Here is a 115,343-nt window from a genome sequence, read left to right as displayed (position 1 = left end):
GCCCGGGCGGCGGCGTCGACCCGCTCGCGCTCGTCGGCGAGGGCCGCGGTGGTGGCGTCCAGCACGGACTGCAACGCCCGGACGCCCTCGGGGCCGACGGCCTGCGGGTCCAGCGGGCCGACCGCCGGGGCGTTGGTGTGGGTCAGCCGGACGGCCGTGGCGACGACCCGTTCCTGGGCGAGGTGGCCGATCTCGGCCAGCAGCGCGGCGGCGGCGCGGTCCGCGGCGGCCAGCCGGGCCTCGGCGGCCGCGGCGCGGGCGTTCGCCTCCCCGATGCCGGCGTTCGCCTCCTTGGCCCGGGCGTTGGCGGCGGCGCCCCGCTGGTCGGCGGCCCGGGTGTGCTCCTCGGCCCGCCTGGTCTGCTCGGCGGCGTTCCGTACGGCCTCCTGGGCCTCGTCCCGCTGGCGTTCCGCGCGGGCGAGTTTGGCCTCGGCGGCGCGGGCCTGCTGCGCGCTCTGGCCGAGCGCGGCCTCGGCGGCCACCGCCCGGCGGACGGCCGCGGCCCGGCCGCGGGCGAGCACGACCGCGGTGGCGGTGGCGGCCAGCGCCAGGACGATCAGCGCGATCAGCGCGATCTGCGTCATCGGGGTCCTCGGGTGTCCTTGCTGCTCGGCCCGGGTCTGCGCCCGGGGTGCGGTTCCGGGCGGAGCTCGGGAGCGGGGTGCGCGCGGGTGCGCTGGTGCGGGTGCGGGAGTGCGGGTGCCGGGCGCGCGCGGGGTCCGGCCGGGGTTCCGGCCGGTGTCCCGGCGGTCGGTACCCGGCGGCCGGTGCCCCGGCGGTCAGTTCCCCGCGGTCAGTTCCCGGCGGAGCGCGGACGCGGGATCCGGGCCGAGTCCTCGGCCAGTTCGCGGGCCACCAGGGCGACCTGGCCCATGGCGTCCAGGATGCCGGGCAGCTCGGAGCCGTCCAGGTGCCGGTACTCGGCCGCGACGGTGAGCACCAGCCGTTCGGGCAGGCCGAGCTCGGGGTGGCGCTGCTCGGCGATCACCCGCCGGGCGGCGTCCAGCGCGGGTATCCCGGCGGCGTGCAGGGTGTGGGCGCGCTCGCGGACGTACGCCAGGTAGCCGATGTGCTCCTGGACGCCCTCGCGGTCGAGCACCGGGCCGTGGCCGGGGACGAAGATCTCCGCGCCGGTGTCCAGGGCCTGTTCGCAGGCGCCGATGACGTTCTCCAGCGGGCCGGCCCAGTGCGAGGGGTGGTCGCCGGGCTGCTCGGAGGTCGAGGAGAAGATCACGTCGCCGGTGAACACGACGCGCTGGTGCGGCAGGTGGACCATCAGGTCGCCGCCGGTGTGGGCGGCGGGCAGGCTGGTGATCCGCACCGGGTAGCGGCCCACCTTGAGCTCCAGCTCGCCGGTGAAGACGGTGTCCGGGTGCACCGGCTCGGTGGTGGACCAGTCGAAGCCCCCGAAGTGCTCGCGGAGGTAGCCGCCGAGCGGGGAGTCCGGGTCGCTGTTGGTGAGCAGGGCGTGCTGCTGCTGGGGGGTGGGCTCCCAGTGGATGTGCTCCAGCGCCTCGCGGGTGGCTATCACCTCGGCGTCGGGGAGCACTCCGGCGCCCCACAGGTGGTCGCCGTTGGCGTGGGTGACGACCACCCGGTCGATCTCGACCCCGGTCGGCAGCAGGCGCCGGCTGGCGGCCAGGAACTCCCCGGCCAGTGAGGGGTCGTACGGGGTGTCGATCCAGAGCGCGGTGGTCTCGGAGGCCAGCAGGCCGCAGTTGGCCAGGCCCCAGCCCCGCTTCGGGGGGAGCCACACGTACAGGTCCTCGGCAATCGCGCTCACGTTCGCACGGTTGATCGTCATGCGCGCGATTATGCCCATGTTGTGTCAGGGATGGGGCAAAAGCTGTACGACCAGCTGGAGTTAGTGCCCCGTTCCCTCCCGCACTGTCCGGATTCGCACCACGTGGTCGAGACCAATCGTCTCACGGCTCGGGACGACTCGTGGACACCTCACCCCGGAACCCCGACGGGACGTCGGACCGCTGGGCGGGCAGCACCCGGCAGACCTCGACCGTGACGTCCACCGTGTCCAGCCCGATCACCCGCCCCTCCACCGCGACGAATCCTTTCTCCCCCGAGCGGAACAGCGCCGCCAGCGGGGAGCCCCGGTTCGCCGAGGTCAGGGCCTCCACCGCCATCGCCGAACCGAAGGCGAACACCCCGCAGAGCACGACGCAGGGCGCGTGCCGGGGCGTACGGGTGACGAAGATGAAGCCGTGGTCGCGGATCAGCTCCCCGGCCGGGTTGGACAGCGCCTCGAAGGTCATCCCGCCCCAGCGGGCGCGGGCCTCGTCCGGGTACTCGACCGCGAAGTCCGGGAACACGGCGTCCAGCACGCCGCCGGAGTAGGAGTTGACGCCCGGCCCGCCGATCGAGAAGGTCGGCATCCGCGGGTCCTGCGCCCCCGCCACCACCAGCTCGATCGTCGCCTTGCGGTTGACCTTCCGCAGCAGGTCGGTCAGCTCCGCTATCGCCCTGGCCTCGGCCATCGGCACGAACAGCACGTTCTTCGGCCCGCGGCTGGTCAGTTGGCAGCCGTCCGAGGTGAAGGCGAACTCCGCCACCTCCAGGCTCGGGATGACGATCTGCACCCGCCCGTACGGCGCCAGCAGCGCCCGCAGGAAGCCGTAGCGGAGGAACAGCATGGTGCGGGCGAGGGAACGGGCCGCGAGGAAACCGATCACGGCCGGAACCGATGCGATCAGCACCTGGAGCAGGATCTCCATATGATCCCCCGGGGGAAGACTCGACCACGAACTGTGCGCCCTGGTCATGTCCCCGTCCGTGGCCGGAAATACCCCCCTTCGCGGCAAATCGGGGGCTCGGGCCCGCGCGCCCCCCGGTCACCCCAGGCGCTTGATCCCCCTGCGCTCCCCCGCGCAGCGCTCGTACCCCAGCCAGGCATTGATCGCCAGCATCGGCGCGTTGGTGGCGTCGTTGCTGGTGTACGCGCGGCGGTGGCCCGCCGCGGCCGCGCGCCGCAGCGACTCCAGCTTGGCCAGCTTGGCCAGCCCGCGGCCGCGGAACTCCCGGCGGCAGGCGGTGAACCCGGACCAGTAGCGGTCCACCCCGTCGGTCTGCGCCAAGGTGAGGGCCACCGGCTCGCCGTCCACCACGGCGACCACCGTCAGCCCGAGGTCGAGGTCCGGCCGGGCCCAGTCGCCGCGCAGCCACTCCTCGTAGTCCAGGGCGTCCATCACCACCTCGCCGGGCTCGTCCCGGATCGCGTCCGCCTCCACCAGGAACAGCGGGCGCGGATCGTCCGCCCAGTCGGTGGCCGGGCGCAGCTCGACGCCGGCCGGGCGCGCCGGCGCCGACGGCAGCGGGAGGGTCAGGTCCCGCCCGCCGAAGTGGGCTTCGCGCCCCAGCTGGTAGCCCCGGGCGGTGCCGAAGGCCAGGGCGGCGGGCTCGTCGTCCAGCCAGGTGTGCAGTTCGGCCACCCCGTGGGCGGTCAGGTGCCGCTCGGCCGCGGCCAGCAGAGCGGTGGCCGCGCCGCGCCGCCGGAACTCCGGCAGCACGCTTCCGTTGGCGTAGCCGACGCCGGTGGTCGTCGTCCCGAGCACCAGTCCGCAGCGCACCGCGCCGACCACCCGGCCGTCCAACTCGGCGACGAAGGTGCGGAAGTGCTCCTCGGGATTGGTCCGGGCGTTCATCCAGAGCAGCGTCTCGGCGCTCATCACCAGGTGCTCGCGGCCGGCCCGGTGGGCGGCCGCCACCGCCTCGGCGTCGGCGGGGCGGAAGTCTCGGATCGTCAGTTCGGTATCAGTCATGGATTCGCACGCTATCCGCGACCACCCGCGACCGCCTCCGAATTTCCCGCGGGCCGCCCAGCTGCGGAGTCGCCCCGGACGGGGGGCCGGAGTCCTCGATCACCTGGACGGCAAGCTCAAATAATGCTCTGAGAAGACCGGGTGAGGCTTGGCAGCCACCCCGCCCGGGGACATCCTCAGCAACACGGCCGCGCGGTCCTGGCGACGACGCCCGCACCGCCCGACGGCCTCTCCACCCGGCCCTCCGAAGGGGGCGAACCGATGACCTCCCCTGCCCTGGACCTGCCCGGCTCCGCCGCCCCTACTGCCACCGCCACCGCCACGGTGGACACCGCCGCCGTGGACACCGCCGCGCCCCGGCTCGGCGTCGGCCTCGGCTGGCGCAGCGAGATCGACACCGTGGTCGAGCGCCAGCCCGGCCTGGACTGGGTCGAGGTGGTCGCCGAGAACGTCTGCGCCGACCACCTGCCCACCTCGCTCACCGTCCTGCGCGAACGCGGCGTCACCGTCGTCCCGCACGGCGTCGGCCTCGGCCTCGGCGGCGCCGACCGGCCGGACCGGGGCCGGCTCGGCCGGCTCGCCGGAACGGCGCTCGCGCTCGGCTCCCCGCTGGTCACCGAGCACCTGGCCTTCGTCCGGGCCGGCGGCCTGGAGGCCGGCCACCTGCTGCCCGTCCCGCGCACCCGGGACTCGCTGCGGGTGATCGCCGAGAACGTCCGGATCGCCCAGGACCAGCTCCCGGTGCCGCTCGCCCTGGAGAACATCGCCGCCCAACTCGCCTGGCCCGACGACGAGTTCACCGAGGGCGAGTTCCTCGCCGAACTCGTCGCGCGGACCGGCGTCCGACTGCTGATCGACGTGGCCAACCTGCACACCAACCGGGTCAACCTCGGCACCGACCCGGCCGCCGAGCTCGACCGCCTGCCGCTGGAGGCGCTCGCCTACGTGCACGTCGCCGGCGGCACCCTGGTCGACGGCGTGTGGCACGACACCCACGCCCACCCCGTCACCGAACCGGTGCTGGAGGTCCTGGCCGAACTCTGCGCGCGGGTCGAACCGCCCGGCGTCCTGCTGGAACGGGACGCCGACTTCCCGCCGCCCTCCGAACTGGCCGGTGAACTGGACGCCATCCGTCGGGTGCTGGAGGGGAGCACCCGATGACGCCCGACCTGGACCGCGTCGAGCCGACCGGGCCCGCCGGCGCCGAGGACGCGACCGGTGACCGCACCGAGTGCGCCACCGACAGCGCCCGGGAGCGCCTGGCCCGGCGCCAGACGGAACTGCTGGCCGCCCTGGTGGCCGGCGGGCCCGTCCCGCCCGGCTTCGACCCGGACCAGGTCCGCGCCCAGTCCACCGGCCTCGCCGCCAAGCGGCGCGACACCACCGCGAAGGTCGCCCCCGACCTGCCCCGCCTGCTCGGGGCGCAGTACGGGCCGCTCTTCCTCGCCTACGCCCGCACCCACCCGCAGACCGGCGGCTACCACGCCGACGCCCGGGCCTTCGCCGCGTGGGTGCTCACCGACGGCGGCCCGTCCGCCGCCGACCACCGCCGCGCCCTGGAGCAGTGGCTCCACCCGGCGCCCGAGCCGCCGCCCGGCCCACTCGCCAGGCTGCGCCGGGCCCTGCGCGGCCACTGATCCGACGTCTCACTCGGGGGAACCGCCCATGTGGCACAACAGCTACTTCCTGATCCCGGCCCTCCTGCTGGTCGCGGCCGCACTGTACGCCTCCCAGGCCCGGCAGCGGGTCACCCACGTGCCCCGCCCGCAGGGCCTGCCCGGCCGCGGCCTGCCTCTGCTGGACACCGCCTTCCTGGCCGGCGGCCCGGGCCGGGTCTTCGACACCGCGCTGATCCGGATGCACCTCGGCGAGCAGGTCGTGATCAACCGCGCCGGACTGGTCACCCTCACCGGCGCCCGGCCGTACGACGCGGTCGACCAGGCCGTGCACGACGCCGTCGGCCCGACCGGCAGCCGGGAACTCGGCGCGCTGCGCCGCACGGTGACGCGCTCCGCCGCCGTCCAGGAGATCGGCGACCGGCTCGCCGACCGCGGCCTGATGCGCCGTCCGGAACGGCTGCACCGGGCCCGCGTGGCACGGCGGCTGCTCTGGCTGGCGATGCTCGACGTCGTGGTCTTCGCCGGGCTCGCCCTGCTGCTGGACGACGGCGCCGCCCTCTACGACCGCCCCAACCTCTGGTACCCCGGCCTGCTGCTGCTCCTCGGCGCCGTCACCCTGCTCGCCACCCGCCCGGCCGACGGCCGGGTCACCCCGGCCGGGCACCGCCAGCTCGCGCTGATGCGGGGCGGCACCCCGTGGACGCCCGGCTCCGGTGTCTCCCCCCGGCTGACGGGCGGCGCGATGCTGGGCGCGGTCGCCCTCGGCGGCCTGGCCGCGGCCGCGCTGGACAACCAGGAGCTGGAGGCCGCGATGCTGGCCGCGGCGGCCGAGGACGAGGCGGTGCGACAGGCCCAGGCGTCCTCGTCCTTCTTCTCCTCGTCGTCCTCGTCGAGCGGGTCCTCGGCTGGCAACTCCTCGTCGAGCAACTCCTCGTCGAGCAACTCCTCGTCGAGCGGTTCCTCCTGTGGCGCCGCCGCCACCGCCTCGTGCGGCTCCGCCGGCTCCGGCTCCACCCACCACCACTCCTGCGGCTCCTCGCACCACTCCTCGTGCGGTTCCTCGCACTCCAGCAGCTGCGGCTCCTCGCACTCCAGCTGCGGTTCCTCCTCCAGCTGCGGGTCGAGCTGCGGGAGCAGCTGCGGCGGCTCCTGACGTCACAGTTCGGTATCGCGCCCCGGGAAGCCGTTCCCCGCGCCGGGGCCCCAGGCATAGAACAAGCCCATGTGGTTGCTGTTCCTGATACCGGCCTGTGTCGCGGCGGTGCTGTCCTGCCTCCGGCTGGTGCGGATGACCGCCACCGCCGATGCCCTCGCCGACCAGGACGGGCTGCGCCCACCGGAGGCCGTCGGCATCGGACTGTACGAGACGGCCTACCTGGCCGGCGGCCCGGACCGGGTGGTCGAACTCGCCCTGGTCCTGATGGCCGGCCGCGGCCGCCTGCACCTCGCCCACACCGGCTGGACCACCGTGGTCGACCCCAGGGGCCGCAGCCGGCTGGAACGGGCGGTGATCGCCACCGTCGGCCCCGAGGGCCAGTGCCGTACCGACGAGCTGCGCCGGGCGATGGGCGAGCACCCCACCGTGCTGGAGATCGGCGCCCGGCTGGCGCTGGCCGGCCTGGCCACCCCGGCCCTGGTCCAGCGCAACACCGTGGTGGCGGTGCGCCAGGTCCGGCACGCGATGCTGCTGACGGTGGTGCTGCTCGCCGCCGCGGTCTCGCTCAGCGGCTTCACCGGCGGTGACACCCTCGCCCCGTTCGCCTGGTTCTCGCTGCCGCTGGTGCTCACCGCGGGCACCCTGCTGATGGCCCGGGTCGACGTCTACCCGTACACCCGCTGGGCCTCCCCGACCGGCCAGGAGGTGCTGCGCGAGGTCCGCCCGGCCCGCCAGCGCGGCCTCGCCGACGACGAGGAGCGCGAACTGCTCACCGCCGTCGCGATGAACGGCCCCGCCGTGCTCCCCGACGCCCGCCTGCGCGCCGCCCTGCGCCCGCACCGCGGCTGAACCGCGGCCGAACCGCACGAACGCCGGAGGCCGGCTCCCCGCCCGAGCGGGGGGAGCCGGCCTCCGGTGCGGCGCGGGTCAGACCAGGCCGTTCAGCAGCTCGCTCACCGGCTTGCGGCGGCCGGTGAAGAACGGCACCTCCTCGCGGACGTGCAGCCGGGCCCGGGAGGGGCGCAGGTCGCGCATCAGGTCGACGATCCGGTGCAGCTCGTCCGCCTCGAAGGCGAGCAGCCACTCGTAGTCGCCGAGCGCGAACGAGGCCACCGTGTTGGCCCGCACGTCCGGGTAGCCGCGGGCCATCTGGCCGTGCTCGGCGAGCATCGCGCGCCGCTCGGCGTCCGGCAGCAGGTACCACTCGTAGGAGCGGACGAAGGGGTACACGCAGACGTAGTCGCGCGGGCGCTCGTCGGCGAGGAAGGCCGGGATGTGCGACTTGTTGAACTCGGCCGGGCGGTGCAGGGCCATGTTGGACCAGACCGGCTCCAGCTGGCGGCCCAGGCCGGTGCGGCGGAAGCGGTTGTACGCCTCCTGGAGGTCGTCCGAGTCCTCGGCGTGCCACCAGATCATCAGGTCGGCGTCCGCGCGCAGCCCGGACACGTCGTAGGTGCCGCGGATCGTCACGTCCTTGGCGTCCAGCTGCGCGAACAGCTCGTCCACCTCGGCGGCGAGGGCGGTGCGGTCCTCGGGCAGGGCGCCCTTGAGCTTGAACACCGACCACATGGTGTAGCGGATGACCTGGTTCAGGTCGCGTGCCTTCTTCTTCTCGGGCCGCTGCTCGGGCTCCCGCTCAACGCTCTCAGTCATGCGCCCATTGTCCTCTCCGTGGAACCGTCCCCGGTCGCCGGGGTCGACGGTCTGTCGATGTGCTCGCCGACGGCCGCCACCGCGGCGGCCGCCGAAGCGATGCAGGCCGGGATCCCCACCCCGTCGTACGCGGCGCCGCACAGCGCCAGGCCGCCCACCGCCCGCACCGCCGCCCGCACCCGGGCCACCCGCTCCGGGTGGCCCACCGGGTACTGCGGCAGGCCCGCCGTGAAGCGCGACACGAAGGTGTCGTACGGCCGGGCGGTCAGGCCGACCGCCTCCTCCAGGTCCGCCAGCGAGCGGGCCACCAGCTCCTCGTCCGGCAGCTCCAGCACCTGGTCCTCGCGGTGGCGGCCCAGCGAGGTGCGCAGCAGGAAGGCGTCCGGGGCGGAACGGTCCAGCCAGCCCCACTTGTTGGAGGAGAAGGTCGAGGCCTTGATCCGGCGGCCGTCCACCGGCGGCACCAGGAAGCCGCTGCCGGTCGGCGGCTCGGGCAGGTCGGCGCGGCGGAACGCCAGCGTCACCAGGGCCATGCCCGCGTACTCGACGGTGTCCAGCTCGGCGGCCGCCGCCGGGGCGTCCGCCCGCAGCAGCCGGGCCGCGGCCGGCGCCGGGACGGCCAGCACCACGGCGTCGGCGGTCAGCACCTCGCCGCCGGCCACCACCCGCCAGCCCTCGGGGGTGCGGCGCAGCTCCTCCACCGGGGTGTCGGTGCGCAGGTCCACACCCGCCCGCACGCAGGCCGCGGCCACCGCCTCCGGCAGGGTGCCGAGGCCGCCGCGCAGGCCCTGGAACACCGGGGTGCCGACCACCTGCGGCCGGGACGCCAGCGCGTGCACGCCCTCGACCAGCGAGCCGCCGCCCCGGGCGATCGGCAGCAGCTGCGGCACGGCGGCGCGCAGCGAGATCTCCTCGGCGCGACCGGCGTAGACGCCGCCCAGCAGCGGCTCCACCAGCCGGTCCACCACCTCCTGGCCCAGCCGGTCGGCGACGTAGCGGCCGATCGCGACGTCCTCCCCGACCTCGCCGGCCCGCTCGTGCCGGGCCCGCTCCAGCCCCTCGGCGCTGAGCACCCCGGAGGCGGCCAGCGCCTCCAGGTCGCCCGGGACGCCCATCACCTGCCCGCCCGGCAGCGGTCGCAGCGCGCCCCTGGTCCAGATCGCCGCCTTCGCGCCGGTCGGCGGCTCCAGCTGTTCCCCCAGCCCGACGGCCCGGGCCAGCTCGACCGCCTCCGGCCGCCGCGCCAGCACCGACTCGGCCCCGAGGTCCACCCGGACCCCGCCGACCTCGCCGCCCCACAGCTTCCCGCCGACCCGCCCCGACGCCTCGAGCACTATCACCCGCGCCCGCGCCGGCCCCCCGGCCGCCCCGCTCAGGAAGGCGGCCGCAGCCAGCCCCGCGATCCCACCACCGACGACGACGACCTGTGCATCCGACATGCTCGCAGTCTCGCAGGTCCTTACACGAAGGCCTCAATCAGCCAGCGTGCTCAGATCGATCGTGATCGGGAACGGCACCGACCGTTCGAGCTCCCCCCGGAAGATCCCGACAGCCACATAGGCCGAGGTCGGGACATCCAGCTCGTAGGCGTGCACGACCGGCTCGCCGTCCTCCTCCTCGACCACCCAGTAGTGCGGGATCCCGGCCTCGGCGTACTTGCGGACCTTGACCGTACGGTCACGGTGAGCGGACTCCGGCGAGACGACCTCGACAACGAGCTGCACGTCGGCCACGTCGTGCCAGGTGCGATCGGGGTCGTACTTTGCCGTCGCAACCACCACGTCCGGTTCCGGCCGGTTGCGCCGGTCGAGCTTGATCGCCATCTCGTTCTCGGCCAGCATCCCATCCGGCACCAACCTCTCCAGCGCGGTGGTCAGCCTCCTCACGACCCGACCGTGCCACGAACGCTGAGCAGACATCATGAAGACCAGTGCTCCGTCGATCAGTTCGGTGTGACGTGGCGCCTGCGGCAGGTGGTCGAGGTCGTCGGCGAACCAGCCCTCGGCTCTGGGCGCGTACATCCAGTCCGGCAGCTCACTCATGCCCCCAAGATAGCGAGTCCCGAGGCGCGGAGAGCCGCTGCTCGGTCTGTGCGCCATGGACCCGATCGTGGTGAGTACGTGCCTGGCCGGAATCCCCTGCCGCTACGACGGGCGGGCGAAGTCGTCCGTGTCCGGTGCCCGGGCGGCGCCGGCGGCGGCCGAGGCGGCGGGCGCGCGGCGAGCGCTGCTGATGGCGCGCAGTCCGTCGTGCGGCTGCGGGCAGGTGTACGACGGGACGTTCACCGGGGAGCTGCGGCGCGGGGCCGGGGTGACGGCGGCGCTGCTGCGGCGGGCGGGGATCGAGGTCACCACCGGATGGCCCGGGTCCGGCCCGCCGCCGCAGCCCGACGCGTCAGCGCGCGCTGGCCTCGTGCACGAAGGAGACCAGGCGGCTGAGCGCGTCCGGGTCCATGGACGGCATCACGCCGTGGCCGAGGTTGAAGATGTGGCCGCTGGTGCCGAGCGCCTGGGCGGCGTGCAGCACCTCGCGGGCCTTGGTCTCGACGACCTTGGTGGGCGCGTACAGCACCGCCGGGTCGAGGTTGCCCTGGAGGCTCTTGCCGGGGCCGACCCGCTCGGCGGCGACGTTCAGCGGCACCCGCCAGTCGACGCCGACGATGTCCGCGCCGGCCTGGCCCATCAGCCCGAGCAGCTCGCCGGTGCCGACGCCGAAGTGGATCCGCGGCACGCCGTAGTGGGCGACGGCGTCGAAGACCTTGGTGCTGGCGGGCATCACCGAGCGGCGGTAGTCGTCCGGGGCGAGCGCGCCGACCCAGGAGTCGAACAGCTGGACCGCGGAGGCACCGGCCTCGATCTGCACCTTGAGGAAGGCGGAGGTGATGTCGGCGAGGCGGTCCAGCAGGGCGGCCCAGAGCTCGGGCTGCCCGTACATCATGGCCTTGGTGTTCTCGTGGTTCTTGGAGGGCCCGCCCTCGATCAGGTAGCTGGCGAGCGTGTACGGCGCGCCCGCGAAGCCGATCAGCGGGGTCCCGCCGAGCTCGTCGACCAGCAGGCCGACGGCCTCGGTGACGTAGGGGACGTCGTCGGGCTCCAGCGGCCGCAGCCGGTTGAGGTCCTCGAAGGTGCGGATCGGGTCGGCGATGACCGGGCCGATGCCGGGCTTGATGTCCACGTCGACGCCGACGGCCTTGAGCGGCACCACGATGTCGCTGAAGAAGATCGCCGCGTCCACCTTGTGCCGGCGAACCGGCTGGAGGGTGATCTCCTTGACCAGCTCGGGCCGCATGCAGGACTCCAGCATGGGGATGCCCTCGCGGACCTTCAGGTACTCGGGCAGCGAGCGGCCCGCCTGGCGCATGAACCACACCGGCGTGTGCGGCACCGGCTCGTGCCGGCAGGCGCGCAGGAACGCGGAGTCGTGCGCGGCGCCGCGGCGCGCGGGGGTGCTTCGGCCGTCGAGGGTGGCCGCCGTCGGGTCTGCCGTAGTCTCGCTCACGGGTCAAATCTTCGCATGCGCCCGGGGGCGCACTTCCCGGGCGGTCTCGTCGGTTCCTCCAAGATCTGGCCGGTTTGCCGTTCCGGCACGCCGCTCGGACGGAAGTTGCGGCGATAACCCGGGTCTTCGACCTAGTCTTCGGGGCATGGCAGCGGTCGGCGGGCACCCCGCACAGGGTGGCGGAACAGGTGGCGGAACGGGTCGGGAGGGGGCGCCGAGCGAGTTCCGGGCCGCCGTGGAGGCCCTCGACGGGGCGCGGCTGCGGCCGGAGCTCCAGCTCTCCCCCGCACCGGCCCCGCGCCGGCTGGCCCCGTACGCCTTCGCGCTGACCGCCACCGTGGAGGTGGACGACGAGGAGTTGGCCGACGGCCGGCTGGTCCTGCTGTACGACCCGGCCGGGCAGGAGGCCTGGAACGGGGAGTTCCGGGTGGTCACGATGACCCGGGCGGAGCTGGAGCCGGAGATGGCCGGCGACCCGATGCTCTCCGAGGTCGGCTGGGCCTGGCTGCTGGACGCGCTGCAGGCGCACGGCGCCGGGTACGCGGAGCCGTCCGGCACGGTGACCCGCTGCGCCTCGCAGTACTTCGGCGGCCTGGCGGACCGCCCCGCCGCGACCGAGATCGAGATCCGGGCCTCCTGGACGCCGGCCGACGGCCGGTTCGAGCGGCACCTGGCGGCCTGGGGCGACCTGCTCTGCATCAGCGCCGGGCTGCCGCCGGCCAACCCGTCCCCGCCGCCGGCCGAGGTCACGTCACTCGGTGGAGTGGTCCCGATGCCCGCCCGGCGACGCCCCCGGTCGCACTGAAGGGTGGCGTCGGGGCCGGAGGGCACCGCCTGCCCCGACGCCACCCCCAGGGCTGACGGAGTGTGACTTCGGCCCCGCTCTGCGTCAATTACCTGTTCAAAGTCGATCGATCTGTCACGGATCTGATCGATTTTGTACGAATTCCAGGCATGTCGCATCAGTCATATGCGCGATTTGTCCGTATTGTTACTCACTAGATCGTGATCTTTCGCTAAAGCCGGGCACGGTAGCTGCCGAAGCAGACTGTGACCCTTTCCGAACGCGGAACACTCCGACCGCCCCCTCGGGGTTCCGTCCGCCACTCCCCGCAGGAGGCCTGGTGTCGGTCCTTCTTGAGCACCCCGCAAACGTGGTCGCCTACCGCCCGACCAAGCCCACCGCCATGGTGGTCATCGCCGATCCCCGCGTCCGAAACACCGTCACCCGCCACCTCTGGGCGCTCGGCGTCCGCGACGTGATCGAGGTGTCCTCGATCGCCGAGGCCCGCCCCCGGGTCTCCACCCCGCGCGACATCTGCGTCGCCGACGTCCACCTGCCGGACGGCTCCGGACTGACCATCCTCGCCGAGACCCGCGCCGCCGGCTGGCCCAACGGCCTGGCCCTGTCCGCCGCCGACGACATCGGCGCGGTCCGCAGCGCGCTCGCGGGCGGCGTCAAGGGCTACGTGGTCACCGGCACCCGCACCAACGTCGCGATGCCCGGCCGCCCGGGCCTGCCGCTCGGTGCCGCCGGGCTGGCCGGCCGGATGCGCCGCCCCGGGATGCCGGGCATGCCGGGTGCCGCCGGAGCCCCGGGCGCACCGGGTGCCCCCGGGGCGCCCGGCCCGCAGCAGACCGCCTACCGCGAGCTGTCCGGCCGCGAGGTCGAGGTGCTGCGGCTGGTCGCCGAGGGCCAGTCGAACAAGGCGATCGGCGTCGCGATGGGCCTGTCCGCGCTCACCGTGAAGAGCCACCTGGCCCGGATCGCCCGCAAGCTCGGCACCGGCGACCGCGCCGGGATGGTCGCGGTCGCGCTGCGCACCGGCATCATCCACTGAGCCCGGGCGGGGCCGAACGGCTCCGCGAACCGTCGGCGGCCCAGGAGGAACGTTCCTCCTGGGCCGCCGTACGCTCGTCCGGCGGCACCCGGGGGGCCGGGCCCGGCGGTCCGTCAGCCGGGCGCCCGGGCAGCCGGTCGGGTGGCCGGGCGGGTGGCTGGGCGGACGAACGGGCGGGCGGGCGATCAGCAGTCTGACCAGTCCGACAACACTCCCAGTTCCGGCGACCGTCGTACCCTTGGTGGGTGACCGACGCCGTAGCAGCCATCCCAGAAGAAGCAGCCCCGGTCCCGCTCCTCGAACCGAAGGAGGGGATCCCGCCCGTCGTGGCGGACGAGCAGGCGCTGGCAGCCGTCGTCGCCGCCTTCGCCGCGGGCACCGGACCTGTCGCCGTCGACGCCGAGCGCGCCTCCGGTTACCGCTACGGGCAACGGGCGTACCTCATCCAGCTGCGCCGCGCGGGCGCCGGCTCGGCGCTGATCGACCCGATCGCCTGCCCCGATCTCAGCGGACTGAGCGCCGCCATCGCGGACGCCGAATGGGTGGTGCACGCCGCCACCCAGGACCTGCCCTGCCTCGCCGAGGTGGGCATGAGACCGACCCGTCTGTTCGACACCGAGCTGGCCGGGCGGATCGCCGGCTTCGCCCGGGTCGGCCTGGGGCCGATGACCGAGAACGTGCTCGGGCTGAGCCTGGCCAAGGAGCACTCGGCGGTCGACTGGTCCACCCGCCCGCTGCCCGAGCCCTGGCTGCGCTACGCCGCTCTGGACGTCGAGGTGCTGGTCGAGCTGCGTGACGCACTCGAACAGGAGCTGGACGCCCAGGGCAAGCTCGACTGGGCCCTGGAGGAGTTCGCCGCGATCGCCGCCGCGCCCCGCCCGGCCCCGCGCACCGACCCGTGGCGGCGCACCTCGCAGCTGCACAAGGTCCGCCGGCGCCGCCAGCTGGCCGTGGTGCGCGAGCTGTGGCTGACCCGCGACCGGATGGCCCAGGAGCGCGACGTCTCCCCCGGCCGGGTGCTCTCGGACGCCGCGATCGTCAACGCCGCGCTGGCCATGCCGCTGAACATCGCCGCGCTCCAGGCCGTCCAGGGCTTCGGCCCGCGGCTGCACCGGCGCCAGCTGGACCAGTGGCTGGCGGCCGTGCAGCGCGGCCGGGAGGTCCCGGAGAACCAGCTGCCCCCGGCCGCCGCCCCGCACGACGGGCCGCCGCCGCCGCGGGCCTGGGCGGAGAAGGACCCGGTCGCGGCCGCCCGGCTCTCCGGTGCCCGCGCCGCGGTCAGCGAGCTGGCCGAGCGCCACCGCCTGCCCGCCGAGAACCTGATCACCCCGGACCTGGTGCGCCGGGTCTCCTGGGAGCCGCCGGCCGACCTGAGCGGCGACGGCGTGGCCGCCGCGCTGCGCCGGCTCGGCGCCCGGCAGTGGCAGGTCGACCTGGTGGCGCCGGTGGTGGCCGCCGCCTTCGCCGCGGCCGCCACAGCTGGCACCGCCGCCACCGCCGAGGCCTGATCCGGCCGGAGCGCCCGGGCCCGCGCGGCCCCGGCTCCGCCGCCCGTCTCCCGTGAGGGGGCGCCGTCCGCACGGACGGCGCCCCCTCACCGCGTTCCCGGGGAGCCTTCCTGGTCGCAGTGGTGCCGGACGTGTCGCGGGACACATGGTCAGAACCCTCCGAGGGGCCTGGGCAGGTTGGTTACCGACCGGTAGCATGACTCTGACGCGGCGCCGCTCGGGATCTTCCGGCGGCAGCCTGCACACCCGAAATGTTGGTCCCTGGGAGGAGAGCCCCCGTGCCTCGTACCGCGAGGGACGTCGTCTTCGTCGATGGCGTCCGCACCCCGTTCGGCAAGGCCGGCCCGAAGGGCATCTACCACGAGACCCGCGCCGACGACCTCGTCGTCAAGTGCATCCGGGAGCTCGTGCGCCGTAACCCGAACCTGCCCGTCGAGCGCATCGACGAGGTCGCCATCGCGGCCACCACGCAGATCGGCGACCAGGGTCTGACCATCGGGCGCACCGCCGCCCTGCTGTCCGGCCTGCCGAAGTCCGTCCCGGGTTACGCGATCGACCGCATGTGCGCCGGCGCCCTGACCGCCGTGACCACCACCGCCGGCGGCATCGCCTTCGGCGCGTACGACGTGGTCGTGGCCGGCGGCGTCGAGCACATGGGCCGCCACCCGATGGGCGAGGGCGTGGACCCGAACCCGCGCTTCGTCTCGGAGAAGCTGGTCGACGAGTCCGCCCTGTTCATGGGCATGACCGCGGAGAACCTGCACGACCGCTTCCCGCACATCACCAAGGAGCGCTGCGACGCCTACGCCGTGCGCTCCCAGGAGAAGGCCGCCAAGGCGTACGCCAACGGCGACATCCAGCCCGACCTGGTGCCGATCACGATCCGCAACACCAACCCCGAGGTCGGCGAGACCGGCTGGGGCCTGGCCACCGTGGACGAGCCGCTGCGCCCGGGCACCACGATGGAGTCGCTGGCCGGCCTCAAGACCCCGTTCCGCCCGCACGGCAACATCACCGCGGGCAACTCGGCCGGTCTGAACGACGGTGCCACCGCCTCGCTGCTGGCCGCCGAGGACGTCGCCGAGGAGCTCGGCCTCCCGGTCAAGATGCGCCTGGTCTCCTACGCCTTCGCGGGCGTCGAGCCCGAGGTCATGGGCATCGGCCCGGTGCCGGCCACCGAGAAGGCGCTGGCCAAGGCCGGTCTGACCATCGACGACATCCAGGCCTTCGAGGTCAACGAGGCCTTCGCCGTCCAGGTGCTGTCCTTCCTGGACCACTACGGCATCGCGGACGACGACGAGCGGGTCAACCCGTTCGGCGGCGCGATCGCCTTCGGCCACCCGCTGGCCTCCTCGGGCGTGCGCCTGATGAACCAGCTGGCCCGCCGCTTCGAGCAGCGCCCGGACGTCCGCTACGGCCTGACCACCATGTGCATCGGCTTCGGCATGGGCGGCACCGTCATCTGGGAGAACCCGCATTGGAGCGGAGCGGAAAAGTCGTCTCAGGTCGAGGGTGGTAAGTGAGCATGAGCAACACCACTGAGCTGCTCCAGCAGGGCGCCGAGCTGTTCCCGGGCGAGGTCGTCACGACCGCGCACGTGCGCCACCTGGACCTGCCGCTGCAGGCCGGCAAGCTGGCCATGATCACCCTCGACAACGGCTTCGACCACACCAAGCCGACCACCTTCGGCCCGGGCTCGCTGCTCAAGCTGTCCGAGGCGCTGGACCAGGTCGAGGCCGAGGCGGCCGAGGGCAGGATCGTCGGCGCCGCGATCACCGGCAAGCCGTTCATCTTCGCCGTGGGCGCCGACCTCAAGGGCGTCGAGCTGCTCAAGCAGCACGCCGACGCGCTGGCCATCGGCAAGGGCGGCCACGAGGTCTTCAAGCGGATCGCCGCGCTGCCCGTCCCGACCTTCGCCTTCTACAACGGCGCGGCCATGGGCGGCGGCGTCGAGGTCGGCCTGCACTGCGACTACCGCACGGTGTCCGCGGGCGTTCCGGCCTTCTCGCTGCCCGAGGTCTTCCTCGGCCTCGTCCCCGGCTGGGGCGGCTGCACCATCCTGCCGAACCTGATCGGTGCCGGTAAGGCCGTCAAGGTCATCATCGAGAACTCGATGAACCAGAACAAGCAGCTCAAGGGCAAGGACGTGTTCGAGCTGGGGATCGCCGACGCGATCTTCGAGCCGGCCGACTTCCTGGAGCAGTCGCTGCTGTGGGCCGCCAAGGTCCTCAAGGGCGACGTCGTCGTCGAGCGCGAGGCGATCGACCGCGGCAAGGCCTGGGACGACGCCGTCCTCTGGGGCCGCATGGTCGCCGACGGCAAGGTGCACGGCGCCGCCCCGGCCGCCTACAAGGCGCTGGACATCATCGCCGCCGTCAAGGACGCCGACCTCGCCGACAAGGCCAGCCTCCAGGCCGGCTTCGACGCCGAGGACGCGGCCCTGGCCGACCTCATCATGAGCGGCGAGCTGCGCAGCGGCATCTACGCCTTCAACCTGGTGCAGCGCCGGGCCAAGCGCCCGTTCGGCGCGCCGGACAAGTCGCTGGCCCGCCCGGTCAACAAGGTCGGCATCGTCGGCGCCGGCCTGATGGCCTCGCAGCTGGCGCTGCTGTTCGCCCGCCGTCTGGAGGTGCCGGTGGTCCTCACCGACATCGACCAGGAGCGCATCGACAAGGGCGTCGGCTACGTCCACGCCGAGATCGACAAGCTGCTCGGCAAGGGCCGGATCGGCCAGGACAAGGCCAACCGCCTCAAGGGCCTGGTCAGCGGCTCGCTGGACAAGGCCGTGGCCTTCGGCGACGCGGACTTCGTGATCGAGGCCGTGTTCGAGGAGATGGGCGTCAAGCAGACCGTCTTCGCGGACCTGGAGGCCGTGGTCTCGCCGACCTGCGTGCTGGCGACCAACACCTCCTCGCTGTCGGTCACCGAGATGGCCTCGAAGCTCCAGCACCCCGAGCGGGTCGTCGGCTTCCACTTCTTCAACCCGGTCGCGATCCTGCCGCTGCTGGAGATCGTCCGCGGCGAGCGGACCGACGACGCGTCGCTGGCCACCGCCTTCGCCATGTCGAAGAAGCTCAAGAAGACCTCGGTGCTCTGCAAGGACGCCCCGGCGTTCGTGGTGAACCGGATCCTGACCCGCTTCATGGGCGAGATCCAGAACATCATCGACGAGGGCACCCCGATCGCCAGCGTCGAGAAGGCCGTCGAGCCGCTCGGCCTGCCGATGTCCCCGATCGTGCTGCTGGAGCTGGTCGGCCCGGCCATCGCCCTGCACGTCTCGGAGACCCTGGCCGGCGCCTTCCCGGAGCGGTTCACCGTCTCCGAGAACCTCGGCAAGGTGGTCAAGGCCGGCAAGCGCGGCTTCTACACCTGGGTGGACGGCAAGCAGGTGCTGGACCCCGAGGTGCTGGAGCTGCTGACCTTCGGCGACACGGTGCTCACCGAGGAGCAGGTCCTGAACCGCTCCCTGGAGGCCGTGGCCCAGGAGATCGGCCTGATGCTGGAGGAGGGTGTCGTCGGCGAGGCCCAGGACATCGACCTCTGCATGATCACCGGTGCCGGCTGGCCCTTCCACCTGGGCGGGATCACCCCGTACCTGGACCGTGAGGGCGTCTCGGAGCGGGTGAACGGCAAGAAGTTCCTCGCCCCCGGCGTGGCCTCGGTGCCCGCGTAAGGCGTAGCGGTACGAGCGGAGCCCCCGGCGACCTGGTCGCCGGGGGCTCCGCTCGTACGTGGTGTCGGGTCTCAGTGCTTGAGGCGGTAGACGACGGTGTCGCCGATGACGCCGATCATCTCGTAGTGGGTGTCCAGCAGGTTCTCGATCCGCGGGACCAGCACCGGCTGGTACGGGGCGACGCCGGAGTCGTCCACGAAGACCTCGGGCAGGCCGTTGGCGAGCTCCTTGTCGAAGGTCTGCCAGGCGTTGTTGACGCTGAACTGCTCGCCGACGTTGCCGCTGCCGTCCTTGCCGCCGCTGTAGTTGGTGAGGAAGCCGGCGGTCAGGTAGCGGCTCGCGGGCTTGCGGTCGGCCAGCCAGTACAGCTCGGGGTGCATGCCCCAGACCAGCACGGTGTCCTTGGGGGTGGTCTGGGCGGCGACCGCGGTGGCGACCTCGGTGTTGCGGCTCATCTGCTCCCCCGGCCAGGCCAGCGCCAGGCCCCAGAAGACCGTGGCGGCGACCGTGGTGTACACCAGGACGGGCTTCCAGCGGATCGCCGAGGTGGCGACCGCCCCGGTGCCCAGCAGCACCAGCGGGGGCATCAGCTGGAGGTAGTAGTGGCCGAAGAAGTGGAAGCCCACGCTGACCGCGACGGCCGAGGAGAGCAGCCAGACCCACAGGTCGGTGGTCGAGCCGTGCTCCTCGCCCGCCACCGGCAGCGGGCGGTGGCGGTACTTGAACCAGAGCCGGCGGCCGACCGGGAACAGGAAGCCGAGGCCCGCCGCGGCCAGGATGCCGAGGTTGCCGAAGGCCCGGCCGAGCATCTGCAGCCAGGCGCCGCCGAAGGAGGCGTAGTCGCCGCTGCCGGTGACCACCCAGAAGAGGAAGCCCTTGGGCTTGGTGAGGATGACCGCCACCAGCGCTATCGGCACCGCGAAGCCGAACCCGATCTTGAACAGGGCGGGCGGCCAGCGCACCCCGCGCCGGCGGGCGTCCTGGAGGAGCATCCAGAGCACCGGCAGCAGCACCGCGCCGCCGGTCTGCTTGGTCAGCGAGCAGAGCGCGACCGCGATGCCCGCGGCCAGCCAGCGGCGGCGCTCGGCGTACCGGAAGGCGGCCACCATCGCGGGCAGCATGAAGACCTCGAAGGTCGCCGCCTGGGTGTCCTCCGGGGAGAGCCCGATGGAGACCAGCAGGTAGAGCAGTCCGGCGCCGGCCCCGGCCCGGTTGCCCCAGCGGCCGCGGGCGATCGAGGCCAGCAGGATCGCGGTGACCAGGTGGGCCCCCACCGCGAGGGTGCGCAGCGGCCAGAGCGAGGCGGAGCCGAAGACGGCGAAGCAGGCCTGGTAGAGCCAGGGGAGCAGCGGCGGCTTGCGGTCCACCACGGTGTCGTAGAGCACCCCGCCGTCCGCGAGCATCCGGGCCTGGGTGGCCAGGAAGCCCTCGTCCGGGCTCCACACGGGCCGGGCGAAGGACGGGATGTGGGTGGCCACCGCGACCAGGGTGAGCAGCGGCACCAGCCTCGTCCAGTACCCCTGCCGGATGTGGGTACGGGCGCGCGCGGGCAGGCGGTCGACCAGTCCGTCGACGCGGAGGCGGGTGGGGGTGGGCACGGTTGACAACCTACCGGGCGGGAACGGCGCGGAGAGCGCCGGTCCCGCCATTCAGTGCGATTGTCAGCTCGTCCCGCGACGAACTGTTACGTCGTTACGACAATCGGTCGTCGGGCGGTACGACAATCGGCCGTCGGCGGAACGGGGCAGCGGGCGGCCGGCCCGTTCCGCCGGGGCGTCTCAGGCCTCGACCGGCGCCGGCTCCAGCTTGGCGACCAGGGCGCCCACCTTCTCGGCGATGGCGGGGGCGGTCAGGCCGATCTCGGCCAGGATCTCGTTCCGGCTGGCGTGGTCCAGGAACTCCTGCGGGATGCCGAAGTCGCGCACCGGCAGGTCCACGTCCGCGTCCCGCAGCGCCTGTGCGACGGCCGCGCCGACGCCGCCCACCCGGCCGTTGTCCTCGATCGTGACGACCACCCGGTGCTCGGCGGCCAGGCCCGGCAGGGCCGGGTCCACCGGCTTGACCCAGCGCGGGTCCACCACGGTGGCGGTGACGCCCCGGGCGGCCAGCAGGTCGGCCACCTCCAGGCTGGTCGGGGCCATCGCGCCGACCGAGACGATCAGCACGTCCGCGCGGTGAGCGCCGGAGGGCTCCCCGGCGGCGCGCAGCACGTCCATGCCGCCGACCCGGCCGACCGCGGCGACGGCCGGGCCGACCGAGCCCTTGGAGTAGCGCACCACCGTCGGGGCGTCCTTGACCTGGACGGCCTCGCGCAGCTGGGCGCGGACCTGGTCGGCGTCGCGCGGGGCGGCCAGCCGCAGGCCCGGGACGACCTGGAGGATCGACATGTCCCACATGCCGTTGTGCGAGGCGCCGTCCGTGCCGGTGACACCGGCCCGGTCCAGCACGAAGGTGACGCCCAGCTTGTGCAGCGCCACGTCCATCAGGACCTGGTCGAAGGCCCGGTTGAGGAAGGTCGCGTAGACCGCGAACACCGGGTGCAGCCCGTTGGTGGCCAGGCCGGCGGCGCTGGTGACGGCGTGCTGCTCGGCGATGCCGACGTCGAAGATGCGGTCCGGGAACTCCTTGGCGAACGGCGCCAGGCCGACCGGGTGGAGCATCGCGGCGGTGATCGCCACGATGTCCTCGCGCTCGTGGCCGAGCGCGACCATCTCCTCGCCGAAGACCGAGGTCCAGTCCTTGCCCGAGTTCTTGACCGGCAGGCCGGTGTCCGGGTGGATCACGCCGACGGCGTGGAAGCGGTCCTCGTCGTTGTTCTCGGCGGCGTGGTAGCCGCGGCCCTTCTCGGTGAGGCAGTGCACGATCACCGGGCCGCCGAAGCCGCGCGCCTTGGTCAGCGCGGACTCCAGGGCGGTCAGGTCGTGGCCGTCGATCGGGCCGATGTACTTGAGGCCGAGGTCCTCGAACATGCCCTGCGGGGCGATGAAGTCCTTGAGGCCCTTCTTGGCGCCGTGCAGCGTCTCGAACAGCTGCTGGCCGACCACCGGGGTGCGCTGGAGGGCGTCCTTGCCCCAGGACAGGAAGCGCTCGTAGCCCTGGGTGGTGCGCAGGGTGGCGAGGTGGTTGGCGAGGCCGCCGATGGTCGGCGAGTAGGAGCGCTCGTTGTCGTTGACGACGATGACGACGGGCAGGTCCTTGGCGTCGGCGATGTTGTTCAGCGCCTCCCAGGCCATGCCGCCGGTGAGCGCGCCGTCACCGATCACGGCGACGACCGGGTCCGTCCTGCCCTGGATCTTGTTGGCCTTGGCCAGGCCGTCCGCGTACGAGAGGACCGTGGAGGCGTGCGAGTTCTCGATCACGTCGTGCTCGGACTCGGCGCGCGAGGGGTAGCCGGACAGGCCGCCGCTCATCTTCAACCGGGAGAAGTCCTGGCGGCCGGTGAGCAGCTTGTGGACGTAGCTCTGGTGGCCGGTGTCGAAGAGGATGCGGTCGCGCGGGGAGTCGAAGACCCGGTGCAGCGCCATGGTCAGCTCGACCACGCCGAGGTTGGGGCCGAGGTGGCCGCCCGTCTTGGAGACCTCGGTCACCAGGAAGGTCCGGATCTCCTGGGCCAGTGCGGCCAGCTGTCCGGGCGTGAGCCGGTCGAGATCGCGCGGTCCCCGAATGCGGGTCAGCAGGGCCACCCGTTCCTCCTCGTTCAGTGTTCGCGGACCACGGACGGTCCGACGGGCGTCGCTGCCCGGTCCGGCGGCAGGCCGGTGGTCGCGGCCGGTACCGACCGGTCGAGTCTAATGTCCGCTACACGGACGCCGAGCGGCGCGCCCGGTGCCGTCGACCGGTTACCGCCATTCCGGGAGGTCGGTCGGGGGACGCGGGTCAATCCTCATTGACGAACGGGTGTTCTCCACCGGTTGCGGCCGGACGGGCGAACGGGCCGGGCGGCGGTCGGTGCCGGCCCCGGGCCGGGCGGCCTCAGTGTCGGCCGAGGGCCCCGGACTCGCCCATCTCGCTCATCACCAGGGCCAGCGCGCCCAGCACCTCGGCGCGGCCGCCCAGGGTGCCGGGGACCACCGACAGCTGACGGGCCGCGCTGGGGATCGCGTAGCGGGCCACCGAGTCGCGGATCGGGGCCAGCACCAGCTCACCGGCCTCGGCGAGGTCGCCGCCCAGGATCACCCGGCGCGGGTTGAGCAGGTTGCACAGGGTCGCCACGCCCGTACCGATCTGGCGGCCGGCGTCGGCGATCACCCGGCGGCAGCCCAGATCGCCCTGGTGGGCCAGCTCCACCACCCGGGGCAGGGTGAGGTCCGGGCCGAGGGTCGAGGTGAGCAGCGACAGCAGGTAGCGGGAGCCGACGAAGGTCTCCAGGCAGCCCCGGTTGCCGCAGCGGCAGACCGGGCCCGCCTCGTCCAGGGTGATGTGCCCGATCTCACCCGCGGTGCCGCCCGGACCCCGGTAGATCTGGCCGTTGACCACCAGGCCGGCACCGACCCCGCTGGCGATCTTGATGTACGCGAGGTCGCTCAGGCCGCGGCCGGCCCCCCAGACCAGCTCGCCCAGCGCGCCCAGGTTGGCGTCGTTGTCCACGTGCACCGGCATGCCGAGCCGCTCCCCCAGCTCCCGGCCCGGGGCGATGCCCGTCCAGCCCGGCAGGATCGCGGTCGAGCCCAGCGCGCCGGTCTCCACGTCGATCGGGCCGGGGACGCCGAGGCCCACGCCGATCACCTTCTCGGGCCGGAAGCCGGCCTGGGCGAGGAGGCGCGCCACCATCGCCTCGGCGCGGTCGAAGCCCTGCGCGGCCGAGACGTCCACGTCGATCGGGGCGCTCTCCTCGGCCAGCACCCGGTGGGCGAGGTTGCCGACGGCCACCCGGAGGTGGGTGTGGCCGAAGTCGATGCCGACCACGATGCCCGCGTCACCGCTGAGCGAGACGCTGCGGGCGCGGCGGCCGCCGGAGGAGGTGTCGGCGACCACGACGGTGCCGCTCTCCTTCAGTTCCCGCACGATGTTGGAGACGGTGGCCGCGGAGAGGCCGGTGCCGCGGGCGATCTCGGCCTGGGTGAGCGAACCGGCCATCCGTACCGCGCGGAGCACCCGTTCCAGGTTCGCCCGGTGCAGGGACGACTGTGAGCCCGGTGTGTCCGTCGACATGATCCACCCTCCCAGGGTGGGGAACCCTCCGCCGGGTGTCCCCTTCAACTCCTGAAGGGTACGGGTCGGGGGGTGCCGGGGTGGGGGTGCCGGGTGGGGGCCGGGGTGGCCGGGGGCGTGGGGCCTGGGTGGCCGCTGCGCGGGCCCGGGGCGGGCGGGGGCGTGGGGGCCGGGTGACCGGGGGGTGAAGGTGTTGCGCGGTGCGGGGGCGGAGGCCCGGATCGGGCGGTCCTGGGAGCGGGCGAAAACCGGCCGCCACTAGCATGGTGCCCAATCTCACCCGTCCCACCGGGCCGCGGTCGGTACCGGCAGGGGGACGCATCCAGACATGACGGGGAATCAGATGGCAGGGGATCACCCTACGCCGGGTGCAGGCGATGCATCCGGCAGCGGCCCGCAGGGCAATCGGGGCGTTTCGTTCGGGCGGCCGGCGGGCGGTGTGGACCCCGCCGCCGTCGCGGACCAGATGACCCAGCTCGACGGCTCGGCGGTTCCGGGGCAGGGCGGGCCGCCGGCCCAGCCTCCGATGCCCCCGGCACCCCCGGCGCCCCCGGCCCAGCCCCCCGCGGGTGGAGCCGACTACGCCGCGTACGCGCCGACGGCGGCCGGGATGCCGGCCCATCCTCCGGCGGGTGCGCCGGTCGGCCCGTACGACCCGGTGCCCGGTGGGGGCTACCCCGGGGCGGACGCGGGGCAGGGCTACGGCGGTGGCTACAACTACCAGCAGCAGCCGGGCTACTACCCCGGTGCGCCGGTGCCGGCGCCTCCGAAGCAGCGCAACCCCGTCATGCTCTGGGGCGGGATCATCGGCGGTGTGCTGGCGATCGCCATCGTGATCGGGCTGGTCGTGCTGCTCAAGCCCGACCCCAAGCCGGACCCGGGCCCCGGCCCGGTGGCGAACTCGGGCGGCACCAGCACCGTCGGCGGCGACAACGGCGACAACGGCGGGAACAGCGTCGCGCCGGTGCCCGCGCCGGACGGCAAGGCCACGTTCAACGTCGCCTGGAACGCCCCGACGCCCTCCAACACCGATGCCACCAACCAGCTGCTCGGCATCTGGGGCACCGACAAGTACGCCGTCCGCGTCGACAGCGACGGCGTCAAGGCCTACAACCTGACCGACGGCAAGCAGGCCTGGAACATCCCGGTGCCGTCCGGCAGCAAGGAGGTGTGCAGCGCGTCGTACTCCTCCAACTCCAAGAACGTCGCCGCCGTCGCCTTCAACACCGGTGACTACGACTGCTCCACCATCGGCGCCGTGGACCTCACCTCGGGCAAGCTGCTGTGGACCGTCAAGGCCACCGCCGACCGGCTGTCCCAGCCGACCCTGAGCGTCACCGACAACGTCGTCGCCGTCGGCGGCAACGCGGTGGCCGGGCTGAACATCTCCAACGGCCAGCCCGCCTGGCAGTACCAGCCCCGGGACAAGGACTGCACCATGCGGGCCCGCGCGGCCGGCGGCCAGATCGCGATCAGCGACCGCTGCTACCTGACCAGCGGCCCGAAGTCGCAACTGGTCATCGTGAACGCCGACTCCGGCAAGCCCGTGAGCTCCCCGGTCACCCTGACCGGCACGATCGAGCAGGTCGACTCGGTCGTCCAGGACAAGCCGCTGGTCCTGCTGATCACCAACGGCCCGAACGGCGACTACATCCTGCCGTTCGACAAGGACAACAAGCCGGGCAACCAGATGTCCGTCAAGGAGGCCGGCTCGGACAGCCTGCGCCTCTCCGGCCAGGACACCGCCTTCACCCGCAACGTGGTGAGCGGCAGCACCCTGTACGTCCAGGTCAACCCGACCAAGCCGGCCATCAACGCCTACGACCTGAACACCGGCAAGCGCCTGTGGGCGGCCAGCCCCGGTTCGGGCAGCGGCAGCGACATCCGGCTCGTCACCGGCACCGACAAGGACGGCAAGGTGCGCGCCCTGGTCTCCCAGGGCTACGACAAGCCGTCCCGGCTGGTGACGCTCTCGCCGACCGACGGGTCGATGACCGACATCGGCACCGTCGCGAACGCGAACGGGAAGTTCGACATCAGCATGAGCACGTCGGTGTACTTCGTCTCGGACGACGGCAACGCGGTGTACGCGTTCCGCCGGTACACCAACACCGACGGTCCGCTGACCAAGTGGCGGAAGTGACGCACTCCGGTCGGTGAGGGTGGGGCGGGGCGGGTCGGGGCCGGTGGGCCCGGGCCCGCCCCGCCCCGCCCCCGCTCTGCGGTCGGGATTTCCGGTCCGGATTTCCGGTCCGGATTTCCGGTCGGGCCGCTCGTCGGGCATGCGAGGATTCGGTCCATCAGCCTGACGAAGGAGCGCAGCGAGTGCCCGGCACCAACCTGACCCGCGACGAGGCCCGCACCCGGGCCGACCTCATCCGGGTGGACGCGTACGACATCGAGCTCGACCTCGGCTCGGCCCGCGAGGGCGGTACCTTCCGGTCCACGACCGTGGTCCGGTTCTCCGCGACGACCCCCGGCGCCGACAGCTTCATCGACCTCGTCGCCCCGAGCGTCGAGGAGATCACCCTCAACGGCACGGCCCTCGACCCGGCGAGCTTCGCCGACAGCCGCATCCCGCTGCCCGGCCTGGCGGCCGAGAACGAGCTGCGGGTCGTCGCCAACTGCGCCTACAGCAACACCGGGGAGGGCCTGCACCGGTTCGTCGACCCGGTCGACGGCGAGACCTACCTGTACACCCAGTTCGAGGTGCCGGACGCCCGGCGGGTCTACGCGAACTTCGAACAGCCCGACCTCAAGGCCACGTTCAGGTTCACCGTGACGGCCCCCACCGGCTGGGTCGTGGTGTCCAACTCGCCCACCCCCGAGCCGGTCGGCGAAGGCGCCACCCAGGTCTGGGAGTTCGAGCCCACCGGCCGGATCTCCAGCTACATCACCGCGCTCGTGGCCGGCCCGTACGTCGGGGTCTTCGACACCTACGAGAACGGCGAGCAGCGCGTGCCGCTGGCCGTGTACTGCCGCCCCTCGCTGCGCGAGTTCCTGGACGCCGAGGCGATCTTCGAGGTCACCAAGCAGGGCTTCGACTACTTCCAGGCGAAGTTCGACTTCCCGTACCCGTTCCCCAAGTACGACCAGCTCTTCGTCCCGGAGTTCAACGCCGGCGCGATGGAGAACGCGGGCGCCGTCACCCTGCGCGACCAGTACGTGTTCCGCTCCAAGGTCACCGACGCCGCGTACGAGGCGCGCGCCGCGACGATCCTGCACGAGCTCGCCCACATGTGGTTCGGCGACCTCGTCACCATGGAGTGGTGGAACGACCTCTGGCTCAACGAGTCCTTCGCGACCTTCGCCGAGGCCGTCTGCCAGGCCGAGGCCCCCGGCTCCAAGTGGCCGCAGTCCTGGACCACCTTCGCCAACCAGATGAAGACCTGGGCCTACCGGCAGGACCAGCTGCCCTCGACCCACCCGATCATGGCGGAGATCAACGACCTGGAGGACGTCCAGGTCAACTTCGACGGCATCACCTACGCCAAGGGTGCCTCGGTGCTCAAGCAGCTGGTGGCGTACGTCGGCCAGGACGCCTTCTTCGAGGGCGTGCGCGCCTACTTCAAGCGGCACGCCTGGGGCAACACGCGCTTGAGTGACCTGCTCGGGGCGCTGGAGGAGGCGAGCGGGCGCGACCTCAAGGCCTGGTCCAAGTCCTGGCTGGAGACCGCCGGCATCAACGTGCTGCGCCCGTCGGTGGTGCTGAACACGGACGGTGAGATCGAGTCCTTCACCGTGCTGCAGGAGGCGCCCGCGCTGCCGGCCGGCGCCAAGGGCGAGGCCGTGCTGCGGCCGCACCGGATCGCGATCGGGTTCTACGAGCTGGTCGACGGTTCGCTGGTGCGGACGGACCGGATCGAGCTGGACGTCGACGGCCCGCGCACCGAGGTGCCGGAGCTGGTCGGCCGCCACCGCCCGGCCGTCGTGCTGCTCAACGACGACGACCTGTCGTACGCCAAGATCCGGCTGGACGAGGACTCGATGGCCGTCGTCACCGAGCACCTCGGCGGCTTCACCGAGTCGCTGCCGCGCGCGCTGTGCTGGGCCTCCGCCTGGGACATGACCCGCGACGGCGAACTGGCCGCCCGGGACTACCTGTCGCTGGCCCTGTCCGGCATCGGCCGGGAGAGCGACATCGGCGTCGTCCAGTCCGTGCAGCGCCAGGTCAAGCTGGCCCTGGACTCCTACACCGACCCGGACTGGCGCGAGCAGGGCCTGCTCCGCTGGGCCGCCGCCGCCGAGGAGCACCTGCGCGCCGCCGCGCCCGGCAGCGACCACCAGCTGGCCTGGGCCCGCACCTTCGCCTCGGTCGCCCGTACGGACGCTCAGCTCGACCTGCTGGCCGGGCTGCTGGACGGCTCGGTCGAGCTCAAGGGCCTCGCCGTGGACACCGAGCTGCGCTGGGCGCTGCTCGCCCGGCTGTCCGCCACCGGCCGCGCCGACGAGGCCGCGATCGTCGCGGAGCTGGAGCGGGACAACACCGCGGCCGGCCAGGAGCACGCGGCCAGCTGCCGCTCCGCCCGCCCGACCGCGGAGGCCAAGGCCGCGGCCTGGGCCTCGGTGGTGGAGTCGGACAAGCTCACCAACTACGTGCAGGAGGCCGTGATCGCGGGCTTCCAGCAGTCGGACCAGCGGGAGCTGCTGGCGCCGTACGCGGAGAAGTACTTCGCCGCGGTGAAGGGCATCTGGGAGACCCGCAGCCACGAGATCTCGCAGCAGATCATCGTCGGGCTGTACCCGGCGCTCCAGGTGTCGCAGGAGACGCTCGCCGCCACGGACGCCTGGCTGGCCTCGGCCGAGCCGGCGCCGGCGCTGCGCCGTCAGGTCGTCGAGTCGCGGGCCGGGATCGAGCGCGCGCTCAAGGCCCAGGCGGTCGACAAGGCGGCCGGGGCGGCCCGCTGAGGTCGGGGGCCGCTGAGGCCGGGGCGCGCTGAGGCCGGGGCCTGCTGCTCGGTGCCTGCTTCCTGCCGCTGAATGCCCGAAGGGGCGCCGGACGGATCGTCCGGCGCCCCTTCGGGGTTCCTGCGGGTCCTGGTGGACCTGTTGCGTGTCCTCGGTGGACGCGGCGGTTCCTCGCGGTTACTTCTTCTTCTTGCCGTACGGCAGACCCGCGAAGGCCGCGATGACGACGAACACGGCGAGCGGGATCAGCACGTACAGGCCGATGGTCTGGCCGGCACTCAGGCCGGTACCCGGGTCGTCGCCGTCGTCCCTGGTGAGGGCCATGGCGGGCGACGACAGCAGCATCATCAGCGTGACCGTTGCGGAGACCGCGCCGGCTCGCAAAGCGTTCCTCTTGTCCACGATTCCAACTTACCCGCCGCTTACGGGAGGGCGCGCGTCGGGGTGGTGCTGTGGGTTCCGCTTGCGGGATCCGGGTTCCTGGTCAGGGGGTCCTGGCGGTCGGGGGGCTGGGGGGCTGGGCGGCGGCCAACAGCCGGCCGAGCAGGCGGGCGGTGGGGGCCGCGGCGAGGCGTTCCAGGGTGACCGGGGCGCCCGTGCCGTCGGCGACCGGCAGGCGCCAGTTCGGGTACTGGTCCCAGGTGCCGGGCAGGTTCTGCGGGCGCGGGTCGCCGACCAGGTCCGGCAGCCAGACGCCGACCAGCTCGGCCGGGGTCCGGCCGAGGAAGCGGTACAGGGCGGGCATGGAAAGCGGCTCGTCGGGGGCGAGCAGGCCGAGGGCGGTCAGTTCGGCCCGCCAGGCCGCCAGCTCGTCGGCGGCCTCCTGCTGCTCCTCCGCGAGCGGGCGGGCCAGCAGGCCCAGGCGGTGGCGCAGCTCGACGTGCTCGCCGGAGAGCCGGGCGGCGGTGCTGGGCAGGTCGTGGGTGGTGAGGGTGGCCAGGCAGCCGGGGCGCCAGCGGTCGGGGGGCAGGATGCCGCCGTCGGACTGCCAGTCCCGTTCGAACCAGAGCACGGAGGTGCCGAGGATGCCCCGGGCCGCCAGTTCCTCGCGCACGCCCGGCTCGACCGTGCCCAGGTCCTCGCCGATCACGGCGGTGCCGGCCCGGTGCGCCTCCAGGGCCAGCACGCCGAGCATCGCCTCGGCGTCGTAGCGGACGTAGGCGCCCTCGGTGGGGGGATGGCCCTCGGGCACCCACCAGAGGCGGAACAGGCCCATCACGTGGTCGATGCGGAGCGCGCCCGCGTGGCGGGCGGCGGCGCGCAGGAGTTCCGCGTACGGGGCGTAGCCGGCCTTCGCCAGGGCGTCCGGGCGCCAGGGCGGCAGGCCCCAGTCCTGGCCGTGGGCGTTGAAGGCGTCCGGCGGGGCGCCGGTCGAGATGCCGCCGGCCAGTACGTCCTGGAGCGCCCAGGCGTCGGCGCCGTCCGGGTGGACGCCGACGGCGAGGTCGTGGACCAGGCCGACCGGCATGCCCGCGTCGCGGGCGGCGCGCTGGGCGGCGGCGAGCTGCTGGTCGACCTGCCAGGCGAGCCAGCGGTGGAACTCGACGCTCGGTTCGAGCTCCTTGGCGGCCTGGTCGATCTGTGGGCCGTTCGGGTGACGCAGGCCCTTCGGCCAGTGGTGCCAGTCGGCGCCGTGCACCTCGGCGATCGCGTTCCAGAGGGCGTGGCGGCGCAGCCACTCCCCCTCGCGGCGCTGGAACGCCTCGTAGCCGGCCTGGCGGCCGGGGCCGCGCGGGACTTCGTGGAGGAGCTGGAGGGCCTCGCGCTTGAGGGCCCAGACGGCGTCCCGGTCGACCAGGCCGTCATGGGCGAGGACCTCGTCGCGCAGCCGGGCGGCGCGGTGGACGAGGTCGTCCGTTTCCGTCCGTTGTGCTGCCGTCAGGTAGGCGTACTCGGGGACGGCCTCGATCCGCAGGTGCACCGGGTCGGCGAAGCGGCGGGAGGAGGGGCGGTACGGGGACGGGTCGGAGGGGGTGCCGGGCGTCGGGGGCAGGGCCTGGTGCAGCGGGTTGAGCTGCACGAAGCCCGCGCCGAGTTCCGCGCCGGCCCACTGGGCGAGTTCGGCGAGGTCCCCGAGGTCACCCATGCCCCAGGAGCGGTCGGACAGCACGGAGTACAGCTGGGTGAGGAACCCCCAGCTGCGGCCGGGGAGTCGGGGCAGCTGCTGGGGGGCGACGATCAGCGCGGACCGCTCCTTCCTGCTGTTGCTCTCCGCGGTGAGGGTGTGCCGGCCCAGCGGCAGGTCGGCGGGCAGCCAGTGCGAGTGACCGCGCGACAGCTCCCAACTGCCGCCGTCCTCCAGCTCCACGTGCAGCCGGGCGTCGGCCGGCACGTCCAGCGCGGTGCGGCGGCCCTGCCGGACCACGACGCAGGGCGGCAGCAACCGCTCCCGCTGCTCGGCCCGGTGGCGCTCCAGCGCCTCCCGCACCTCCTCCGGCGACCCGGCCGCCACCCCCAGCGCCCCCAGCACGGCCACCAGCGTCCGCGCCCCCACCGTCTGCCCACCGGCCCCCGGGTACCGGGTGTCCACCCCGTACGCCCGTGCCAGCGCGACCAGTTCGGCGGGCGGCGGCGGCGCGTCCTGCGCGGGGACCTTCCGTCCGTCGGCTCCGTCACTGTCGTGGTAAGCGGCCACTCGCGGCTCCTGCGATGTCTCGGCAACGCCCGGGTAGGACAGCCCAGTCCTACCCGGGTGACACCTCGATCACGCTGTGCGACACGAGTGCGGGCACTCTCGTCAGTCGGGCCTGCGCAGCGGGATCGGCTGGTTGTCGGCAGTCGGCCTCAGACCGGCGAACCCAGCCGGAGACAACATCGCCGCAGACACCTGCCCGTAGGACGGAACCACCACAGTCCGCTCGAAGAAGTCATAGGCCCACCCGTCGCGACTCTCCGCCCTGGCACCCTTCCCGCTCACGATTCCCCGGAGCAGCCAGCCCGGCCCACCGCAGCCGAGCACGCGAATAGTCTGCGTTCCAGCCCGACCGGACGGCTCTATCACCGGAACCTCACACCTGAGTTCGATTCCGGCTCGGCCCGTCCAGGCCCGCGACTGTCCGCCGAGCTGCCGCACGTTGGCCTCAAACTGATCGCGAGACCTTGCCCACGGATCCTGCGCGGTGGCATGGAAGGCCTGAAGCTGCAGTGCCACCTCACGCCCTTTTCTGGCAGCAACTCCGACCAGACCTCTGGACGGCACGCTACTGAATTCGATCGTGACACCTGGCTCGCGAGGAATCATCAAGCCACCGAGGTCGATGAGATCCGCTTCCCACCGATCCTTTTCCGTTACGTCCCACGGTCCGACATCGACACCCCTCACCGCCTGACGGAGCGATTCGCCTGCCGGAAGGAATTCGTGATCTTCCTCCATCGGTTCCTTCACTTCGTTCTCCCATCCCCTCATCATCCGGCATCAGCCAGCCAGCTCCCTTCGCATCTTGCCGAGAACTCCCACCCCTTGCCTGCCTGGGGGAAACGTAGTAGGTGCGGAGCAGGTTGACGGTGCGTTGTGGGTAGTGACGGCGTAGGGGTAGTTGCGGACGGACTGGATGGTGGGGTGGTGCCGTCGGGCTGGCGGAGGTGTTCACGGGGGTGAGTTCGCCGGCGTTTCTCATCGCGACATGATCCGGACAAAGTTGGCGATAGCCCACCCCTGCCTATCGGTCCATCGACCTAGAACTTCCGCGATGCCCCGCCGCAAGAAGTGGTCCGGAAGGAGCGACACCCACGACAGCTCCACCCAGAATGACGTGGGGTCCGGTTCGGAAGACCGAACCGGACCCCACCAACCCACGCTCAATGAGCGCTGGATCGGTGGAACCATACGCGACACTCTATTGACGGACGAGGTCCGCGTCGGCTTCCTTCGCTATCGACCGTAGGACCGTCTGGAACCCTCAAGCCAATCGTCAATCATGGCCGAGAGCGATGGGAACCTCTCCTTCAACGACGCCGCCAATTGAACCAGCTCGTCCCAGGATCCAACCAGGAAGGCCTCATCCAGGCCGAGCGCGACTGCGACCCGAAATTCGTCGCCGGAATTGATCCACCTCTTTCCGACCTCAAATATCTTCCCGCCTTCGGCATCGAGAATCCATGTCAACGACAGCAGCTGTTCGGAGATGTAGCCGGGCGGAAGTCCCGGCGCTCTATGCTCCACCAGATACTCCATTAGATCCTCGATGTTCACTGTCAAAGCCTCCTGTAGATCCTAGTCTCAAAACGAGCGCCGGCTGGAATTTCCCCACCGTCAGCCCGCCTCATCACTCCGAATGCATGTTCCGGCGCCAATTCCCCGACTGAGACCAACTCGAATCCTGCCTCCTGAATCGCATCGGCGCTGGCTTTCCTCCATTTATTGGACTTGGCGCCTGTGACCATAAGAATTCCACCGGGCCTCATGACACGGGCCGTCTCCGCAGACACCGGCTGGAAACCATACGGATTGATAGAATGAACGCTGGTGAACGATCCATCACGGAATGGGAGTGCACCAGCGTTCGCAACCACATCGACGCCCGGATTTTCCTTGAGGTCCACGTTCACGGCACCGGACATTGGGTTGTCGCCCGATCCCAGGTTCAGGGATTCACAGTTGTGAACTAGGACCGGAGTCTGCCCGGCCAGCACATAGTACGTGTGGAGCAGGTTGACGGTGAGGTTGTGGGTGGTGGTGGCGTAGGCGTAGTTGCGGACGGACTTGATGGTCCGGGTGGTGCCGTCGGGCTGGCGGAGCTGTTCGCCCGGGGTGAGGTCGCCGGCGTCGACCCACTGGTTGCGGGTCTCGCTCCAGTAGGGGTGGTGGTGGGTGGAGGTGATCTTCGCCTGGTCGGCCGCGGGCGGGCCGCGGGGGTTGGCGTCGTCGGTGAGGGTGAGGTCGGTGAAGTCCTTGTCGTCGGGGGTCGTGATGGTGGCCGTGACGGTTTCGGGGCGGGTTTCGCCGGTCTGGGGATCGGTTGCCATCACGACGTCACCGTCGTGGACTTCACTGGCCTTCGTGGTGCCGTCCGCCATCAGGACCACTCCAGGGTGCTGACGGTCTGCCAGCCCATCGGATTGGTGTGGGTGACCTGGGTCGGCAGTTGGCCGGTGGCCGGGGAGTAGGCGGTCTTGGTCTCGGCGCCGGTCTGGTGGGTGGCGTCGGTGCGGGTCGGGTCGACGGTGCTGACGACCCGGCCGTAGGCGTCGAAGCTCGCCCGGCCGGTCGTCCGGTAGACCGGCTGGCCGTTGGCGTCGTACCGCTCCAGGACCTCGGTCGAGGTCTGCTCCGACTTGGCGCCGGCCTGGCCGAGCGGCAGGCCGTCGAAGTAGGCCCGGGTGTCGGAGACCGTGTTGTCCCTGTTCGCCGGCTGCCCGCAGGCGCCCTTGAGGACGAGGGTGTGCGAGGCAAGCTGCGTGGCGGCGCCGCCGGGGCGGGTGGCGTACTCGAAGGAGGTGCAGAGCAGTTGCTCGGGGTGGGCCAGATCCCCGTTGTCGTAGACCGTGAGCGGACGGGCGAACGGCGTCGAGTCGTAGGTGGTGGAACGCTCACGGGTGCGCCAGCCGTTGGCCAGCTTCTCGCGGTCGGTCACCTTGAGGGAGTTCACAGCCCGGGCAGTGATCGCGGGCATCCCGCCGGATTGGCTGCGGGTGGCCGTGATCGGTCCCATCCACGGGTCGGAGACCGTGGTGGAGAGGAGCTCTCCCGACTCACCGTTGTAGTTGGCGGAGTCGCGGATGTAGCCGGCCAGGACGTTCTCGTCCTTGATCGTTCCGCCGTGGACGTCCGTGACGGTCACCTGGCGGGTGGATCCGTTGGCAAGGACGTCGCCGTCCATGCCCCGGAGGAAGGTGGCCACCGACTTGGTACGCGGTGCCTCGACGTCGCTGCCGCTACCGGTGAGGGTGGTGACCGTGGCGTAGCCGCGGAACTGGTCCCAGGTGCGCGCCTTGGGGTTGGGCATCTCGGAGTCGTTGCGGTGCCAGGCCGCGCCGCCGCCGTAGACGTAGTTGGTGACGACCAGCGGGTTGCCGACCTGGCTCAGCGGGTGCACGGCCTGCGGCTGGCGGACGACGTGGTCTACGGCAAGGACTCGATCGCCCCGGCCATGCGGGCTGCTGCGGGCGGCGGGCGGCGGGCGGCGGGCGGCGGGCGGCGGTCACGCTCTACCGCGAGGGCACCCACACCGACCAGGTGGGCCGTGAACTGCTGCGGGCGATTGGCGAGTTGGCGCAGATCGCCGGTTGGGTCGCATCCGATGCGGGCGAGCATGCCGAGGCGGAGCGGATCTACCGGCTCGGGATCAATGCCGCCCGCGCCGCCGGGGACGGCGTGCTGTCGGGAAACGTGGCGGGCTCACTGGCCTACCAGTGGAGCAACACCGGACGCCCCCGCGACGCGGTCGACCTGGCTACCGCCGCCGTCGAGGAGGCCGGTTCCGAGGCGCCGGCGAAGGCCGTCTACACCGAGCTGCACCGGCCGCTTCGTGCCGTACCGCTGCTGACGGACGTCCCTGGGTCGTTACGACGCCAGTCACGCGAGGGAGTTGGCGCTGTACGTGTCCTGGCTGGCCGTGGCCTACGCCGACGCCAACGAGCCCGAGGCCGCAGCCGGGACCGCTGGCCGGATGGTCTCCCTGGGGCAGAGCAGCAGCGAACGCACCACCGAGCGCGCACGGATCGTGCTGGACCGGTTGCGAGCGTTCCGCGACGTTCCCGAAGTCGCCGAGCTGCTGGCGTCCTGATCGTCCCGATCGCGCGGGGGCGAGTTCGGACTGCTGCTTGCGGGCGTCTCGGCACTCGGCGGGCTGGCGCACGGTGTGGTCGCTCGGCACAGGAGCGGTCGGCGGGGAGCCTGCGCTGCGGAGCCGGGGCCGCGTCGGACACCGCCCTCGGCGGGCCCGGCGGTGGAAACGGAGGGTCGGACCCCTGGCCGACCCTGTGCCCGCGATCCGACCGTAGGACGGTCGCAGACGACAACTTGCTCCGCGACGCGGGCAAGGAGTCCATAGGACACAACTTGCTCCGGCCCTGGTCGGCCCAGGGGTAAGCACCGCTTACCCCACAACTTGCTCCCATCGGGCACCGGTCGAACCCGCCCACGACCCGGCTGACCGCTGACCGCCGACATCCGCGAGGGCCACCGGTGCTGGTCCGGTCTGGGTCGGTCGGCGACGTCGGGCCAGCTCCAACGGGCGGAGCCCGCCTTGAACCTCTAGAGAAAATCTGGACGCACGCCTGCGGTCGGCGTCGAGGGTTGGGAGCGTGCCTGGGTGGGGTGGCTGGTCAGTAGAGCTGGACGCGGGTGACGACGCAGTGGGGTTCGGGGGCGTCGGCGACGATGACGTACTCGGCGACGCCGAGGGAGCCGCCGGACCCGAGCGGCATCCGTCGCTGCTGGGGCCATCGCTCGGAGGCCGTGCTGCCGGGGACCAGGCCGCGGGTGGTGTTGATCCGTACGGTGGCGGAGATGATGGCGCTGAAGACCTCGCCGGTCACGGCGGGGTCTTGCAACAGAGCCTCGACCTCCGGGACAGGTAGCAGGGCCACTCATCGTCGTCCACCCCGTCCTCGCCTTCGTCGTACGGCACCCCGGAGTCACTCAACGGGCAGCTCTGCCGCACGCCGGGCCTCGACCGCGTCGGCCACGCTTCGCAGGGGCAGCGTGCCAGCGAGGGCGGCAGCGGTGAGCTGGTCGCCGCGCGCCTGGTCGGCGTCGAGCACCGCCTCGCACCACCAGTGCCGCAGCACCGCCTCCGCCTCCTGCGGCGCCGCCGCCAGCAGCTCGCGGTAGAACTCCATCCGCCGCGCCCCGGACAACGCCGCCGCAATCCCCTCGGCGTTGCGCGGCACCCGCTCGCCAGCGCCTTCCATGTGGACCGACTGCACCGACATGGCCACCTCCCTGCCTCTACGACTCCCCGGCCAGTCTGCCTCCCCGGCACCCCAGGCGTCGACACGACCACCGCCCGGCCAGGCCCTGGTCCCGAGCTGACCCCATCCGCGCCACGTGCACGACGTGTCGAGGGTCGGGTATCTCACCCGATCCAGTGACCGTGGAGCGGAGTATCCCCAGGTCAACCCTGGTGCGTGCCGCCCAGCTCCACAGCCTCGACGCGGGTGCGGAAGTCGGCGATCTGCCCGACGGCCTCGGCCAGTGCCTGTTCCAGCGCCTCCACGCGGGCCACTAGGCCGCCGACGGGCGCGCTCCCCACGTCCAGGCTGCCGGGGTCTTCGTTGGCGTCGGCGTCAGGGTGGGCGACGAAGGCTCCCTTGCCGGGCCGGGAGATCGCGTAACCGTCCTGCTTCAGCAGGGCCATGGCCTTCTGCACGGACAGGCTGGAGGCCCCGTACTCCGCCATCAACACGGCCTGCGTCGGCAGCGCATCCCCCGGCTCCAGCCCACCGGAGCGGATCCGCTCCCGCAGCGCCTCGGCGATCACCTCGAACGTCAGCAGCACCGTGCCGCCCGCCGGTCTACGCCCCCGCCGCCCCACCGTCACCGCAGGTCACCCCGCCCTCTCTGCGCCACTACCACCGAAACCCGGCCCGTCCAAACCGGAAAACCAGGCCACAGTACCCGCATCCGAACCGCCCACCGAAACAGATGAGGAGGGATGCACTTGAATGCGCCCTTGAAGCGATGCCACCTTCACGCACCGCCGGTGAACACCACCGCTGACCAGGCCAGACGCCCCCGGCCCACCTCCCACGCCCGCCGTTCCCTCGCGCGCCGGCCACTCGGTTCACCTCTCCTCTTCTCCCGACTCCCGCCGGAGGTCTGTCCCCATGCCCGCGCTGCTCCAACTCCTCTCCCCCGCAACCACCTCCGCTCCGGCTAACGGGGCGTTCGCCGCACCGGCGCTCGTTAGGGGCGCCGACACGTCCGCGCACAGGGACTCGGCGCTGGAACGCCGGGCGCGGCTGACGGCCCGGTTGGCCAAGCTCGCCGCCGCCGGTTACCTCGCGCCCCTGGCCCGCCAGATCGGCTCACTGGGCGGCTGCGCCCGCCCGATCCGCATGACTGGACACCGCACCCGCCTCGACGCCACCACCGGCCAGATCCTCGACCACCTCGACACCCGCCACCTGACCGCCGGCGAACTCCTGCTGCGGTGCGGCAACCGCCGCACCACCCGCTGCCCGGCCTGCTCGACCGTCTACCGCTACGACACCTACCAGCTCATCGCCGCCGGACTGCGCGGCGGCAAGACAATCCCCACCAGCGTCGCCACCCATCCCCGCGTCTTCGCCACCCTCACCGCCCCCGGCTTCGGTCCCGTCCACAACCAGCCCGGTGCCACCCCCTGCGCCTGCGGCACCCGGCACGCCGACGGCGACCCACTCCTCGGCACCCCGCTGAACCCGCAGCGGTACGACTACACCGGCGCGGTGCTGTGGAACGCCCACGCGCCCGCCCTGTGGGCCCGCTTCACCACCCACATGCGCCGTGAAATCGCCAACGCCGCCGGACTCACCCAACGCACCCTGCGCCACCACGCCACGCTCTCCTACGCCGAGGTCGCCGAACACCAAAAGCGCGGCCAGATCCACTTCCACACCGTCATCCGCATCGACGGACCCACCGGCCCCACCAGCGGGCCCGCGTCCGGCACCAGCACCGCTTCGCATCCGGGGAAACCGACGGGGTGAAGCCGTCGGAGTCCACGGTGTTCCGGTTCGGGCGGCAGATCGACGCCCGCGCGATCCGCAGCATCGACTTCACCGGCGACGCCCCCGTCACCGACCGCTACGTCGCCGCCTACATCGCCAAGTACGCCACCAAGGGCGCCGAAACCACCACCGGCACCCTCGACCGCCGACTGTGCTTCCTCGCCGAACTCGCCCAGCACGACCTCACCGACCACGCCCGCCGCATGATCCACACCGCCTGGCACCTCGGACCCCGGCCCCAGCACACCCACCTCCGCCTGCGCCAGTGGGCCCACATGCTCGGCTTCCGAGGCCACTTCTCCACCCGCACCCGCCACTACTCCACCACGGGGGTGTGCAGCACACCGGACGTACGGCGGACGCGGTGCATCTGACCAATGCCGCTGTGGAGGAAGCCGGTGCGGAGGCCCGCCCAAGGCTCGCGCGTTCTACCTGGACCGCGTGGCATGGGCACACACCCGGGCCGGTCAGGACCGCCCGGCGATGACCGCTCGCGGGCAGGCTGGCCAAGCCCTGGCCGAGGACTCGGCCGGCACCGAATCGCCGTCGTACCTGTACTGGATGGACGCCGGGGAACTTCAAGTCATGGAAGCCCGCGTATACACCGAGCTGCGGCGCCCTCTGCGTGCCGTACCTCTGCTGACGGACGTGCTCGACCCTCCTCCTGGAACAGGGCTTCGAACTCGTCGTCATCAAGGAGCTGTTGGGTCACACCCACATCGGCGTCACCGCGACCGTGTACGCCCACGCCCACGTCCGGCTCCGCCTCCAGCGCGACGCCATCGACCTCCTCTGCAACGCCCTCCGCGACCCCGCCGTGCCCGCCACCCGATCCGACGACGGCGACGAACCACCATTTGTGCAGCACCCGTCCACTGACGTTGCCGTCAACTACTGCCGTCAAACACCCCAGCGGCCCCACCGGACGACTCCGGCGGGGCCGCTAGCGCTTTTAGAAAATTCCCCGTAGAACTGCCAATACCGGAACTGGGTTTTCGTCTCCTGGAGATCTTGAAGAAGAAGAACTCGAAGGCTGGGAGCAGCCGCGACGCCGCGCATCAGGCCAACTCGCCGAGCGGCAGTGGGACGTGAGTCCTACTTGGGCCACGGCTTCATCCCCCCCTAGGCGCATGAACGCAGATCAGCGGGCGATCCACACTCACCATGAGGTCCAAGCCCTCGTAAGGTGTTTCCGATACTCCAGATCAGGCCATTCGCGTAAGCAGCCAGAGCGCCGTCCTGCCGCATGAAGATATGCGAATAGCTGAGCCATCAGCCGACAGGAAAACCAGGTGCCGCCGATGGCTGAGCCGATCGCCAAGGATTCTTCCTCATGCCTGCTGCCGACCCCCACGGTGTCGACCGAAAACGGTTTACCGTTGATGAATTTTGGCCCGTCCTCACGGGCTGGTCCAAACCTTGAGGCCACGGAAGGATTCGAGAAAGTCGATTGCCACTGGACGCGGGATGTACCCCTGTGCCTCCAGGGACTGGATATCGGAGGACACGTCGACATGTCGCCCGGGGTACCAGCCGACCAGCCGCAGGGCAAGAAACTGTTGCCGGATTCAATCGGGAGGTAAAGTCCGCAGGTTCGCCGCTCACTAGTAATTCACCCCCAAGCCATCCATCACCCGCCAGCATGCCTTGCAAGGGGAGGCAGGTGCACCGTGATCACCCTTGGGCGTATCGCCCACATGCACCGTGGACATGGTCCCGCATCGGATTCCCGGCTCACCTTCTCCTGCATACGCCTTACTTAGGCACTGCATCTCCTCCACCCTCTTCCCTCACCCGCGTGAGAATGGCCGTAGCCTCCCGAAGCGCAAGAATGAGAGCACTCGCCTCCTTCTCCAGCCGAAAGATCTTCCCACCAGTCGAATTGTATGCCCGCTCATACACAACCCAAGATTCATAGACGATTCGCAGCGCATCCGAGGCGGCCTGCCCCACAGCAAAGTTCTGCTCAAGCGTCAGCGGCGGCCGACTGCGACTCGCCCACAGTTCAACTCGCGCCTTGGCGGAGACAAATCCTGCAACAACCTCAATGAGTTCGTTGCCGATCATATTGCTGCCCATCATCTGAACAGCGAGATTAATCGTCGCCGAAGCCGTTGGAGACCGCAGCCTATCCGGAGCTTCCCACTTCATTGGCTTTCCTTTGAGCGATTCCCAACCGCTAGCAGCCAAATCTACAGCCTCCTCTGTGGATACGAAGAATTTAGCAGCCATCCTGCAATATTCTGTGAATCCTCTGCGGGCACCTTGAATCCGCCAATCTCAAGGATTCGAGCACAGTAGGTCACGCAATTGTTTGTATTCCTGTCATAGGGCCCCAGACTGAAGTCATCCATGGCCCTCTGGGCATGTTGCGCCCTTTCGGCATTTGGAAGCGGAACCCTGACAACAATTGTTCCAGGCGCATGCGAGGCGCCTTCAGGACGGATGGCAGCAACAGAGTGGTCTCCAGAATTTGCCCTCCAGCCAGCATCGCTGTGGACCGTATTTCCTTCATGCGTAACCGCGATCGAGGCGTGCCCCTCGACATCATCGAAATAGACGTCCGCGTGCCCCTCATCGCAGTTATGAACAAGTACTGGCGTCGCGCCTGCCAGCACATAGTACGTGTGGAGCAGGCTGACGGTGAGGTTGTGGGTGGTGACGGCGTAGGGGTAGTTGCGGACGGACTGGATGGTGAGGGTGGTGCCGTCGGGCTGGCGGAGCTTTTCGCCCTGGGTGAGTTCGCCGGCGTCGACCCACTGCTGGCGGGTCTCGCTCCAGTAGGGGTGGTGGTGGGTGGAGGTGATCTTCGACTGGTCGGCGGCCGGGGGGCCGCGGGGGTTGGCGTCGTCGGTGAGGGTGAGGTCGGTGAAGTCCTTGTCGTCGGGGGTGGTGATGGTGGCGGTGACGGTTTCGGGGCGGGTCTCGCCGGTCTGGGGGTCGGTCGCCATGACGACGTCGCCCTCGTGGATGTCCTCGATCGACTTGAGCGTCCCGTCGCCCATCAACACCTGGGTGCCGGTCGGGAAGCTGTTCCGACGGATCGGGCAGCTGGCGCCCGCCGAGTCGTCGGCTTCCTTGGCTACGGACTTTTCCGAAGTTCCTGCCGCGTCGGCCGCTGATTCTTTTGCTGCTTTTTCTTCGGCTGCCTTGGCTGCTGCCGCTTCGGCCGCTCGGGCCTCCGATGCGGCGGTCTTGGCGGTGACGTAGGCGGCTTCGGCTTCCTTCGCTGCGCGTTCGCCACCCCTGATGGCGTCGTAGATCCTGTTGATCTCCTTGTAGATCTTCAGGGCCTGGATGCCCACCTTGATGGCCTTGAAGATCTTGCCCCAGGGCAGGGTGTTGAGGGCGGTGTTGATGCAGGCCATCACGTCGCCCTTGGTGAAGCAGTCGCGGGCGTCGTTGAAGCCGATCAGGTCGCCGACGATGTCGACCACCTTGTGCACGAGTTCATCGCGCTTGCGCTTGTTCTCGTTGACGATCTTGTTCGCGTCGTCGAGGGCGTCCTTCGCGTGCTGCTCCGCCGGGGTGGGCGGTGCCGTGGGGAGCTTCCGCTTCGGGGCGACGTGGTCGATGTCGGTGAGGTTGCCGTTGGAGTCCCCGTACCAGCCGGTGCACTCCGTTTCCTGGTTGCAGTCGACGCGCAGGCCGTTGGCGTCGGACTTGTTGATGGGGCTGTTGTTGGCGTACGCGTAGGCGTTCCACTGCTGCGGATCGCCGGGGTCGGTGATGGGGTCGGGGCTGATGAAGCGGCCCGTCTTGGGGTCGTACTCGCGGGCGCCGAGGAGGGTGAAGCCGGTGGCCTTCTCCTTGGTGCCGCCGACGAAGCCCTTGTCGCCGGCCCAGACGCCTGCCGCAGGCTGGGTGCCGCGGTCGTTGCCGAACGGGTCGGTGGGGCGGCGGACGTGGGCGAGGGTCCCCGCGTCGAACTGGACACCGTTGGTGCCGTGCGGGTCCGCGCTCTGGTAGGCGAGCGTGGAGTTGCCGCTGGTCATGGTGCGGGTGATGGACAGGCCGTTGGGGGCCGAGTAGCTGCGGACCGCGGTGATCGCCCCGGTCGCGGTGTCCAGGGTGATCTGGTCCGCGCCCACGTTGAGCGTGGTCTTGCCGAGGTCACGGCGGATCAGCTGGTTGCCCGACACGTCGTACAGATAGCTGGTGGCGCCGTTCTCGCCGGTGCCGGTGATCTGGTCGAGCTTGCCCTGGGCATTCCAGGTCAGCGTCCTGGTGCCCGGGGTGTCCGTGATCGCGGTGGTGTTGCCGGCCGCGTCGTAGGTGTACGAGGTCACCCCGGTGCCGGCCGGGCCGGTCCGGGTGGACTTCATCAGCGCGTGCGGACCGCCCGTGCCGCCGCCCGTCTTCGGGTCGGTGGACGGGGTGTTGGGGCCCGTGCCGAAGGTCTGGGTGGTGGTGACGTCCTTGGCGGTGTTACCGGTGACGTCCTTCTGGACCAGCTTGGTGCGGTTGCCGATGAGGTCGTACTCGTACTGCTGCCAGTACGGGGCCGGACCGCCGACGCTCGGCGCGGCACCGACGGACGGGCCGTCGGAGTTGGTGCAGGCGCCGATGCCGGGCACGCTCGGCTGCGGCTTGGTGGTCTGGGTGCCGGTGTCGGTCCAGGCCTGGGTGAGGCGGCCGAGGTAGTCGTGGGTGAAGCACTGCAGGTCGGCGACCTGGCCGTCCTGCGCGTTGCGGGCCGAGGTGACCTGGCCCAGCGGGTTGTACGTGTAGTCGACCGAGTCGACGTGGGCGGTGGTGGCGGTCTGCTTGTCGACGATCGAGCGGGTGACCCGCCCGGTGGCGTCGTCGATGACCATCGTGGCGACGACCTGGGTACCGGCGCCGCCCACCGTGGTGCGGAACGGCCGGCCATAGGGGTCGTAACGGACGTCGGCCACATAGGTCTTGGGCGCAGCCAGGCCGAAGGCGCCGGACAGGCCGCCGAAGTTGCCGACGTCGTCAGGGGCGAACCTCAGCGTCTCCCGGGCCATCCCGGCCACGGCCGGAAGGACCGTGGCCGTCAGGCGGCCGCCCTCGTCGTAGGTGTTGTCAGTCTGGTAGACACCGGCCAGGCCGCCCTCGACCGCCGGGATGGTGGTCTTGGCGCCGAGTTCGCGGTAGCCGATGTCATAGCCGGTGATCTCCGACTTGTAGGCGGCACCGTTCACGCCACCGACATAGCGGGTCGTGGAGGTCGGCTTGCCCAGGGCGAGGTTGTCGTACGTCCAACCGGCGACCTGCTTGGCCGGGTCGACCGCCCCGCCCTCGTAGGCCGCGGTGGTGCGGCCGAGCAGGTCGGTGACGGTGGTCGCGCTCTTGCCCCGCGAGTCCGTGGCGGTGACCAGGTTCTTGCTGTCGTCGTAGGAGGTCGTACCGGTACCCGAGTCGGGGTCGGTGGTCTTCACCGGGCGGCCGAGCAGGTCGTACTCGTACGACCAGGTGTTGCCGGCCGCGTCCTTGCGCCAGAGCTCCTTGCCCTCCGGCGAGTAGCCGTAGGTGGTCTCGTCGTACGCGCCGGTCGGGGTGTTGGACTTGTACTGGCGCAGCGCCACGGTGTTGCCGCGGGCGTCCGACACGGTCGCGCTGGCGAAGCCACCGGCCGGTGGGGTCACCCGGACCTCGTCGGCGCCGACGAAGTCGGTGTGGGTGCGCCACTGCTCGACGCCGTACGACTGGAAGACGGAGTCGACGGTGCGGCCCATGCCGTCGAACTTCTGGACGGTCTGTGCGGGGATCTTGCTGTCCGGCTGCACCCCGCCGTTGGGCAGGAAGAGCTGTCCGCTGGGCTGGGCCTGGTCGTTGTAGTAGGCGGCGCTGGTCTTGGTCTGCCAGCCGTGCGAGTCGAACAGCGCGTCGGTGATCATGCGGCCGGTGGCGCCCGAGGGCGGGGTCGCCTGGGTCTGCCGGACGCGACCGAGGCCGTCGTAGATGGTGTAGCTGGAGGTGTAGAGCTTGAGGCTGCCCATCAGGGCCTGACTGAGCACCTGCGAGGGCGCGTTGGTGCCGTTGACCGCGTAGGAGAACTTGCGGTTCGGGCGGTCCGGGTTCTTGGTCCGGTCGTTGCCCGGGCTCCAGGCCGCGACCGCTCGGCCGAGGGCGTCGAAGTCCTGCTCGCTGATCCGGCCGTTCTCGTCCTTGATCTTCAGTGGCGAGCCGCGGCCGACGTCCAGGGTGCTGACGGTCTGCCAGCCCATCGGATTGGTGTGGGTGACCTGGGTCGGCAGCTGGCCGGTGGCCGGGGAGTAGGCGGTCTTGGTCTCGGCGCCGGTCTGGTGGGCGGCGTCGGTGCGGGTCGGGTCGACGGTGCTGACGACCCGGCCGTAGGCGTCGAAGCTCGCCCGGCCGGTCGTCCGGTAGACCGGCTGGCCGTTGGCGTCGTACCGCTCCAGGACCTCGGTCGAGGTCTGCTCCGACTTGGCGCCGGCCTGGCCGAGCGGCAGGCCGTCGAAGTAGGCCCGGGTGTCGGAGACCGTGTTGTCCCTGTTCGCCGGCTGCCCGCAGGCGCCCTTGAGGACGAGGGTGTGCGAGGCAAGCTGCGTGGCGGCGCCGCCGGGGCGGGTGGCGTACTCGAAGGAGGTGCAGAGCAGTTGCTCGGGGTGGGCCAGATCCCCGTTGTCGTAGACCGTGAGCGGACGGGCGAACGGCGTCGAGTCGTAGGTTGTGGAACGCTCACGGGTGCGCCAGCCGTTGGCCAGCTTCTCGCGGTCGGTCACCTTGAGGGAGTTCACAGCCCGGGCAGTGATCGCGGGCATCCCGCCGGATTGGCTGCGGGTGGCCGTGATCGGTCCCATCCACGGGTCGGAGACCGTGGTGGAGAGGAGCTCTCCCGACTCACCGTTGTAGTTGGCGGAGTCGCGGATGTAGCCGGCCAGGACGTTCTCGTCCTTGATCGTTCCGCCGTGGACGTCCGTGACGGTCACCTGGCGGGTGGATCCGTTGGCAAGGACGTCGCCGTCCATGCCCCGGAGGAAGGTGGCCACCGACTTGGTACGCGGTGCCTCGACGTCGCTGCCGCTACCGGTGAGGGTGGTGACCGTGGCGTAGCCGCGGAACTGGTCCCAGGTGCGCGCCTTGGGGTTGGGCATCTCGGAGTCGTTGCGGTGCCAGGCCGCGCCGCCGCCGTACACGTAGTTGGTGACGCCGATCGGGTTGCCGCCGGCGACCGAGTCCTCCTGGGTCACCGACTGCACGATGATCTTGTTGAACCAGTCGTTGACCGGGTCCGGGTCACTCTGGCCGGGCAGGTACCACTTGACCGGCATGCAGGCCATGGTGTTGCTGTCCTCGGACGCCGGCATCGTGCCGCCGGCTTCCCTGGAGCACTCGGCGGGGCGGTAGACGACGTTGATCAGACCACCGGTCTCGGTGGTGATCTTCTGGATGCGCGGGCGGTTGTACGGCTCGATCGAGGCCGAGGTGCCGTCCGGGCGGACGATCTTGCCCGCCACGCGGTTGGCGATCTGCTGCGGCTGGAAGGACACCGCGGGCAGGGTGATGGGCGTGCGGTTGTTGGTACCGGTGCGCTGGACGGAGTCGAGCCACAGCGACGGCGAGGTGCCGTCACCCGGGTCCTGGAAGGACTGGTTGAGGGCGAAGGAGTCGACCTGGCGGTATGAGCCACCGGTCCAGACCTCGGTGTCGATCCTGGTGAGCCGCTTGGTGGTCCAGAAGGTGGGCGAGGAGACGGTGCAGTCGCCGGTCGCGTCGCAGTTCTGGTCGATCGGGGTGTCCGGCCAGCGCTTGGCGTTGGCCTTGTTCCGCTGGGCCGGGTCGCAGGAGAAGGCGCTGTCCGGCAGGCAGCGCTCCGCCGTACGGAACCACACCTGGGCGGCGGGGTTGGCCTTGCCCTTGGCGGCGATCTGGTCGGGCAGGCGCTGGCCGTAACCGACCCAGGTCGGGTAACTGGCGCGCTGGTACTGGGTCCTGGGGCCGTTGCCGTTGTTCTGGCCGCCGCCCTGGACGTAGTAGTTCTGCTCCTGGTCGTACCGGTAGGTGATCAGGTTCTGGTGCGGGTCGACGACGTAGTCCAGCGACCACTGCCAGCCCATCTGGTTCCAGGTCTTGGTGGCCGGGGAGCCGTCCTTGAGGCACGGGTCCTGCCCGCCGGGCCAGTAGATCGGCACGGTGGAGACGGAGTTGCTGGCCTGGTCGCTGCCGTCGCCGCCGGGCAGGTGGTTGGCGCCGAAGTAGTACTGGGTGCCGTCGCCGGTGGTGATCCGCCAGGCCTCGCCGTTCCAGGCGCCGTTGCTCTGGCCGGTCAGCCGCTCGACCTTGGTGCCGTCCTCGCCCTGGAGGTGCCACTCGCAGGACTTGTCGTCCTTGACCAGCTGGCCCGCGTGGCCCGCGAGCGAGAGCTGGAGCAGGTCACCGCCCCAGCACTGGTCGCCGGAGCCTTCGACCCCGGCGTCCTTGCAGCTCTTGTAGCCACGGACGATGGAACCCGGGTGCCACTCCCAGCCGTCGCCGATCCAGGACGGCTGGGCATTGGTGGAGGCGGTCTTGCCGTCCACGGCGGAGGAGTCGTAGCCCAGCGAGACCGCCGGCGCCGCACCCGCCAGCGCGGAGGGCAGCTCGACGGTGTAGCCGTAGGTGAAGTTGCCCGCGTTCGCACCGGCCTGCCAGGAGGCGGACGGGGTGATCGGCGATGCGGTGAAGTCACCGCTGCTGCCCTTGGCGTCCGCCTCCACGGCGAGCGCGACGCTCGAGGAGGAACCGGCCGCCGGGCTGTCGAACGCCCCGGCGGAGAAGGACTTGGCAACGGAGGACTTGGTGGCGGTCGACTGCGGAACGTCGACCTCGACGGTCAGCCGGCCGGTGGCCTCGTCGTGCTGGGACCGGACCGGGGTACGGGTGGTGCAACCGGCGGCGCCGGGAGTCGTCAGCGCGCACCCGGGCAGCTGGACGATCCGGGCGCGGGAGCCCCAGTTGGCGCCCGCGTTCTTCGCCCAGGCCTGGATGTCGATCCCGATCTGCACCCGGTCGGCCCGGCTGCCCGCGCCGGTGTCGGTGAGGGCGAGCAGGGCGCCGTTGACGCCTGCGGCCTTGGTCCGGCCCTGGTCCGCCAGGTCGACCTGGAGGGTGGGCGCGGCGGCAGGGGCATCGTTCGCCGGAGCCGCGGCCGCGGACTTGGCGGCGCTCTCGGCGCCCGCGACGGGCGCGATCCAGACCGGCAGGGAGCCCGCCTGGACCGGCTGGGACGGCAGGGCGGTCGGCGACGCATCGGCGGCCGCCGGTGCCATGGCGGCCTTGCCGGCGACTCCAGCGCCGCCGAGCACGGCGGTCGCTCTCCCCGATGGTGGACTGGAGTCGGCTGGTGGCGACCACTTCTTGCCCGGGTCGGGCGTGTGGCCCGCGGGCTTGCCGTTCGTGCCCTTCACCGGGTGGACGTCCGGCACCGGAGTATTCGGCGGCACCCAGACCTCGGGCGGGGCGGCGGCCTTGGCGACCGCTTGAACCGACGGGAGCGTGACCACGGACATGCACACGGCCAGGGCGGCCGCCGTGGCGAGCCGGGAACTGCGTGTTCGGGTGAACAGACGGAAGCGACGCGGCACTTGATCCCCCCACGGATTGCCAAGCCTTTAAGCGGACCGACCCCAACGGCCCAAGCCCCCGGAACCTTAGGCGCATACGACCAACCCAAGGTAGGGAAAGGCTAAAATCCCATCGCGTGACGAGAGTCACACGGAGAGCAATGTGGAACCAGCCCGACAACTCGGACGAGCTGTCGACAAATAGCTTTGACGGCGGAGCGATTGTGAAGGCAGCGTGCGGCTGACCTCTGCTCACACCTTCTTCTACGACGGGTTCTTCATGTCGAGGCCACAACCTCCCTCTTCTGCAATTCGCCGACGAACAGTGAGAAAGCGGACATTCGGCGCCGCCCTGCTCCCGCTCGCCTGCACCGCCGCACTCTCCCTCGGCACGGGTCTGCTGACCGTGCCGACCATCGCGGCCGCGGCCCCGGCCGATCGCAACCACGGTCCCGCCGACCCCTCCTGGCCGACGACGCCGACCCCGCCCGCCAAGGACGGCTCCGACCCCCGGGCGGCGCAGGTCGCCGCGATCCGCGCGGCCCAGGCGACGGCGAAGAGCACCGGAAAGCCCACCGTCGTCGACGCGTTGACCACGGGCAGCAGCCGGACCACCGCCAACCCGGACGGCACCCTGGCCACCGACTCCACCCCGGTGGTGGAGCGGGTCAAGAACGCAGACGGCAGCTGGCGACCGGTCGACGCGACGCTCCGGGCCAACCCGGACGGGACGCTCGCCCCGGCCGCCGTCCCCTCCGCGCTCACCTTCTCCGGCGGCGGCAGCGGCCCCCTGGCGACCATGACGACGGCGGACGGCAGGAAGCTGTCGGTCAAGGCGCCGTTCGACCTGCCGAAGCCCGAACTCAGCGGCGACAGCGCGCTCTACCGCTCCGTCCTGCCCGACGTCGACCTGGAGCTGAGCGCCACCACCGCCGGCGGCTGGCGCCAGGTCCTGATCGTCCGCAGCGCGAAGGCGGCGACCGACCCGAAGATCACGAAGCTGCACCTCGACACCGCCACCGACGGCCTGACCGTCAAGGCCGACGCCAACGGCAACCTGACGGCCGAGGACGCAGCCGGCAAGGCCCGATTCACCGCACCCGTACCGGTCCTGTGGGACTCCAGCACGGCCGCCGGCACACCTGCCCCGGCGGCCCAGCCGAAGACCCGGAGCAAGCTCGCGGCCGCCGCCCCGTCGGCGGAGGACGCCCCGGCCGTGCCGGGATCCAGCAGCAAGGCACCGGGCCCCGACGCGAGGACCGCACCGATCGCCACCACCGTCAGCGGTGGCGGCATCGACCTGGTTCCGGATGCCTCGGTCCTCGGTCAGGGCACCGGCCCGTGGTTCATCGACCCGGGCTGGAACCCCAGCGTCGACAACGGCGCCCAGGCCTGGGCCCAGGTGCAGTGGGCCTACCCCGACAACCGCGAGTACAACGGCACCCAGTACGGCCAGGACAAGCCGGCCGCCGGCTACTGCGGCTACATCGACACCAACAACCGCTGCACGAAGGAGGGCAGGGAGCGGGCGTACTTCCAGGTCGGCCTGAACTCGGTCTTCTGGGACTCGGCCGTACAGAGCGCCAAGCTCTACGCCACCGTCGCGGCCTCGTCCAGCCCCTCGACCCCGTCCCCGATGGGCCTCTACTCGACCGGCTCGGGCACCAGCAACCCGATCAACCAGTGGACGACCTGGAACGCCCAGCCCTGCTCCGAGCTCGGCAACTGCGCCAAGGTAGGGATGAACTGGATCAAGGGCGAGGGCGGCGTCGAGTACGACGTCACCGGTCAGATGGCCCAGGCCGCGCGCGAGCACTGGGGCGGCTGGACCTTCCTGTTCGCCCCCGACGACGAGGGCAACAAGTTCCTCCGCGAGCGGTTCGCCAACAACCCGCACATCGTCGTCACCTACGACTTCGCCCCGCACGTCGGCAGCCCGGGCACCAGCCCGACACCGGGCTTCGCCCGCGACGCGGCGTACGACCAGTGCCAGACCCCCGGCACCACGAACCCTTGGGAGAACCCCGGGTGGGTCGGGATCAACACCGACATCAACCTGGCCGCCGACACCTGGTCGCCGACCGGTGAGCAGCTCTGGACCACGTTCAAGATCTGGGACGACGACGACCACGGCTCGTCGAAGACCTACGAGACCGGCTGGGCCGCCAGTTCGGGCCGCCGGAACGTGAGCGTCGGCTCGCTGATCGACGGTCACCAGTACGGCTGGCTCGCCCACACCGGCGACGGCACGCTCGACAGCAGCAACAGCGCGATGTGCTTCCTGCGCATCGACCGCACCCCGCCGACCGCCCGCGTCACCTCCACCGACTTCCCCGAGTCCGGCACCCTGGGCGGGCACCCCAAGCTCGTCGGCCAGGAGGGCGTCTTCACCCTGACCGGCACCGACCCGGCCCCGGCCAACGGCGGCCGCTCGTCCGGCCTGGCCTGCGCCCGCTGGACCACCGACCCGATCCAGGCCGCGGCCACCGGGTGGGGCTGCAACGACGGCGGCAACATCGTCAAGATGGACGGCAACGGCAGCTTCCCGTTGAAGTACACCCCCTGGCACTGGGGGACCAACTTCCTCTACCTGCAGACCCAGGACAACGCCGGCAACATGTCGCAGCCGGTCGCCTACACCTACTTCGTGCCGAGCAACCCGGCCGCCGGCGACCCGGTCATGGGCGACATCGACGGTGACCGCAAGACCGATGTCCTGCTGCCGGACGGCACCGGCTCGCTGCGCCTGGTCGGCGCGAACGCCGATCCGTACGCGGCCCCGAACACCAAGCCGGCCTCGGCGCCGGGAGCGGCCGACAACCAGGACTGGAGCACGGCCCAGATCACCCACCGGGGTTCGTTCAGCGATCGGAACGTGGACGACCTGGTCGCCCACGCTCCCGGCAGCCCGTTCCTCTCCCTGTACCCGAACGACGACATCGCAGGACACCTCGACGGCCAGGCGGCGACCACCCTGACCAAGAGCCGGACCTGCACCCTGCCGGACGGCACCCCGATCGACTGCGCGGCCTACGGCAACGGCGCCGACTGGTCCGCGGTGACCCAGATAGCCGCATTCGGTTCCCCCTTCGGCGACACGCCCGACAGGCCGGGCACCGCCACGGCCGGTCTGCCCCGTTCCTCCCTGTTGTTCGTCGAGAAGAGCCGGCTGTGGCTCAACCTGTCGTACAACGTCAAGCAGCTCGACGGCCCCGCCATTCTGCTCTCCCAGAGCCAGGCCTGGGACTCCTACGACCTGATCACCCCCGGCCCGACCAAGGGCACCAACATCCCCACCGTCTGGGGCCGTTCGAAGTGGGACGGCACCATCCACGCCTACCAGCTGGCCAAGGGCGCCGCCCAGGGCACCTTCGACGCCTCCGCGTTCTCCGAACCCACCAAGGGCTGGCTGGCCAACGGTGTCGACGCCAAGCTGTACCCGAGGGTCGGCTCCAACGGCGACGTGACGGGTGACGGCGTCCCGGACCTCTGGGCCGTCGACACCAACAACCAGTTGGTCGCCTGGGCCGGCGTCGGCACCAAGGCGGCGGACGTCAACAGCGGCCCGACCGTGACCGGTCTGGAGACCACGCCGGTCGTGCTCGGCAACCTCAACCGCCCGATCGGCAACTGGCTGGCCGCGCCCGACGGCGGCAACACCGTCAAGGACGGCCAGAAGAAGGCCGACGGCACGGCTGTGGGCGTGAGTTGGGTGCAGGACACCGTGGACGGCCGCGCCGCCACCGTGGGCGCTTTCAGCCCCGGAGCCGGCTCGACCGTCACGATGTCGCGCCCGGTGGTGGACGCCCGCAAGAGCTTCACGGTCTCCACCTGGGCCAGGACCGGCCCGAAGGGCGGCATCGTCGCCAGCCAGGACACCGTGCACAGCAGCAACTTCATCCTGTACGCCGACGCCAAGTACGGCTTCTGGGCGTTCGCCCTGTCGGTCAGCGACGACGACAGCTGGTCGTACGACTACACGGACACCAGGAACGCCTCCGCCTACTTCCGGCCCGGCGTGTGGACCCGGCTCACCGCCTCCTACAACGCGGACACCGGCGCCATGTCGCTGTACGTGGACGGCGTGCTCGCCACGACCGGCTACCACCGGGCGAGCACCAGCCCGCCGCCCTCGGGACCGTTCGTGCTGGGCCGGTACAAGTACCAGTCCAAGCCGACGGACAGCTTCGACGGGAGCATCAGCAGCACCGCTGCCTACCCGTTCGCGGTGGCGCCCACGGCGCCGGGCGCCGCGAGTGTCATCCGCTCGCGCGTCGACGGCAACAAGTGTGTCGACGACAGCAACTTCGGCACCGCCAACGGCACCCCGATCCAGCTCTGGGACTGCAACGGCAGCACCGCCCAGCAGTTCTCGCTGGGCGGTGACGGCACCGTCCGGGTCATGAACGGGTGCATCGCCCCGGCGAACGCCGGTACGGGCAACGGCACGCCGATGGAGTACCGCACCTGTGACGGCACCGCCGCGCAGAAGTGGATCCCGCTCGCGAACGAGGTGCTGTACCACCCGGCGTCCGGCCGCTGCCTCGACCTCCCGAGCGGGCGCACGGACAACGGCACCCGGCTCGGGCTCTGGGACTGCCAGCTCGACCAGCTCGGACCCAACCACCAGTGGTCCGTCCCGAACCTGCGGACGGCGGTGCTGCCCGCGCCCCCGCGTTCCTGACTCCGTGTCCTGATCGCCGCACCTCGGGCCCGTTCCGCCACCTGGCGGGACGGGCCCGGAGTGGTGTCAGGGGCAGGGCCGACAGGCGGATGAATCGGGGCAAAGCTGTCATACCAGTCGGTGACGTTGACACCGGTTCGGGTAGCTGGTGGGGTTGCTCGCATTGTGGTCCAGGCCTGGCGAGGAGGCCCCTGTGCAAGCCCGTGTGTCCGTGGTGGCCGGGCGGCGGCTGCGTCAGCAGTTGGAGCAGAGTCCGGTGCTGCGCGAGGTGCTGGACCATCCGACGGCGCTGGCGGCCCGGCGGGCGACGGCGCGGACGTGCCGTCAGCTGGTGCCGCGGACCGCGGACCGGCTGATCGCCGATCTCAAGGGGACGGAGCCGCTGCTGGCGTCGGTGCGGGCGGAGCGCGCGGCCGGGCGGCCGGGGCGGCGGACCATGCAGATCGCGGCCGGGGTGGTGACCGCGGCGGTGGTCGGCGGGCTGCTGGCCGGGCCGATGCCCTCGGTGGCGTACGCGGCGGCCCCCGGGCCGGACGTGGTGAGCAGCGCGCCCCAGACGCCGCTGGGCAGCGTGACGGACCCCCAGGTGTTCCCGCGCCCGCAGGAGCAGACCGTGGCCGGACGGGCCGTCACCGTGCCGAGCGCCGTGACGCTGGTGACCGCGCCCAAGGTGGACCGGGGGGCGGTGGACGCCGTCCGCGAGGTGATGACCGTCGCCGGGGCCACCGCGCTGACCCCGCAGGCCGACGGCGGCACCCCCGCCGCCGGCTCGCTGGTGGTGTACATCGGCGGGCCCGCCGAGGGCGCCGAGGGCGAGACCGACCGGACGCTGCGCCAGCTCGCGGCCGCGGCCGGCGGCAAGGACGGCGCCGCGCCGTCCACCGCGGGCATGCCGCCCGGCGGCTACGTGCTGTCCGTCGGCCAGCTGCCCGCCCAGGGCGGCGGCACGTACGGCGCGGTGGTGCTCGCGGGCGCCGACGCGACCGGCACCTTCTACGCCGCGCAGAGCCTGCGCCAGCTGCTCGCCGCCGTACCGGCCGGTCAGGGCCAGGGCCCGGGCGCGGCCGGACTCGGCCTGCCCGGCATCACCCTGCGGGACTGGCCCAGCGGCGCGCCGGTGCGCGGCACCGCGGAGGCCTTCTACGGCACCCCGTGGACCGCCCAGCAGCGGCTCGACCAGGTGGACTTCCTGGGCCGCTCCAAGCAGAACTTCTACCTCTACGCCCCGGGCGACGACCCGTTCCGGCTCAGCCGCTGGCGCGACCCGTACCCCGCCAACCAGCAGTCCGAGCTGCGCGAACTCGGCGACCGGGCCCGGCAGAACCACGTCACCCTCGGCTACGCGATCGACCCCGGGCAGTCCCTCTGCTTCAGCTCCGACAAGGACGTCGACGCCCTGGTCGCCAAGCTGGACGGGCTGCGCAAGCTCGGCTTCACCGCGTTCCAGCTCCAGTTCCTGGACGTCAGCTACGACGAGTGGCACTGCGACGACGACCAGGACGAGTACGGCCGCGGCCCGGCCGCCGCCGCCAAGGCGCAGGCCGCGCTGGTCAAGAAGGTCCAGGACCGGCTGATCGCCAGGAACCCCGGGCTGGCGCCGCTGTCGATCGTCCCCACCGAGTACCACAAGCAGGGCTCCACGCCCTACCGCAAGGCCCTGGCCGACGCGCTGCCCGGCGGCGTGCAGGTCGCCTGGAGCGGCGGCGGGGCGATCCCGGAGAAGATCACCGGCGCCCAGGCCTCCGACACCGGCAGCCTGTACGGGCATCCGCTGGTCACCATGGACAACTACCCGGTCAACGACGCCAGCCCGGACCGGCTCTTCCTCGGCGCCTACACCGGCCGCGAGCCCGAGGTGGCGACCCGCTCCGCGGTGCTGCTGACCGGCGCCATGCAGCAGCCGGTGGCCTCCCGGATAGCCCTCGCCACGGCCGGCGACTTCGCCTGGAACCCGACCGGCTACAAGCCCGAGGACTCCTGGCAGGCGGCCGTACGCTCGCTGGCCGGGCCGACCGGCGCCAACGCCACCCCCGCCGGCTCGGCCCTGGCCGCCGTCCGGGCGCTGGCCGGCAACAGCACCTCCTCCCCGCTGTCCAAGCAGGAGTCCGGCTACCTCCAGCCGCTGCTCGACCAGTTCTGGGCCAACGCCGAACCCACCTCCGGCGCCGCCCCGGACCTCGCCAAGCTGATAGCGGCCGCGGGCCCGCTGCGGGACGCCTTCGCCGCCATGGCCGGCGCCCAGCAGACCCTGGCCGGCACCGACGCCACCGCCCAGCTGGCCGCCGAGGCCGGCCCCTGGCTCGGCCCGCTGCGCGACTACGGGCTGGCCGGGCAGGCCGCCCTCGACATGCTGCTGGCCCAGCACGGCGGCGACGGCGCGGCCGCCTGGAAGGCCCGGGTGCAGCTCAACCGGCTGCGCGCCCAGCTCGCCCAGGCCCCGGCGACCATCGGCGCGGGGGTGCTCGCGCCCTTCCTGGACCGGGCCGTGCGCGCCGCCGACAACTGGTCCGGCGTGGTCAGCGGCGGGGTCACCCCCACCACCAGCATGGGCACCGCGCAGGACCACCTGCCCGCGCTGATGACCGACGGCCAGGCCGACACCTTCTACTGGAGCTCCGCTCCCCCGCAGCCCGGCGACTCCGTCGGCGTCGACCTCGGCGCCGGGCGGCCGATCAGCGGCGTCACCGTGCTGATGGGCGGCTGGGGCAGCGGCCCCGACGCCCGGACCGCCGTGGACGACTACATCCGCGACGGCGTGCTGGAGTACAGCACCGGCGCGGGCGGCTGGCAGCAGCTCGCCGTGGTGAAGAACCAGAAGACGGTCAGCGCCCAGCTGCCGCCCGGCACCGTGGTGCGGGCGGTGCGGCTGCGGGCCACCGCCGCCCAGAAGACCGCCGTCGCGGTGCGCGAGTTCACCGTCACCGCCCCCGACGAGTCCCCGGCCAACGTCACCGGCGGCCCCGCCGCGCTGCCCGGCTCCTCGGCCGCCGCCGTCCTGGACGGCAACCCGGACACCGCGTACCGCGCCGCCAAGCCGCCCACCGCGCAGGACGAGCCGCTCACCGTCGAGCTCGGCGCGGCCCGCCCGCTGGACCGGCTGACCGTCCTCACCGACCCCAACGTGCACGCCTCCGCCACCGTCGCGGTGCGCCGGGCCGACGGCAGCTGGACGGACATCGGCGTCGTCCAGCCCGGCTACAACGAGCTGGCGGCCGGCGGGCAGGTCGCCGACGCGTTCCGGATCACCTGGAAGCCCGGCGGCGACCCGCCGGTGGTCAACCAGGTCATCCCCTGGTACGCGGACACCCCGGCGGCCCGGCTGAGCCTCGCCGACCCGGCCCTGGACGTGGTCACCGGCGCCGCCGCGCCCGCCAGGACCCAGGCCACCGTGGAGGCCGGCCGCCCCGAGGGCACCACCGGCGACCTGCGGGTCGAGGTGCCGGCCGCCGCCAAGGGGCTCTCCGTCACCCCGGCCGGCCCGGTCACCGTGCCGCGCGGCGGCCGGGTGGGCGTGCCGCTGCTGGTCACCGCCGCACCGGGCACGCCCTCCGGGACGTACCAGGTGCCGGTGTCCTACGTGGCGGGCGGCACCACCGTGAAGCAGGTGCTGCAGGTCCACGTGGTGCCGCCGACCGGCGGGCCGGACCTGGCGCCCGGCTCCCAGGCCTCCTCCTCGGGCGACGAGACCCCGAACTTCCCGGCCTCGGCGGTCGCCGACGGCGACCCGAAGACCCGCTGGTCCTCGCCGGCCAAGGACGACGCCTGGGTGCAGCTGGCGCTGCCGCAGGCCGTCCACCTGGGCGCGGCGGTGCTGCACTGGCAGTCCGCGTACGCCTCCTCGTACAAGATCCAGGTCTCCTCGGACGGCAGTAGCTGGACGGATGCCGCGACGGTCGACAACGGCAAGGGCGGGGACGAGACGGTGCGCTTCGACGCCTCGAACGTCCGGTACGTCCGGATGCAGGGCGTGGCGCGGGCCACCAAGTTCGGCTACTCGCTGTACGGGATCGAGCTGTACGCCGTCACGGCGCCGGCCGCTCCGCCGCAGCCGCCGACCGCGCCGGTGGCCCCGGCGGGCCAGCCCGGGGCGCAGCCGGGGACGCCGGCGGTGCCTCCCAAGCAGTGAACGCCCGGGGCGCAGCCGGGGACGCCGGCGGTGGCACCGGCGGGCCGGCCGGGGACGCCGGCGGTGCCTCCCGAGCAGTGAACGCGGCGGGCCGCCGGGCTCCCCTTCGCGGGGGGCGCGGCGGCCCATGAGGCGCGTACCGACGGTGTGACGGGCGGGCCCTTGTGGTGCGGGGGTCAGGCGGAGAGCGGTTCGGGCTGCTCGCCGCGGCGGACGGGGGCGGGGTGGGCGACGTGCGCCCGGCCGATCGGGACGGAGTGGGTCTCCGTATGGTCGTGGTGCTCGTACTCGCCCCACTGGGGGGCGCGCAGTTGGTCACCGCCGCCGTACGGCTCCAGGTAGGGCCGCCAGCGCGGGTCCTTGATCCCGGTGCCGATGATCCGCCAGGCGAGGCCGCTGGGCGGTGCCGGTGGGCGTTTCATCCGCCAGCCGAGCTCGGTCAGGTGGCGGTCGGCCTTGGTGTGGTTGCAGCGGCGGCAGGCCGCCACCACGTTGTCCCACCGGTGCTGGCCGCCCCGGCTGCGCGGGATGACGTGGTCGACGCTGGTTGCGGCGGCCCCGCAGTAGACGCAGCGGCCGTGGTCCCGGGCGAACAGCGCCCGGCGGGTGAGCGGGACGGGCCCGCAGAACGGGACCCGTACGAAGCGGGTCAGGCGGACGACGGACGGCGCCGGAAGGGCGCTGGTGGCGCTGTGCAGAGTGACTCCCGAGTCCTCCAGGCTGACCGCCTTGTGGTTGAGGACCAGGATGAGTGCGCGGCGCATCGATACGACGCCGAGTGGCTCGTAGGACGCGTTGAGGACCAGGACATGCGGCACGGATGCCTCCTTGGACGCCTGCGGCGCGTGGCTCGCGCCGGGACGAGCGGTTGGATCGCGCAACGAGTGCGTGATCTCCCCCAGTGTCGCCTTACGCCTTCGTACGGCGCCACCACTCCTGTGTAACGGACCTGACGTGAACTCCGGGTGTGGTCTCCGTCATACCCCGTAGTACCCGGTATGCCCGGGGGAAGGTCCACTTGCACCCCGGCGCTGCCGGGGCGGGGCGCGGCGGGGCGGGCGGACCGCCGGGGGAGTGCGGCTCGGCCGCTCGGAGCAACCCCGGGGGCCGTACGGCGGGCGGGGCGCGGCCGTTCGGGGGAGGTGGGGCCGGTGGTGCGGGGTGGCGCGGGGAGGTGGGGCCGGTGGTGCGGGGGTGGTCGGGGGCGGCGGGGGGAGGGTGCCGGGGCGGTGCCCGGAGGGAGCGCACCGGGGCGTTGACGGGGCGTCCGGGGCGGGCCGCACGCCCGTCGGCGTGTCCGGGCTGGTGTTCGGCGCCCGATAGGCTGGCGCGCACGGTCCGCGGGCCGCTCGTGCGGCGCGGGACCGGGTCACGCCCCCTGCAAGGAAGGTCCCGCACGTGTTCCGCTCCGGCGCCACCGGTCCGACCGACGCGTCCTCGACGCTCTCCACCCCGACGCCGGCCCCCTCCGCCACCACACCGCAGCTGCCGGACCTGCGCATCCCCACCAGCGCGCAGGAGGTCACCGACACCACCAAGCAGGCGGCCAGCTGGTTCGACACCCACTGGCAGGGCTGGCTGGCCGGGGGCCTGCGGATCGTCCTCATCATCGTGCTGGCCCTGGTGCTGCGGGCCATGGTGAACAAGCTGATCACCCAGCTGATAGCGCGGATGGCGCGCAGCCACGACCAGCACCGGGAGGAGAGCCGGCTCGGCGGGCTGCTGGCCAACCACGGGGTGGTCAACCCGGAGCGGCGGCAGCAGCGCTCGGAGGCGATCGGCTCGGTGCTGCGCAGCCTGGCCTCCTTCACCATCCTGGGCACGGCCGCGCTGATGGTGCTCTCCGCGCTCGGGATGAACCTGGCACCGCTGCTGGCGAGCGCCGGTGTGGCCGGTGTGGCGATCGGTTTCGGCGCCCGCAACCTGGTCACGGACTTCCTCTCCGGGGTCTTCATGATCATGGAGGACCAGTACGGCGTCGGCGACGAGATCGACACCGGGGTGGCCACCGGCACCGTGCTGGAGGTCGGCCTGCGGGTGACCAAGCTGCGCGGGGCCAACGGCGAGATCTGGTACATCCGCAACGGCGAGGTGAAGCGGATCGCCAACATGAGCCAGGGCTGGGCGACCGCCTCGGTGGACGTGCAGGTCGGGTACAAGGAGGACCTGCAGCAGGTCGAGGACCTGATCCAGGAGACCGCCGAGGGGCTGTCCAAGGAGGCCCCGTACGACGAGGTGGTCTGGGCGCCGGTCTCGATCCTCGGCGTGGAGTCGGTGGCGGCCGACTCGGTGGTGGTCCGGATCGAGGCCCGCACGGCGCCGGGCAAGGCGCCGCTGGTCTCCCGGGCGCTGCGCCAGCGGCTCAAGACGGCCTTCGACCTGGCCGGGATCAAGGTCAAGGAGGAGGCCGCCGCGGTCGCCACCGGCGTCTCGATCACCGCCGCGGAGCCCGCCCCGCCCTCCGCCCTCTCCGACCCCACCTCCCCCCGCTACCGCGCGGCCGAGCCCATCCCCCTCCCGAAGCCGCCGACGGACGACCTGGCCAAGCCGTAGCGGTCCGGCGGGGGCGCTCGCCCTACCGAGGGACCGGCGGGAGGTTCGTGAGCGTGCGCAGGGCCTGATCACGCGCGCGGAAGCCGAAGCTCGCGCACGGCGTCCCGGAGGTTGGAGAAATCCTCTGCCCATCGGGCCGGCGTCCTGGCCGTGGTGCGGGACTGGAGCCATGAGGTCCACTGGCCGCTCCACTGGCTCGGTTCCGCGCCGCCTGCCGCCGATGCGTCGGCCTTGCCGATCAGCATCTCCACCCGGGCGAGGGCGGCCTGCGTGGACTCGACCAGCTCGGCGTCCTCCTTGGCGAGGGCTGTCGTCGTGAGTGATGAGGTGATCAAGCACGTGACCCTCCGTCGTTCGGTGCCGATCAAACGAGCGTCGGCAGCACTCCGCGAGGCCAGTGGCCCAACCAGAATGCGGCGGTGGAGGGCTTGGCTTGTTCCTCGGTCGAGCCGTCGTGGGGCAGCAGCTCGGTGGGCGCGATGTAGCCCTCGCCCGGATCGAGGCGGAGGCGGAAGCACCTGAGCGGCTGGTGACCGGCGGCGTACGCTCGCAGGTCGTCGGTGTGCGGGTACCGGTTCTCGGGGTCGTGGTAGAGGGTGCGGCAGATCGCCCGGATGTCGAGGTCACCGAGCAGGATGTAGCGGGTGCCGGGACCGAGGTTGAAGCACAGGCGTCGGCGGCCGGTGTGTTTGGTCTGGTAATCGAGCTTGTCCCAGTTGTCGACGTGCAGTCCGATGCGGCGGCCGTCCTGGTAGTTCGGGGTGGTGGTGAGGGCCTTGGCGGGGCTGGCGGCCTGGCCGAGGTAGACGGCGTCCGGGTCACCGAGCGGATCGGCGAGGGCGGCCAGGCTGGTCGGCGCCGGGCCGTCCGGGAGCTTCACCAGCTCCACCAGCGTGCTGTCGGCGGTGTGGGCGGTCGGCCTGAGCCGCGCGGCCAGGCCGACGGTCAGGGGTTGCCAGGGGCCGGCCGGCAGGACGGCCCCTGTCTCGTACTCCCGCTCTCCACTGGCGAGCCGGATGCCGGTGACCTCGCACCGCTCGATCAGGGCGGCGAGGTCGGTGTGGGCGATGGCGAGGTTCAATCCCGGGCTCCTCCCGGTTCAGATCACCGGCGCTCGTCGAGCGTGTCGCCGAAGGTCACGTCCAGTTCCGCGATCAGGGCCTCGGCGAGCTCGGCCTGCTGGGCCCGGTCGATGATCACCTTGGCAAGGTTGGCGACGCCCCGCACCATGGTCAGGTCGTTGCCGCGCAGGTCCAGGCCCTGGTACTTGCCTCGGCCGAACTCGGCCAGCCGCAGCGTGCACGCGTCCAGGACGGCCCCGCTCAGGTCGCAGCCGGTGAATGAGGCTTCGGTCAGCACGCACTTGGAGAACACGACCGGACCGGTGGCCCGGACCTGCTCGAAGCCGGCGTAGTCGAGCTTGCAGTTCTCGAAGAGCACGTTGTCCAGGGTCAGGCCGGTGAGGTTGGCCCCCATGATCTTGCAGTTGCGGAAGACGACGCGGGACAGCTTGCTGTCGCCGATGCGGGCGGTGGCCAGGTCACAGGTGTCGAACTCGACGGAGTCCAGCCGGACTTGGTCGAGCTGGACGCGGTCGGCCCGCAACCCGGAGACGCGGCCGGTGATGAGGCTGGTGTCGGTGAGGTCCAGGTCCCGCAGGTCGGCGTCGCCGTACTGGAAGTCCTGGACGATGCCCCGGGCGGAGTCCAGGGAGGTGACGTTGGACAGGTACAGTCCGGGCTCGTCCAGGCGGGGCAGGGTGACGGTGACGCGGCCGAAGGTGATGCTGTCCACGCTGTTCGGGCTCCGCTCTCGGGTGGGCCGGGCCCGCACCGCGTGGTGCGGGCCCGGCGAGGGTTGGGCGTGCTACTTGCTCTTCTTGGACCAGTTGTCCCAGGTCGGCCGGTTGTCGAACGACGACCCGGCGTTGTCCCAGGTGGGCCGGTTGTCGAACTTGGCGGCCGCGGCGTCGATGCCGGAGCCGGCGGTGAGGTCGGCGACCACCGGGGATTCGGTGGCGACCAGCAGTTCGAGGACGGTCATGCGGCTTGTTCCTTCCGGACGGTATCGGACAGTGCGGTGACAAGGGCCTGCCTGGACACGCGGCAGTAGTTCGTCTCGGTGGTGTCCAGACGGCCGTTCTCGAAGTAGCGATTGCCGGCCTGGGCTCCCCGGCAGAAGCCGAAGAACTCGCAGGCGGCCTCGCACTCGTCCAGACCGGTCAAGAACTCACGCACGTAGCGCAGGTGGTGAGCGCGGTCCAGCATGGAGCCGATGCTCAGCTCCAGGACGTTCCCGGCCCGGAAGTCGTCGTACGCCGGGTCCTTGATGCCTGCCAGCTCGGGCGAGAGCAGCACCACGTCCCCGGCGGAGGAAACGGTCGGTATCGGGTCGATCAGCAGCTCGTCCCAGGCACTGGGGCCCGAGCGGGCGGCCCGCAGGTAGCCGCCGAGCCGGTCGACCTCACGGACGGTCAGCTCGCGGTGCTGCCGGGACCAGGCGATGGTGCGGCGCCAGAACTCGCGGGCCTGTTCGGCACTGGGCACCGCGCGATCGGTATTGACGCCCTCGGTCTCCTCCATGTTCAGGCCCACGCTGTGGCAGCCGAGGCCGGCCATGAAGTCCAGCAGGCCCTCCGGGTCACCGGCGCTCTCCGCGCTGACCACCGCGATCACGGAGAACCGAACGCCGTGCTCGCGCAGGCGGCCGATGCCCTTCATGATCCGGTCGAAGGCGGGGCGTCCTGCCCAGTCGACCCGCTGCCGGTTGAGGGCGGCTGGGCCGTCAATGCTCACCCCGACCCGGAACCCGTACTCGGTCAGGAAGTCGCACCACGCGGGCGTGACGAGCACGGCGTTGGTCTGCACCGAGTGCTCGATGAGCCCGGCCCGTCGCAGCGGCTCGAACGCGGCCAGCAGTTCGGCGAAGCGGCGGCGGCCGACGGCCAGTGGCTCGCCCGCGTGCCAGACGACCTCGATGGGCTCCGGAGAGGTAGTGTCGACGAACTCGGCGATCGAGTGGGCCACGGCCTCGGCGACCGAGACAGGCATCGGGGTCCGCCGGTCCCTGTCGGGCAGGTAGCAGTAGGTGCAATTGAGGTTGCAAAAGCCGTCCGGCTGCACGACCACCACGTTCGGGCGGCGGGCTATGCGACGCCGGTAGCGGGCCAAGGTGTGCATCGTGCTCGCTCCTCTCTAGGTCACAGGGAATCGGCGGGCGGTTCGGCGTCCGGCGCGGTGGCCGCCATGGGCGGCTGGTCCTCGGCCTGCTGGTGCTCGACCGCAGCGTTGCGCATCCAGTGAACGACCGTCAGCTGTCGGCCGGTGAGGCAAAGTGCGAGACGTTCTGGCCCTCGCCGAACCGGAAAACTTGACCGTCCCATTACCCGACCCCTGCACACCACGTGACTTTGCGGCTACGTTGATCGCATGGTGGCAAACGTCGCTCTCCGCCTCCGGATGGCCGAACGCCGCATGACGAAGGCAGAGTTAGCCCGCGAAATGAACGCCGAGGTCAAGATCCTCACCGGGAGGCTCGGTACGGTATCTGAGCGGACGGTCCACAACTGGCTCACCGGCCAGACCCGTTGGCCGCCGGCGAAGATCCGCCTCGCGCTCACGGCCGTATTCAACTGCACGCCCGAGGAACTGGGCTTCGTCCCCATGGGGCGGGCCCACGGCGCAACGGAGGAAGACGTGAGGCGACGCGACTTCATAGCAGCCGCCGGAGGCACGGCCGCGGCCGCACTCACCAGCACCGCGGCAGCCGCACCACGTCGGATCGGGATCACCGACATCCAGCAGTTGCAGATCCGCTTCGCCGAGGTCATCACCAGCGACCACCGCCACGGCGGCCGGCTCAGCATCGAGAACCGTGCCGGCCAGCTCGCCGACGAGGCCCTCGTCCTCCAGGAGCACGGCACCGCGACCCAGCGGATCAGGGCCCAGCTGTACGCCAGCGCGGCCTCTTTCATGTCGAGCGCGATGTGGGCCGCCATCGACGGCCGCCGCTTCGACGCCGCCCTCCGACACCACCAGAAGGCTGCTTCTTTGGCCGCCATGTCCGGTGACTCCTCCATCCAGTTCCGTATCTGGTCCCACGCCGGCAGCCTCTACCGGCACCTCGGCCGCCCCGGCGACGCACTCGCCGCCAACGACGTGGCCCGCAATCTGCCCATCGCCCGCCGCGACCCGCTGTTCGCCTCCCTCGGACACGCCCGCCACGCCGCCATTCACGGCCTGACCGGCGACACCAACGCCGTCCGACGCTCCCTCGGCCACGCGCAGGAAGCCCTCGACCGAGCGGACCCCACAGCCTCCCGCCCGCTGTGGATAGTGGCCTTCTACGACCAGTCCGAACTCGACTCCCTCGCGCTCGCGGCCTACCTCTCGGCGGGCAGCTGGGAGGACGCCGAGGCCCGAGCGCACCGCAGCATCGCGCTCCGCCGGGGGGCGATGCAGCGCTCCCGGGCGATCACCACCGTCCGCCTCGCCCACGCCCAGCTCGGCCAGGGTGACCTCGAACCCGCCGTCGCCACTGCCATGTCGGTCCCGGCCGAGGTCTCCGCCCACCCGCGCGTCACCGGCATGCTGACCGCCTTCGGCACCAAGCTGCACGACCTCGCCGCCGGGAGCAACCCAGCCCGCACCTGGGCCGAGTACGCCCACGACACCTGGAGGACCACCGCGTGACCATCGAGCTCCGCCACCACACCGACCTGACCTGCGAGGCCCGCCAGGACCTGCTGGACGTCTACGCGGACGTGCGCGCCCCGCTGCTGCACCTGGCGAACTACCGGGTCGAGGCGTTCGCCGAACGCCTCGACCGGCACGCCGACGAGCCCGGCTTCGAACTCGTCCTGGGCTACGACGGGGAAGTCCCGGTGGGGTACGCCTACGGCAACACCGTCGAGGCCGGCGACCGGTACTGGAAGCGCATGACCGACCCCTTGCCCGACGGCTACACCGACACACCCGCGCTGGCCATCAAGGAGATCGGCGTCCGCACCCCCTGGCGCGGCACCGGCACCGCCCGCCGCATCCACGATGAGCTCCTGGCCCGCCGGACCGAGGACCGTGTCACCCTGCTGGTCAACCCGCTCGCCGGGGACGGCAAGGTCCAGGCCCTGTACGAGTCCTGGGGCTATCAGGCGATCAACGCCCAGCAGCCATCACCCGAGTCGCCCCGCCTTACCGCGATGGTGCGGGACAGGCGACGGCCGTAGCCAGGTTGGCGCGCGATTGATCGCGCTCGCCCCGGTCGGCCTCCGATACTTCCCGTGTCGGCTCTCGATACGCACAGGCGGCCCGGCCGAGGAGGAACTACCTTGTCAGGTGGTCGAACTCGCCTTCCTTGATGCCGCGCAGGAGGGCGTGGAGCTTGCCGGGCGTTGTGGTGATGATGACATCGGGGTCATCACTCTCGCGGAGCTTGATGCTGCGGTCGGGGGCCACGGCGAGATAGACGCAGTTGACCGACTCGGAACTGTAACTGGACTTCTGCCAGTTGAGAGCTGACACAGCACTTCCTCTCAGGTTTCCTTCTCGATACGGGCAATGAGGTCACGCGACTTCGCGGGGCTGAGGGCGCAGGCTTCCATCAGGTCCAGAACCTTTTGGTACTTCACCAGTTGTGCGTGGCGTCAAGGAACTCGGAGCCGTGATACGTGTCGAGCTGCACGGTGTCAAGCTGGGGCACGACAGCGGAGCAGTAGACGATGGATTGCCCGGAGCCGGGAAGCGTGCCTGCACCGAAGGGAATCACGAGAACCGAGACGTTCTCACGCGTGCTCACCTCGATGAGGTGCTTGAGCTGTGCGCGAGCCACAGCGGGCCCACCGAACCCCATGCGCAGGGCTGCCTCATGGACAATCGCCGTGAGCGGGATCGCCCGCTCGCCATAGATCACGACCTGTCGTTTGATCCGGTACGACACCCGATGTTCCACCTCATGCGGAGCCAGAGGCGGTACAGCGTTGCTGCCGAGCGCACGTACCTGGTCGACAGTCTGGAGCAGGCCGGGAATGTGAATCACCGAGGCGATGCGCATCGCCGTGGAGTGGTGTTCCGAAGCGGCGACGGGTGTCAGGACGTGGCCTGCTGAGCCTTGGGGCGGCGGCCTCCTCATCGGAGGAGGCCGCCGCGCCCGTTTTTCGTGCGGGCCGGCCGGTAACGCTTCGGCATCCTCGGCTGCGTCGACCATTGACACTCCGCTGACGGGGACCGTACGGTCCTGTGCCAAGCGACTGGAAAGTTTCCTAACAGTTCACGTCGATCGGTCGGGAGGGGAGGATTCCGGGCATGACCAAGAGCACTGCCAAGGCGCCCCTCGCCGGCACTCCGAGCCTCCTGCGGGCCATCAACGACCGGGCCGCGCTGGAACTGCTGCTGGAGAAGGGGCCGTTGTCCCGGACCCAGATCGGGGCGCTGACCGGGTTGTCCAAGCCGACGGCGTCCCAGTTGCTGGCGCGGTTGGAGGCGGCCGGGCTGGTGCTGCCGGTCGGGACCACCGAGGGTGGGCCGGGGCCCAACGCGCAGCTGTACCAGGTGAATCCGGCCGCCGGGTACGTGGCCGGGCTGGACGTCACCAACAGTGGGATCAGGGTCGCCGTCGCCGATATCACCGGCGGCACGCTGGCCGAGCACACCGTGTCGACCAGAGGCGTCCCGGCCGCCGAGACCGTGCCGAGAGTGGCGGCCGCCGTCGCCGAGGCGGTGCGGGCCGCGGGGCTCGGCGCGGGGTGCCTGCGCACCGTGGCGATCGGTGTCGGCGGTGCCCCCGACCCGGTCACCGGGAAGCTGAACTACGCCTCCCACCTGCCCGGCTGGCACTCGCCCCGGCTGGTCGAGGAGCTGAGCGAGGCGATCGGCGCGCCGGTGTCGATCGAGAACGACGTGAACCTGGCCGCCGTCGCCGAGCAGGCCACCGGCGCGGCGGCGGGCTTCGAGGACTTCGTCCTGCTCTGGGCCGGGGCGGGCGTCGGCGCCGCGATCGTGCTCGCCGGACGGCTGCACCGCGGCTTCACCGGCGGCGCCGGGGAGGTCGGCTACATGCCGGTGCCCGGCTCACCGGTCGAGTGGGACGCCCGCCGCCGCAAGTTCGGCGGCTTCCAGGACCAGGTCGGGGCGGTCGCCGTCCGGACCCTGGCCCGCGAGCACGGGCTCGGCGCGCCCACCGCCGAGGAGTCGGTCGCCAAGGCCCTGGAGACCCCGGGTGCCGGCGACGCGTTCCTCACCGCACTGGCCGGACGGCTCGCCGTCGGGCTGGCCGTGATCGTCGCCGTGGTCGACCCCCAGCTCGTGGTCCTCTCCGGCGCGGTGCCGAGCGCGGGCGGCGAACGCCTGCGCGCGCTCGTCGAGGACGAACTGGCCCGGATCTGCCTCGCCCGGCCGGAAGTCCGCAGCAGTGCCCTGTCCGGCTCACCCGTCCTGCACGGCGCCCTGCAACGCGCCCTCGCCGACGCCCGCGAGGCGGTCTTCTCCACCCACTGATCCACCCACTGATCCCCCCGCAGACCGACCCACAGACAGACCCACAGACAGACCCACAGACAGACCCACAGACGCTCCCCCTGCACCCACCTCTCCCCCAACCCCTACGCGGGCCCAGAGGCAATGACGCCTGCCCGCGCACCCCCAGGAGGACCTCGAAGTGCACGCCACCACCTCCCGCAGAGGCCGCCGCACCGTCGCCGCCGTCGCCGGCAGCGCCGTGCTGGCCCTGCTCGCCTCCGCCTGCACCGGTTCCAGCGAGTCCGGCGGCACCGACGACTCCGCCGGCGGCAAGGACGTCACCATCACCTTCTGGCACGGCTGGAGCCAGGACAACGAGGTGAAGGCGATCAACGACACCATCGCCGCCTTCGAGAAGGCCCACCCCAACATCCACGTCAAGCCGGTCGGCAACGTCGCGGACGACAAGGTCAACCAGGCCCTGCGGGCCGGCGGGGACGACGCGCCGGACGTGGTGTCCTCCTTCACCACCAACAACGTCGGCATGTTCTGCTCGACCAAGGCGTTCGTCGACCTCAAGCCCCAGCTGCAGAAGAGCGGCATCGACGCGGCCAAGACCTTCCCGGCCGCGATGCTCAACTACACCCAGTTCCAGGGCAACCAGTGCTCGCTGCCGCTGCTCGGCGACGCGTACGGCCTGTACTACAACAAGAAGGCCTTCGCCGCGGCCGGCATCACCGCCCCGCCGAAGACCTTCAGCGAGTTCGCCGCGGACGCCAAGGCGCTGACGATCGCCGACGGCGACTCGTACAAGCAGCTCGGCTTCATGCCGCTGTACCACGGCTACGAGTCCACCACCGAGCACTTCCTCGGCCAGTACGGCGCCACCTACTTCGGCGCCGACGGCAAGTCGAACCTCGCCGCCGACCCCAAGGTCGCCGCGATGCTCGACTGGCAGAAGGGCATGGTCGACCAGCTCGGCGGCTACACCAAGCTGGACCGGTACCGCGCCACCTTCGGCGAGGAGTTCAGCGCCAAGAACCCCTTCCACACCGGCCAGGTCGCGATGGCCATCGACGGTGAGTGGCGGACCGCCTCGCTCGCCGAGAACAAGCCCGACTTCGACTGGGCCACCGCCCCCTTCCCGGTGCCGGACGACCAGGCCGACACCTACGGCCGCGGCTACCAGACCGGCACCATCGTCGGCATCGCCAGCACCAGCAAGAAGCAGGCCGCGGCCTGGGAGTTCGTGAAGTTCCTGACCACCGACACCGATGCCGTGGTCAACTTCGCCAACGCGATCCACAACGTGCCGAGCACCTTCGACGCGCTGAACTCGCCGAAGCTGGTCAGCGACCCGAACTTCAAGACCTTCCTGGACGTCGCCAAGAACCCCAACTCGGGCACCACCCCGGCCAGCGTCAACGGCGGTGGCTACATCGTCTCGCTGCAGAACCTGGGCTACGACTACGAGTCCGGCAAGCAGACCGACCTCAAGGCGGGTCTCGCCGCCACCGCCAAGCAGATCGACACCGACATCGCCCAGGCGAAGTAACGGGAACGGTCCACGGAGCTCCCCATGTCACTCGCGTTCGGCACCCGCAAGGGGGCCGGGACGGCCGACCCGGCGGCGCCCTCCACGCAGCACCTGCTGCGCCGGAAGCGCCGCCGGGAGGCGGCCCGCACCCTGGCCTTCCTCTCCCCCTGGCTGATCGGGTTCAGCGTCTTCTTCGTCTACCCGCTCGTCTCCACCGCCTACTTCTCCTTCACCCAGTACAACGGCTTCGGCACGCCGACCTTCAACGGCCTCAAGAACTGGGACTACGTCCTCAACCAGCTGCCGACCTTCTGGCAGGGCCTGCGCAACACCCTGTGGCTGGTGCTGGTGATGGTCACCCTGCGGGTCGCCTTCGGCCTCGGCATCGGCATGCTGATCACCAAGGTGAAGACCGGCGCCGGCTTCTTCCGCACCGCCTTCTACCTGCCGTACCTGGCCCCGCCGGTGGCCGCCACGGTGGCCTTCGCCTTCCTGCTCAACCCCGGCACCGGCCCGCTCAACCACCTGCTCGGCGAACTCGGCCTGCCGCAGCCCGGCTGGTTCGCCGACCCGGACTGGTCCAAGCCCGCGCTCACCCTGCTCGCCATGTGGGGCATCGGCGACCTGATGGTCATCTTCATGGCCTCGCTGCTGGACGTCCCCAAGGAGCAGTACGAGGCGGCCGAACTGGACGGCGCCGGCCCGTTCCAGCGGTTCCGGTACGTCACGCTGCCGAACATCTCCCCGATCATCATGTTCGCGGTGGTCACCGGGGTCATCCAGACCATGCAGTACTACACCCAGGCGTACGTCGCCGGGAAGGTCGCCAGCGGCATCGCCGGCAACTCCGGCCAGCAGTTCGAGCCCGGGTTCCCCCAGGGCTCCACCTGGACCCTGCCGCAGATGGTCTACAACCTCGGCTTCCAGCGCTTCAACTACGGCGCGGCCTGCGTCGTCGCCCTGGTGCTGTTCGCCATCTCGATGGCCGTCACCTCGGTCCTGCTCCGCCGCCGGTCCGGCTTCATGGCGAGCGACGACTAGCGGACGGATGAGGACTCCGACATGACTCTCAGCTCCACCCTGACCGAGCCGACCACCCGCAGCGCCGCGGGCACCGCCGCGGCCCGGGCCGCCCGGCGCCGCGCCCTGCTCAACTGGGTCGCCGTGCACTCGCTGGCGATCGCCGCCGCACTGTTCTTCCTGCTGCCCTTCGTCTTCGTCCTCCTCACCTCGGTGATGAACGACCAGCAGGCGCTCACCACCGACTACTGGCCCACCTCCTGGAACTGGGGCAACTACGCCAAGGTCTGGAACACCCCCGGCTTCCTCACCTGGTGGCGCAACACCCTGGTGTACGCCGGCGCCGGCACCCTGCTGACCGTCGTCTCCAGCCTGCCGGTCGCCTACGCGCTCGCCAAGTTCCGCTTCCGCGGCCGCAACCTGGCCCTGATGGCCGTCATCGCGATGATGATGCTGCCGCCGCAGGTCACCGTCATCCCGATGTACCTGTTCTGGGCCAAGCAGCTGGGCCTCGGCGGCTCGCTCTGGCCGCTGATCATCCCGATGGCCTTCGGCGACGCCTTCTCCATCTTCCTGCTGCGCCAGTTCCTGCTGACCATCCCCAAGGAGTACCTGGAGGCCGCCCGGATCGACGGCTGCGGCGACCTGCGCACCCTGCTGCGGGTCGTGCTGCCGATGGCCAAACCGGCCATCGCCGCCGTCGCCCTGTTCCAGTTCTTCTACTGCTGGAACGACTACTTCGGCCCGCAGATCTACGCCAGCAACAACCACGACGCCTGGACGCTCAGTTACGGCCTGGAGTCGTTCAAGGCCGCCCACCACACCAACTGGAACCTCACCATGGCCGCCACCCTGCTGGTGATGGCGCCGGTGATCGTCCTCTTCTTCTTCGCACAGAAGGCCTTCATCGAAGGCGTGACACTGACAGGGGTCAAGGGCTGATGTCCGCACTCAAGTTGGCAATCGTCGGCGGCGGGTCGACGTACACCCCGGAGCTGATCGACGGCTTCGCCCGGCTGCGCGACACCCTGCCGATCGGCGAACTGGTCCTGATCGACCCGGCCGCCGAACGGCTGGAACTGATCGGCGGGCTGGCCCGGCGGATCTTCGCCAAGCAGGGGCACTCCGCCACCGTCACCGTCACCACCGATCTGACGGCGGGCGTCGCCGACGCCGACGCCGTCCTGCTCCAGCTGCGGGTCGGCGGCCAGGCCGCGCGGAACCGGGACGAGACCTGGCCGCTGGAGTGCGGCTGCGTCGGCCAGGAGACCACCGGCGCGGGCGGGCTGGCCAAGGCGCTGCGCACCGTGCCGGTCGTCCTGGACATCGCCGAGCAGGTCCGCCGGGCCAACCCGGACGCCTGGATCGTCGACTTCACCAACCCGGTCGGCATCGTCACCCGGGCCCTGCAGAGCGCCGGGCACAAGGCCGTCGGGCTGTGCAACGTCGCCATCGGCTTCCAGCGCAAGTTCGCCGGGCACCTGGGGGTGGACCCGGAGCTGGTCCGGCTGGACCACGTCGGGCTCAACCACCTCACCTGGGAGCGCGGGGTCACCCTGCTGGACGGCCCGGGCGCCGCCGGCGGCCGCGAGGTGCTGCCGGAGCTGCTGCGGGACTTCGGCAAGGAGATCGCCGAGGACCTCCACCTGCCGCAGGCCTTCGTGCAGCGGCTCGGCGTGGTGCCCTCCTACTACCTGCGGTACTTCTACCAGCACGACGCGGTGGTCGAGGAGCTCAGGGCGCAGGGCTCGCGGGCCGCCCAGGTCGCCGAGATCGAACGGCAGTTGCTGGAGCTGTACGCCGACCCGGCCCTCGACACCAAGCCGGAGCTGCTCGGGCAGCGCGGCGGGGCCTTCTACTCGGAGGCCGCCGTCCAGCTGATCGCCGCGCTGCTCGGCACCGGCGGCGGGACCTCCGTCCAGGTCGTCAACACCCGCAACGACGGGGTGCTGCCGTTCCTGCCGGACGACGCCGTCATCGAGGTGCCCGCCGAGGTGGACGCCCGCGGCGTGCGGCCGCTGCCGCAGCGGCCGGTCGAGCCGCTGTTCGCCGGGCTGATCGCCGCCGTCACCTCGTACGAGCACCTCGCCCTCGACGCCGCCCAGCGCGGCGGCCGCGACCGGGTCTTCGACGCCCTGCTCGCCCACCCGCTGGTCGGCCAGATCGAACTCGCCGACCGGCTCACGGACCGGCTGCTCGCCCACAACCGCGAGCACCTCTCCTGGGCCTGAGGCCTGTCTTCGAACTCCCGTCGTTCGCCCGGAGGGCGGGCGGGGCGGCGTTGGGGTGCGTGCATCGCAAGGCGGAGGAGGGAGCCCAATGCAGCGCATTGGCGACCGACGACAACGCGGCGAGGTGCGTGCACTGGGGGTACCTCCCGGCCGAAGGCTGGGGGAGCGTCGCCCCGCAGGCGGGAGTTCGAAGACAGGCCTCGCCTCTCGCCGGGCCCCAAGGGCCTGGCCCCCGGCCGGGGCTTGCGGCCGGGCCACGTACGAGCCGCGGGGACCTGATGACCCACCAGCCCGAACCACTCCTGCCCGGCGTCCTCGCCATCGACGCGGGCAACTCCAAGACCGACGTCGCCCTGATCGGCGCCGACGGCAGCGTCCGCGGCACGGCCCGCGGCGGCGGCTTCGCCCCGCAGAAGATCGGCGGCGCGGCAGCGGTGGCGGGCCTCGCCCCGCTGGTCGAGGAGGCCGCCGCGGCGGCCGGCTTCCCGTCCTTCCACGGCGTGCTGACCAGCCACGTCAGCGCCTGCCTGGCCAACGCCGACCTGCCGGTGGAGGAGGAGGCGCTGCGCACCGCCCTGGAATCGCACCCGTGGGGGCTCAGCAACACCGTCGTCAACGACACCTTCGGCCTGCTGCGGGCCGGCACCGACGGCCCGCGCGGGGTCGCGGTGGTCTGCGGCGCCGGGATCAACTGCGTCGGGCTGCTGCCGGACGGGCGCACCGCCCGCTTCCCGGCGCTCGGCGAGCTCACCGGCGACTGGGGCGGCGGCGGCGGACTGGCCACCAGCAGCATGTGGCACGCCGTCCGCGCCGAGGACGGGCGCGGCGGGCCCACCGGCCTCGCCCGGGCCATCGCCGAGCACTTCGGCCTGCCCAGCGCCGGGGCCGTCGCCGAGGCCGTCCACCTCGGGCACCTGCCGGCCGCCCGGCTGCACGAGATCGTCCGGGTGCTGTTCGCGGTCGCGAACGACGGGGACGCCGTCGCCCGGGGGCTGATCGACCGGCAGGCCGACGAGATCGTCCGGCTGGCCGTGGTCGCCCTCGGCCGGCTGGAACTGCTGGACTCCGCCACCCCGGTGGTGCTCGGCGGCGGGGTGCTCGCCTCCCGGCAGCCGCTGCTGCTCGACAACCTCAAGGAGCGGCTGGCCCGGGCCGCGCCGCTGGCCGAACCTCGGGTGGTCGTCGCGCCGCCGGTGCTGGGCGCCGCGCTGCTCGGGCTGGACCACCTGGGCGTGGGCCCGGCCGTGCAGGCGCGGGTGCGCGGGGCGTACGAGGCGCAGCCGGCGGTCGCGGTCTGACGCCTGTTCCCCTCTGCTCCCCCCTGCTCCCCTCGGCTCCCCTCTGCTCACCCTGGACCTCCCGTCCCCGCCGGATCCGCACGTCCGTCGGGGGCGGGAACCGCACCGCGCGCGCCGCTCGTGGTACCCGGGTAACGACCACCGCCGCCGCCCGGGGAGACTTGTGCCATGGCCGTGCCCCGCTTCCTCCTCGCTGCCGCCGCCCTGACCGGGCTCGCCCTGGCCGGCCTCACCGGTTGCACCCCCGCGGACTCCCGCCCGACGGTGGCCGCCGCCTCCTCGGCCGCGGCCCTCTCCGACGAGGGCCTGGACGACTCCCTGCTGGACGACGCCGACGACCTCGCCGACGACTTCGCCGACGAGGAGGCCTACGACACGGCCACCGACGCCACCTCCGGCACCGTCGCCGCCCCGGGCGCGCCCGCCCCGGAGTGCACCGCGCCCGCCCTGCGGCCCGGCCACCAGGTGCTGATCGTGGTCGCCGCCGGCCCGGCCGAACTCACCGCCCAGCCCGCCCGGTTCGCCTGCACCCCGCCCCGCTACGAGGCCACCGGCTCCCCCGTCCACTACGGCTTCGCGGCGGCCGGCGTCGCCGCCACCCTGGTCGACCGTCCGCGCGGGCAGAGCGCGAGACCCGTCCACCTGGACGAACTGGTCACCCACCTCAACGACTGCCTGGCCGAACGCGACCCGGCCGACCCGTACGGCTGCCACGGCAACGCCTACGACGTGGTGCTGGACTCGCACGGGCGGATCATGCGCATCACGGAGGTCCAGGACACGGACGTCCAGGGCGCGGACGTCCAGGGCTCGGACGCCCAGGGCGCGGAAGACGCGGAGGTCGAGGGCGCGCAGCGCTGAGCCGGGCGGGGACCGTGCCGCCATACGGTGTAGAAGGCCTTTTCAACTGTTGAGACATGTCTTCGTCAAGTACGTCAACAACCAATCAGCTGCGGATTTTTGACGTTCAATACCGGATCCGGGGCCGCCCTTGGGGCTGGTCTTACTCCCGGCATCGTTGACCCGGTTTCCGCGGCGGTGCTTTGCTTCCCGCCGTCGGCAGTGAACCGGTCCCCCATCCCCGTTTCACCGAGCCTCCCTGACGGGCGGTCGGTGGACACCGGCCTGCCGTCGTCGCTCCTCCCCATTTGTCCCCCCACGCTGTCGCCGCGCCCCCACCGGTGTGCGGTCGGCATGAGAGAGGAACCCTCACGATGGGCATCTCCCCCACCTCCCGCCGGGCACGGGTCCGGGCCCTGACCGGGCTCAGCGCGCTGGCCCTGGCCGCCGCCGGCTTCGTCACCGCCCCGGCCGCCCAGGCCGACCAGCCGGGCAGCGAGTTCGCCGGGCAGTCCCACCCGTACCGGCACGGCAGCGTCCCGACCAAGGAGGCCGCCGAGCACGCCAACGCCGCCTCCGCGGCCGCGAGCCGCACCACCAACCTGAAGTTCGGCGGCGGGGTCGACGGCATCGGCGTCACCACCGGCGCCCCGAAGGTGTACGTGATCTTCTGGGGCTCCCAGTGGGGCACCGCGGGCACCGACGCCAACGGCTACACCACTCTGTCCGGTGACCCGTCCGGCGAGGCCGTCCGGGCCCAGCAGCTGTTCAAGGGCCTCGGCACCAACAACGAGACCTGGTCCGGCGTCATGACCCAGTACTGCGAGGGCGTCGCCAAGGGTGCCACCACGTGCGGCTCCACCGGGCACGTCGGCTACCCGACCGGCGGCGCGCTGGCCGGCGTCTGGGTGGACAACTCCGCCGCCGCCCCGGGCCAGGCCACCGGCAACCAGATCGCCAACGAGGCCATCAAGGCCGCCGGGCACTTCGGCAACACCACCGCGGCCGCCAACCGCAACGCGCAGTACGTGGTGCTCTCGCCGACCGGCACCCACCCGGACGGCTTCAACACCTCGACCGGCAACTTCTGCGCCTGGCACGACTGGAACGGCGACACCACGCTGACCGGCGGCGCGGCCACCTCCCCCTACGGCGACGTGGCGTTCAGCAACGACCCGTACGTGACCGACATGGGCACCTCCTGCGGCCAGAACTACGTCAACAGCGGCAGCGCGGGCCTGCTGGACGGCGTGACCATGGTCTTCGGCCACGAGTACTCGGAGACGGTCACCGACCAGAACCCGGCCGGCGGCTGGACCGACTCCTCGGGCGCGGAGAACGCCGACAAGTGCGCCTGGAAGGGCGTCGGCGGCACCGGCGGCTCGCAGAACGTGGCCTTCGCGACCGGCTCGTTCGCGATGCAGGGGACCTGGTCGAACGCGGTCAGCGGGTGCCAGATCTCGCACGCGATCGTCCACTGACCGACGCCACCCGGGCGACGGAACCCGGGCGACGGCACCTGAACACCTCCAAGCGCCGTCCCCCGAGCAGCGTGGGGCAGCTCGGGAGCTGACGGGACCGACGGATCGAACGGGCCGGAGGGGTCTTGTGCCCTGACGATCCGGTACGGGGAAGCGCCGGGGCGGGCTGTGCGGGCCCGCTCCGGCGCTTCGCGCTGTCCGCTTCGCGCTGTCCACGCGGTCAGGACAAGGGCGCGGTCAGGACGAGGGCGCGACCAGCCCGAACTCGTAGGCCTGGATGACCAGGTGGACCCGGTCCCGGGCGTCCAGCTTGGTGAACAGCCGGGCGACGTGCGCCTTGGCGGTGGCCACGCTGATGGTGAGCTCCTCGGCGATCTCCGTGTTGGACAGGCCCCGGCCGACCAGGGTGAGCACCTCACGTTCGCGCCCGGTGATGCCCTCGGCGGACTTCCGCGGCCGGGCGGCGGCGTCCGGGCGGGCGGCGAACTCCCCAATCAGCCGGCGGGTGATCCCCGGCGCGAGCAGGGCGTCCCCGGCGGCGACCACCCGGACGCCGTCCAGGATGGTCTCCAGGGCGAGGTCCTTGACCAGGAAGCCGCTCGCCCCGGCGCGCAGCGCGCCGTACACGTAGTCGTCGTCGTCGAAGGTGGTCAGGACCAGGACGTGGGTGGGCAGGTCCGGGTCGGCGAGGATCCGGCGGGTGGCCTCGATGCCGTCCATGCCGGGCATCCGGATGTCCATCACGGCGACGTCCGGGCGCAGTCGGGCGACCAGTTCGACGGCCTCGGCGCCGTTGCCGGCCTCGCCGACCACCTCCAGGTCGGGGGCGTCGGCGATGAGCACGCGCAGGCCGGTGCGGATGAGCGGCTGGTCGTCGACCAGGACGACGCGGATCACGGTCCCACCTCCAGGGGGGTCGGTTCGGGGCTTCCCGCGGGCACGGCCGGGAGCGGCAGCAGGGCGGCCACCCGGAAGCCGCCGCCGGGGCGCGGACCGGCGCTGAACTCGCCGTCCAGCAGGGCGACCCGCTCGCGCATCCCGGCCAGGCCGTAGCCGGTGCCGGGGGTGGCCGTGGGCGTACCGGCGCCGAGGTCGACGACGGTGACGGCGAGGTGCTCGGGCGCGTACTCGACGGTGACGTGGCAGTCCCGGGTGCCGGAGTGCTTGACCACGTTGGTGACCGACTCCTGGACGATCCGGTAGGCGGCGAGGTCCACCTCGGGCGGCAGCGCCCGGGCTTCGCCGCTGCGGGTGAGCGCGACCCGCACCCCGGCGCCGGCCGCCTTCTCCCGCATCCGGTCCAACTCGTCGAGCCCGGGCGCCACTTCGAGCGGCGCGGACTCCCCCTCGCCCTGCCGCAGCGCGCCCAGCATCCGGCGCAGCCCGGCCAGGGTCTCCCGGCTGGTCGCCTCGATGGCGTTCAGCGCGTTGCGGGTCTCGGCGGGCTGGGTGTCCATGACCCGGCTGCCCATGCCCGCCTGGATCGCGATGATGCCGATGTTGTGGGCCACCATGTCGTGCAACTCGCGGGCGATCCGCAGCCGTTCGGCGGTGACGGCCTGCTCGGCGGCGCGCCCGCGCAGCGCCTCGGTGTGGGCGCGGCTCTGGCGGACGGTGTTGCCGATCAGCCAGGCGATCAGGACGGTCGCGGCGAGGCCGAGGTAGGCGTACGGGTTCACGGCCTGTCCGTTGACGGCGCCCCAGGCGAACAGGGTGGCGAGCACGGTCAGCGGCATCGACACCGCGATCGCCGAGACCGTCCGGGAGCGGGTGACCACGCAGTAGCCGACCGCCGCCTCGGCGATCAGGAACTGCAGCGGCGCCGTCTCCGGGACGGTCCACATCCCGAGCGAGAAGACGCCGCCCACCAGCGCGGCCGCGACCGCCGCCAGCGGCAGCCGGACCAGCAGGAAGGCCACCAGGGTGGTGACCACGGCCGTGACCACCAGGGGCATGTCCTCGACGTTGCCGTGGTACTCGAAGAGGAGGCGCGCCTCGTCGTCCCGGGTGAAGAACCGGAACACCACGATGGTCGTCCAGAACGCCGCCACCCACACGCCCGCGGGCAGGCGCCTGAGCAGCGGCGGGCGGGGTTCGATGATCATGACCCGATGGTAGTGGCGGTCCGTCGGGCGGCGCATCGGCCCGCGGGCGTAATCCCCGGGGCGGGGGCGGCCGCTCCCGGTTGTGGCCCGCCGCCCGATGCCCGAGTACGGCCCTGACCGGCACCGTTGTCCCCGTGATCGAGATCGAGCGACTGACCAAGCGGTACGGCGCCACCACGGCCGTCGACCAGTTGACCTTCACCGTCCGGCCGGGCACCGTCACCGGCTTCCTCGGACCCAACGGCGCGGGCAAGTCCACCACGCTGAGGATGATCCTGGGCCTCAACACCCCCACCGCGGGGAGCGTCACCGTCGACGGGGTGCCCTTCGCCGGCCGACCGCGCGGCCTGCGGCACGTCGGCGCCCTGCTGGACGCCGGGGACGTGCACGGCGGCCGCAGCGCCCGGGCCCACCTGTCGGCGCTCGCCCGCAGCAACCGGATCCCGCTCGGGCGGGTCGACGAGGTGCTCGCCGAGGTCGGCCTCGGCAAGGCCGCGGACCGGCGGATCGGCGGCTACTCGCTGGGCATGAAGCAGCGCCTGGGCATCGCCGGGGCCCTGCTCGGCGACCCGCCCGTGCTGCTCTTCGACGAACCGCTGAACGGGCTGGACCCCGATGGCGTGCTTTGGGTGCGCGGGCTGTTCCGGCGGCTCGCGGACGAGGGGCGGACGGTCTTCGTCTCCAGCCACATGATGGCCGAGATGGAGCACACCGCGGACCGGCTGGTGGTGATCGGGCGCGGACGGCTGATCGCCGACGAGAGCCTCGCCGAGTTCTCGGCCCGGTACGCGGAGTCCAGCGTGACCGTGCGGACGCCGCAACTCTCCCTGCTGACCGATGCCCTGCGCGCCGAGGGCGCCGAAGTAGACCAGGTGGAGCCGCAGTTCGCGATCGTCACCGGCATGCCCGCCGAGCGGATCGGTGAACTCGCCCGGCGCCACGGGGTGGTGCTGCACGAAGTCGCCACCCGGACGTCGTCCCTGGAGTCGGCGTTCATGTCCCTGACCGCCGACAGCGTCGAGTACCTGGCTGGAGAGGCCCGATGAGCACCATGACCCTGACCCGCACGGAGAGCGCCCGCTCGGTGGACCCGGCGCCCCGGTTCACCGACCTGCTCGCCGCCGAGTGGATCAAACTGCGCTCGCTGCGGTCGACGTACTGGGTGCTGGCGCTCGCCTCGCTGGTGGCGATCGGGATCAACCTGAACGCCGTCCACTCCGACCTGACGTACATCGACCACCCGCCGGCGCCGGTACCCGGCCTGCCACCGTACAAGTACGACCCGCTATACCACGGCCTGAGCAACATCGCCGGCTACGTGATGGCGATCGCCGCCGGCAGCCTCGGGGCGATCACCGTGTTCGGCGAGTACACCACCGGCATGATCCGCACCACCTTCGCCGCCGTGCCCGATCGGCGCGGGGTGATCGCCGCCAAGGTGCTGCTGATCGGCGGGATCACCGCCCTGGCGGGAGCCGTGGTGTCGACGGTGTCCTTCTTCACCACCAACGCCATGCTGGCCACCCGGCACGTCGGGCTCTCCATCACCGAAGGCGTCAGCCTGCAGGCCGTCCTCGCCTACGCGGCGATCGTGCCGGTCTGCGCGCTGATCGGGATGGCGCTGGGCGCGGTGCTGCGGCACGCCACCGCCTCGATCGTGTCGCTGGTGCTGCTGTTCTTCATCCTGCCGCTGATGTTCGGCGGGGACCGCTACCGGTGGCTGCACGAGATCGGCGCCCACCTGCCCCTGGAGACCGTCAACCGGCTCACCTGGAACCCCGACTCGTTGACCACGATCAGCAAGTGGGCGCCGAGCGTGCTGGACTCCTGGATCACCATGGGGGTGTGGGCGGTCGTCGCGGTGGCGGTGACGATGGTCGTGGTGCGGCGCCGGGACGTCTGACGCACCCCGGCTGCCCGTCCGGATCGCCCGGCGCCCGGCCCCCGTTCAGGACGGGGCCGGGCGCCGGGCGATCGCCGGATCAGGCCGCCGGAGCCACGGCCTTGGCGCGGAAGGCGGCGAGAGTGGCGGCCGGGACACCACAGGCGGGGAGGAAGGCCTCCGCGCCGCCGTGGCGGGTGCGGACGTGGCCGAGGAAGACGGACATCGCCTCGGCCGGGGCCTCGAGCAGCGGGGCGGGGATGGCGAGGGTGCGGCCCTCGGAGTCGGTGACGCGGGTGCCGGTGCCCCGGTCGTTGAGGGCGGTGCGGTGGCGCTCGGCGAGATTGGCGAAGATCTGCGGGAGGGCCTCGGCGGTGCGGGCGTAGTCCTCGACGATCCGGTCGGCGGGCACGCCGAGGAGGTCGAGCAGCAGGGCGGTGAGCAGCCCGGTGCGGTCCTTGCCGGCGGCGCAGTGCAGCAGGACGGCGCCGGGGCGGGTGGCGGCCTCGACGGCGGCGGCGACGGCCTCGGGGGCGGATTCGGCGAGCAGCAGGTAGAACTCGCCGAGGTCGGCGGCGGTGGTCATGGTCGCCATGTGGGCAGTCAGGGCGTCGGTGGCCGGGTTCACCGGGGCGGCGACCACGGCTATCCCGGCGGCCTCGGCGGCGGCCCAGTCGTCGGGGCGGGTCTCGCGGGGGTCGCGCAGGTCGACGACGGTGCGGATGTCGCAGGCGCGCAGCTGGGCGACGACGGCCTCGTCGGCGGCCGGGAACGGCTGGGCGGAGCGGTACAGCACGCCGGGGCGGATCCGCAGGCCCTCCGGGTCGCTGAGGACGGCGGAGTCGCGGAAGTTGACCAGGGACATGCGAGGACCTTTCGGTGAAGCCGCACACGGGGGGAGCCGAACGTCCAGTAGGACATCTAGACGTCTAGATGTCCAATTCCCCCGGCGGGTACGGGGCACCCCTCCATCCCACCGCCGTCGGCCCGCCACGGCGACCCGGGGCGGGGCCCTCGGCTTCGTAGGATCGCTCCGTGGCGACGAACCCCCCGAGCACTCCCGCGAACCCTCCCCCCGGCAGTACGAACACTCCCCCCGACGGCCCGAACACCCCGGTCTACCGCCGGCTGGCCCGCCGGCTCCAGGAGCGGATCGACGCGGGCGGCTACCCCGCGGGCGCCCGGCTGCCGAGCGAGCCGGAGCTGAGCGCCGAGTTCGGCGTGAACCGGCTGACCGTGCGGCAGGCCGTCGCGGAGCTGGAGCGGGCCGCGGCGGTGGAGATCCGCCGGGGCGTGGGCACCTTCGTCCGCCCGCCCGCCGTCCGGGTCTCGATCGCGGTGGACCCGCGCAGCCAGCGCTTCGACCTGGGCAGCGTGCACGAGGCCGTGCCGGAGGGGGACCGCGGCGACGGCGAGTTCGTGGTGGCCGCCCCGCCGGTGACCGGCTCGGCCGAGGACGAGGAGGCGGCCCGCCAGCTGGGCCGGGCGCCGGGCGAGCTGCACCGGCTGGACTCGGTGATCCGGCTCGGCGGCCGGGCCCGGGCAGCGTGCAGCTACTGGGTGCCGTTCGGTCCGCTGCCCGCCGAGCTGGTGCGGCCCGGCCACGCCGGGAACCTGGTGCTGGACCTGGCCCGGGCGGCCGGGGTGGAGCTGGAGTACGACTGGCGGGCCTTCGGCGCGATCGGCGCGGACCTCGCGGACGCCGAGCTGCTGGGTGTCCCGGCGGGCACCCCGCTGCTGGTCCGCGAGGGGGTCAGCTGCACCCCTGACGGGACCCCGGCGCTGTACGTCCGGCGCCGGATCGACGGCAGCAGCGCGCGCTTCGTGCTGCACTTCCGCGAGCGGTAGGGCATGCCCCGCGGGTCACGCCGGAACCCCGCGGGCACCGTTCCCGGGCGTACGGATCCTGATAGCGTTCAGCGCCGAAATCGCAGGCCGCACGGGGGTTGGCAGTAACGGTGAACGAGACGGACGAGTGCGACATACCGAACGAGCTGGCCGAGGCGTACCTCGCCCTGCTCGCCGACACCTCCCGCACCGGGCGCCTGCTGCGCCGGGACGAGCTGGAGGCGCTGCGCCGGCTCGGCGAGCAGTGCGCCGAGGCCGGTTACGGGCTGCGCGAGGTGGTCTCGCACTGCCTGGCGGCGGCCCGGCGGGCCTGGCAGACCCTGCCGGGGACGACCACCGCGAGCAGTGTCGGCGAGCTGCGCCGGATCGGTGACGCGGTGCTGGCCGCCACCGACGCCGCACTGGCCGCCCTGGGCGAGGGCCACGAGCGCGCCCAGCGGCTGGCGGTCCGTCAGGAGGAGGCGGCCCGGCGGGAGTTCATCGACGACCTGCTGCACGGGCGGAGCGACCTGGGGCTGCTCGCCGAGCGCGCGGAGCGGTTCGGGCTGCGACTGGCGGGCGCGTACACGGTGGCGGTCGCGGTGGGCGACGAGCGGTACGCGGACGTGCACCCGATGCTGCACCGGGTGGAGCGGGAGCTGACCGGGCGGTTCGGCGAGCGGGACGTCCTGCTCGCCAGCAAGGACGGCCGGCTGGTGTGCATCGCCCCGGACTCCGAGCGGGCCGTGCTGGAGGCCTTCGCCGAGCTGACGCTGCACCCCGGGCCCGGCTACCGGCCGGTGCTGCGGGTGGCGACCGGCCGCCGGCACTCGGGGGCGAGCGGGGTGCTGCGCAGTTACGACGAGGCCCTGGACGCACTGGACTACGCGCAGCGACTGGGCCTGCCGGCCTGCCAGTTGAGGGCCGAGGAGCTGCTGGTGTTCCCGGTGCTGATGCGCGACCGGGCAGCCATGGCCGACCTGGTGCGCAGCGTGCTCGGCCCGCTGACCGAGGCGCGCGGCGGGGCCCGTCCGCTGCTGGACACCATCGCGGTGCAGGCGGAGGCGGCGTACGTGAACGCGGAGGCGGCGCGCCGGCTGGGGCTGAGCGTGCGCACCCTCGGCTACCGCCTGGAGCGGATCAAGGCGCTCACCGGCTATGACCCCTCGGACGCCTTGCAGCGCTTCACCCTGGAGACGGCGGCGATGGGGGCGCGGTTGCTGAACTGGCCCGAACAGCCGCTGTAGGGCGCCCCCGCGGAGGGCCTGTTCCCGGCCTTCCACCGCCCGCCTCCCGGCCCGCCGAAACCCCGGGTGACCTGGTCAGGGCCGTTCTGTTGCCCGACCGTCACAGTGTCACGGGCGGCGCGCGTACCAGGGTGTCAAAAGGCCGTAAAGATTGCCGGATCCTGGCAATGTGCGGACGCCCCGCCCGCTGCCATGATCTCTGCGGCGCCGATGCTCGGTGCCGGGGGAAAGGCGGGGGGCATGGCCGGGACGGGGGACTTCTTCGCGGCCGCGCTGGCCTTTCCCACGGCGCTGTTCAGCTTCGCGCTGGTGGTGGTCGTCGGGTACTGGCTGCTGATGCTGATCGGCGGCCTGGGGTTCGACGCCGTGCACGGGGGGCACGGCGTCGGGCACCACCTGGGTGCCGGGCACGCCGGGCACGCCGGGCACGGGGGCCCGGTGGGTCACGTCGGACACGGTGCCGGGGGGCACGGTGTCGGGGGACACGTGGCCCACGGGGCGTCCGGCGGGCACGGTACCGGCGGGGGGACCGCCGACGGGGGGCAGGGGGCGGGCCACCACGGGGGCGTGCTGGACGCGCTGGGGCTGGGCGGGGTGCCCGCGACGGTGGCGGTGTCGCTGCTGGTCGCGCTCGCCTGGTTCGTCAGCCTGGCCGGCACCGTCCTCACCTCGGGGGCACCGGCGCGCGGCGGCGTGTTCGTCGTCGCGCTGGTCGCCTCCTGGGCGGGCACCCGGGTGCTCGTCCGGCCGCTGCGGCGGCTGTTCCCCGAGGACCGGCCGGTCACCCGGGGCGACTTCGTCGGCCGGGTCTGCGTGATCCGCACCGGCCGGGTGACGGCCGACTTCGGGCAGGCCGAGGTGACCGCCGAGGACGGCTCCACCGCCACCGTGCAGGTCCGCACCCCGCAGGCGGACCCGGAACTCACCGCCGGGCGCACCGCGCTGATCTACGACTACGACGCGGACGGCGAGCACTTCCTGGTCGCGCCGTTCGACCCGTCCCCACCGGCTTTCTGACGCCAAGTCAGTCGCGTTTCCTCGCCAACCACTTCGCACCACCATCCCGTCAAAGGACTCCGTGATGGACACCATCGCCGTGGGTTTCGGCGTACTCATCGCCGTCGTGCTGCTCATCCTGCTCGCCGCGCTGCTCTTCGTGGGGCGCCTGTTCCAGAAGGTCGAGCAGGGCAAGGCCCTGATCGTCTCCCGCACCAAGAGCGTGGACGTCACCTTCACCGGGGCGATCGTCCTGCCCGTCCTGCACAAGGCCGAGCTGATGGACATCACGGCGAAGACGGTGGAGATCCACCGGGCCGGCCGGGACGGTCTGATCTGCCGGGACAACATCCGGGCGGACATCCGGATCTCCTTCTTCGTCCGGGTGAACAAGACCGTCGAGGACGTCGTCAAGGTGGCGCAGTCGATCGGCACCGCCCGGGCCAGCGACCCGCAGGCGATCCAGGACTTCTTCGCGGCGAAGTTCGCCGAGGCGCTCAAGACCGTCGGCAAGCAGCTGGACTTCACCGACCTGTACACCCACCGGCACGAGTTCCGGGACCAGATCATCGCGGTCATCGGCACCGACCTCAACGGCTACACCCTTGAGGACGCGGCGATCGACCACCTCGAACAGACCCCGATGAGCCAGCTGGACGGCGACAACATCCTGGACGCCCAGGGCATCCGCAAGATCACCGAGCTGACCGCGATCGAGCACGTGCGCACCAACGAGTACCAGCGCAACGAGGAGAAGGAGATCACCCGGCAGAACGTGGACGCCCGGGAGACCGTCCTGGAGCTGGAGCGCCGCCAGGCCGACGCCGAGATCCGCCAGCGCCGCGAGATCGAGACCCTGCGGGCCAAGGAGGACGCGGTGATCGCCCGGGTGCAGGAGGAGGAGCGGCTCAACGCCCAGACCGCCTTCCTGCGCACCGAGGAGGTGCTCGGGGTGCAGCGGGAGAACCAGGCCCGCGAGGTCGCGGTGGCGCAGAAGAACCGCGAGCGGGTCATCGCGGTGGAGAACGAGCGGATCGAGAAGGACCGCCTGCTGGAGGTCGTCGGCCGCGAGCGGGAGACCGAACTCGCCGTGATGGCCAAGCAGAAGGAGGTCGAGTCCCGGCGCCGGGAGGTCGCCGACGTGGTCCGCGAGCGGGTCGCGGTCGAGCGCACCGTCGCCGAGCAGGAGGAGGCCGTCAAGACCCTGCGGGCCGTCGAGGAGGCCGAGCGGGTGCGCAAGGCCGTGGTCATCCAGGCCGAGGCGGAGGCCCAGGAGAAGCTCGTCAAGGACATCAAGGCCGCCGAGGCCGCCGAGCAGGCCGCCTCGCACAAGGCCCGTGAGTCGCTGGTGCTGGCCGAGGCCCGGCAGCAGGCCGCCCAGCTGGACGCGGCCGCCAAGGTCAAGCTGGCCGAGGGCGTCCGGGCGGAGGCCGCCGCCGAGGGCCTGGCCCGGGTGCAGGTGCGGGAGCAGGAGGCCGCGGCGGTGGAGAAGGTCGGCCGCGCCGAGGCCGCGGTGCAGACCGAGAAGGCCAAGGCGACCGCGCTGGAGGTCGGCGCCAAGCTCAAGGCGGAGGCCGAGGGCCTGACCGAGAAGGCCGCGGCGATGGCCAAGCTGGACGAGGCCTCGCGCGGGCACGAGGAGTACCGGCTGCGGCTGGCCGCCGAGAAGGACGTCCGCCTGGCCGGGCTGGAGACCCAGCGGCAGATCGCCGAGGCGCAGGCCGCGCTGGTCGCCGCCGGACTGGAGAAGGCCAAGATCGACATCGTCGGCGGGGACTCGGTCTTCTTCGACCGGCTGGTGCAGTCGGTGACGGCCGGCAAGAGCGTGGACGCCTTCGTCGGCCACTCACAGACCGCCCAGGCCCTGGCCGGCCCCTGGCTGGACGGGCGGGCCGACTTCACCCAGGACCTCACCCGGGTGCTGTCCTCGGTGTCCACCGCGGACGTGCAGAACCTGACGGTGTCCGCGCTGCTGCTCAAGCTGATCGGCGGCGGCGGCGAGCAGGCCGGGCAGCTGCGCCAACTGCTCGACTCGGCGCGGAAGCTGGGCATCGCCGAGACCCCGATCGGGGCGCTCACCGGCGCCGCCGTGAACGGCAGCAAGTAGCCACCCCGCCGAGCAGCTGAGGAACATGACCGTGGAAGCCCTCGACGACGCCCGGCCCGACGCCGGCAGCTACGAGGTCCTGCGTGGCCGGCTCGCCCGGGCCGCCGCCGAACTCGCCGACCGCGCGCAGGCGTTGAACGCCCGCCGGGTCGAGGAGTTCGGCGGCGGGGAACTGCGGCTCACCGGCACCGGGCGGCTCACCACCGCCCGCGCCTGCCTGCCGCAGGACCTCACCGCCGTCGGCGGGCTGCTGCTGCTCGGCACCCGCCCGGCCGAGCCGGCGGACGGCGCCGAGGAGGTCGGTGACCTCCTCGGCCTCCACCGGCCCGACGACCTCTCCCCCACCGGCGGCGCCCTGCTGGAGGACCCGCGGCTGCGCCAGGACCTCACCGACCTGCGCCGCTACTTCCGCGACGCCCGGCTGGAACGGCTGCGCCCGGTCGGCGGACGGCTGCTCGCCGTGTTCCGCACCGGCCCGGCCGCCGCCGACGTCCGGGTGCTGCGCTGGCGCCTCGACGACGACCGCGCCAGCTACCAGGACGGCCGCGGCGAACGCGACCACACCCCCGCCGACGGCCAGCAGCTCGACTGGACCGAGCTCACCCGCGACGACCAGCTGCCCGCCGCCCCCGGCAGCGCACCGCGCGCCGACCTCGCCGGGGAACTCCACCTCGGCGTGGACGGCGGCCGGCTCACCCTCACCACCCCCGACGGCCGCGAACTGCACCGCGAACCGCTCGCCGAGGCCCTGCAGACCCTCGCCGACGCCCAGGTCGCCCACGCCCGGCTCGCCACCCTGCTGCTGGTGCGGGTGCGCCCGTACCAGGAGGAGACCGTCCGGCACCTGGTGGTCCACCTGCCCACCGGCCGGGTCACCCGGATCGACGCCCTCGGCCAGGCCTGCCTGCGGCTGCCCGCCGACCAGGGCGTGGCCTTCCCCGGCGGCTGCCACCTCGCCGACGGCACCGTACGCACCTTCGACCAGCCGGTCGACGGCCTCGCGTACGAACGCACCGTCCTCTCCCCCAACGGCGAGGACGTGCTGTACGAGTTCCGCTCCGCCACCGACGGCCGGGCGCTGCTCCAGCCGTACAACTCCGTCCGCCAGGAGGCCGCCGCCCCGCTCGCCTGCCAGGGCTACGCGCTGCTCGACGACGGCACCCTCATCGCGCTGCGCCCGGCCGAGGACGGCCCCACCCGGCTGCACCCCGTCCAGCTCTGGCAGAGCCCCTTCACCAGCGAGCGGCACGCCGCCGAACAGCCGCCCGGCACCGGCCCGCTGGCCCGGATCGGCAACGCCGACCTGGTCCGCGGCCTGGCCGACTGCCTCGCCCTCGCCCGGCTGGCCGCCGCCGGCGCCGACACCCCGGCCGGGCACCACGCCGTGCTCGCCGCCTGCACCCGCACCGCCGACCGGCACCACTGGCTCGGCCAGAGCGGCCTCGGCGGCCTCGCCGCACCGCTCGCCGAGATCCGCGACACCGCCCGGCAGGTGATCGCCGAGTACGAGGCCGTCACCCAGCTCACCGCGCACGCCGCCGCTCGCACCGAGGAGACCGCCGAGCACGTCGAGGGCCTGCTGCGCACCGCGCGCGGCGAGACCCTCGCCGACGCCGCCGAATGGGTCGACCGGCTGGCCGCGCTGCGCCGCGCCCAGGGCCGGGTGGAGGCCCTGCGGGACCTGCCGCGCGCCCGGCCGGAGCGGATCGACGCACTCGCCGAGCACCTCGCCGAAGGGCTGGCCGAGGCCGCCGACCGGGCCGTGGTCCAACTCGCCGAACCCACCGCCTTCGAGCCGCACCGGCGCCGGGCCGGTGAGCTGGCCGAGCGCTGCGCCGCGCTGGCGACCGCCGCCGAGGCCGAGCCGCTGGGCCTCGAACTCACCGCGCAGAGCGAGGCGTTGCAGACCGTCTCGGAGCTGGTCGGCACCCTCGACCTGGCCGACGCCACCACCCGCACCGCCATCCTGGACCGGCTCGCCGACGTGCTCGGGCTGCTCAACCGGGCCCGCAGCACACTGACCGTCCGCCGCCGCGAGCTGCGTACCCGCGAGGCCGCCGCCGAGTTCGCCGCCGAGACGGCGCTGCTCGCCCAGGCCGTCACCGCGGCACTGGCCGCCGCCGACACCCCCGAGGCCTGCGACGACCGGCTCGGCCGGCTGCTGCTGCGGATCGAGCAGCTGGAGACCCGCTTCGCCGACGCCGACCCGGCACTCGGCGAACAGCTCGCCGAACGCCGCACCGAGGTCCACGACGCCCTCACCGCCCGCCGCCAGCACCTGCTGGAGGAACGCGCCGGGCGGGCCGACCGGCTGGCCGCCTCCGCCGAGCGGATCCTCGACACCCTGCACCGGCGGCTGGCCGCCCTGTCCACCGCCGCCGAGATCGACGCCGCCCTGGCCGCCGACCCGACGGCCGTCAAACTCCGCGACCTCGCGGGGCAGTTGACCGCCCTCGGCGACCGGGTCCGGGCCGAGGAGCTGACCGGACGGCTGCGCGCCGCGCGCGGCCGCGCCCACCGGGCGCTGCGCGACCGGGCCGAGCTCGCCGGGGACGGCCCCGGCACCCTGCGACTGGGCCGCCACCTCTTCACGGTCACCACCCAGCGCCCCGAACTCACCCTGCTGCCCTGGCGGGGCCGCCCGGCCTTCACCCTCACCGGCACCGACTACCGCGCCCCGGTCACCGACCCGGCCTTCGCCGCCACCGAGCGGTACTGGGACCGGCCGCTGCCCTCCGAGACGCCCGCGCTCTACCGCGCCGAGTACCTGGCCGCGAGCCTGCTGCTGGCCGCCGAGCCAGGGGAGCCCGAGGGCGACCTGCTGGAGTACGTCCGGCGGGCCGCCGAACGGCGACCGGACGAGGGCTACCAGCGCGGGGTGCACGACCACGACGCCGCGCTGGTGCTCCGCGCCCTGCTCGAACTCCGTGCCGAGGCGGGCCTGTTGCGGCACCCGGCGGCGGCCCGGGCGGCCGCCCAGCTGTACTGGGCGCACGGCACGGACGAACGGCAACGGCTGGTCTGGCACACCCGGGCCCGCTCACTGGGCCTCGCCCGGCAGGCGTACGGGGGCGCGGTGCCGGCGCTGGCCGCGCTGGCGGCCGAACTGTCGGCCGCCGTGGCGGAGTTCGTCCCGACCGGGTCCGCCCCGGGCGCGGCCGGTGGGGAACTCCTGGGCGCCGGGGACTACCGGGGCGCCGGGGACTACCTGGGCGCCGGGGACTACCTGGTGGCCGAACTCGCCGCCGCCGCACCGTCCTCCGCCGCACCGACCTTCGCCGCACCGACCTTCGCCCAGTCGGCCGGGGCCCGCGCGCTGCTGGAGAAGTTCCACGCCGCCCCCGAGTCCGCCGGGCTGACCGAGGCCCTGACCGCCCTGCCCGAGGACCCGTCCCTGCTGCCCGTACGGCATCAACTCGCCACCGCCTGGCTGGAGTCGGCCGCCGCCGACGCCGATCCTGGCGACCTCGCCGAGGCCGCCGCCGTGCTGCTCTGCCCGGCCCTGCCGCGCCGCCCCGCCGAGGGCGCCGTCAGCACCCGGCTGACCGGGCTGCTCGGCGACCACCCCCGCCTGCGCGGCGGCGCCCTGGACCTCCGCCTGGACGAACTGCTCGCCCGGGTAAGCGAGTTCGAGGCGGTCGACGCCCCCGGACACCGCGCCTACCAGCGGCTGCGCGGTGAGCTGCTGGCCGCCGAACACACCCGGCTGCGGCTCGACCAGTACCGGCCCGCGCCGCTCAACGGCTTCGTCCGCAACCGGCTGATCGACCAGGTGTACCTGCCGCTGATCGGCGACAACCTGGCCAAGCAGCTCGGCACCGCCGGCCCCGGCGGGCCGGTGGACCGCAGCGGCCTGCTGCTGCTGGTCTCCCCGCCCGGCTACGGCAAGACCACCCTGGTCGAGTACCTCGCCGAGCGGCTCGGCCTGCTGCTGGTCTCGGTCAGCGGCCCGGCCCTCGGCCACCGGGTGACCTCGCTGGACCCGGCCGAGGCCCCCGACGCCGCCGCCCGGCGCGAGCTGGAGAAGCTCAACTTCGCGCTGCACGCCGGCGACAACGTGCTGCTCCACCTGGACGACGTGCAGCACACCTCGCCCGAGTTCCTGCAGCGCTTCATCCCGCTCTGCGACGCCCAGCGCCGGATCGACGGCGTCGCGGACGGGGAGGCCCGCGAGTGGGACCTGCGCGGCAAGCGCTTCGCCGTGGTGATGGCCGCCAACCCGTACACCGAGTCCGGCCGGCTCTTCCGGCTCCCCGACATGCTCGCCAACCGGGCCGACGTCTGGAACCTCGGTGACGCCGTGGCCGGCCGGGAGGACCTCTTCGCGCTCAGCTTCGTCGAGAACTCCCTGCCCGCCAACCCCCACCTGGCCCCGCTCGCCACCGCCGAACGGGCCGACCTGGACACCCTGCTCGCCCGCGCCGGCGGCACCCCGGGCGGCACCCTGACCGGTGCCTGGCCGGCCGCCGAGGTCGAGCGGATGACCGCCGTGCTGGCCGGGCTGCTCCATCTGCGCGGCACCGTCCTGGCCGTCAACCGCGCCTACCTCGACTCGGCCGCCCAGGACGACCGCGCCCGCACCGAGCCGCCGTTCCTGCTCCAGGGCTCCTACCGCAACATGGCCAAGCTCGCCCAGCGCCTCGACCCGGCCCTCACCCGGCCCGAACTCGACGCCCTGCTCACCGACCACTACCGCGCCGAGGCCCAGCCGCTGGGCGCCGACGCCGAGGCCCAGCTCCTGAAACTCGCCGAGCTGCGCGGCACCCTGACCGCGGAGCAGGCGGAGCGCTGGGAGCGGTTGAAGCGCCGGTGGTGCGAGGGGGTGTAGGGCGGAGGGGGTGTAGCCGAGGGGGGTGTAGCTGGCTACACCCCCGGAAGTGAACCCATGGTCATTGAGCCGCCCCCACCCCAGGCGGTGGGATGGGGATCATGAACGCCACCGACCTCGCCGTCGAACTCCGCTCCGTCCGCCGGACCTACCGGCGCGGGCCCGAACCCGTCGTCGGGCTCGACGACGTGACCGTCGGACTCCCCTACGGCACCTTCACCGCGGTCATGGGGCCGTCCGGGTCCGGCAAGTCGACGCTGCTGCGCGCCGCCGCCGGGCTGGAGGCCGTCGACCGGGGCGAGGTACGGGTGGCCGGTGCCGTCCTCGGCGGGCTGCGGGACAAGGAGCTGACGATCCTGCGCCGGGAGCGGATCGGCTTCGTCTTCCAGTCCTTCAACCTGCTGCCCGCGCTGACCGCGGCGCAGAACGTGGCGCTCCCGGCCAAGCTGTCCGGCCGCCGCCCCGCCGCGGCCGAGGTGGCCGCCGCGCTGGCCGCCGTCGGCCTCGCCGACCGGGCCGGGCACCGGCCGGGCGAGCTGTCCGGCGGCCAGCAGCAGCGGGTCGCCATCGCCCGGGCGCTGATCACCCGCCCGGCGGTGCTGCTCGCCGACGAGCCGACCGGCGCCCTGGACACCCGCAGCGGCCGCGAGGTGCTCACCCTGCTGCGCGGGATGGCCGACGACCCCGGCCGCGCGGTGGTGATGGTCACCCACGACCCGGTCGCCGCCTCGTACGCGGACCGGGTGCTCTTCCTCCGGGACGGCCGGCTGGCCGGCTCGCTGGAGCGGCCCACGGCCGAGCAGGTCGCCGCCCGGATGACGGCGCTGGAGGCCGACGCGTCGCAGGGCCAGGCCGTCGCGTCGGGTAGCCGCGCCGTCGAGGAGGCCCTCACGTCGGGTGGCCGCGCCGTCGAGGAGGCCCTCGCATGCTGACCCTCGCCCTCGCCTCCGTCCGGCTCCGCTGGGCCTCCTTCGTCGGCAGCTTCGTCGCGCTGGCCTGCGGCGTCGCCCTGCTGGCCACCTCGATCCTGGTCATCTCGGCCACCGTGGGCGTCCCGGACCAGGGGCGTCAGCGCTTCGCCGAGGCCCCGGTGCTGGTGGTCGCCGACCTGAACGTGGACTTCACGCCCGCGGGCGGCGGCGACGTCCAGCCGACCCAGGTCCCGGCCCAGCCGGGCCTGCCCGCCGGGCTGCTCGCCGCCGTCGCCGCGACCGGCCGTACGGTCGAGGACCACACCTTCTACGCCCAGCTCGCGGACGGCCCGCGCGGTCAGGTCGGCCGCGCCTGGTCGAGCGCCGCCCTGGGCGGCTACCGGCTGACCGCCGGCGCCGCGCCCGCCACCGACGACCAGGTCGTGATCGGCGGCGGCCGCCCGGAGCAGATCGGCCGGCCGGTCCGGTTCGTCACCGCCGACGGCCCGCACACCGCGACGGTCTCCGGCGTCACCGAGGCCGAGACCTTCGAGCACGCCGTCTTCTTCACCGACGCCCGGGCCGCGCAGTTCAGCCCCGCCGTGGGCGTGTTGGCCGCCTTCGGCCCCGCCGACACCGTACGCCAAGCCGTGGCGGCCAACGGCGGGTCCGGCGTGGCCCGGGTGCTGACCGGCGCCGAGCGCAGCCAGGCCGACCCGCACCACGCCGAGGTCGCCGCCCGGCTGGACGCCGTACAGACCCCGCTCGGCCTGTCCGCCGCGGTCTCCGGCGGCACCGCGGTGTTCGTGGTGGGCGGCACCTTCGCCCTGTCGATCGCCCAGCGCCGCCGCGAACTCGCGCTGCTGCGGCTGATCGGCGCCACCCGTCGCCAACTGCGCGCCCTGGTCAACCGCGAGGCGCTGGTGGTCGGCGTGCTGGCCTCCGCCGCCGGATGCGCGCTGGGCGCGGCCGGGGCGGCGCCGGCCGGCCGCTGGCTGGTCGACCACGACCTGGTGCCGGACGGGTTCACCGTCCCGGTCACCTGGTGGGGGCTGCTCGTCGCGGGCGCGATCGGGCTGGTGACCGCGATCACCGGCGTGCTGTTCTCCTCGGTGAAGGCCGGCCTGATCAGCCCCGGCGAGGCGCTCGCGGAGGCGGACGCCGAGCGGACCTCGCGCGCCGTCCTGGCGTTCCGCTGGGCGAGCGGCCTGCTGGTGCTCGGCGGCGGGATCGCCGCCCTCGCGCTGACCGCCCGCAGCTGGCCGGACGCGGCGGCGAGCGTCGCCGACTCGCTCGCCCTGCTGCTGCCGATCGTGGCCGGCTGCGTGCTGCTGGCGGCCGTGCTGGCCGGGCCGGCGATCCGGCTGCTGACGGCGCTGCCCGCGCTGGTGGCCCGGCTGCGCGGCCGGTCCGCCGAGGACGGCGGCGGCATCGTCTGGGCGACCGCCCGGCAGAGCTCACTGACCGCCTTCCGGCGCACCGCCGCGACCACCACCCCGGTGGTGCTGATCGTCGCCTTCGCCGGGTGCCTGGTGGGCAGCATCGACAGCATCGACCGGGCCCAGGTCACCGAGACCCGCACTCAGCTGTCCGCCGCCGACCTGGTGGTCGTGCCGGCCGGCACCCCCGGGCTGAGCCGGACCGTGGCGGACCGGGTCCGGGCCGTCCCCGGGGTGCAGGCGGCGGTGATCACCCCGACCTCCGTACTGGCTCCGATCGACGGCGGCCAGGCCCTGGTGTCCTTCCGGGCCGCGACGGCGGACCCGGCCGCACTGGCGGCCGTCGACCGGCTCCCGGTCGTCGCCGGCTCGCTCGCCGACCTCGGCCCGGGCTCGGTCGTACTCAGCCGCACCTGGCCGGGCTCGCCCGCGGTCGGCGAGCGGATCGCCGTCCGGCTGGCCGACGGCACCCCGCGGGAGCTGCGGGTCGCCGCCCTGCTGGGCACCGGCGCCGAGGCCGTCCAGGCCTGGGTGACCGGCCCCGACGCCGTCACCGGCGGGGTCGGCGGACCGGCCCTGGCCGAGCGGATCGACCTGCGGCTGCTGCCCGGCACCGACCGGGCACAGGCCACCGCCGCCCTGCGGACGGCCGTGGACGGGCTGGGCGCCCGGCTCGAAACGCCGGAGCAGGTCTGGTCGGCCGCCACCGACAGCACCGCGCGGGACTCCTGGAACGCCCTGCTGATGATCCTCGGCCTGGCGATCGGCTACGCGGTGATCACCCTGGCCAACTCGCTGGTGATGACCACCGGCGACCGGCGGCGGGAGCTGTCCCTGCTGCGGCTGGCCGGCGCCACCCGGGGCCAGGTGCTGCGCACGGTGGCGGTCGAGACCCTGCTCTGCGTGGCGGCCGGCGCCCTGCTGGGCGGGCTCGGCACGGCGATCAGCGTCGGCGGCTCCTGGACGGCGCTGACCGCGCTGGTCGGCCCGACGCCGATGGTGCTGCCGTGGACGGTGATGGGCGTGCTGGCGGCCTGCTGCGCCGCCGTCGCACTCCCGGCGGCGGTCCTCCCGGCGGCCCTCGCCCTGCGCGGCCGCGACGGCAGCGGCATCCTGCGCGGCGCGGCGGGCGCGGCCTGAGGCCTCGCGGGCCGTCGCCTCGCGGGCCCGGGCGGGGCCTCGCGGGCCCGGGCGGGGCCTCGCGGGCCCGGGCGGGGCCTCGCGGGCCCGGGCGGGGCCGGGTCTGCCAACAGGTCTGCCAGCAGGCCTGCCAGGACTCGGCGAGGGCCGGGCCGTCCATGGTCAGCTGATCACCCGGTCCGACGACCGTACGAACCCTCCCGGCGGCGCAACCGCCCGTGGCGCCGTCGGGAGGGGCGGCGGGCCCGCGGCTAGCGTGGCGGCATGGTCGCCCAGGAGCTCGATCTCAGCGCGCTGCGCCGGGTGTACGGACGCACCGGGAGCCGGTGGTTCTACACCCGGGTGGCGCGCAACGCCCGGCACTGGGGGTGGACGGAGCCCGGCCAGTCCAAGTGGCGGCTGTGGCGGGCCCAGCGTCAGCTCGAGGACGTGCTCGGACGGAAGCTGGCGCTGCCCGCCGGATCACGGGTGCTGGACGCGGGCTGCGGGGCCGGGGTGGTGGCCCGGGCGATGGCGACCCGCTTCGGGCTGCTGGTCACCGGGGTCGACGTGCTGGACTTCCACCTCGCCGAGGCCCACCGCCTGAGCGCCCGTGCCGCCCTGGCCGACCGGACCGACTTCCGCTGGGGCGACTACCACGAACTCCCCTTCCCTGACGGCCACTTCGACGGCGCCTACTCGATGGAGACGCTCGTCCACTCCTACCACCCGGCCCGCGCGCTGGCCGAGTTCCACCGGGTGCTGCGCCCGGGCGGGCGGCTGGTGCTGCTCGGCCCGATGAGCACCGGCCCGGTGGACCAACTCCCCGAACCGGCAAGGGCCGTGCTCGAACCGTACCTGGACGCGATGGCGATGACCGGGGCCCGGCTCTACCACGCGGGCAACCTGCCGCAGCTGCTCGCCGGGGCCGGCTTCGAGGTCGAGGAGTCCCTGGACGCGACGCGGTACTACCTGCCGACCACCGAGGCGGTGCACGCGTACTTCCGGCTGCCATGGGAGCTGCTGCGCCGCCTCGGCGATCCGGCGCGCTGGCTCAACCTCCGTTCCACCGTGGAGATGTACGCGGTGCGCGAGCACATCGCCTGGTACGTTCACACCGCCGTCAAGCCACCGAGGTGACCGCCATGGCCGAGCACTCCGCCCCACTGCCGTACCCGAGTGGATGGTTCTGCGTGGGCCGCTCCCGCGACCTGCCGCCCGGCCGGGTGCGCACGGCCCGGCTGATGGGCGAGGACGTGGTGCTGTACCGGACGGCCCGGGGCGCGGTGCGCGCGATCGGGCCGCACTGTCCGCACCTGGGCGCGCACTTCGGCGCGGGCGGGCGGGTGCGGGGCGAGGAGCTGGTCTGTCCGTTCCACGGCTTCGCCTTCGCCCCGGACGGCTCCTGCACGGGCTCGCCGGACGGCACCCGGTTCCGCGGCGAGCTGGCGCGGCGCCGGCTGGTCGAGCGGGACGGCGCACTGTTCGTCTGGCGCGGCGAGTCGGGCAGTGAGTCGCAGAGCGGGCCGGAGGGCAGGCCGGAGAGCGTCGCACCCACCTGGGAGCTGCCGCCCGCGGTCGGGGTGCGGCCGCTGGCCTGGTGGAGCGGGGAGGTGCTGTCCCATCCGCAGGAGGTGATGGAGAACAGCGTGGACTTCCGGCACGTCTCGGTGCTGCACGGCCTGGACACCCGCGAGACCGCACCACCGGAGCCGGACGGCCCGCTGTTCACCGTCCACCAGCGCACCACCACCCGGTTCCCGGGCCTGGGCGCGGTGAGCCTGGACCAGCCGGTGACGCTGGCGGGGCTGGGCATGATGCGGCTGACGGCCGAACTGCCGGAGCTGGGCAGCTCGTTGCTGGTGTGGGTGCTGCCGACGCCGCTCGCGCCCTGGCGCACCCTGGTGCGCTTCGCGGTGACCGCCACCGTACCGGTGCCGGGGGTCGGGGCGGCGCGGGCCGTGGACCGGGCGGCGTCCTGGCTGGCCCTGCAGGCCTCGGTACGGATCGTCAAGCAGGACCGGCCGGTGCTGGCCCACAAGCGGTACCTGGCGCAGCCGCGACTGGTGCCCGGGGAGCGCTCGATCGGGTTGTTCCGGCGCTGGGCACGGCAGTTCTACCCGGAGGGCTCCGACGACGGCGGCGGCGGGGCGGCGGAGCCGGCCAGCGACTCCCAGAGCGGATCGGGCAGCCCGGGCACCGACCGCCCCTCGGACTGCCACAACCGGGCCAGCTCGGTGTAGATGGGCACCTCCGGACCGGGTTCCGGAGGGTGCCCCGCACCGTGCAGGATCGTTTCTTCGGCCGACCAGGGCCAACCGGTCGATGTCACCTCAGAACTACTCACATCCACCCAACGCGCCCCATGCGCACCGGGTCACGCTCGCGTCAACCGGGCGGCCCGCACATCCACCCCGCACATCCACCCCGCGCGGGCCGCCCGCACATCCCCCCACGTCCACCCCGCGCGGGCCGCCTCCGGTGAACGGCCCCGCCGAAAGCCCTACCGCCGCCGCCCCGCCGCCAGCAGCTCCGCCACCGTCGCCAGCTTCACCCGCGGCCGCCCCTGCGCCGCACCGCGCTCGCGCTCCGCCCGGTCCACCGCACGCAGCTCCTTCAACCCGACGGCGTCCGGCCGGCGCCGCCGCACCAGGCGTTCGAACTCCGCCCGCCCCGCCGGGGGTTCCGGCAGCACCCGGGCCACCGCGTCGTCCAGCAGCGCGTCCACCGTCTCCCGCGCGCAGGCCCGGTTGGCCCCGATCCCGCCGGACGGCCCGCGCTTGGCCCAGCCGACCACGTACGCGCCCGGCAGCGCCCGCCCGGTGGCCGGGTCGACGACCCGTCCGCCCCGCCGGGCGACCGTCCCGGTCCGTTCGTCGAAGGGCAGCCCCGGCAGCGGCACGCCGCGGTGCCCGATGGAGCGCACCACCAGCCCGGCCCGCAGGGCCTCGCGCTCCCCCGTCGTCCCGTCGGGCTCGCCGTCCTCGGTCAGCCGCGTCCGCTCGACCGTCAGCCCGCCGACCCGGCCGTCCGCCGCGGTCAGCTCCACCGGGGTCGACAGGAAGCGCAGCACGATCCGCCGGCCCGGCCCCGGTTCCGCGCCCTCGCCGGTGCGCACCAGCGGCAGGCCGGCCAGCAGCGCGGCCCGCGAGTCCGGCGCGGCCGCCTCGATCGCCGCCCGTACCTGCGGGTGGTCCTCGACCACCAGCTCGACCCCGGGCAGCCGCCGCAGCGCCAGGAACTCCGGTGCGGTCCAGGCCGCCTGCCCGGGACCGCGCCGGGCCAGCAGCACGACCTCCCGGACCCGGCTGCGGCGCAGCGCGGCCAGGGCGTGGTCGGCGATGTCGGTGACGGCGAGCCGGTCGGGGTCGGTGAGCAGGATGCGGGCGATGTCCACCGCGACGTTGCCGTTGCCGACCACCACGACCCGCTCGGCGGACAGCTCGACCGCGTCGGCGGGCACCGTCGGGTCGGCGTTGTACCAGCCGACGAAGGAGGTCGCGGGCAGGCTGCCGGGCAGGTCCTCGCCGGGCACGCCGAGCCGCCGGTCGGCGGCCGCGCCGACCGCGTACACCACCGCGTGGTGGTGCGCGGCCAGTTCCTCGTGGGTGACGTCGGTGCCGACCTCCAGGTTGAGGTGCATCCGCAGCCGCGGGTCGTGGAAGACGCTCGCGAAGCTCTCCGCGATCCGCTTGGTGGACTGGTGGTCGGGGGCGACGCCGTGCCGCAGCAGGCCGCCGGTGACCGGCAGCCGGTCGATCATGGTGAGTTCGGCGCTGGTGCAGCGCAGCAGTTCCTGGGCGGTGTACCCGGCGGAGGGGCCGGTGCCGACCACGGCGATCCGCAGGGTGCCGAGCTCGCCCGGCAGGCTGCGCGGGAAGCTGGGCGCGCCCCAGGCGTGGTCGTTGGGGTGGTCGCGGTACCAGTCGCGGTTGAGGTCGCCGAAGACCACGTCCGGCCCGCGCAGCCGGTCGACCGGGTACACCGCGTCGACCGGGCAGGCGTCCGCGCAGGCACCGCAGTCGATGCACGCCTGCGGGTCGATGTACAGCATGTCGGTGGTGCCGAACTCCGGCTCCTCCGGGGTCGGGTGGATGCAGTTGACCGGGCAGACGGACACGCACGAGGCGTCGTTGCAGCAGGTCCGGGTGATCGCGTAGGCCATGGCCGGGGTGGGTCCTCGCTGTGGGTGACGGATCGTCAGAGCATGTGCACGCGGCGGTAGATCGCCGCCGACCGGCTGGTGAGCAGCCCGGCCTCGGCGAGGAACGCCATCAGGTGCCGGGAGCTGTTGCGCATCATCGCCTTGCGGTGCTCGTTGCCCTTCACCTCGTCGAGGGCCCGGGCCACGTCCAGCCCGACGGCCTTGTAGACGCCCGGGTGGACCATGCTGCTGACGATGACGTACGCGCCGATCGCGATGCCGGTGGCCGAGGTGCGGCGCCGGGCCGGGCCCGCGTGGCGGACCCGTTCGCGGATCTCCTGCCGGGCGAACTTCATGTGCCGGGACTCCTCGACCACATGGATCCGGGAGGTGCCGCGGACGATCTCCAGGACGTTCTCGCCGCGCATCCAGTCGCGCTGCATGACGTCCAGCACCTCCTCGGCCACCAGGATGCCGCCGTAGGCGAGTTCGCCCTTGGCGAGCGCCTTGAAGGCGCGCCCGGCCTGGGCGATCACCTTGTTGGGCCGGTAGGCGGGGACGCCCATCTTCTGGCAGGCGCGGGCGAACATGATGGAGTGGCGGCACTCGTCGGCGATCTCGGTGAGCGCGAACTGGAACTCGGCGTTGGCGGGGTTCTTGAGGTACTGGTCCCGCAGCACCATCTGCTGGAGGATCATCTCGAACCAGATGCCGGTGTTCATGATCGAGCAGACCTCGTGCCGGGTGAGCATGACCCGCTGCTGCTCGGTCATCTCGTCCCACAGCCGGGTGCCGTAGAGGGTGCTCCACTCGGGATTCAGACCGTAGTGCTCCTCGGGGAGGGGCGCCTCCCAGTCGATCTCGGTCGTCGGGTCGAAGGAGAGGGTGGCGGCCGACTCCAGCAGCCGCTTCGAGACGTCGTCGTCGGCCGCCGTGTGGCCGTGTTCCGCTACCCCGTGGCCGTTCCGGTCCGCCGCCGTCTGCCGGATGAGAGCCATGGCTGCCTCCTGGTGCCTGCCTCTGCGGGTTCCCGCCCACCCGCCTTATTAGACGGACAGTACAATAAGAGCCGGTCCCCGAGAACCCCCTGCGCAGTACGTTCAAGCCCGGCGCCGGTCTTCGGCGTCGAAGAGGACCAGGGCATGGGCGGCGGGCCGGAGGGCGTCGCGCAGCGCGGACGCGGTGGTCCGCTCCAGGCCGCCGAGGGCTTCGGCGAGTTCGTCGATGACGTCCTGGGCGATCTCGGCCGCGACCGCGTCCGGGGCCGTACGCGGGCCGAGCTTGCTGACGGCGGCGGCCGCGCGGGTGGGGGTGAGCAGGGCGGAGGCCTGGACCAGCAGCCAGGCGGGGACACCGGCGGCACCCTCGGGCGGGGGGAGATACGGGCGGGCGCCGTCGTAGCGCCCGTCCTCGGCGAAGGCCTTCTGCTTGACCTTGAGCACCGGCCGGGCCGCCGCCCCCGACTCGCGCCATTCGCCGGCGGGTTTGAGGACGTAGCCCTCGGCGAGGTTGTCGGCGAGCTCGGGCAGTCCGAACAGGGCCGGCACCCGGCTGGGGAAGGCGGCGGGCAGGTCCTGGAGGGTGTTCAGCGGGCCACGGGCGAGCAGCGGCGCACAGCTGAGCCCGGCCGCGTCGGCGGCGGAGCGGAGCTCCCGGTCGGCGAGCCAGCAGCGGCCGTCGGCGGTCTCCACCGTGGCGTCGAAGGGCAGCCAGCGCAGCCCGGGGTCGTACCAGACCCCCGTCTGCACGGGGTCGACGCCGGGGGCGGCGGGCACCCCGGGGTGGGGATAGCGGCCGCCGGCCAGTTCCCCGTACACGGTGACGACGGCGTCGCGGCCCCGGCCGGCCCGTACCGCCGCCGCGAACCGGCCCGCCGCGACGCGCAGTCGGGGCCAGATCCGGCTGACGCCGAAGAAGGCGTCGAGGTCCTCGTCCCCGAGCAGGTCACGCCGCTTGGCGGCCCGTACGGTGTCGCCCTGGCAGACCACGGCGAAGTGCGCGCCGTGGACCTTCTCCGCCGCCGTCCACTCCCGGCTGCCGGGCGCGTCGGGGCGCCCCCTCGCGGGGATCTTCGGATAGGGCGTCAGTTCGGACCAGGAGTCGGGCACGAACAGGATCCTCGCCGCAAAGCCCCACCCCCGCAACGGAGATACCCGAGCGGGTCGCTTCCACCCGCGTGGACGCGGCGGCCTCCCACCCCGGCGGCACGCACCGGGCCCGTGCCGGGCACCCACCGGGCTCACGACGGGCGCACAGGGGGCAGAATCGTTACTCTTCGTGTCGATATGCACGCCCTCCGTGAGAGGATCACGCCGACGGCACCCCCGAACCCGAGGAGTAGGCATGGCCGACCGCCAGAACGGCACCGTGAAGTGGTTCAACGACGAGAAGGGCTACGGGTTCATCAGCCCGGAGTCCGGCCCCGACCTGTTCGTACATTTCCGGGCGATCGAGTCGACCGGCTTCAAGTCCCTGGTGGAGGGCCAGAAGGTCTCCTTCGAGGCCGTCCAGGGCCAGAAGGGCATGCAGGCCGACAAGGTCCGGGTCGAGGAGTAGCGGCCCGAGGGATCCGTTCGCGCGCCCGGGCGGCGGTGGCCGACCGGGCGCGCGTCCGCCTTCCGGGGCGGGGCGGTTCCGCTACCGGGCGCGGAGCCCGGCCAGTGCCCCCTGCACCTGCTGGACGACCGCCGGGGGCAGCGTGCCGTACTTCATCGACTCGCCGCTCGCCTGGCCCGGGCCGCTGACCGCGTAGGACGCGAGGCCCGCCACCACGGCGGAGTTCCCGCCGCGCTCGCAGAAGCCGAGGTAGCCGATGCCGACCACGGGATAGCCGCCCTTGACCGGCTTCTGGTAGTCGAGCTTCACGGACAGCCGACTGCCCGAGGTCTCCACCGTGCCGGTCGCGGCCATCGCATTGGCGGTCGCGGTGCTCGGGGCGGCGTCGGAGTCACCGGTCCGCACCCGGACCGTGTGGAGGTTCCCGACGGCATGCAGCGGGACGAAGCCGATCGACCACTGGGCACCGGCGACGGCGCCGGGGATGCTCGCCTCGGTCGCCCCCGGCTGGGCCTTCACCTCGGAGCCCCAGACCGCGCTCACCTCGTACGGCCAGTCGGCGGGCGCGGCCTTGCCGAGGTACTGGGAGAACACGTAGGAGGACCAGGACAGCCCGGCCGGGACCCGCACGTCGATCGGTGAACCGGGCAGCACCGCAGCCGGGTTGAGCGCCCTGATCGCCGGGTCGTTCCAGGCCTGGATCTGCTTCCGGAAGATCTTGGCGAGCGTCGGGGCGTCGAGTACCAGGTCGGCCACGCCGGGCACGTTGAAGACGACCGCGAGGGGGGCCACGGTGACCGGGAGCTGGGACACCTGGCCGGTGGCGCAGCGCTTGCCGTACGTGACCGCCTGCTGCTCGGTCAGCGTGGTGTCGAAACCTGCGGCGTCGAGCCCGCCGTCGGCGAAGAGGGTCGCATTGGAGGTCTTGAACGGGTCGTCGGCGCCGGGGGCCGCAGGGCCCTTGTAGGTCAGCCGGTTGCCCGGGCAGGCCTTGCCGAAGTCCGCCGTCCACCGCTCGACGAGGGCGGCCTCCATTCCGTCCACGCCGATGGCGGCTTGTCCGGCCGGGGCGCAGCTGACGCCGGAGGCGGGGGCGGACGGGCCGGTCTGCCCCGTCTGCCCGGCCTGCCCCGTACCCGGCTGCTGGTCGTGCCAGGTGAGGTAGCCGAGCGTGCCCGCCGCGGCGACCACGACGGCCGCCACGGCGGCGCCGACCAGCAGGGCCTTGCGCGGGCGGGGTCGGCCGGCGGGGGCGGCGGCGGTGGCCGCGGACGGGGCGGTCGGCAGGTACGGCGGTACGGTCGGCGCCATCGGCGGCGGCACCTGCGCCGGTGTCGGCACCTGCGCCGGAGCGACCGGGTTGGGGGCCGTCGGCGTCGGCACGACCGGGGCAGCAACAGAGGCCGGAGCAGCAGCAGGCACCACCGGCCCCGTCCGCAGCTGGACCGTCCGCCCCCTCGCCCCCTCCCCGGTCATCCGCAACAGCCCCTCCACCGTGGGCCGTTGCTCCGGCTCCTTGGCCAGGCACCCGATGATCAGCGGATACAGCTCGGGCGCCAGCCCGGCCAGGTCCGGCTCCTCGTAGACGACCCGGAAGCCCACGGCGTGCGAGGAGTCCGCGCCGAAGGGGCCACGCCCGGTGGCGGCGAAGGCCAGCACGGAGCCGAGGGCGAACACGTCGGTGGCCGTGGTCGCCGTGCCGTTGCGGAACTGTTCGGGGGCCATGAACGGCGGGGTGCCGACGGCGACGCCGGTGCTGGTGAGCTGGGTCTCGCCGGCGCTGCGCGCGATGCCGAAGTCGATGACGCGCGGCCCGTCCTCGGCGAGCAGCACGTTGCCGGGCTTGAGGTCGCGGTGGATCAGTCCGACGCGGTGGATCTCCTGGAGCGCCTCGGCGAGTCCGGCGGCGAGGCGCCGTACCTCGGTCGGGGCCAACGGGCCCTGTCCGGAGACCCGTTCGCCCAGGGAGGGGCCGGGGACGAAGAGGGTGGCCAGCCAGGGTGCCGGGGCTTCGGGGTCGGCGTCGAGGACGGGCGCGGTGAAGGCGCCGCTGACCTTGCGCGCGGCGGTGACCTCCTGCCGGAAGCGGGCCCGGAACTCGGCGTCGGCGGCCAGTTCGGGCCGGATGACCTTGACGGCCACCTGGCGGCCGGACACCGACCGGGCGCGGTAGACGACGCCCATCCCGCCCGCGCCGAGCCTGCCCTCCAGGAGGTATCCGCCGATCTCCCGCGGATCGTGTTCCGACAAGGTCACGTGCCGTTTCCTCCCCCAGGCGCGTCCGGCCGGTCGGCCGACCGACCGACCCAGCCTAGTGGGGGCCCGGACCGGCGGGTGAGGCAGGCAGGCTCAACCGCCCGCCGCCATCACCACCGAGCCCGACATCGTCCAGCAGGGCCTGGACGCCGTGGTGCGGCAGGACAAGCTGCCCGCCGCACCGGCGCCTGTCAAGGACGGCAAGGGCCGCACCCGGGCCTGCACGGCGGGCAAACGCTGATCCGCCGCCCGCCCCGGTAGCCCCTCGCGGATCACCCGTCGAAGTGGCACCAGATGATCCCGACGCCCGCACCGCTCGCGTCCCGCCCGACCAGGATGCTGCCCGAGGTGAAGTCGCAGGTGGGGAAGACCAGGGCGTTCGCGCTGCTCGCCGGGTCGACCAGGACGTCGAGCACCGGGCTCCGGGAGCCGGCCGCCCGCTGGGCCTCGAACTCGGCGGCGGCGTGGGCCGCCGGGTCCGCCGCCTCGGCGAACCCGGCAGTCCGGCGCAGGGCCCCGCCGATCGCCAGGTTGTCCGGGGTGGCGGAGTAGATCGCCGACGCGCTGTAGCTCAGCTCGTTGACGTCGTCGGAGGCCTGCTCCCAGTCCGCGTCCACCAGCGCCTCGGGGCCGGTACCGGCGGCGACCAGCGCGACCGCGGAGACGGTGGCGCCCCGCCCGTCGTCCCAGTCGTACGCGAGGTACACCTCGTGCAGCCCGTCGGCGATGACATTGAACGTGTAGTGGTCCCGGCCGTCGAGACCGCAGACCGCGACCTGCCCGCGGCTCGCCAGCCGCCCGGCCGGCGTGAACTCGCCCAGGAAGCCGGGCTCGTCCTCCCCGTGGTGCGCCCGCAGGACGGCTTCGATCGCTTCGATCATCTTCATGGCGGGGAGTGTGCCACCCCCCTCCGACAGTCCCGGCCCCGGCCCCTCACCGCCCAGGTGCGGGGCCGGTGGGGGGTGGCAGTGGTGGTGGGGGTGGCGGTGGTGGCGATGCCCGGACGTTCTGCGGCCGCAGCCAGGGCGCAGTGACACGGCCGGGCGGTCCGGGGACCGCCCGGCCGTTCGCCGTAGCCGTGGAGCTCAGCCGCCGGACGGCGGGCCGGTGGCTGCGGTGGCCGCGGCGACCGCGCCGGGCGGGATGAGCCGCCGGGCGACGAGGTCGGCGTAGACCTGCTGGAGGTGGGTGACCTCTCCGGCGACGGGGTTGACGGCCGCCGAGGCCGGTGCGGTGACGCCCGCGAGGACGTCGTCGGTGCGCGGCGCGGCGAGGGTGAGCACGGGCCCGATGTCGGCCGCCGCGGCGTCGCGCGCGGTGAGGGCGGGCAGCGACCAGCGCCGCTCGACGGTGCGCAGGATGCTGGTGTGGTCCAGCTGCGCGGCGGCGTCGGGTGACCGGAAGACGGTGCCGGGGGCGATCAGCGGGGAGACCAGGACGGTCGGCACGCGGACGCCGAACCGCTTGAAGTCGAAGCCGAGTTCGCCGATGGTGCCGTCGCCGGGCGGGGCACTGGTGGTGGGCGGTGGGACGTGGTCGTAGCAGCCGCCGTGTTCGTCATAGGTGATGACGAGCAGGGTCTTCCCCCAGGCCGGTGCCGGTCCGTCACGCAGGGCCCGGTAGACGTCCCGGATCAGCTGCTCGCCCAACGCCACGTCGAGGATCGGGTGTTCGCTGTTCCCGGTGGCCCCCCAGCTGGGTTCGAGGAAGGTGAAGGAGGGCAGGGTGCCGGCCGCGGCCGCCGCCTGGAAGGCGGTGAAGACGCCGAAGTGGTCGGCGGAGGCGCCGTGGATGTCGGGGAAGTTCCCGGAGACCAGCGGCGCGGCGTGGTAGCCGTAGGCCCGCCACGACACCCCGGCACTGGTGAGCCGGCCGAAGATGCTGGGGCAGGTGAAGTTGTGGGTGTGGTCGTCCAGGTGCCCCTGGCTGGTCGCCGCGCAGGAGAACGCCCGGTTCGGCAGGGTCTCGGTGGGCACGGAGCTGTACCAGTGGTCGCACACCGCGTAGCCGCGGGCCAGCGCGGAGATCACCGGCACGGTGTCCGGGGTGAAGCAGCTCATGATGTCGGCCGGGACGGTGCCGGGCAGGACGGTGTGGTTCGGCTGGGGAGGCTGGTCCAGCACCCGCGCGAAGTCCGTCACGAACCCCTGCATCCCGGCGACCGGCGGCGTCGGCGGGTTGGGTGTGCCGAAGAGCTGGGCGTTGGTCGGGCCGTACCCCTCACCGGGGTTGGCGCCCGGCATGAAGTACGGGTGGGGGTCCGTCGACCGGATGCGGCGGACGGTGACGAGCTTGCCGTTCTGGTCCGGGTTGGTCTCCTGCCCGGTCAGGCCCTCGTACGGCTGGCCGGCCGGGGAGACGTTGCCCTCGTCCGTGTACAGGAACCCCAGCATGTGGTCGAAGGAGCGGTTCTCCAGCATCAGCACCACCAGGTGCTCGACCGCCTGGAGTCCGTCGCCGCCGGACATCAGCTTCGCCGCTTGCTCGGCAGCCACTGGTCGCGCGGGATCCGGCGCCGTTCACGGCGGCTGCCGACGTGTGCGCGGCTGTGGTAGGCGACGGTGAGGGCGGCGGTCTTCTGGGTCCATCCGGTGCCGGCCGAGACGTCGAAGACCCCGATGTAGCCGCCGCTGAGGAGTTCGAGCGGCTGCTTGATGGCATTGCCGTGGTCGAACCGGGCGCCGTTCGCCGGGCGGCCGGACTGGAACCACGCGGGGTAGACGAAGTCGCTGACCTTGACCCCGGCGATGTCGTACGCGTAGCTCTCGTCCTGGCAGGCGTCGCACACCTCCATGGAGTACAACGTCCCCTTGTTGGCGGTCGGTTGGTCGAAGACCACCTGGTCGATGTCCGGGTCCGCGATCATCTCCAGCAGCTCGTGGCTGGTCGTCACGGTCCAGTTCTCGCCGTACTGCTTGTCGGTGGCGGCGAAGACCTTGCCGATCGGCAGGAAGCTCGTGGTCACGTCGTGGTACCCGAGGGCACCGGCCTGGTCGGAGTTGTCCAGGACGACCAGCCACCAGGCGTTGTCGGAGAGTGCGCTCGACGCGACGAAGGACAGGTCCGCGTCGACCCCCCACGCCGGGGCGAAGTCCCGGTGGACCTGGGTCTGGAGTGCGGGGACGACGGCGCTCACCTCGTGGTCGGTGAGCACGGTGCTCTCGTTGGTCACTTCGATCTTGATGATGGACATTTCTCCTCCCGATGTCTCATTTGGTGGTGTATACGTAGGTGATACGTATCTGCCGTAAATGTCGCTTGTATACTTACAGCCTGTGCCGCGCAACGGCGGACGTCAAGACCGAGGGCAGCCCGGGAGGGGCACTGGTGGAAACCGACTCGACCCCCGAGCCGAAGCCGTCCGGCCGGGGCCGACTGAGCAGGCCACGGGTGCTGCGCGCGGCGGTCACCCTGGTCGACCGCGAGGGCCTCGCGGCGCTCACCATGCGCAGCCTCGCCGTCGACCTGGGCGTGGAGCCGATGGCGCTCTACCGCTACGCCGACGGCAAGCAGGCGCTCCTCGACGGCATGGTGGAGGCCTTCTACGCCGAGGTGAACGAGCAGGTGGGCGAGAGGGCGGGCGACAGGACGGGCGAGGGCGGGGGTGAGGGCGACTGGCGGGCACAGCTGCACCACGTCGCCCGGGCCTTCCACCGGGTCGCCGACGCCCACCCGGAGGTGTTCTCCCTGGTGGCCACCCGCCCGCTCAGCGTCCCACTGGCCCGCCGCCCGGCCTCGATGCTCCAGCTCAACGAGCTCGTGCTGACGGTGCTGAGCCGGGCCGGCCTCGACGACCGGGCCACCCTGCGCCTCTACCGGACCGTGGTCGGCTGGGCGATCGGCTTCCTGCTGGTGGACAAGCGGCAGGTGATCGACAACCCCGACGACCCCGAGCCCCTGCTCCGCCTCGGCCTGCACCGCCTCCCCGCCACCGAGTACCCACTGCTGCGCACCCTGGCCCCGCTGCTGGTGGACCACGACGCGGAAGCGGAGTTCGCCACCGGCCTGGACGCCCTCCTGGACCGCCTGGTGCCGTAAAGCAAGAAGGCCGGTCGATCCGAAGATCGACCGGCCATTCGCTGTGCGCGAGGGGGGAGTTGAACCCCCACGCCCTTTCGGGCACTGGAACCTGAATCCAGCGCGTCTGCCTATTCCGCCACCCGCGCATCTGGGTGATGGGTTAACTATAGACCATCTGGAGGGGTGCCTCTGACCACCTCAGGGCTACGAGGGAAAGCCCCCGGACCGGACGGCCGAGAGGAAGGACTCCCAGGCCGGGGCGGGGAAGATGAGGACCGGGCCGTGCGGGTCCTTGGAGTCACGTACGGGGACGGCGCTGGGGAGGAATCCGAGGGCCACCTCGATGCAGTCCCCGCCGTCGTTGCCGCTGTAGCTGCTCTTCCGCCAGGTGGCTTCGGCGAGCTCGTTGCTCATCATCTCTGTAACCCTCCAGCGCATCGGCGATCAGCCGGAGCGACTCGCACTCCGACGGGCATTCGGCACGGAGCTGATCATAGTGACGCTGGTACTTGACGACAGTGGCCGGAGCATCGCTCAAGTGCCCTTGTTCAAGGCTCTCCGAGTACACCGAGCGTTGCCCGTCCGGCAGCTCCAGCAAAACCATAGCCGTCTTGATGATCATCCGCCGACCCGAGAACGGCGCAACGTGGATGATGACGTTCGGCAGCTGCGCCACCCGCAACAGATGTTCCATTTGACGGCGCATCACCGACGGCCCACCGACAACCGTACGGATAGCGCTCTCATCGAGAATGACGATCAACAGCGGCCCATCCCCATCCGGCACGATAAAGCGGCTCTGCCGACTGAGTCGAGCCCTGGTCAGCTCCTCGATCTCCTCCGGCTTGCCAGCGGCATCACCAGTCTCGAAGATTGCGCGCGCGTACTGGTAGCACTGCAAGAGGCCATGAATCAAGCTGTCTTGGTACACCCGCAACCCGACAGCGATGGCCTCACGATCCGCCTGCTCCTGAAACCAATCCGGATGCTCGACTGACGCATCCCAGTCGACCCGCCCGTACAGCCGCTTCAACAGGTCACCAGTGCCGTAGAGCCGGTCGAACTCTCCGACCTCCTCGACCGTCGGCTTCCGCTTCCCGCTCTCGGTCCGTGAGATCACCGTCCGATCGCAGTGCAGGAGCTTGCCCACGTCCCCCTGGGTGCAGCCCGCCGCCTCTCGGGCGTACTTGAGCTCCTCGCCGAACATGATCGCGGAGCTAACGGTCGCTCCCCGCCTGGTCTTTCCCTGTGCCACGACTGCCCCCAGTTGTGCACCGCACGTCCCGCACGCCTAACTGGCGTCACCGTACCTCCGCAACCCCGATGATTGACACCAGAACGCAATCATTCGCGTGCACAGCGTGATTGCGCGCGCCTTTCGCGCTCCCCTATTCCGCCCCCTCCCGAGGTCCCCCCATGCCCATCTCCCGCCGCCCCCGCGCGTTCGCCGCCCGCCTCGACTCCTGCGCCGAATCCACCCCCCTGGCCCGGTACTTGCTCCGCGCCTACCTCGCCGCCCTCCCCACCGGCGACCGCTACCGCGACATCGCCGAACTCCTCCTCGGCGAACTCTTCGCCAACGCCGTCCAGCACTCCGACGCCCCCACCGACCGCCTCATCGAGATCCGCTTCGCCCTCGTCAACGACCGCCTCCGCCTCGAAGTCCACGACGCGGGCACCGGCCGCCCCTCCCTCCGCACCCCCACCACCACCGACGAGCACGGACGCGGCCTCTACCTCGTCAACGAGCTGGCCGAACGCTGGGGTTACTGCCCGAGGGCCGGCGGCATCGGCAAGTTCGTCTGGGCGCTCGTCGCCCCCTCCCCCACCCTCCTCGCCGCCTGAAAGCCCACACCCCGATGCTGCCTCCACTCCCCACCCTCGCCCGGCACGCCCTCGACCGCGGCCACACCCCCGCCGAGACCTACGCGATCCTGGCCCGCCGCACCCACAAGCCACTGCCCGCCGCGCGCGCCGTCTGCCTCGCCCTCGCCATCCCCCACGCCGAGACCACCATCCGCCTCAACGAGTGCTACGACGCCCTCCTCGCCAACCCCCGCCCCGGCACCGAGGCCGACACCGGCGAACTCCTCGAAGCCCTCGGCGTCTTCGACATCCCCAAGGCCCTCACCCCCACCGAACTCGCCGTCGTCGAGCACTTCCTGGCCGCCATCGACGCCATGGGCGGCATCCGCGCCGGCCACCAGCACGGCCTCGCCCGCTGGTTCACCACCGGCAACCTCACCGCCGCCTACCTCTCCCTCACCGCAGCCCGCCCCCTGCCCAGCACCGGCGACCCCATCCGCTACTGGACCACCCTCGTCACCGCCGGCGAACTCCTCACCGCCGAACCCGCCCCCGACCCCCGGATCAGAACCGCGCTCGCTCAGTGCCGCAGCCGTGCGGCCCGGGCCAGTTCGGCGTCGTACTGATCGGCGTCGAAGTGGAAGTCCGGCAGCCGCGCGGCCTCGTAGGGCACCTCCCAGTCGGACCACTCCACGATGCCCCCGCACCGCCGCACGACCACCGAGACGAACCCGCAGCACCCGCCCGTGCACTCGGGTTCGCCCAGCACCACCCGCCGGGGATCGGCAGTCGCGTGCAGGAGGCCGTCACCCTCGGCGGGCAGCACCTCGTCCGCGAACGGACCCCGGCCACCGGCCCCGACGGCCTCCGCCACCACCTCCGCACCGTCGATCCACACCCGCACCAGCGGCACCCACCGCCGCCCCTGCTGCTCCACCACGAGCTCGATCCGGTTGAACACCCCAACACCCCCCACCCGCACCGGAAGTCGGCCCGTCCGACTTCCCGTACACCACACCGTCAGCCCCGCCCCCGCCCCCGGGCAACCCGTTTTCCCCCAGCCCCACCTCCCCCGCACAGGAAGTCGGCCCGTCCGACTTCCTGCGCAACCGGGGATCGCACGCGGCTACAGCACGGCGACGCACCCGCCCAAGTCGGCGGTCAGGAAGACGAGGTGGGAGTCACCGGCCATCTGCACCCGCCCCAGGGCGACCGGGGTGTCCCCCGCGCGCCGAAGGGCCGGCAGTCCCTGCTCGAAGTCCTTCGCGGTGACGACCCCGTCCTCCGCCATCCATCGGGCCCGCCACTCCCAGATGGCGAACAGCTGGCCGGCCGGTGCCGTCGAGCCGGCCCACACCTGGAAGCCGGCACCGGCCCGCAGGGCCAGCGCGGCCCGCTGGGCGCCGTCGGTGCCGTGGCGTTCGAGGATGGTGATCAGGGATTCGCGTTCCACGCCGTGCAGTATGCGCCGCACCCCGCAGCCAGATCTCATCGGGCGAAGGACGGGCCACCGACGCCGAGGTCGAGCCGCGCCTGCGCGTGGTAGGCGTTGAGCAGTTCGATCAGGGCGACGCCGTTCGGCTCCCCCGCGTGCTCGCGGGCCGCGATCTCGGCCTCCCACAGCGCGGCGTTGACCGCCTTCGCCGCCTCCACCGCGCCGGGGCTCGCGAGCAGGACGAGCGTCTCGAAGAGCGCCGACCGCTGGATCTCGGCCCGCTCCATCGTGGCCAGGAACTCCGCCCGCTCCGCCGTCCCCTCCCCGGCCTGCCTGGCCCGCTTGGCGACCGAGTCGATCTCCTTCACCGAGGTCGCGTACTGCACGTAGGTGTCGAGCTTCCGCTCGTCCCACCGCGTGGCCATGGCGCGCTGGTGCTTGGTCCGCTCGGCCCACCCGGTGGCCACGAAGGAGGTGAGCGCGCCCAGCAGGACGCCGACCAGCGTGACGATCTGAGTAATCACCGCCCAGAACCTACCGGCCTCACGCAGCGAGGGCCGTGCTGGGTCGCACGGCCCTCGCCTGGGGGTGTGGGGCGCCCCGACCCCGCCCTCGTCGTCCGGATCTGCACGTGGTAGTGAGCTGTGCGCTGTGCTCCGTCACCTGTACGCGGTGCTGAGCTGCACTGTTGGGTGGGGAATCGAACCCCTTGCGTTGCTCTTCACGCGCCAAGGACCGGATAGACCGCCGGCCCGCGGTGTGTGCACGCCTCCGTGACGACTACCTGCTACTCCCACACCCTGCTCATGGGACCGGGAGGTCAGTCCTCGATCAGGTCGATCTCCCAGTTGGTGCGCTGGATCAGGGTGTCCACCTCGCGGATCTCCTTGGCCAGCGCGTCCGCCTGGGCCCGGAGCTCTGCGACCGGCAGAGCAGCAAGGATCCGGAGCTCGGACCGCAACTGCCGTACGGCTCCGCGCTGGTCGCGCCCGGAGGCGGCGTCGGCGGCCGCGGTGATCACCGAGTGGCGCAGCCGCAGGACGTCCCGGCGGGCGAGGGCGTCGGTGAGGGTGCCGCCGCCCTCGATCCGCGCGGTGGAGTTGGTCCGGTTGATCTGGCGGATCAGCCGCTCCAGCTCGTCCAGTACCTCTCCGGCCTGGGCCAGGACCTCCGCCGCGCTCTCGGCCGGCTCCTCGCCCTCCTGGTAGCGGGCACTGCCGACGACCCGCGCCCGCAGCTGCTCCACCTGCCGCACCGCGGCCGCGCGCTGCGCGAGCGCCTCTGCCAGCTTCACCGCGTCATCGCCTCCCCGTCCTCCTGATCGTCCGGCAAGTATGCACGTCAGCGCGGTACGGCACGGTGCCGGGGGCGCCGCACCGGGTGCCGTCCCCCATCCCCCGCGCGGGGGAGCGGAGTTGGGCCTCGCGCACGATCCGGGCGCAGCGGGCCGCGCGCCAGCATGGGGGCCATGGACATGGACACCCACCGGAACCCGCCGACCGCCGCCGCCCTCTCCGCTGCCCCGACGCACCGACCGCCCGCCCGCTGGGCGGTACGGGCCGCGCAGGTCGCGGCGCTCACGGCCGTACCGTCCGGGGTCTGGCGGATCGCGATGGGGGTCGGCATACCGGTGGGGTTCGACACCACGGGCCTGGACATCCCCGGCTGGTTCAGCGCCATGTGCATCGCGATGAGCCTGGGCACCGAAGGGCTCACCCTGCTCACGCTCGGGCTGGTGCAGCCCTGGGGCGAGGTGGTGCCGCGCTGGCTCCCGCTGATCGGGGGAAGGCGGGTCGCGCCGCTGGCGGCGGTGGTCCCGGCGCTGCTCGGCGCGGCCGTCGTGATGCTGCTGACGATCCCCCGGGCGGGCGGCTTCGGCGGGGCCCCGGGAGCCCCGACCGGGCCGGCCCTGCTCCTGATGGACGCCTGCTACGCGCCCCTGCTGCTCTGGGGCCCGCTGCTCGTGCTCGTCACCGTCGCCTACTACCGCCGGCGCCGCGCCTGAACCGAAACCGGAAGCGGAACCGGAAGTCGGCCCGGCCGACTTCCGGTGCACGCCTTATCCCGCAGATCAACCGGACATCACGCGGGCCGGAGCACCCGGCCGCCCGCCCCGCGACCGCCTCCGGCGGACTCCCACTCCCGTACCGTCACGCCGACCGGGACTTCCAGGCGAAGGCGAACTCCGTCCGTGGCGCCAGTGCTCCGCCCTGCCAGGAGTCCGTGATGTCCATCCACCCGCTCAGGTGGGCGTCGAGGGCTCCGCCCGCACGCTCCTGGTCGTAGTAAAGGCTGAACTCGTAGACCCGGCCGTCGGCGGAGATGACCCGCCCCTCTTCGTGACTGAGGCTTTCCTGGAGAAGGTCCACGACGACCGTCCCCTCGGGATCGAGCCCCTGCTCGCGCAGCAACTCGCGCAGCCGCACCCAGAGATCGTGGGAGCTGTTCCGCAGGAGCCCGGTGTACTGCACGACGATGCTCGGTGTCATGCCCCCAAGTGTTCCAGCCGCCGCTGCTCGCCGCGGCCCGACAGCTGCGCGACGAATGGCCGGCCGCCCTGGAGGACGACGAGGACGACGGCGTGCGGCTGGAGCTCTACCCGGACGGCCTCGCCTTCGAGGCCCGGCCTGGGACGATGGGGGCGACGACCGATCCACCAGGGGGAACCGCATGGAGCTACGGCAGCTGCGCTGCTTCGTCGCCGTCGCCGAGGAACTGCACTTCGGCCGGGCGGCCGAGCGGCTGCTGCTCGGGCAGCCGGCGGTGAGCCAGCAGGTGCGGCGGCTGGAACGGGAGTTGCGGGTCGAGCTGTTCGACCGTTCGCCCCGGTACGTCCGGCTGACCCCGGCCGGGGAGCGGTTCCTGCCCGCCGCCCGGAACGTGCTGGCCGCCGAGGACGCCGCCCGGGCGCTCGCCGCCGACCTGGCCGCGCCCGCCGTACTGCGGCTGGGCACCGTCACCGGGCTCGCCGAGCGGCTCGACCTGATCCTGGAGGCCTACCAGCAGCAGGCCCCCGGGGTGCGCGTGGAACTGCACTCCGCCCCGGTGCGGGAGCGGCTGGCCCGGCTGTCGGACGGCCGGCTGGACGCCGCCTTCGTCCGCGGGGCGATCGCCGAGCACAACCCGGACCTGCCCTTCCTGCCCGTCTGGGCGGACGAGTTGGTGCTCGCGCTGCCCGCCCGGCACCCGCTCGCCGACGCAGCCGAGGTGGACCTCGCGGACCTCGCCGAGCTGCCGCTGCGGCTGACCGAGCGGGCCAACCACCCCGCGCTGGTGGACCTGGTGACCGAGGCCTGCGCCCGGGCCGGCTTCCGGCCCGTCCTCGGCCCGGCGCACGGCGCCCTCCAGGACACCCTGGCCTCGATCGGCACCGGCACCCCGATGTGGACGGTGGTGTACGCGGCCAACGCCCGGATGGTGAACACCCACCGGGTCGCCTTCCGCCCCTGCCGCACCCCGCTGGCGCTGCCCACCTCGATCGCCGTACGACGCTCCGCCCCGGTGCCCCGGCTACTCCTGGAAACCTGCCGCAGAACGCCCCCGACCTGGGACGATCAGGATTCGTGATCGCTACGAGAGCGATTCGGGTCTGGGTGCGGACAGCACTGATCGGGTGGACTGTTCCCAGCCGGAGAACCCGGCGGAAGAGCCCGGCGGAAGAGCCGGGCAGGACACCCGGTCAGGAGCCGAAGATGCCGATCGTCACCATCCAGCAGGGCCCGCGCAGCGTCGAGCAGAAGCGTGAGCTGGTCGAGAAGGTCACCAAGGCGTTCGTGGAGACCCTGGAGGTCCCCGCCGAGAGCGTGTTCGTCTTCGTCCAGGAGTTCCAGCCGGAGAGCTGGGGCGTCGCGGGCAAGCTCACCGCGGACCGGTGAGGCCCCGGATCGGCCCGATGCGGCGGCGCGAGCCTGCGGCCAGGCGGGGGGCTACTGGCCGCCCTGGCCCGCGCTGCCCATCGGGCCGATCTTCACCGGGGAGCCGGAGCCGTCCGTGACCGGCAGCGAGCCCGCGCCCGGCCAGGGCAGGGTGACGGACTTGGTCTCGTCCGGCGGGGTCACCACCAGGCCGGTGATCCGGACGCCGGAGCCGCCCGAGGTGTTGTTCGGGTAGCTGATGCCGAAGAACGTCGACTTGCCGTTCTTGACGACGCCCGCGACGACCGGCTCGCCGGAGCGCTGGGCGGACAGCGAACCAGCGTTGGTCTTGAGGTCGACGCCCGCGTACCCGGTGAGCGAGCAGTCGTGGCCGCTGTGGTTCTTCAACTCGACCACGACGGTACGGGCGGCGTCGCCGTCGATGGTGCGGTCCACGGCCGTGATGGTCAGGTCGTCGGTCCGGCACTTGGCGCCCGCCTTGCCGCCGTCGGCGGCGCCCGTCCCGCCGGCCGTGGCCTTCCCGCTCGGGGCCGTCCCACCGGTTCCGGCGGAGCCGCCCGAGGTCGTGCCGCCCGAACCGCCACCCGTGGCGGCCTTGGTGGGCGCGGTGGTGACGCTCGCCGCGGCCGTCGGCTTGGCCTGGTCGGTGCCGGTGTCGTCGTTGGGGCCGCAGGCCGTGAGCGACAGGCCGGCGGCGACGACCAGGGCGGCGGCGAAGGTGGCCTTGTGAACGCGCATCGTGACTTCCTCGGTTATCGGGTGGCAGTGGCGGTGGCGGCTGCTCGGCACGGATCGGTACGAGCGGCGGGTTCTGGTGAGCAGGACCACCCGGCCCGACGAACCGTTCCGCCCGACCATCCGTCAGGACAGTGCTGTTACACGACCGGCCGACCACGAAGCGCCGGAGCCGGGCCCCCACCCAGCCGGAACAGCGGTTCCCGCCCCCACCACGCCCCCGCCCCCGGCCCGTCCCCCGCTGGGACAGACCCGTGACCCGGCGGACCTTGACCCCGGACTCTCGGCCTCGATCACCACGGGGTCGCACGCGGCGCCTCCCCCCGCGCCATACTGGCTCAACGAACTTTCCCGCCAAGTGAGTTGAGGTGCCGATGTTCTACAGCGACCGCCCGCACGACGCCCACCGGCGCCACCGCCCCACCCCGCGCGAGGCCGCCGAGGAGTGGGGCGAGCGGATCGCCACCGTCCGTGATACCCCGCCCGACTGGTTCTTCCTGGTGGGCCGCCAATCCACGAACGGCTACCTCTGCCACATCGACCTCAACTACCACCGGGGCCGCGAGTTCCTGGCCATCGTCCAGACCTCGCGCCCGCTGCCGCCCGAGCACCGGATCGGCTCCGTCACCACCCCACAGTCCCAACTCGCCAATTTCCTGGCCAATTCGGACCGCTTCGACTACGACCCGCGCACCGGGCAGCTCCCGGCCGTCGAGCGGACCAGCACCGACGTACTGCGCCTCGACGGCGCGGCCGTCCCGGTCGAGATCCACCACGGCCTCGGCTGCCGAAGCGCCCTGATCCCCGCCCTCCCCGACCAGTCCGGGTACGTCATCGTGACCGCCCCCGACGAGTACTGGGAGGCGG

The 115,343-nt window shown here is 72.6% G+C and carries 91 protein-coding genes, 1 tRNA gene and 3 pseudogenes (2 of these 95 only partly in view); 45 read left to right on the top strand and 50 right to left on the bottom strand.

What is annotated here, in order from left to right:
* The 4 genes from ACIQWA_RS21120 to ACIQWA_RS21105 all read right to left on the bottom strand — a co-directional run.
* On the bottom strand, positions 1–584 hold the start of the coding sequence (locus ACIQWA_RS21120; protein WP_402484512.1) for an ATP-binding protein. The gene continues 1,312 nt to the left of window position 1, outside the view; the window shows 584 of its 1,896 coding nt (coding positions 1–584); the start codon lies at positions 582–584; the stop codon falls past the left edge of the window.
* Positions 585–793: 209 nt separating this feature from the next.
* Positions 794–1,804 (bottom strand): MBL fold metallo-hydrolase, encoded by a 1,011-nt coding sequence (locus ACIQWA_RS21115; RefSeq protein WP_402484510.1) that lies wholly within the window; start codon positions 1,802–1,804, stop codon positions 794–796.
* A gap of 121 nt (positions 1,805–1,925) precedes the next feature.
* Entirely contained in the window at positions 1,926–2,729 is an 804-nt protein-coding gene (locus ACIQWA_RS21110; RefSeq protein WP_402484508.1) for a hypothetical protein, read from the bottom strand.
* Positions 2,730–2,846: 117 nt separating this feature from the next.
* On the bottom strand, positions 2,847–3,773 hold the full coding sequence (locus ACIQWA_RS21105; RefSeq protein WP_402484506.1) for a GNAT family N-acetyltransferase: 927 nt from the start codon (positions 3,771–3,773) through the stop codon (positions 2,847–2,849).
* Between the two features lie 261 nt (positions 3,774–4,034).
* Here ACIQWA_RS21105 and ACIQWA_RS21100 point away from each other — a divergent pair.
* The 3 genes and pseudogenes from ACIQWA_RS21100 to ACIQWA_RS21090 all read left to right on the top strand — a co-directional run bounded on the left by ACIQWA_RS21100 (position 4,035) and on the right by ACIQWA_RS21090 (position 7,397).
* Positions 4,035–5,410: pseudogene (locus tag ACIQWA_RS21100) on the top strand (DUF692 domain-containing protein).
* A 28-nt stretch (positions 5,411–5,438) separates the two neighbouring features.
* The gene (locus ACIQWA_RS21095; RefSeq protein ID WP_402484504.1) at positions 5,439–6,545 is read left to right on the top strand and encodes a TIGR04222 domain-containing membrane protein; all 1,107 of its coding nucleotides are present in this window, start codon (positions 5,439–5,441) and stop codon (positions 6,543–6,545) included.
* A gap of 69 nt (positions 6,546–6,614) precedes the next feature.
* Complete coding sequence (locus ACIQWA_RS21090) at positions 6,615–7,397, top strand: TIGR04222 domain-containing membrane protein (RefSeq protein ID WP_402484502.1); 783 nt, start codon at positions 6,615–6,617, stop codon at positions 7,395–7,397.
* Positions 7,398–7,475: 78 nt separating this feature from the next.
* On the opposite strand, the gene hemQ is transcribed toward ACIQWA_RS21090, so the two are convergent.
* The 3 genes from hemQ to ACIQWA_RS21075 are packed head-to-tail and all read right to left on the bottom strand — an operon-like array spanning position 7,476 to position 10,243.
* On the bottom strand, positions 7,476–8,201 hold the full coding sequence (hemQ, locus tag ACIQWA_RS21085) for a hydrogen peroxide-dependent heme synthase (protein ID WP_350509318.1): 726 nt from the start codon (positions 8,199–8,201) through the stop codon (positions 7,476–7,478).
* Positions 8,198–9,640 carry a protoporphyrinogen oxidase gene (gene hemG / locus ACIQWA_RS21080; protein ID WP_402484501.1) on the bottom strand — a complete coding sequence of 481 codons (1,443 nt, stop codon included), beginning with the start codon at positions 9,638–9,640 and terminating at the stop codon, positions 8,198–8,200. Before hemG ends, hemQ begins: the two co-directional genes overlap by 4 nt.
* Before the next feature lie 33 nt (positions 9,641–9,673).
* Complete coding sequence (locus ACIQWA_RS21075; protein ID WP_402484499.1) at positions 9,674–10,243, bottom strand: Uma2 family endonuclease; 570 nt, start codon at positions 10,241–10,243, stop codon at positions 9,674–9,676.
* A 55-nt stretch (positions 10,244–10,298) separates the two neighbouring features.
* On the opposite strand from ACIQWA_RS21075, the pseudogene ACIQWA_RS21070 reads away from it, so the two are divergent.
* A pseudogene (locus tag ACIQWA_RS21070) lies at positions 10,299–10,493 on the top strand (hypothetical protein); the annotation flags it as partial.
* Between the two features lie 102 nt (positions 10,494–10,595).
* Here the strand turns inward: ACIQWA_RS21070 and hemE are convergent.
* Positions 10,596–11,699, bottom strand: a complete 1,104-nt coding sequence (gene hemE, locus ACIQWA_RS21065) for a uroporphyrinogen decarboxylase (protein WP_402484497.1) — start codon at positions 11,697–11,699, stop codon at positions 10,596–10,598.
* A gap of 145 nt (positions 11,700–11,844) precedes the next feature.
* Between hemE and ACIQWA_RS21060 the strand changes: the two genes are divergently transcribed.
* The 5 genes from ACIQWA_RS21060 (at position 11,845) to ACIQWA_RS21040 (ending at position 18,721) form a co-directional block, all read left to right on the top strand.
* Positions 11,845–12,504, top strand: coding sequence for a DUF3000 domain-containing protein (locus ACIQWA_RS21060; protein ID WP_360236022.1), 660 nt, complete (start codon positions 11,845–11,847; stop codon positions 12,502–12,504).
* A 319-nt stretch (positions 12,505–12,823) separates the two neighbouring features.
* Positions 12,824–13,540, top strand: coding sequence for a response regulator transcription factor (locus ACIQWA_RS21055; protein WP_350511717.1), 717 nt, complete (start codon positions 12,824–12,826; stop codon positions 13,538–13,540).
* Between the two features lie 245 nt (positions 13,541–13,785).
* Positions 13,786–15,048 (top strand): HRDC domain-containing protein, encoded by a 1,263-nt coding sequence (locus ACIQWA_RS21050; protein WP_402484495.1) that lies wholly within the window; start codon positions 13,786–13,788, stop codon positions 15,046–15,048.
* Between the two features lie 278 nt (positions 15,049–15,326).
* On the top strand, positions 15,327–16,571 hold the full coding sequence (locus ACIQWA_RS21045) for an acetyl-CoA C-acyltransferase (protein WP_360243902.1): 1,245 nt from the start codon (positions 15,327–15,329) through the stop codon (positions 16,569–16,571).
* Positions 16,572–16,573: 2 nt separating this feature from the next.
* Positions 16,574–18,721 (top strand): 3-hydroxyacyl-CoA dehydrogenase NAD-binding domain-containing protein, encoded by a 2,148-nt coding sequence (locus ACIQWA_RS21040; RefSeq protein WP_402484493.1) that lies wholly within the window; start codon positions 16,574–16,576, stop codon positions 18,719–18,721.
* A 71-nt stretch (positions 18,722–18,792) separates the two neighbouring features.
* Here the strand turns inward: ACIQWA_RS21040 and ACIQWA_RS21035 are convergent, their stop codons facing one another.
* From ACIQWA_RS21035 to ACIQWA_RS21025, 3 genes are all read right to left on the bottom strand, one after another.
* Positions 18,793–20,319, bottom strand: coding sequence for an ArnT family glycosyltransferase (locus ACIQWA_RS21035; protein WP_402484491.1), 1,527 nt, complete (start codon positions 20,317–20,319; stop codon positions 18,793–18,795).
* Between the two features lie 180 nt (positions 20,320–20,499).
* On the bottom strand, positions 20,500–22,404 hold the full coding sequence (dxs, locus tag ACIQWA_RS21030) for a 1-deoxy-D-xylulose-5-phosphate synthase (RefSeq protein ID WP_360243911.1): 1,905 nt from the start codon (positions 22,402–22,404) through the stop codon (positions 20,500–20,502).
* 289 nt (positions 22,405–22,693) lie between these two features.
* Complete coding sequence (locus ACIQWA_RS21025; RefSeq protein ID WP_360243914.1) at positions 22,694–23,872, bottom strand: ROK family transcriptional regulator; 1,179 nt, start codon at positions 23,870–23,872, stop codon at positions 22,694–22,696.
* A 610-nt stretch (positions 23,873–24,482) separates the two neighbouring features.
* Here ACIQWA_RS21025 and ACIQWA_RS21020 point away from each other — a divergent pair.
* The gene (locus tag ACIQWA_RS21020; protein ID WP_402484489.1) at positions 24,483–26,015 is read left to right on the top strand and encodes a PQQ-binding-like beta-propeller repeat protein; all 1,533 of its coding nucleotides are present in this window, start codon (positions 24,483–24,485) and stop codon (positions 26,013–26,015) included.
* Between the two features lie 182 nt (positions 26,016–26,197).
* The gene (gene pepN / locus ACIQWA_RS21015) at positions 26,198–28,780 is read left to right on the top strand and encodes an aminopeptidase N (protein WP_402484487.1); all 2,583 of its coding nucleotides are present in this window, start codon (positions 26,198–26,200) and stop codon (positions 28,778–28,780) included.
* A 177-nt stretch (positions 28,781–28,957) separates the two neighbouring features.
* On the opposite strand, the gene ACIQWA_RS21010 is transcribed toward pepN, so the two are convergent.
* From ACIQWA_RS21010 to ACIQWA_RS20985, 6 genes are all read right to left on the bottom strand, one after another.
* The gene (locus ACIQWA_RS21010; protein WP_360243922.1) at positions 28,958–29,182 is read right to left on the bottom strand and encodes a hypothetical protein; all 225 of its coding nucleotides are present in this window, start codon (positions 29,180–29,182) and stop codon (positions 28,958–28,960) included.
* Between the two features lie 82 nt (positions 29,183–29,264).
* Complete coding sequence (malQ, locus tag ACIQWA_RS21005) at positions 29,265–31,415, bottom strand: 4-alpha-glucanotransferase (RefSeq protein WP_402484485.1); 2,151 nt, start codon at positions 31,413–31,415, stop codon at positions 29,265–29,267.
* 102 nt (positions 31,416–31,517) lie between these two features.
* Positions 31,518–32,165 (bottom strand): DUF3710 domain-containing protein, encoded by a 648-nt coding sequence (locus tag ACIQWA_RS21000; RefSeq protein WP_402484483.1) that lies wholly within the window; start codon positions 32,163–32,165, stop codon positions 31,518–31,520.
* 486 nt (positions 32,166–32,651) lie between these two features.
* Positions 32,652–32,972 carry a hypothetical protein gene (locus ACIQWA_RS20995; RefSeq protein ID WP_402484482.1) on the bottom strand — a complete coding sequence of 107 codons (321 nt, stop codon included), beginning with the start codon at positions 32,970–32,972 and terminating at the stop codon, positions 32,652–32,654.
* A gap of 2 nt (positions 32,973–32,974) precedes the next feature.
* Positions 32,975–33,796: a polymorphic toxin-type HINT domain-containing protein gene (locus ACIQWA_RS20990; RefSeq protein WP_402484480.1), complete on the bottom strand. Its 822-nt coding sequence runs from the start codon at positions 33,794–33,796 to the stop codon at positions 32,975–32,977.
* Positions 33,796–34,815, bottom strand: a complete 1,020-nt coding sequence (locus tag ACIQWA_RS20985; RefSeq protein WP_402484478.1) for a hypothetical protein — start codon at positions 34,813–34,815, stop codon at positions 33,796–33,798. Before ACIQWA_RS20985 ends, ACIQWA_RS20990 begins: the two co-directional genes overlap by 1 nt.
* Before the next feature lie 492 nt (positions 34,816–35,307).
* On the opposite strand from ACIQWA_RS20985, the gene ACIQWA_RS20980 reads away from it, so the two are divergent.
* Entirely contained in the window at positions 35,308–35,505 is a 198-nt protein-coding gene (locus tag ACIQWA_RS20980) for a hypothetical protein (RefSeq protein WP_402484476.1), read from the top strand.
* A gap of 541 nt (positions 35,506–36,046) precedes the next feature.
* Here the strand turns inward: ACIQWA_RS20980 and ACIQWA_RS20975 are convergent.
* The 3 genes from ACIQWA_RS20975 to ACIQWA_RS20965 all read right to left on the bottom strand — a co-directional run bounded on the left by ACIQWA_RS20975 (position 36,047) and on the right by ACIQWA_RS20965 (position 37,221).
* On the bottom strand, positions 36,047–36,274 hold the full coding sequence (locus ACIQWA_RS20975; RefSeq protein ID WP_402484475.1) for a hypothetical protein: 228 nt from the start codon (positions 36,272–36,274) through the stop codon (positions 36,047–36,049).
* 84 nt (positions 36,275–36,358) lie between these two features.
* The gene (locus ACIQWA_RS20970) at positions 36,359–36,655 is read right to left on the bottom strand and encodes a hypothetical protein (protein WP_402484473.1); all 297 of its coding nucleotides are present in this window, start codon (positions 36,653–36,655) and stop codon (positions 36,359–36,361) included.
* Positions 36,656–36,837: 182 nt separating this feature from the next.
* Positions 36,838–37,221, bottom strand: a complete 384-nt coding sequence (locus ACIQWA_RS20965; RefSeq protein ID WP_402484471.1) for a winged helix-turn-helix domain-containing protein — start codon at positions 37,219–37,221, stop codon at positions 36,838–36,840.
* A gap of 328 nt (positions 37,222–37,549) precedes the next feature.
* Between ACIQWA_RS20965 and ACIQWA_RS20960 the strand changes: the two are divergent.
* Positions 37,550–38,808, top strand: a pseudogene (locus ACIQWA_RS20960) (replication initiator).
* A 1,026-nt stretch (positions 38,809–39,834) separates the two neighbouring features.
* Here the strand turns inward: ACIQWA_RS20960 and ACIQWA_RS20955 are convergent.
* The 3 genes from ACIQWA_RS20955 to ACIQWA_RS20945 form a co-directional block, all read right to left on the bottom strand.
* A complete protein-coding gene (locus ACIQWA_RS20955) occupies positions 39,835–39,975 on the bottom strand; it encodes a hypothetical protein (protein WP_402484729.1) in 141 nt (46 codons plus the stop codon).
* A 214-nt stretch (positions 39,976–40,189) separates the two neighbouring features.
* A complete protein-coding gene (locus ACIQWA_RS20950; RefSeq protein ID WP_402484469.1) occupies positions 40,190–40,585 on the bottom strand; it encodes a hypothetical protein in 396 nt (131 codons plus the stop codon).
* 41 nt (positions 40,586–40,626) lie between these two features.
* Positions 40,627–47,913, bottom strand: coding sequence for a polymorphic toxin-type HINT domain-containing protein (locus tag ACIQWA_RS20945; protein ID WP_402484467.1), 7,287 nt, complete (start codon positions 47,911–47,913; stop codon positions 40,627–40,629).
* 379 nt (positions 47,914–48,292) lie between these two features.
* Here ACIQWA_RS20945 and ACIQWA_RS20940 point away from each other — a divergent pair, with 379 nt between their 5' ends.
* Entirely contained in the window at positions 48,293–52,651 is a 4,359-nt protein-coding gene (locus ACIQWA_RS20940; protein WP_402484465.1) for a ricin-type beta-trefoil lectin domain protein, read from the top strand.
* Positions 52,652–52,844: 193 nt separating this feature from the next.
* Positions 52,845–56,777 (top strand): beta-N-acetylglucosaminidase domain-containing protein, encoded by a 3,933-nt coding sequence (locus ACIQWA_RS20935; protein WP_402484464.1) that lies wholly within the window; start codon positions 52,845–52,847, stop codon positions 56,775–56,777.
* A gap of 176 nt (positions 56,778–56,953) precedes the next feature.
* Here ACIQWA_RS20935 and ACIQWA_RS20930 read toward each other — a convergent pair whose 3' ends face one another.
* Complete coding sequence (locus ACIQWA_RS20930) at positions 56,954–57,595, bottom strand: HNH endonuclease (RefSeq protein ID WP_402484462.1); 642 nt, start codon at positions 57,593–57,595, stop codon at positions 56,954–56,956.
* Positions 57,596–58,175: 580 nt separating this feature from the next.
* Here ACIQWA_RS20930 and ACIQWA_RS20925 point away from each other — a divergent pair.
* A complete protein-coding gene (locus ACIQWA_RS20925) occupies positions 58,176–59,330 on the top strand; it encodes a mechanosensitive ion channel family protein (protein WP_402484461.1) in 1,155 nt (384 codons plus the stop codon).
* Positions 59,331–59,398: 68 nt separating this feature from the next.
* On the opposite strand, the gene ACIQWA_RS20920 is transcribed toward ACIQWA_RS20925, so the two are convergent.
* The 5 genes from ACIQWA_RS20920 to amcB all read right to left on the bottom strand — a co-directional run bounded on the left by ACIQWA_RS20920 (position 59,399) and on the right by amcB (position 62,509).
* Positions 59,399–59,665: a hypothetical protein gene (locus tag ACIQWA_RS20920; protein WP_402484460.1), complete on the bottom strand. Its 267-nt coding sequence runs from the start codon at positions 59,663–59,665 to the stop codon at positions 59,399–59,401.
* A gap of 29 nt (positions 59,666–59,694) precedes the next feature.
* Positions 59,695–60,411 (bottom strand): hypothetical protein, encoded by a 717-nt coding sequence (locus tag ACIQWA_RS20915; RefSeq protein ID WP_402484458.1) that lies wholly within the window; start codon positions 60,409–60,411, stop codon positions 59,695–59,697.
* A gap of 23 nt (positions 60,412–60,434) precedes the next feature.
* A complete protein-coding gene (locus tag ACIQWA_RS20910; RefSeq protein ID WP_402484456.1) occupies positions 60,435–61,124 on the bottom strand; it encodes a pentapeptide repeat-containing protein in 690 nt (229 codons plus the stop codon).
* A 72-nt stretch (positions 61,125–61,196) separates the two neighbouring features.
* Positions 61,197–61,373, bottom strand: coding sequence for a multiple cyclophane-containing RiPP AmcA (amcA, locus tag ACIQWA_RS20905; RefSeq protein ID WP_402484455.1), 177 nt, complete (start codon positions 61,371–61,373; stop codon positions 61,197–61,199).
* Entirely contained in the window at positions 61,370–62,509 is a 1,140-nt protein-coding gene (gene amcB, locus ACIQWA_RS20900) for a cyclophane-forming radical SAM peptide maturase AmcB (RefSeq protein ID WP_402484454.1), read from the bottom strand. The genes amcA and amcB overlap by 4 nt, the downstream gene beginning before the upstream one ends.
* A 294-nt stretch (positions 62,510–62,803) precedes the next feature.
* Between amcB and ACIQWA_RS20895 the strand changes: the two genes are divergently transcribed.
* Both ACIQWA_RS20895 and ACIQWA_RS20890 read left to right on the top strand, forming a co-directional pair.
* Positions 62,804–64,021 (top strand): XRE family transcriptional regulator, encoded by a 1,218-nt coding sequence (locus ACIQWA_RS20895; RefSeq protein ID WP_402484452.1) that lies wholly within the window; start codon positions 62,804–62,806, stop codon positions 64,019–64,021.
* Positions 64,018–64,554: a GNAT family N-acetyltransferase gene (locus tag ACIQWA_RS20890; RefSeq protein ID WP_402484451.1), complete on the top strand. Its 537-nt coding sequence runs from the start codon at positions 64,018–64,020 to the stop codon at positions 64,552–64,554. Before ACIQWA_RS20895 ends, ACIQWA_RS20890 begins: the two co-directional genes overlap by 4 nt.
* Positions 64,555–64,651: 97 nt before the next feature.
* Here the strand turns inward: ACIQWA_RS20890 and ACIQWA_RS20885 are convergent, their stop codons facing one another.
* Complete coding sequence (locus ACIQWA_RS20885; protein WP_402484449.1) at positions 64,652–64,849, bottom strand: DUF397 domain-containing protein; 198 nt, start codon at positions 64,847–64,849, stop codon at positions 64,652–64,654.
* A 103-nt stretch (positions 64,850–64,952) separates the two neighbouring features.
* The gene (locus ACIQWA_RS20880) at positions 64,953–65,531 is read right to left on the bottom strand and encodes a DUF5753 domain-containing protein (RefSeq protein ID WP_402484448.1); all 579 of its coding nucleotides are present in this window, start codon (positions 65,529–65,531) and stop codon (positions 64,953–64,955) included.
* Between the two features lie 98 nt (positions 65,532–65,629).
* On the opposite strand from ACIQWA_RS20880, the gene ACIQWA_RS20875 reads away from it, so the two are divergent.
* From ACIQWA_RS20875 to ACIQWA_RS20840, 8 genes are all read left to right on the top strand, one after another.
* On the top strand, positions 65,630–66,820 hold the full coding sequence (locus tag ACIQWA_RS20875; RefSeq protein ID WP_402484446.1) for an ROK family transcriptional regulator: 1,191 nt from the start codon (positions 65,630–65,632) through the stop codon (positions 66,818–66,820).
* 160 nt (positions 66,821–66,980) lie between these two features.
* On the top strand, positions 66,981–68,336 hold the full coding sequence (locus ACIQWA_RS20870) for an ABC transporter substrate-binding protein (RefSeq protein ID WP_402484444.1): 1,356 nt from the start codon (positions 66,981–66,983) through the stop codon (positions 68,334–68,336).
* 24 nt (positions 68,337–68,360) lie between these two features.
* A complete protein-coding gene (locus ACIQWA_RS20865; protein ID WP_402484442.1) occupies positions 68,361–69,359 on the top strand; it encodes a carbohydrate ABC transporter permease in 999 nt (332 codons plus the stop codon).
* Positions 69,360–69,380: 21 nt separating this feature from the next.
* Positions 69,381–70,280 (top strand): carbohydrate ABC transporter permease, encoded by a 900-nt coding sequence (locus tag ACIQWA_RS20860; protein ID WP_402484441.1) that lies wholly within the window; start codon positions 69,381–69,383, stop codon positions 70,278–70,280.
* The gene (locus tag ACIQWA_RS20855) at positions 70,280–71,569 is read left to right on the top strand and encodes a 6-phospho-beta-glucosidase (RefSeq protein WP_402484439.1); all 1,290 of its coding nucleotides are present in this window, start codon (positions 70,280–70,282) and stop codon (positions 71,567–71,569) included. The genes ACIQWA_RS20860 and ACIQWA_RS20855 overlap by 1 nt, the downstream gene beginning before the upstream one ends.
* A 278-nt stretch (positions 71,570–71,847) precedes the next feature.
* Positions 71,848–72,867 (top strand): N-acetylglucosamine kinase, encoded by a 1,020-nt coding sequence (locus tag ACIQWA_RS20850; protein ID WP_402484438.1) that lies wholly within the window; start codon positions 71,848–71,850, stop codon positions 72,865–72,867.
* Positions 72,868–73,035: 168 nt separating this feature from the next.
* Positions 73,036–73,728, top strand: a complete 693-nt coding sequence (locus tag ACIQWA_RS20845; protein ID WP_402484436.1) for a hypothetical protein — start codon at positions 73,036–73,038, stop codon at positions 73,726–73,728.
* 353 nt (positions 73,729–74,081) lie between these two features.
* Positions 74,082–75,188, top strand: a complete 1,107-nt coding sequence (locus ACIQWA_RS20840) for a hypothetical protein (protein WP_402484434.1) — start codon at positions 74,082–74,084, stop codon at positions 75,186–75,188.
* A gap of 237 nt (positions 75,189–75,425) precedes the next feature.
* Here the strand turns inward: ACIQWA_RS20840 and ACIQWA_RS20835 are convergent, their stop codons facing one another.
* Together ACIQWA_RS20835 and ACIQWA_RS20830 are read right to left on the bottom strand one after the other, a co-directional pair.
* Complete coding sequence (locus ACIQWA_RS20835; RefSeq protein WP_360243350.1) at positions 75,426–76,085, bottom strand: response regulator transcription factor; 660 nt, start codon at positions 76,083–76,085, stop codon at positions 75,426–75,428.
* Positions 76,082–77,293, bottom strand: coding sequence for a sensor histidine kinase (locus ACIQWA_RS20830; RefSeq protein ID WP_402484432.1), 1,212 nt, complete (start codon positions 77,291–77,293; stop codon positions 76,082–76,084). Before ACIQWA_RS20830 ends, ACIQWA_RS20835 begins: the two co-directional genes overlap by 4 nt.
* Before the next feature lie 134 nt (positions 77,294–77,427).
* Here ACIQWA_RS20830 and ACIQWA_RS20825 point away from each other — a divergent pair, with 134 nt between their 5' ends.
* Entirely contained in the window at positions 77,428–78,339 is a 912-nt protein-coding gene (locus ACIQWA_RS20825) for an ABC transporter ATP-binding protein (protein WP_402484430.1), read from the top strand.
* The gene (locus ACIQWA_RS20820) at positions 78,336–79,196 is read left to right on the top strand and encodes an ABC transporter permease (RefSeq protein ID WP_360243359.1); all 861 of its coding nucleotides are present in this window, start codon (positions 78,336–78,338) and stop codon (positions 79,194–79,196) included. The genes ACIQWA_RS20825 and ACIQWA_RS20820 overlap by 4 nt, the downstream gene beginning before the upstream one ends.
* A gap of 79 nt (positions 79,197–79,275) precedes the next feature.
* Here the strand turns inward: ACIQWA_RS20820 and ACIQWA_RS20815 are convergent, their stop codons facing one another.
* Positions 79,276–80,040, bottom strand: a complete 765-nt coding sequence (locus ACIQWA_RS20815) for a tyrosine-protein phosphatase (protein ID WP_402484428.1) — start codon at positions 80,038–80,040, stop codon at positions 79,276–79,278.
* A 170-nt stretch (positions 80,041–80,210) separates the two neighbouring features.
* Here ACIQWA_RS20815 and ACIQWA_RS20810 point away from each other — a divergent pair, with 170 nt between their 5' ends.
* The 9 genes from ACIQWA_RS20810 to ACIQWA_RS20770 all read left to right on the top strand — a co-directional run bounded on the left by ACIQWA_RS20810 (position 80,211) and on the right by ACIQWA_RS20770 (position 95,892).
* Positions 80,211–81,023, top strand: a complete 813-nt coding sequence (locus tag ACIQWA_RS20810; protein ID WP_402484426.1) for a GntR family transcriptional regulator — start codon at positions 80,211–80,213, stop codon at positions 81,021–81,023.
* A 110-nt stretch (positions 81,024–81,133) separates the two neighbouring features.
* Positions 81,134–82,249: a PucR family transcriptional regulator gene (locus ACIQWA_RS20805; protein WP_402484425.1), complete on the top strand. Its 1,116-nt coding sequence runs from the start codon at positions 81,134–81,136 to the stop codon at positions 82,247–82,249.
* Between the two features lie 240 nt (positions 82,250–82,489).
* Positions 82,490–83,266 (top strand): hypothetical protein, encoded by a 777-nt coding sequence (locus ACIQWA_RS20800; RefSeq protein ID WP_402484423.1) that lies wholly within the window; start codon positions 82,490–82,492, stop codon positions 83,264–83,266.
* A gap of 64 nt (positions 83,267–83,330) precedes the next feature.
* Positions 83,331–85,352 (top strand): flotillin family protein, encoded by a 2,022-nt coding sequence (locus ACIQWA_RS20795; RefSeq protein ID WP_360243374.1) that lies wholly within the window; start codon positions 83,331–83,333, stop codon positions 85,350–85,352.
* Between the two features lie 25 nt (positions 85,353–85,377).
* Positions 85,378–90,180: a DNA repair ATPase gene (locus ACIQWA_RS20790; protein WP_402484421.1), complete on the top strand. Its 4,803-nt coding sequence runs from the start codon at positions 85,378–85,380 to the stop codon at positions 90,178–90,180.
* A 101-nt stretch (positions 90,181–90,281) separates the two neighbouring features.
* Entirely contained in the window at positions 90,282–91,112 is an 831-nt protein-coding gene (locus ACIQWA_RS20785) for an ABC transporter ATP-binding protein (RefSeq protein WP_402484419.1), read from the top strand.
* On the top strand, positions 91,106–93,670 hold the full coding sequence (locus ACIQWA_RS20780) for an FtsX-like permease family protein (protein WP_402484418.1): 2,565 nt from the start codon (positions 91,106–91,108) through the stop codon (positions 93,668–93,670). Before ACIQWA_RS20785 ends, ACIQWA_RS20780 begins: the two co-directional genes overlap by 7 nt.
* A 264-nt stretch (positions 93,671–93,934) precedes the next feature.
* Positions 93,935–94,789: a methyltransferase domain-containing protein gene (locus ACIQWA_RS20775; RefSeq protein ID WP_402484416.1), complete on the top strand. Its 855-nt coding sequence runs from the start codon at positions 93,935–93,937 to the stop codon at positions 94,787–94,789.
* A 5-nt stretch (positions 94,790–94,794) separates the two neighbouring features.
* The gene (locus ACIQWA_RS20770; protein ID WP_402484414.1) at positions 94,795–95,892 is read left to right on the top strand and encodes an aromatic ring-hydroxylating dioxygenase subunit alpha; all 1,098 of its coding nucleotides are present in this window, start codon (positions 94,795–94,797) and stop codon (positions 95,890–95,892) included.
* 260 nt (positions 95,893–96,152) lie between these two features.
* Here the strand turns inward: ACIQWA_RS20770 and ACIQWA_RS20765 are convergent, their stop codons facing one another.
* The 3 genes from ACIQWA_RS20765 to ACIQWA_RS20755 all read right to left on the bottom strand — a co-directional run bounded on the left by ACIQWA_RS20765 (position 96,153) and on the right by ACIQWA_RS20755 (position 99,901).
* Positions 96,153–97,814, bottom strand: a complete 1,662-nt coding sequence (locus ACIQWA_RS20765) for a 4Fe-4S binding protein (RefSeq protein ID WP_402484413.1) — start codon at positions 97,812–97,814, stop codon at positions 96,153–96,155.
* Positions 97,815–97,849: 35 nt separating this feature from the next.
* Positions 97,850–98,791: a diiron oxygenase gene (locus ACIQWA_RS20760; protein WP_402484412.1), complete on the bottom strand. Its 942-nt coding sequence runs from the start codon at positions 98,789–98,791 to the stop codon at positions 97,850–97,852.
* Between the two features lie 102 nt (positions 98,792–98,893).
* A complete protein-coding gene (locus ACIQWA_RS20755; protein WP_402484410.1) occupies positions 98,894–99,901 on the bottom strand; it encodes an RNA ligase family protein in 1,008 nt (335 codons plus the stop codon).
* Positions 99,902–100,136: 235 nt separating this feature from the next.
* Here ACIQWA_RS20755 and ACIQWA_RS20750 point away from each other — a divergent pair, with 235 nt between their 5' ends.
* Positions 100,137–100,349: a cold-shock protein gene (locus tag ACIQWA_RS20750; protein WP_402484408.1), complete on the top strand. Its 213-nt coding sequence runs from the start codon at positions 100,137–100,139 to the stop codon at positions 100,347–100,349.
* Between the two features lie 81 nt (positions 100,350–100,430).
* Here the strand turns inward: ACIQWA_RS20750 and ACIQWA_RS20745 are convergent, their stop codons facing one another.
* The 4 genes from ACIQWA_RS20745 to ACIQWA_RS20730 all read right to left on the bottom strand — a co-directional run bounded on the left by ACIQWA_RS20745 (position 100,431) and on the right by ACIQWA_RS20730 (position 105,798).
* Positions 100,431–102,605 carry a serine/threonine-protein kinase gene (locus ACIQWA_RS20745; protein ID WP_402484406.1) on the bottom strand — a complete coding sequence of 725 codons (2,175 nt, stop codon included), beginning with the start codon at positions 102,603–102,605 and terminating at the stop codon, positions 100,431–100,433.
* Between the two features lie 272 nt (positions 102,606–102,877).
* On the bottom strand, positions 102,878–103,492 hold the full coding sequence (locus ACIQWA_RS20740) for a hypothetical protein (RefSeq protein WP_402484404.1): 615 nt from the start codon (positions 103,490–103,492) through the stop codon (positions 102,878–102,880).
* A 198-nt stretch (positions 103,493–103,690) separates the two neighbouring features.
* A complete protein-coding gene (locus ACIQWA_RS20735) occupies positions 103,691–105,100 on the bottom strand; it encodes an alkaline phosphatase family protein (RefSeq protein ID WP_402484402.1) in 1,410 nt (469 codons plus the stop codon).
* Positions 105,073–105,798 (bottom strand): hypothetical protein, encoded by a 726-nt coding sequence (locus ACIQWA_RS20730; RefSeq protein WP_360243426.1) that lies wholly within the window; start codon positions 105,796–105,798, stop codon positions 105,073–105,075. The genes ACIQWA_RS20735 and ACIQWA_RS20730 overlap by 28 nt, the downstream gene beginning before the upstream one ends.
* Positions 105,799–105,932: 134 nt before the next feature.
* Between ACIQWA_RS20730 and ACIQWA_RS20725 the strand changes: the two genes are divergently transcribed.
* Positions 105,933–106,643, top strand: coding sequence for a TetR/AcrR family transcriptional regulator (locus ACIQWA_RS20725; protein ID WP_402484400.1), 711 nt, complete (start codon positions 105,933–105,935; stop codon positions 106,641–106,643).
* Between the two features lie 44 nt (positions 106,644–106,687).
* Here the strand turns inward: ACIQWA_RS20725 and ACIQWA_RS20720 are convergent.
* The 3 genes from ACIQWA_RS20720 to ACIQWA_RS20710 all read right to left on the bottom strand — a co-directional run bounded on the left by ACIQWA_RS20720 (position 106,688) and on the right by ACIQWA_RS20710 (position 107,832).
* A tRNA-Leu gene (locus ACIQWA_RS20720) sits at positions 106,688–106,771 on the bottom strand.
* 58 nt (positions 106,772–106,829) lie between these two features.
* Complete coding sequence (locus ACIQWA_RS20715) at positions 106,830–106,964, bottom strand: DUF397 domain-containing protein (protein ID WP_402484399.1); 135 nt, start codon at positions 106,962–106,964, stop codon at positions 106,830–106,832.
* Positions 106,924–107,832, bottom strand: coding sequence for a helix-turn-helix transcriptional regulator (locus ACIQWA_RS20710; RefSeq protein WP_402484397.1), 909 nt, complete (start codon positions 107,830–107,832; stop codon positions 106,924–106,926). Before ACIQWA_RS20710 ends, ACIQWA_RS20715 begins: the two co-directional genes overlap by 41 nt.
* 209 nt (positions 107,833–108,041) lie before the next feature.
* Here ACIQWA_RS20710 and ACIQWA_RS20705 point away from each other — a divergent pair, with 209 nt between their 5' ends.
* Together ACIQWA_RS20705 and ACIQWA_RS20700 are read left to right on the top strand one after the other, a co-directional pair.
* The gene (locus ACIQWA_RS20705; protein ID WP_402484395.1) at positions 108,042–108,470 is read left to right on the top strand and encodes an ATP-binding protein; all 429 of its coding nucleotides are present in this window, start codon (positions 108,042–108,044) and stop codon (positions 108,468–108,470) included.
* 14 nt (positions 108,471–108,484) lie between these two features.
* On the top strand, positions 108,485–109,057 hold the full coding sequence (locus tag ACIQWA_RS20700; protein ID WP_402484393.1) for a hypothetical protein: 573 nt from the start codon (positions 108,485–108,487) through the stop codon (positions 109,055–109,057).
* Here ACIQWA_RS20700 and ACIQWA_RS20695 read toward each other — a convergent pair.
* From ACIQWA_RS20695 to ACIQWA_RS20680, 4 genes are all read right to left on the bottom strand, one after another.
* Positions 109,012–109,392 (bottom strand): hypothetical protein, encoded by a 381-nt coding sequence (locus ACIQWA_RS20695; protein WP_402484391.1) that lies wholly within the window; start codon positions 109,390–109,392, stop codon positions 109,012–109,014. The two genes, ACIQWA_RS20700 and ACIQWA_RS20695, sit on opposite strands and share 46 nt — an antisense overlap.
* 165 nt (positions 109,393–109,557) lie before the next feature.
* Complete coding sequence (locus ACIQWA_RS20690) at positions 109,558–109,884, bottom strand: hypothetical protein (protein WP_402484390.1); 327 nt, start codon at positions 109,882–109,884, stop codon at positions 109,558–109,560.
* 35 nt (positions 109,885–109,919) lie between these two features.
* On the bottom strand, positions 109,920–110,390 hold the full coding sequence (locus ACIQWA_RS20685; protein ID WP_402484388.1) for a hypothetical protein: 471 nt from the start codon (positions 110,388–110,390) through the stop codon (positions 109,920–109,922).
* Between the two features lie 296 nt (positions 110,391–110,686).
* Entirely contained in the window at positions 110,687–111,160 is a 474-nt protein-coding gene (locus ACIQWA_RS20680; RefSeq protein WP_402484387.1) for a DIP1984 family protein, read from the bottom strand.
* Positions 111,161–111,334: 174 nt separating this feature from the next.
* On the opposite strand from ACIQWA_RS20680, the gene ACIQWA_RS20675 reads away from it, so the two are divergent.
* A complete protein-coding gene (locus ACIQWA_RS20675) occupies positions 111,335–111,871 on the top strand; it encodes a hypothetical protein (RefSeq protein ID WP_402484385.1) in 537 nt (178 codons plus the stop codon).
* Positions 111,872–112,016: 145 nt separating this feature from the next.
* On the opposite strand, the gene ACIQWA_RS20670 is transcribed toward ACIQWA_RS20675, so the two are convergent.
* Complete coding sequence (locus ACIQWA_RS20670; protein WP_402484383.1) at positions 112,017–112,355, bottom strand: hypothetical protein; 339 nt, start codon at positions 112,353–112,355, stop codon at positions 112,017–112,019.
* 181 nt (positions 112,356–112,536) lie between these two features.
* Here ACIQWA_RS20670 and ACIQWA_RS20665 point away from each other — a divergent pair, with 181 nt between their 5' ends.
* Both ACIQWA_RS20665 and dmpI read left to right on the top strand, forming a co-directional pair.
* Positions 112,537–113,433 carry a LysR substrate-binding domain-containing protein gene (locus ACIQWA_RS20665; RefSeq protein ID WP_402484381.1) on the top strand — a complete coding sequence of 299 codons (897 nt, stop codon included), beginning with the start codon at positions 112,537–112,539 and terminating at the stop codon, positions 113,431–113,433.
* Positions 113,434–113,558: 125 nt separating this feature from the next.
* Positions 113,559–113,741, top strand: coding sequence for a 4-oxalocrotonate tautomerase DmpI (dmpI, locus tag ACIQWA_RS20660; protein ID WP_360243465.1), 183 nt, complete (start codon positions 113,559–113,561; stop codon positions 113,739–113,741).
* 51 nt (positions 113,742–113,792) lie between these two features.
* Here the strand turns inward: dmpI and ACIQWA_RS20655 are convergent, their stop codons facing one another.
* Entirely contained in the window at positions 113,793–114,479 is a 687-nt protein-coding gene (locus ACIQWA_RS20655; RefSeq protein ID WP_402484379.1) for a DUF4232 domain-containing protein, read from the bottom strand.
* A 371-nt stretch (positions 114,480–114,850) separates the two neighbouring features.
* On the opposite strand from ACIQWA_RS20655, the gene ACIQWA_RS20650 reads away from it, so the two are divergent.
* Positions 114,851–115,343 carry the 5' portion of a hypothetical protein gene (locus tag ACIQWA_RS20650; RefSeq protein ID WP_402484378.1) on the top strand. It continues 38 nt past the right edge of the window, so only the first 493 of its 531 coding nucleotides appear in the window; the start codon lies at positions 114,851–114,853; the stop codon falls past the right edge of the window.

It is taken from the genome of Kitasatospora sp. NPDC098652, assembly GCF_044760155.1.
Taxonomy (GTDB): Bacteria; Actinomycetota; Actinomycetes; order Streptomycetales; family Streptomycetaceae; genus Kitasatospora.
This window is presented reverse-complemented; position numbering and strand designations above follow the sequence as displayed.

Bases quoted from the DNA above. Each gene is read 5' to 3' on its own strand.
- ACIQWA_RS21115 (WP_402484510.1), bottom strand. From the start codon at position 1,804: ATGACGATCAACCGTGCGAACGTGAGCGCGATTGCCGAGGACCTGTAC.
- ACIQWA_RS21110 (WP_402484508.1), bottom strand. From the start codon at position 2,729: ATGGAGATCCTGCTCCAGGTGCTGATCGCATCGGTTCCGGCCGTGATC.
- ACIQWA_RS21105 (WP_402484506.1), bottom strand. From the start codon at position 3,773: ATGACTGATACCGAACTGACGATCCGAGACTTCCGCCCCGCCGACGCC.
- ACIQWA_RS21095 (WP_402484504.1), top strand. From the start codon at position 5,439: ATGTGGCACAACAGCTACTTCCTGATCCCGGCCCTCCTGCTGGTCGCG.
- ACIQWA_RS21090 (WP_402484502.1), top strand. From the start codon at position 6,615: ATGTGGTTGCTGTTCCTGATACCGGCCTGTGTCGCGGCGGTGCTGTCC.
- hemQ (WP_350509318.1), bottom strand. From the start codon at position 8,201: ATGACTGAGAGCGTTGAGCGGGAGCCCGAGCAGCGGCCCGAGAAGAAG.
- hemG (WP_402484501.1), bottom strand. From the start codon at position 9,640: ATGTCGGATGCACAGGTCGTCGTCGTCGGTGGTGGGATCGCGGGGCTG.
- ACIQWA_RS21075 (WP_402484499.1), bottom strand. From the start codon at position 10,243: ATGAGTGAGCTGCCGGACTGGATGTACGCGCCCAGAGCCGAGGGCTGG.
- ACIQWA_RS21060 (WP_360236022.1), top strand. From the start codon at position 11,845: ATGGCAGCGGTCGGCGGGCACCCCGCACAGGGTGGCGGAACAGGTGGC.
- ACIQWA_RS21040 (WP_402484493.1), top strand. From the start codon at position 16,574: ATGAGCAACACCACTGAGCTGCTCCAGCAGGGCGCCGAGCTGTTCCCG.
- ACIQWA_RS21025 (WP_360243914.1), bottom strand. From the start codon at position 23,872: ATGTCGACGGACACACCGGGCTCACAGTCGTCCCTGCACCGGGCGAAC.
- ACIQWA_RS21020 (WP_402484489.1), top strand. From the start codon at position 24,483: ATGCCGGCCCATCCTCCGGCGGGTGCGCCGGTCGGCCCGTACGACCCG.
- ACIQWA_RS20990 (WP_402484480.1), bottom strand. From the start codon at position 33,796: ATGGCGGACGGCACCACGAAGGCCAGTGAAGTCCACGACGGTGACGTC.
- ACIQWA_RS20970 (WP_402484473.1), bottom strand. From the start codon at position 36,655: ATGTCGGTGCAGTCGGTCCACATGGAAGGCGCTGGCGAGCGGGTGCCG.
- ACIQWA_RS20950 (WP_402484469.1), bottom strand. From the start codon at position 40,585: ATGAAGTGGGAAGCTCCGGATAGGCTGCGGTCTCCAACGGCTTCGGCG.
- ACIQWA_RS20945 (WP_402484467.1), bottom strand. From the start codon at position 47,913: ATGTCCGTGGTCACGCTCCCGTCGGTTCAAGCGGTCGCCAAGGCCGCC.
- amcA (WP_402484455.1), bottom strand. From the start codon at position 61,373: ATGACCGTCCTCGAACTGCTGGTCGCCACCGAATCCCCGGTGGTCGCC.
- amcB (WP_402484454.1), bottom strand. From the start codon at position 62,509: ATGCACACCTTGGCCCGCTACCGGCGTCGCATAGCCCGCCGCCCGAAC.
- ACIQWA_RS20895 (WP_402484452.1), top strand. From the start codon at position 62,804: ATGACGAAGGCAGAGTTAGCCCGCGAAATGAACGCCGAGGTCAAGATC.
- ACIQWA_RS20880 (WP_402484448.1), bottom strand. From the start codon at position 65,531: ATGGTCGACGCAGCCGAGGATGCCGAAGCGTTACCGGCCGGCCCGCAC.
- ACIQWA_RS20875 (WP_402484446.1), top strand. From the start codon at position 65,630: ATGACCAAGAGCACTGCCAAGGCGCCCCTCGCCGGCACTCCGAGCCTC.
- ACIQWA_RS20865 (WP_402484442.1), top strand. From the start codon at position 68,361: ATGTCACTCGCGTTCGGCACCCGCAAGGGGGCCGGGACGGCCGACCCG.
- ACIQWA_RS20860 (WP_402484441.1), top strand. From the start codon at position 69,381: ATGACTCTCAGCTCCACCCTGACCGAGCCGACCACCCGCAGCGCCGCG.
- ACIQWA_RS20855 (WP_402484439.1), top strand. From the start codon at position 70,280: ATGTCCGCACTCAAGTTGGCAATCGTCGGCGGCGGGTCGACGTACACC.
- ACIQWA_RS20850 (WP_402484438.1), top strand. From the start codon at position 71,848: ATGACCCACCAGCCCGAACCACTCCTGCCCGGCGTCCTCGCCATCGAC.
- ACIQWA_RS20845 (WP_402484436.1), top strand. From the start codon at position 73,036: ATGGCCGTGCCCCGCTTCCTCCTCGCTGCCGCCGCCCTGACCGGGCTC.
- ACIQWA_RS20840 (WP_402484434.1), top strand. From the start codon at position 74,082: ATGGGCATCTCCCCCACCTCCCGCCGGGCACGGGTCCGGGCCCTGACC.
- ACIQWA_RS20830 (WP_402484432.1), bottom strand. From the start codon at position 77,293: ATGATCATCGAACCCCGCCCGCCGCTGCTCAGGCGCCTGCCCGCGGGC.
- ACIQWA_RS20820 (WP_360243359.1), top strand. From the start codon at position 78,336: ATGAGCACCATGACCCTGACCCGCACGGAGAGCGCCCGCTCGGTGGAC.
- ACIQWA_RS20815 (WP_402484428.1), bottom strand. From the start codon at position 80,040: ATGTCCCTGGTCAACTTCCGCGACTCCGCCGTCCTCAGCGACCCGGAG.
- ACIQWA_RS20800 (WP_402484423.1), top strand. From the start codon at position 82,490: ATGGCCGGGACGGGGGACTTCTTCGCGGCCGCGCTGGCCTTTCCCACG.
- ACIQWA_RS20795 (WP_360243374.1), top strand. From the start codon at position 83,331: ATGGACACCATCGCCGTGGGTTTCGGCGTACTCATCGCCGTCGTGCTG.
- ACIQWA_RS20790 (WP_402484421.1), top strand. From the start codon at position 85,378: ATGACCGTGGAAGCCCTCGACGACGCCCGGCCCGACGCCGGCAGCTAC.
- ACIQWA_RS20785 (WP_402484419.1), top strand. From the start codon at position 90,282: ATGAACGCCACCGACCTCGCCGTCGAACTCCGCTCCGTCCGCCGGACC.
- ACIQWA_RS20780 (WP_402484418.1), top strand. From the start codon at position 91,106: ATGCTGACCCTCGCCCTCGCCTCCGTCCGGCTCCGCTGGGCCTCCTTC.
- ACIQWA_RS20775 (WP_402484416.1), top strand. From the start codon at position 93,935: ATGGTCGCCCAGGAGCTCGATCTCAGCGCGCTGCGCCGGGTGTACGGA.
- ACIQWA_RS20770 (WP_402484414.1), top strand. From the start codon at position 94,795: ATGGCCGAGCACTCCGCCCCACTGCCGTACCCGAGTGGATGGTTCTGC.
- ACIQWA_RS20765 (WP_402484413.1), bottom strand. From the start codon at position 97,814: ATGGCCTACGCGATCACCCGGACCTGCTGCAACGACGCCTCGTGCGTG.
- ACIQWA_RS20760 (WP_402484412.1), bottom strand. From the start codon at position 98,791: ATGGCTCTCATCCGGCAGACGGCGGCGGACCGGAACGGCCACGGGGTA.
- ACIQWA_RS20750 (WP_402484408.1), top strand. From the start codon at position 100,137: ATGGCCGACCGCCAGAACGGCACCGTGAAGTGGTTCAACGACGAGAAG.
- ACIQWA_RS20740 (WP_402484404.1), bottom strand. From the start codon at position 103,492: ATGAAGATGATCGAAGCGATCGAAGCCGTCCTGCGGGCGCACCACGGG.
- ACIQWA_RS20730 (WP_360243426.1), bottom strand. From the start codon at position 105,798: ATGTCCATCATCAAGATCGAAGTGACCAACGAGAGCACCGTGCTCACC.
- ACIQWA_RS20710 (WP_402484397.1), bottom strand. From the start codon at position 107,832: ATGTTCGGCGAGGAGCTCAAGTACGCCCGAGAGGCGGCGGGCTGCACC.
- ACIQWA_RS20705 (WP_402484395.1), top strand. From the start codon at position 108,042: ATGCCCATCTCCCGCCGCCCCCGCGCGTTCGCCGCCCGCCTCGACTCC.
- ACIQWA_RS20700 (WP_402484393.1), top strand. From the start codon at position 108,485: ATGCTGCCTCCACTCCCCACCCTCGCCCGGCACGCCCTCGACCGCGGC.
- ACIQWA_RS20675 (WP_402484385.1), top strand. From the start codon at position 111,335: ATGGACATGGACACCCACCGGAACCCGCCGACCGCCGCCGCCCTCTCC.
- ACIQWA_RS20670 (WP_402484383.1), bottom strand. From the start codon at position 112,355: ATGACACCGAGCATCGTCGTGCAGTACACCGGGCTCCTGCGGAACAGC.
- ACIQWA_RS20665 (WP_402484381.1), top strand. From the start codon at position 112,537: ATGGAGCTACGGCAGCTGCGCTGCTTCGTCGCCGTCGCCGAGGAACTG.
- dmpI (WP_360243465.1), top strand. From the start codon at position 113,559: ATGCCGATCGTCACCATCCAGCAGGGCCCGCGCAGCGTCGAGCAGAAG.
- ACIQWA_RS20655 (WP_402484379.1), bottom strand. From the start codon at position 114,479: ATGCGCGTTCACAAGGCCACCTTCGCCGCCGCCCTGGTCGTCGCCGCC.